General features: G+C 70.2%; 102 protein-coding genes, 1 pseudogene and 1 riboswitch (2 of these 104 running past the window's edge). Of the genes and pseudogenes, 40 read left to right on the top strand and 63 right to left on the bottom strand.

The window, feature by feature from the left end:
- From ACFC1W_RS07415 to ACFC1W_RS07385, 7 genes are all read right to left on the bottom strand, one after another.
- A protein-coding gene (locus tag ACFC1W_RS07415) for a LacI family DNA-binding transcriptional regulator (RefSeq protein WP_375990468.1) crosses the window boundary here: on the bottom strand, positions 1-406 show its start. Its footprint begins 641 nt before the window's first position; the window shows 406 of its 1,047 coding nt (coding positions 1-406); its start codon is at positions 404-406; its stop codon lies beyond the left edge, outside the window.
- 106 nt (positions 407-512) lie between these two features.
- Positions 513-1,739 carry a glycoside hydrolase family 32 protein gene (locus ACFC1W_RS07410; RefSeq protein ID WP_375990465.1) on the bottom strand — a complete coding sequence of 409 codons (1,227 nt, stop codon included), beginning with the start codon at positions 1,737-1,739 and terminating at the stop codon, positions 513-515.
- A 29-nt stretch (positions 1,740-1,768) separates the two neighbouring features.
- Positions 1,769-2,797 carry a LacI family DNA-binding transcriptional regulator gene (locus ACFC1W_RS07405; protein WP_375991450.1) on the bottom strand — a complete coding sequence of 343 codons (1,029 nt, stop codon included), beginning with the start codon at positions 2,795-2,797 and terminating at the stop codon, positions 1,769-1,771.
- Between the two features lie 37 nt (positions 2,798-2,834).
- Positions 2,835-4,190 carry a right-handed parallel beta-helix repeat-containing protein gene (locus ACFC1W_RS07400; RefSeq protein ID WP_375990462.1) on the bottom strand — a complete coding sequence of 452 codons (1,356 nt, stop codon included), beginning with the start codon at positions 4,188-4,190 and terminating at the stop codon, positions 2,835-2,837.
- Positions 4,191-4,214: 24 nt separating this feature from the next.
- A complete protein-coding gene (locus ACFC1W_RS07395) occupies positions 4,215-5,051 on the bottom strand; it encodes a carbohydrate ABC transporter permease (RefSeq protein ID WP_375990459.1) in 837 nt (278 codons plus the stop codon).
- Complete coding sequence (locus ACFC1W_RS07390; protein ID WP_375991448.1) at positions 5,048-5,902, bottom strand: carbohydrate ABC transporter permease; 855 nt, start codon at positions 5,900-5,902, stop codon at positions 5,048-5,050. Before ACFC1W_RS07390 ends, ACFC1W_RS07395 begins: the two co-directional genes overlap by 4 nt.
- Positions 5,903-6,049: 147 nt before the next feature.
- Positions 6,050-7,369, bottom strand: a complete 1,320-nt coding sequence (locus tag ACFC1W_RS07385) for an ABC transporter substrate-binding protein (RefSeq protein ID WP_375990456.1) — start codon at positions 7,367-7,369, stop codon at positions 6,050-6,052.
- Positions 7,370-7,747: 378 nt separating this feature from the next.
- Here ACFC1W_RS07385 and ACFC1W_RS07380 point away from each other — a divergent pair, with 378 nt between their 5' ends.
- Positions 7,748-8,059: a transposase gene (locus ACFC1W_RS07380; protein ID WP_375990453.1), complete on the top strand. Its 312-nt coding sequence runs from the start codon at positions 7,748-7,750 to the stop codon at positions 8,057-8,059.
- Positions 8,060-8,106: 47 nt separating this feature from the next.
- Positions 8,107-8,931, top strand: a complete 825-nt coding sequence (locus ACFC1W_RS07375) for an IS3 family transposase (protein WP_375990450.1) — start codon at positions 8,107-8,109, stop codon at positions 8,929-8,931.
- Here the strand turns inward: ACFC1W_RS07375 and ACFC1W_RS07370 are convergent, their stop codons facing one another.
- From ACFC1W_RS07370 to ACFC1W_RS07350, 5 genes are all read right to left on the bottom strand, one after another.
- Positions 8,932-9,192, bottom strand: a complete 261-nt coding sequence (locus tag ACFC1W_RS07370; protein WP_375990447.1) for a hypothetical protein — start codon at positions 9,190-9,192, stop codon at positions 8,932-8,934.
- 175 nt (positions 9,193-9,367) lie between these two features.
- Positions 9,368-10,153 (bottom strand): CHAT domain-containing protein, encoded by a 786-nt coding sequence (locus ACFC1W_RS07365; protein WP_375990444.1) that lies wholly within the window; start codon positions 10,151-10,153, stop codon positions 9,368-9,370.
- The gene (locus ACFC1W_RS07360) at positions 10,095-10,415 is read right to left on the bottom strand and encodes a hypothetical protein (RefSeq protein WP_375990441.1); all 321 of its coding nucleotides are present in this window, start codon (positions 10,413-10,415) and stop codon (positions 10,095-10,097) included. The genes ACFC1W_RS07365 and ACFC1W_RS07360 overlap by 59 nt, the downstream gene beginning before the upstream one ends.
- An 8-nt stretch (positions 10,416-10,423) precedes the next feature.
- Positions 10,424-10,678 carry a helix-turn-helix domain-containing protein gene (locus ACFC1W_RS07355; RefSeq protein WP_375990438.1) on the bottom strand — a complete coding sequence of 85 codons (255 nt, stop codon included), beginning with the start codon at positions 10,676-10,678 and terminating at the stop codon, positions 10,424-10,426.
- 253 nt (positions 10,679-10,931) lie between these two features.
- Positions 10,932-11,783, bottom strand: a complete 852-nt coding sequence (locus tag ACFC1W_RS07350; protein ID WP_375990435.1) for an alpha/beta hydrolase — start codon at positions 11,781-11,783, stop codon at positions 10,932-10,934.
- 94 nt (positions 11,784-11,877) lie between these two features.
- Between ACFC1W_RS07350 and ACFC1W_RS07345 the strand changes: the two genes are divergently transcribed.
- Both ACFC1W_RS07345 and ACFC1W_RS07340 read left to right on the top strand, forming a co-directional pair.
- Positions 11,878-12,342 (top strand): MarR family winged helix-turn-helix transcriptional regulator, encoded by a 465-nt coding sequence (locus ACFC1W_RS07345; protein ID WP_375990432.1) that lies wholly within the window; start codon positions 11,878-11,880, stop codon positions 12,340-12,342.
- A 5-nt stretch (positions 12,343-12,347) separates the two neighbouring features.
- The gene (locus ACFC1W_RS07340) at positions 12,348-13,697 is read left to right on the top strand and encodes an MFS transporter (RefSeq protein WP_375991445.1); all 1,350 of its coding nucleotides are present in this window, start codon (positions 12,348-12,350) and stop codon (positions 13,695-13,697) included.
- 29 nt (positions 13,698-13,726) lie between these two features.
- On the opposite strand, the gene ACFC1W_RS07335 is transcribed toward ACFC1W_RS07340, so the two are convergent.
- Positions 13,727-14,971, bottom strand: coding sequence for a D-arabinono-1,4-lactone oxidase (locus tag ACFC1W_RS07335; RefSeq protein WP_375990429.1), 1,245 nt, complete (start codon positions 14,969-14,971; stop codon positions 13,727-13,729).
- A 197-nt stretch (positions 14,972-15,168) separates the two neighbouring features.
- On the opposite strand from ACFC1W_RS07335, the gene ACFC1W_RS07330 reads away from it, so the two are divergent.
- Positions 15,169-15,315, top strand: coding sequence for a hypothetical protein (locus ACFC1W_RS07330; RefSeq protein ID WP_375990427.1), 147 nt, complete (start codon positions 15,169-15,171; stop codon positions 15,313-15,315).
- A gap of 91 nt (positions 15,316-15,406) precedes the next feature.
- Here the strand turns inward: ACFC1W_RS07330 and ACFC1W_RS07325 are convergent, their stop codons facing one another.
- The 3 genes from ACFC1W_RS07325 to ACFC1W_RS07315 are packed head-to-tail and all read right to left on the bottom strand — an operon-like array spanning position 15,407 to position 18,851.
- On the bottom strand, positions 15,407-16,252 hold the full coding sequence (locus tag ACFC1W_RS07325) for a transglutaminase family protein (RefSeq protein WP_191764343.1): 846 nt from the start codon (positions 16,250-16,252) through the stop codon (positions 15,407-15,409).
- On the bottom strand, positions 16,249-17,181 hold the full coding sequence (locus ACFC1W_RS07320) for an alpha-E domain-containing protein (RefSeq protein WP_241112563.1): 933 nt from the start codon (positions 17,179-17,181) through the stop codon (positions 16,249-16,251). Before ACFC1W_RS07320 ends, ACFC1W_RS07325 begins: the two co-directional genes overlap by 4 nt.
- Positions 17,175-18,851 (bottom strand): circularly permuted type 2 ATP-grasp protein, encoded by a 1,677-nt coding sequence (locus tag ACFC1W_RS07315; RefSeq protein ID WP_375990424.1) that lies wholly within the window; start codon positions 18,849-18,851, stop codon positions 17,175-17,177. The genes ACFC1W_RS07320 and ACFC1W_RS07315 overlap by 7 nt, the downstream gene beginning before the upstream one ends.
- 84 nt (positions 18,852-18,935) lie before the next feature.
- Here ACFC1W_RS07315 and ACFC1W_RS07310 point away from each other — a divergent pair, with 84 nt between their 5' ends.
- Positions 18,936-20,507, top strand: a complete 1,572-nt coding sequence (locus tag ACFC1W_RS07310) for a molybdopterin-dependent oxidoreductase (RefSeq protein WP_375990421.1) — start codon at positions 18,936-18,938, stop codon at positions 20,505-20,507.
- 66 nt (positions 20,508-20,573) lie between these two features.
- Positions 20,574-21,281 (top strand): FadR/GntR family transcriptional regulator, encoded by a 708-nt coding sequence (locus ACFC1W_RS07305; RefSeq protein WP_375990418.1) that lies wholly within the window; start codon positions 20,574-20,576, stop codon positions 21,279-21,281.
- Between the two features lie 2 nt (positions 21,282-21,283).
- Here the strand turns inward: ACFC1W_RS07305 and rocD are convergent, their stop codons facing one another.
- The 5 genes from rocD to ACFC1W_RS07280 all read right to left on the bottom strand — a co-directional run bounded on the left by rocD (position 21,284) and on the right by ACFC1W_RS07280 (position 25,219).
- Positions 21,284-22,510 carry an ornithine--oxo-acid transaminase gene (rocD, locus tag ACFC1W_RS07300; RefSeq protein ID WP_375990416.1) on the bottom strand — a complete coding sequence of 409 codons (1,227 nt, stop codon included), beginning with the start codon at positions 22,508-22,510 and terminating at the stop codon, positions 21,284-21,286.
- 11 nt (positions 22,511-22,521) lie between these two features.
- On the bottom strand, positions 22,522-23,406 hold the full coding sequence (ddaH, locus tag ACFC1W_RS07295) for a dimethylargininase (protein ID WP_375990414.1): 885 nt from the start codon (positions 23,404-23,406) through the stop codon (positions 22,522-22,524).
- 130 nt (positions 23,407-23,536) lie between these two features.
- Entirely contained in the window at positions 23,537-24,568 is a 1,032-nt protein-coding gene (locus tag ACFC1W_RS07290; RefSeq protein WP_375990412.1) for an NAD(P)-dependent alcohol dehydrogenase, read from the bottom strand.
- 1 nt (position 24,569) lies between these two features.
- Complete coding sequence (locus ACFC1W_RS07285) at positions 24,570-24,785, bottom strand: helix-turn-helix transcriptional regulator (protein WP_375990410.1); 216 nt, start codon at positions 24,783-24,785, stop codon at positions 24,570-24,572.
- Positions 24,785-25,219 carry a hypothetical protein gene (locus ACFC1W_RS07280; RefSeq protein WP_375990408.1) on the bottom strand — a complete coding sequence of 145 codons (435 nt, stop codon included), beginning with the start codon at positions 25,217-25,219 and terminating at the stop codon, positions 24,785-24,787. The genes ACFC1W_RS07285 and ACFC1W_RS07280 overlap by 1 nt, the downstream gene beginning before the upstream one ends.
- 96 nt (positions 25,220-25,315) lie before the next feature.
- On the opposite strand from ACFC1W_RS07280, the gene ACFC1W_RS07275 reads away from it, so the two are divergent.
- Positions 25,316-25,972 (top strand): DUF4386 domain-containing protein, encoded by a 657-nt coding sequence (locus ACFC1W_RS07275; protein WP_375990405.1) that lies wholly within the window; start codon positions 25,316-25,318, stop codon positions 25,970-25,972.
- An 80-nt stretch (positions 25,973-26,052) separates the two neighbouring features.
- Complete coding sequence (locus ACFC1W_RS07270) at positions 26,053-26,934, top strand: PIG-L deacetylase family protein (protein ID WP_375990403.1); 882 nt, start codon at positions 26,053-26,055, stop codon at positions 26,932-26,934.
- Between the two features lie 30 nt (positions 26,935-26,964).
- Here the strand turns inward: ACFC1W_RS07270 and ACFC1W_RS07265 are convergent, their stop codons facing one another.
- Both ACFC1W_RS07265 and ACFC1W_RS07260 read right to left on the bottom strand, forming a co-directional pair.
- Complete coding sequence (locus ACFC1W_RS07265) at positions 26,965-30,714, bottom strand: proline dehydrogenase family protein (RefSeq protein ID WP_375990401.1); 3,750 nt, start codon at positions 30,712-30,714, stop codon at positions 26,965-26,967.
- An 81-nt stretch (positions 30,715-30,795) separates the two neighbouring features.
- Positions 30,796-31,479 carry a hypothetical protein gene (locus ACFC1W_RS07260; protein ID WP_375990398.1) on the bottom strand — a complete coding sequence of 228 codons (684 nt, stop codon included), beginning with the start codon at positions 31,477-31,479 and terminating at the stop codon, positions 30,796-30,798.
- A gap of 266 nt (positions 31,480-31,745) precedes the next feature.
- On the opposite strand from ACFC1W_RS07260, the gene ACFC1W_RS07255 reads away from it, so the two are divergent.
- Positions 31,746-33,698 (top strand): diguanylate cyclase domain-containing protein, encoded by a 1,953-nt coding sequence (locus ACFC1W_RS07255; protein ID WP_375990395.1) that lies wholly within the window; start codon positions 31,746-31,748, stop codon positions 33,696-33,698.
- 21 nt (positions 33,699-33,719) lie between these two features.
- Here the strand turns inward: ACFC1W_RS07255 and ACFC1W_RS07250 are convergent, their stop codons facing one another.
- The gene (locus ACFC1W_RS07250; RefSeq protein WP_375990393.1) at positions 33,720-34,025 is read right to left on the bottom strand and encodes a hypothetical protein; all 306 of its coding nucleotides are present in this window, start codon (positions 34,023-34,025) and stop codon (positions 33,720-33,722) included.
- 49 nt (positions 34,026-34,074) lie between these two features.
- Here ACFC1W_RS07250 and ACFC1W_RS07245 point away from each other — a divergent pair, with 49 nt between their 5' ends.
- Complete coding sequence (locus ACFC1W_RS07245) at positions 34,075-34,335, top strand: hypothetical protein (RefSeq protein ID WP_375990391.1); 261 nt, start codon at positions 34,075-34,077, stop codon at positions 34,333-34,335.
- Between the two features lie 10 nt (positions 34,336-34,345).
- Here ACFC1W_RS07245 and ACFC1W_RS07240 read toward each other — a convergent pair whose 3' ends face one another.
- Entirely contained in the window at positions 34,346-35,116 is a 771-nt protein-coding gene (locus ACFC1W_RS07240; protein WP_375990388.1) for an EAL domain-containing protein, read from the bottom strand.
- A 128-nt stretch (positions 35,117-35,244) separates the two neighbouring features.
- Here ACFC1W_RS07240 and ACFC1W_RS07235 point away from each other — a divergent pair, with 128 nt between their 5' ends.
- Both ACFC1W_RS07235 and ACFC1W_RS07230 read left to right on the top strand, forming a co-directional pair.
- Entirely contained in the window at positions 35,245-35,559 is a 315-nt protein-coding gene (locus ACFC1W_RS07235) for an ATP-dependent DNA ligase (RefSeq protein ID WP_191764408.1), read from the top strand.
- An 81-nt stretch (positions 35,560-35,640) separates the two neighbouring features.
- Positions 35,641-35,955 carry a hypothetical protein gene (locus tag ACFC1W_RS07230; protein WP_375990384.1) on the top strand — a complete coding sequence of 105 codons (315 nt, stop codon included), beginning with the start codon at positions 35,641-35,643 and terminating at the stop codon, positions 35,953-35,955.
- Positions 35,956-35,993: 38 nt separating this feature from the next.
- On the opposite strand, the gene ACFC1W_RS07225 is transcribed toward ACFC1W_RS07230, so the two are convergent.
- On the bottom strand, positions 35,994-36,554 hold the full coding sequence (locus ACFC1W_RS07225) for an acyl-CoA thioesterase (RefSeq protein ID WP_375990381.1): 561 nt from the start codon (positions 36,552-36,554) through the stop codon (positions 35,994-35,996).
- 153 nt (positions 36,555-36,707) lie between these two features.
- Between ACFC1W_RS07225 and ACFC1W_RS07220 the strand changes: the two genes are divergently transcribed.
- Positions 36,708-37,214: a GNAT family N-acetyltransferase gene (locus tag ACFC1W_RS07220; protein ID WP_375990379.1), complete on the top strand. Its 507-nt coding sequence runs from the start codon at positions 36,708-36,710 to the stop codon at positions 37,212-37,214.
- Positions 37,215-37,222: 8 nt separating this feature from the next.
- Positions 37,223-37,996: a coenzyme F420-0:L-glutamate ligase gene (gene cofE / locus ACFC1W_RS07215; RefSeq protein ID WP_375990376.1), complete on the top strand. Its 774-nt coding sequence runs from the start codon at positions 37,223-37,225 to the stop codon at positions 37,994-37,996.
- A 79-nt stretch (positions 37,997-38,075) separates the two neighbouring features.
- On the opposite strand, the gene ACFC1W_RS07210 is transcribed toward cofE, so the two are convergent.
- The 4 genes from ACFC1W_RS07210 to ACFC1W_RS07195 are packed head-to-tail and all read right to left on the bottom strand — an operon-like array spanning position 38,076 to position 42,404.
- Complete coding sequence (locus ACFC1W_RS07210; RefSeq protein ID WP_375990373.1) at positions 38,076-38,885, bottom strand: MBL fold metallo-hydrolase; 810 nt, start codon at positions 38,883-38,885, stop codon at positions 38,076-38,078.
- A 1-nt stretch (position 38,886) separates the two neighbouring features.
- Positions 38,887-40,641, bottom strand: a complete 1,755-nt coding sequence (locus ACFC1W_RS07205) for a cytochrome b/b6 domain-containing protein (RefSeq protein WP_375990370.1) — start codon at positions 40,639-40,641, stop codon at positions 38,887-38,889.
- A gap of 7 nt (positions 40,642-40,648) precedes the next feature.
- Entirely contained in the window at positions 40,649-41,614 is a 966-nt protein-coding gene (locus ACFC1W_RS07200) for an electron transfer flavoprotein subunit alpha/FixB family protein (protein ID WP_375990368.1), read from the bottom strand.
- A gap of 13 nt (positions 41,615-41,627) precedes the next feature.
- Positions 41,628-42,404 carry an electron transfer flavoprotein subunit beta/FixA family protein gene (locus ACFC1W_RS07195; RefSeq protein ID WP_375990366.1) on the bottom strand — a complete coding sequence of 259 codons (777 nt, stop codon included), beginning with the start codon at positions 42,402-42,404 and terminating at the stop codon, positions 41,628-41,630.
- Between the two features lie 241 nt (positions 42,405-42,645).
- On the opposite strand from ACFC1W_RS07195, the gene ACFC1W_RS07190 reads away from it, so the two are divergent.
- On the top strand, positions 42,646-43,182 hold the full coding sequence (locus ACFC1W_RS07190) for a MarR family winged helix-turn-helix transcriptional regulator (protein ID WP_375990364.1): 537 nt from the start codon (positions 42,646-42,648) through the stop codon (positions 43,180-43,182).
- A gap of 97 nt (positions 43,183-43,279) precedes the next feature.
- On the opposite strand, the gene ACFC1W_RS07185 is transcribed toward ACFC1W_RS07190, so the two are convergent.
- From ACFC1W_RS07185 to pulA, 6 genes are all read right to left on the bottom strand, one after another.
- On the bottom strand, positions 43,280-44,056 hold the full coding sequence (locus tag ACFC1W_RS07185) for an enoyl-CoA hydratase (protein WP_375990362.1): 777 nt from the start codon (positions 44,054-44,056) through the stop codon (positions 43,280-43,282).
- Between the two features lie 296 nt (positions 44,057-44,352).
- Complete coding sequence (mmsB, locus tag ACFC1W_RS07180) at positions 44,353-45,258, bottom strand: 3-hydroxyisobutyrate dehydrogenase (RefSeq protein ID WP_375990360.1); 906 nt, start codon at positions 45,256-45,258, stop codon at positions 44,353-44,355.
- Position 45,259: 1 nt separating this feature from the next.
- Complete coding sequence (locus tag ACFC1W_RS07175) at positions 45,260-46,423, bottom strand: acyl-CoA dehydrogenase family protein (protein ID WP_375990358.1); 1,164 nt, start codon at positions 46,421-46,423, stop codon at positions 45,260-45,262.
- A 142-nt stretch (positions 46,424-46,565) separates the two neighbouring features.
- On the bottom strand, positions 46,566-46,898 hold the full coding sequence (locus tag ACFC1W_RS07170; protein ID WP_375990356.1) for a YciI family protein: 333 nt from the start codon (positions 46,896-46,898) through the stop codon (positions 46,566-46,568).
- Positions 46,899-47,004: 106 nt separating this feature from the next.
- Positions 47,005-47,178: a hypothetical protein gene (locus ACFC1W_RS07165; protein ID WP_375990353.1), complete on the bottom strand. Its 174-nt coding sequence runs from the start codon at positions 47,176-47,178 to the stop codon at positions 47,005-47,007.
- Positions 47,179-47,284: 106 nt separating this feature from the next.
- Complete coding sequence (gene pulA, locus ACFC1W_RS07160; protein WP_375990351.1) at positions 47,285-53,347, bottom strand: pullulanase-type alpha-1,6-glucosidase; 6,063 nt, start codon at positions 53,345-53,347, stop codon at positions 47,285-47,287.
- 254 nt (positions 53,348-53,601) lie between these two features.
- Here pulA and ACFC1W_RS07155 point away from each other — a divergent pair, with 254 nt between their 5' ends.
- The 4 genes and pseudogenes from ACFC1W_RS07155 to ACFC1W_RS07140 all read left to right on the top strand — a co-directional run bounded on the left by ACFC1W_RS07155 (position 53,602) and on the right by ACFC1W_RS07140 (position 57,193).
- Positions 53,602-55,086 (top strand): N-6 DNA methylase, encoded by a 1,485-nt coding sequence (locus ACFC1W_RS07155; protein ID WP_375990347.1) that lies wholly within the window; start codon positions 53,602-53,604, stop codon positions 55,084-55,086.
- 155 nt (positions 55,087-55,241) lie between these two features.
- Positions 55,242-55,529: pseudogene (locus ACFC1W_RS07150) on the top strand (hypothetical protein); the annotation flags it as partial.
- A gap of 153 nt (positions 55,530-55,682) precedes the next feature.
- Positions 55,683-56,255, top strand: coding sequence for a hypothetical protein (locus ACFC1W_RS07145; RefSeq protein ID WP_375991486.1), 573 nt, complete (start codon positions 55,683-55,685; stop codon positions 56,253-56,255).
- Positions 56,252-57,193 carry a restriction endonuclease gene (locus ACFC1W_RS07140; protein ID WP_375990344.1) on the top strand — a complete coding sequence of 314 codons (942 nt, stop codon included), beginning with the start codon at positions 56,252-56,254 and terminating at the stop codon, positions 57,191-57,193. The genes ACFC1W_RS07145 and ACFC1W_RS07140 overlap by 4 nt, the downstream gene beginning before the upstream one ends.
- A 215-nt stretch (positions 57,194-57,408) precedes the next feature.
- On the opposite strand, the gene ACFC1W_RS07135 is transcribed toward ACFC1W_RS07140, so the two are convergent.
- Together ACFC1W_RS07135 and ACFC1W_RS07130 are read right to left on the bottom strand one after the other, a co-directional pair.
- Positions 57,409-58,314, bottom strand: coding sequence for an Ltp family lipoprotein (locus tag ACFC1W_RS07135; protein ID WP_375990341.1), 906 nt, complete (start codon positions 58,312-58,314; stop codon positions 57,409-57,411).
- Between the two features lie 101 nt (positions 58,315-58,415).
- Entirely contained in the window at positions 58,416-59,852 is a 1,437-nt protein-coding gene (locus ACFC1W_RS07130) for a DUF222 domain-containing protein (protein WP_375990338.1), read from the bottom strand.
- Between the two features lie 230 nt (positions 59,853-60,082).
- Here ACFC1W_RS07130 and ACFC1W_RS07125 point away from each other — a divergent pair, with 230 nt between their 5' ends.
- Positions 60,083-63,472 (top strand): DEAD/DEAH box helicase family protein, encoded by a 3,390-nt coding sequence (locus ACFC1W_RS07125; protein ID WP_375990336.1) that lies wholly within the window; start codon positions 60,083-60,085, stop codon positions 63,470-63,472.
- Positions 63,473-64,557: 1,085 nt separating this feature from the next.
- On the top strand, positions 64,558-66,678 hold the full coding sequence (locus ACFC1W_RS07120; protein WP_375990334.1) for an RNA 2'-phosphotransferase: 2,121 nt from the start codon (positions 64,558-64,560) through the stop codon (positions 66,676-66,678).
- A 133-nt stretch (positions 66,679-66,811) separates the two neighbouring features.
- Here ACFC1W_RS07120 and ACFC1W_RS07115 read toward each other — a convergent pair whose 3' ends face one another.
- The 5 genes from ACFC1W_RS07115 to ACFC1W_RS07095 are packed head-to-tail and all read right to left on the bottom strand — an operon-like array spanning position 66,812 to position 71,546.
- Entirely contained in the window at positions 66,812-67,267 is a 456-nt protein-coding gene (locus tag ACFC1W_RS07115; protein ID WP_375990331.1) for a hotdog fold thioesterase, read from the bottom strand.
- A 4-nt stretch (positions 67,268-67,271) separates the two neighbouring features.
- The gene (locus tag ACFC1W_RS07110; RefSeq protein ID WP_375990328.1) at positions 67,272-68,462 is read right to left on the bottom strand and encodes a bifunctional 2-methylcitrate synthase/citrate synthase; all 1,191 of its coding nucleotides are present in this window, start codon (positions 68,460-68,462) and stop codon (positions 67,272-67,274) included.
- A 23-nt stretch (positions 68,463-68,485) separates the two neighbouring features.
- Positions 68,486-69,385: a methylisocitrate lyase gene (gene prpB / locus ACFC1W_RS07105; RefSeq protein ID WP_375990326.1), complete on the bottom strand. Its 900-nt coding sequence runs from the start codon at positions 69,383-69,385 to the stop codon at positions 68,486-68,488.
- Positions 69,385-70,911 (bottom strand): MmgE/PrpD family protein, encoded by a 1,527-nt coding sequence (locus ACFC1W_RS07100; RefSeq protein ID WP_375990323.1) that lies wholly within the window; start codon positions 70,909-70,911, stop codon positions 69,385-69,387. Before ACFC1W_RS07100 ends, prpB begins: the two co-directional genes overlap by 1 nt.
- Positions 70,908-71,546 carry a GntR family transcriptional regulator gene (locus tag ACFC1W_RS07095; protein WP_241112662.1) on the bottom strand — a complete coding sequence of 213 codons (639 nt, stop codon included), beginning with the start codon at positions 71,544-71,546 and terminating at the stop codon, positions 70,908-70,910. Before ACFC1W_RS07095 ends, ACFC1W_RS07100 begins: the two co-directional genes overlap by 4 nt.
- 164 nt (positions 71,547-71,710) lie before the next feature.
- On the opposite strand from ACFC1W_RS07095, the gene ACFC1W_RS07090 reads away from it, so the two are divergent.
- The 4 genes from ACFC1W_RS07090 to ACFC1W_RS07075 are packed head-to-tail and all read left to right on the top strand — an operon-like array spanning position 71,711 to position 75,322.
- Positions 71,711-72,670: an ATP-binding cassette domain-containing protein gene (locus ACFC1W_RS07090; protein ID WP_375990319.1), complete on the top strand. Its 960-nt coding sequence runs from the start codon at positions 71,711-71,713 to the stop codon at positions 72,668-72,670.
- Complete coding sequence (locus ACFC1W_RS07085; RefSeq protein ID WP_375990316.1) at positions 72,667-74,286, top strand: ABC transporter permease; 1,620 nt, start codon at positions 72,667-72,669, stop codon at positions 74,284-74,286. Before ACFC1W_RS07090 ends, ACFC1W_RS07085 begins: the two co-directional genes overlap by 4 nt.
- 21 nt (positions 74,287-74,307) lie before the next feature.
- Complete coding sequence (locus ACFC1W_RS07080; protein ID WP_375990313.1) at positions 74,308-74,781, top strand: GbsR/MarR family transcriptional regulator; 474 nt, start codon at positions 74,308-74,310, stop codon at positions 74,779-74,781.
- Positions 74,782-74,791: 10 nt separating this feature from the next.
- Positions 74,792-75,322: a ribonuclease H gene (locus ACFC1W_RS07075; RefSeq protein WP_375990311.1), complete on the top strand. Its 531-nt coding sequence runs from the start codon at positions 74,792-74,794 to the stop codon at positions 75,320-75,322.
- A 42-nt stretch (positions 75,323-75,364) separates the two neighbouring features.
- On the opposite strand, the gene ACFC1W_RS07070 is transcribed toward ACFC1W_RS07075, so the two are convergent.
- Together ACFC1W_RS07070 and ACFC1W_RS07065 are read right to left on the bottom strand one after the other, a co-directional pair.
- Complete coding sequence (locus ACFC1W_RS07070) at positions 75,365-75,838, bottom strand: NUDIX domain-containing protein (protein ID WP_375990308.1); 474 nt, start codon at positions 75,836-75,838, stop codon at positions 75,365-75,367.
- Between the two features lie 9 nt (positions 75,839-75,847).
- Positions 75,848-76,861, bottom strand: coding sequence for an aldo/keto reductase family protein (locus tag ACFC1W_RS07065; protein WP_375990305.1), 1,014 nt, complete (start codon positions 76,859-76,861; stop codon positions 75,848-75,850).
- A 172-nt stretch (positions 76,862-77,033) separates the two neighbouring features.
- On the opposite strand from ACFC1W_RS07065, the gene ACFC1W_RS07060 reads away from it, so the two are divergent.
- Complete coding sequence (locus ACFC1W_RS07060) at positions 77,034-83,777, top strand: hypothetical protein (protein WP_375990302.1); 6,744 nt, start codon at positions 77,034-77,036, stop codon at positions 83,775-83,777.
- Here ACFC1W_RS07060 and rlmN read toward each other — a convergent pair.
- On the bottom strand, positions 83,758-85,002 hold the full coding sequence (rlmN, locus tag ACFC1W_RS07055; RefSeq protein ID WP_375990299.1) for a 23S rRNA (adenine(2503)-C(2))-methyltransferase RlmN: 1,245 nt from the start codon (positions 85,000-85,002) through the stop codon (positions 83,758-83,760). The genes ACFC1W_RS07060 and rlmN overlap by 20 nt on opposite strands.
- Before the next feature lie 58 nt (positions 85,003-85,060).
- On the opposite strand from rlmN, the gene ACFC1W_RS07050 reads away from it, so the two are divergent.
- Both ACFC1W_RS07050 and ACFC1W_RS07045 read left to right on the top strand, forming a co-directional pair.
- Positions 85,061-86,020 carry a hypothetical protein gene (locus ACFC1W_RS07050; protein WP_375990296.1) on the top strand — a complete coding sequence of 320 codons (960 nt, stop codon included), beginning with the start codon at positions 85,061-85,063 and terminating at the stop codon, positions 86,018-86,020.
- 18 nt (positions 86,021-86,038) lie between these two features.
- Positions 86,039-86,677: a LysE family translocator gene (locus tag ACFC1W_RS07045; protein WP_375990293.1), complete on the top strand. Its 639-nt coding sequence runs from the start codon at positions 86,039-86,041 to the stop codon at positions 86,675-86,677.
- Between the two features lie 54 nt (positions 86,678-86,731).
- Here ACFC1W_RS07045 and ACFC1W_RS07040 read toward each other — a convergent pair whose 3' ends face one another.
- From ACFC1W_RS07040 to ACFC1W_RS07030, 3 genes are read right to left on the bottom strand one after another with little or no spacing between them, the layout of a single operon-like run.
- Positions 86,732-87,586 (bottom strand): SDR family oxidoreductase, encoded by an 855-nt coding sequence (locus tag ACFC1W_RS07040; protein ID WP_375990290.1) that lies wholly within the window; start codon positions 87,584-87,586, stop codon positions 86,732-86,734.
- Positions 87,583-88,368: an enoyl-CoA hydratase/isomerase family protein gene (locus tag ACFC1W_RS07035; RefSeq protein ID WP_375990287.1), complete on the bottom strand. Its 786-nt coding sequence runs from the start codon at positions 88,366-88,368 to the stop codon at positions 87,583-87,585. The genes ACFC1W_RS07040 and ACFC1W_RS07035 overlap by 4 nt, the downstream gene beginning before the upstream one ends.
- 13 nt (positions 88,369-88,381) lie before the next feature.
- Entirely contained in the window at positions 88,382-89,143 is a 762-nt protein-coding gene (locus ACFC1W_RS07030) for an SDR family NAD(P)-dependent oxidoreductase (RefSeq protein WP_375990285.1), read from the bottom strand.
- A 109-nt stretch (positions 89,144-89,252) separates the two neighbouring features.
- On the opposite strand from ACFC1W_RS07030, the gene ACFC1W_RS07025 reads away from it, so the two are divergent.
- The 3 genes from ACFC1W_RS07025 (at position 89,253) to ACFC1W_RS07015 (ending at position 90,919) form a co-directional block, all read left to right on the top strand.
- Complete coding sequence (locus tag ACFC1W_RS07025; protein WP_375990282.1) at positions 89,253-89,597, top strand: DUF488 domain-containing protein; 345 nt, start codon at positions 89,253-89,255, stop codon at positions 89,595-89,597.
- Positions 89,598-89,601: 4 nt separating this feature from the next.
- Positions 89,602-90,327, top strand: a complete 726-nt coding sequence (locus ACFC1W_RS07020; protein WP_375990279.1) for a phosphotransferase — start codon at positions 89,602-89,604, stop codon at positions 90,325-90,327.
- Between the two features lie 61 nt (positions 90,328-90,388).
- Positions 90,389-90,919 carry an SRPBCC domain-containing protein gene (locus ACFC1W_RS07015; RefSeq protein WP_375990276.1) on the top strand — a complete coding sequence of 177 codons (531 nt, stop codon included), beginning with the start codon at positions 90,389-90,391 and terminating at the stop codon, positions 90,917-90,919.
- A 9-nt stretch (positions 90,920-90,928) separates the two neighbouring features.
- Here ACFC1W_RS07015 and ACFC1W_RS07010 read toward each other — a convergent pair whose 3' ends face one another.
- The 3 genes from ACFC1W_RS07010 to ACFC1W_RS07000 form a co-directional block, all read right to left on the bottom strand.
- Positions 90,929-91,735, bottom strand: a complete 807-nt coding sequence (locus ACFC1W_RS07010) for an energy-coupling factor transporter transmembrane component T family protein (RefSeq protein WP_375990273.1) — start codon at positions 91,733-91,735, stop codon at positions 90,929-90,931.
- Complete coding sequence (locus tag ACFC1W_RS07005; RefSeq protein ID WP_375990270.1) at positions 91,732-93,198, bottom strand: ABC transporter ATP-binding protein; 1,467 nt, start codon at positions 93,196-93,198, stop codon at positions 91,732-91,734. The genes ACFC1W_RS07010 and ACFC1W_RS07005 overlap by 4 nt, the downstream gene beginning before the upstream one ends.
- Before the next feature lie 2 nt (positions 93,199-93,200).
- Positions 93,201-93,845, bottom strand: a complete 645-nt coding sequence (locus ACFC1W_RS07000) for an ECF transporter S component (RefSeq protein ID WP_375990268.1) — start codon at positions 93,843-93,845, stop codon at positions 93,201-93,203.
- Positions 93,838-93,947, bottom strand: a riboswitch (TPP riboswitch). It overlaps the preceding gene by 8 nt.
- 37 nt (positions 93,948-93,984) lie before the next feature.
- Between ACFC1W_RS07000 and ACFC1W_RS06995 the strand changes: the two genes are divergently transcribed.
- Positions 93,985-95,598: a D-alanyl-D-alanine carboxypeptidase gene (locus ACFC1W_RS06995; protein ID WP_375990265.1), complete on the top strand. Its 1,614-nt coding sequence runs from the start codon at positions 93,985-93,987 to the stop codon at positions 95,596-95,598.
- Between the two features lie 31 nt (positions 95,599-95,629).
- Here the strand turns inward: ACFC1W_RS06995 and ACFC1W_RS06990 are convergent, their stop codons facing one another.
- The 4 genes from ACFC1W_RS06990 to ACFC1W_RS06975 form a co-directional block, all read right to left on the bottom strand.
- On the bottom strand, positions 95,630-96,556 hold the full coding sequence (locus ACFC1W_RS06990; RefSeq protein ID WP_375990262.1) for a DnaJ domain-containing protein: 927 nt from the start codon (positions 96,554-96,556) through the stop codon (positions 95,630-95,632).
- 77 nt (positions 96,557-96,633) lie between these two features.
- On the bottom strand, positions 96,634-97,173 hold the full coding sequence (locus tag ACFC1W_RS06985) for a hypothetical protein (RefSeq protein WP_375990259.1): 540 nt from the start codon (positions 97,171-97,173) through the stop codon (positions 96,634-96,636).
- The gene (locus ACFC1W_RS06980) at positions 97,170-97,988 is read right to left on the bottom strand and encodes an LssY C-terminal domain-containing protein (RefSeq protein ID WP_375990256.1); all 819 of its coding nucleotides are present in this window, start codon (positions 97,986-97,988) and stop codon (positions 97,170-97,172) included. Before ACFC1W_RS06980 ends, ACFC1W_RS06985 begins: the two co-directional genes overlap by 4 nt.
- A 1-nt stretch (position 97,989) precedes the next feature.
- Entirely contained in the window at positions 97,990-99,066 is a 1,077-nt protein-coding gene (locus tag ACFC1W_RS06975) for an enoyl-CoA hydratase/isomerase family protein (RefSeq protein WP_375990254.1), read from the bottom strand.
- 160 nt (positions 99,067-99,226) lie between these two features.
- Between ACFC1W_RS06975 and ACFC1W_RS06970 the strand changes: the two genes are divergently transcribed.
- A complete protein-coding gene (locus tag ACFC1W_RS06970) occupies positions 99,227-101,017 on the top strand; it encodes an ABC transporter ATP-binding protein (RefSeq protein ID WP_375990252.1) in 1,791 nt (596 codons plus the stop codon).
- Complete coding sequence (locus ACFC1W_RS06965; protein WP_375990248.1) at positions 101,014-101,832, top strand: ABC transporter permease; 819 nt, start codon at positions 101,014-101,016, stop codon at positions 101,830-101,832. Before ACFC1W_RS06970 ends, ACFC1W_RS06965 begins: the two co-directional genes overlap by 4 nt.
- Before the next feature lie 28 nt (positions 101,833-101,860).
- Here ACFC1W_RS06965 and ACFC1W_RS06960 read toward each other — a convergent pair whose 3' ends face one another.
- Positions 101,861-102,322 carry a hypothetical protein gene (locus ACFC1W_RS06960; protein ID WP_375990245.1) on the bottom strand — a complete coding sequence of 154 codons (462 nt, stop codon included), beginning with the start codon at positions 102,320-102,322 and terminating at the stop codon, positions 101,861-101,863.
- 103 nt (positions 102,323-102,425) lie between these two features.
- Here ACFC1W_RS06960 and cofG point away from each other — a divergent pair, with 103 nt between their 5' ends.
- From cofG to cofC, 4 genes are all read left to right on the top strand, one after another.
- Positions 102,426-104,810 (top strand): 7,8-didemethyl-8-hydroxy-5-deazariboflavin synthase CofG, encoded by a 2,385-nt coding sequence (gene cofG / locus ACFC1W_RS06955; protein ID WP_375990243.1) that lies wholly within the window; start codon positions 102,426-102,428, stop codon positions 104,808-104,810.
- Positions 104,807-106,336 carry a flavin-containing monooxygenase gene (locus tag ACFC1W_RS06950; protein ID WP_375990241.1) on the top strand — a complete coding sequence of 510 codons (1,530 nt, stop codon included), beginning with the start codon at positions 104,807-104,809 and terminating at the stop codon, positions 106,334-106,336. The genes cofG and ACFC1W_RS06950 overlap by 4 nt, the downstream gene beginning before the upstream one ends.
- Positions 106,333-107,346 (top strand): glucose-6-phosphate dehydrogenase (coenzyme-F420), encoded by a 1,014-nt coding sequence (gene fgd, locus ACFC1W_RS06945; RefSeq protein WP_375990238.1) that lies wholly within the window; start codon positions 106,333-106,335, stop codon positions 107,344-107,346. Before ACFC1W_RS06950 ends, fgd begins: the two co-directional genes overlap by 4 nt.
- Positions 107,347-107,525: 179 nt before the next feature.
- Positions 107,526-108,143, top strand: coding sequence for a 2-phospho-L-lactate guanylyltransferase (gene cofC / locus ACFC1W_RS06940; protein ID WP_375990236.1), 618 nt, complete (start codon positions 107,526-107,528; stop codon positions 108,141-108,143).
- 159 nt (positions 108,144-108,302) lie between these two features.
- On the opposite strand, the gene ACFC1W_RS06935 is transcribed toward cofC, so the two are convergent.
- On the bottom strand, positions 108,303-108,683 hold the full coding sequence (locus ACFC1W_RS06935; RefSeq protein ID WP_375990234.1) for a RidA family protein: 381 nt from the start codon (positions 108,681-108,683) through the stop codon (positions 108,303-108,305).
- Between the two features lie 54 nt (positions 108,684-108,737).
- Positions 108,738-110,267, bottom strand: a complete 1,530-nt coding sequence (locus tag ACFC1W_RS06930; protein WP_375990232.1) for a DUF222 domain-containing protein — start codon at positions 110,265-110,267, stop codon at positions 108,738-108,740.
- Positions 110,268-110,402: 135 nt separating this feature from the next.
- Between ACFC1W_RS06930 and ACFC1W_RS06925 the strand changes: the two genes are divergently transcribed.
- A complete protein-coding gene (locus ACFC1W_RS06925) occupies positions 110,403-110,675 on the top strand; it encodes a hypothetical protein (protein ID WP_375990229.1) in 273 nt (90 codons plus the stop codon).
- 51 nt (positions 110,676-110,726) lie between these two features.
- Here ACFC1W_RS06925 and ACFC1W_RS06920 read toward each other — a convergent pair whose 3' ends face one another.
- The 4 genes from ACFC1W_RS06920 to ACFC1W_RS06905 all read right to left on the bottom strand — a co-directional run.
- A complete protein-coding gene (locus ACFC1W_RS06920; RefSeq protein WP_375990227.1) occupies positions 110,727-111,470 on the bottom strand; it encodes a sulfite exporter TauE/SafE family protein in 744 nt (247 codons plus the stop codon).
- 2 nt (positions 111,471-111,472) lie between these two features.
- Positions 111,473-112,456 carry a 2-phospho-L-lactate transferase gene (cofD, locus tag ACFC1W_RS06915; RefSeq protein WP_375990225.1) on the bottom strand — a complete coding sequence of 328 codons (984 nt, stop codon included), beginning with the start codon at positions 112,454-112,456 and terminating at the stop codon, positions 111,473-111,475.
- Positions 112,457-112,463: 7 nt separating this feature from the next.
- Entirely contained in the window at positions 112,464-113,303 is an 840-nt protein-coding gene (locus ACFC1W_RS06910) for a uroporphyrinogen-III synthase (protein ID WP_241112698.1), read from the bottom strand.
- A gap of 173 nt (positions 113,304-113,476) precedes the next feature.
- Positions 113,477-113,621, bottom strand: partial view of a hypothetical protein gene (locus ACFC1W_RS06905; protein ID WP_375990222.1) — the 3' portion only. The gene runs 134 nt beyond the window's last position; the window shows 145 of its 279 coding nt (coding positions 135-279); the start codon falls outside the window, past its right edge — the gene reads right to left on this strand; its stop codon occupies positions 113,477-113,479.

The raw sequence follows: 113,621 nt of genomic DNA, 5'->3' as shown, positions 1-113,621 counted from the left end.
GTGCGAGCAAGATGCCATCTACGCGCTGCGCGGTCAGCCGTTCAATAAGGGACTGCTCTCGCTCGGGCTCGCCGTCGGATTCGGCCACCAGCAGAAGGATGTCTCGCTGATGCCCTGCCGCCCGGGCCCCGGAGATCAGGCGGCCCGCGAATGGCGTCGTGGAGACGTGGTCGCCGATGAAGCCGACTAGGCTCGTGCGCCGCCTTCGGAGCCCACTGGCGATTCGATCAGGGACGTAGCCGAGACGAGCCGCAGCCTCGAGAATTCGGTCGCGGGTCTGCGGGTTTACGGTGCGGGCGCCGCTCATAGCGTGGGAGACCGTGGTGATGGAAACGCCTGCAGCGGCGGCGACATCGGCGATCCGTGCACGAGGCGCTCGATTGGCGCGTTCGATGTCGGTCCCCATCGGAACAGGATAACGGCGTGATGCGGTGACGAAGGGGAGGCGCCGGACGTCCGCCGATGGTCGGAGCGGCGCGTCAGCCCCTTTGTCGAAACCAGGAGCCGTGCACCTACGCCAGTGGATACACCTCGAGTTCGCCGGCGGACACCGAGATCTCTAGGTCCTGACCGGCCGGTTGTGCCGCCGCCGCAAGAACGCCGGCGAGTGAGGACACTTCGAGCACTGGGCCGTCCAAGATCACACGGAGCGTCCCCTGAACGGGGAAGACTACGGTGCCTGAAGCCGTGGTGACCGATGCTTCGCCGCCCGAGAGGGCGACGGTGACAGCCACCTGCCCCCCGGATCGAACGGTGAGTGTTCCCAGGGTGGAAGCCCAGTCGATGTCCGCGGCAAGGCTGGGCACCCTTCCATCGACGGACCGTTCACGGCGATGCGCCGCAACGTCCGGGTGCGGGCGAGCGACCAGTCGCCCCTCGCTGATCTCTAGGCGGTACGGGACGCTGTGCGCGCCGGCCCACCCGTCGCCTTGAATACCTCGCAGCCAGAAGCTGAGGGTGAGCTGGCCGTCCGCGTCAGTAAACAGGGAGGGCGCATACAGGCTGTCACCCCAGGTGAGCCGTCCCCACTGATTCGGACTGAACTGGCCATCGCTGAAGGAGCCCAGCGCGTACGCGGCGTAGTGAAGCACATCGGCGTCCCAGACCGAGGACACCATCACCGATCCTCCGCCGAGGTCGAACACTTGCGGGCACTCCCACAACGCCCCGGCCCAGACCGGCTCTTGTTCGGAGGTGTGCCGCTGCAGTGCGACTCCCTCGTACTCCCAAACAGCCAGATCCGGTGACGTGTAGGTCAGCGCCATGGCGGTGCCGTCGCGCCCTGCGGCACCAACGAACATCCGCCAGATGTCGCCATCACGACGAATGAAGGGGTCACGGAAAGCTATAAGGTCCAGGCCTGCGGGGGCCTGGACGACAACGTCACCCTTCACCCAGGAGTTCCATTCTTCATCCGCGGGGTGTGCGACACGTACCCGACCGATCCCGAAGTCCGGAATCGACGTCGCCGTGTAGAACGCAGTCGTGTCGCTGCCGTCCTCGACGATGCATCCCGTCCAGATTCCGTCGTCGCCGTCACCTGGGGCGATGGCAACGGGCTGTTCGGTAAGTGTGAGCAGGTCAGATCCTGTGGCGTGACCCCAGTTGCAGTTGGGGGCCCAGACGGTCCGGTTCGGAACGTACTGATAGAACACGTCGTACTTCCCGTCCCGGGCGGTAATGCCGTGAGGGTCGTTGATCCAGCCCGATGCGGGAGTGAAATGGAGCGCAGGGCGCATCGTGGTTTTGACCTTTCAGGTGCTCAGAGTCAGGTGGTGCGGGGAGGCGCGACGGACTCCCGATGAACAATTGGTCCGCGCAGGAGCGCTGTGGGCACGTTGCCGTTGCCACCGTCAATTCGGTTGAACAGCCGCTCTGCTGCCCACACACCCATGTCGTAGTGGGGCAGCTCAATCGTCGTCAGCCCGGGGTAGATGCCGTCCGCGACGTACTCCTGATTGTCGAAGCCGACAATCGACAGATCCTCCGGGACTCGAAGCCCGAGTTCTGCTGCAGCGCGGTACGCGCCCATCGCAAGCCGGTCGTTGAAGCAGAAGATCCCGGTGGGTCGCGGCTGACGAGTGAGGAGCTCCATCGCGGCGGCGTACCCGCCCGGGGATTCGGATTCCACGGCGACGACAGCGAGCTCCTCGGGAGCGATTCCTTCCTCCCCCAGCCGCTTCCGGAACCCTTCCAGCCGGCCCGACGACGCCGGGATGTCGTCGACGTTGTTGATGAAACCCAAGCGCCGGTGGCCGGCCTCCAGGAGGATGCTCGCGGCGTCGCGGCCGCCCGAGACCTCGTCGGGCGCAACCCACGGCACACCGGGCGTGGCGCACTCCGCGTTCAGGAAGACAGTCGGGACGGAGGCAAGTCGCGCTGGCAGTTGCACATCGCGGTGAAACATGGACGCGTAGATGACGCCGTCCACTTGCCGCCGGAGGAACTCGTCGATGGCGCGCACTTCCACATCGCGCTGGTAGCCGGTTGAGACCACGAACATGACAGCGTCTCGCGCCATCGCCACTTCCTGCGCGCCAAGGATGAGTTTGCCCGCGAACGGAGTGGTGACGATCTCGTCGCCGATCAGGCCGATGGTGTTCGACCTCTGGGTGCGGAGGGACTGGGCCAGTCCGTTCGGAACGTAGCCGAGGCGCTGGGCGACCTCATGGATCCGATCCCGGGTCACCGGGTTGACGCGAAGCCCGGCGACATCGTTGAGGACATGCGACACCGTGGTGATCGACACGCCGGCTTCGGCTGCGACCTGCTTGATCGTGACTCTGGGTTGCTTCAACTCTGTGTTCTCTCGGGATGGGATGGCGCGATTGTCATCAGCGACGCGTGCCAACCGGGGGCACCGACGGGGTCGGACGGAATGCGTTCACAGCCCTGTCTACGACAACTTGGTCCTCGCGGCCAGAATCGAGAACCGTGTTGCCGGTTGCGGCGCTCTCGACGAGGACGGTCGTGACGGCAAGATCCTGGGCTGCGCCGGTTGAGAGCAGCGCGTCGACTTGTGCGGCGTAGCAGGAGTCGCTGGTCGTGGCGTGGACGTCCCGTGCGACGATGTGGTTCGTGGCGATGTAATTGCCCGCGCCGGATTCCACACGGATGATTGCCGGCGTCGCGCCATCCGGGCGAATTGTTCCCTGGTCGATGATCGCGGAGAAGTGGTTGCCGACGACCGAGTTGTTGCTGCCGCTGATGCGCAGCAGGCCGTACAGGTCGTCGAGCCCGTTGTCCACACCGAGGAAGGGCGTCCACGGTTCGTGGTCCCGGAGGAAGTGATTGGAGGACACCAGGTTCTCCGAGCTGTCCGCTTCGAGAACGACCATTCCGGGGTAGAACGAATGGAGCCGGTTGTTGGTCAGACTGGAGCGGGTCACGCCGCGCAAGCGGATGCTGCTCTCACCGCGCGGGAACACGTTGTTGGCGGTGATGAGTAGCCCACCGTGGTTCTCGGCATAAATGGAGTGACCCGCAGGGCCGGCCCCGATCATGTTGTCGGTGATCTTGGACGCCTGGCCCCAATCGCGCAGTTCGATGCAGGTCCCGCACTCCGCGATGAAGTTGTCATGGATGGACAGGGCGTCGGCCTTGCAGATGGTCAGAGCATGCTCGAGGTAGATGAAACCCATCCCCCGCACCTTGAACGAGTCGTTCGGGTCGACGACGTGGATGCCGGTCTTGCCGTTGACGTAGGAGTTCTCCGGGTTTGCGCCGGGTCCATTGCCGGTGTAGTGAAGTCCGTCGATGCAGAAGTCGATGAACTCGACAGAGCTGATCCGCGGGTCTCCGCTGCGCGCAACGCGGAACGCGGCGCCGTCGTCCTGGGCCTGACTTGGGTGAATGGGCAGGTCGACGAGGATGCGGCTACCGCCCGGCCACAGCTCGTGAAGTCCGGGCCACTCGGCCTCCGGCACGTTGAATCGGATGCTTGACGACGTGAACCCGTGGCCCGACCCCTGAATGCGGATGAAGCTGACGTCGATGAGCACCTGGGTGCGCAGGCGGTAATCTCCGGGTGGGATGTAGATCACGGCGCCGGGCTTGCCCAACCCGTCCGAATCTGAGTTCTGCTGTCGTTCCTTCACATGGTTGATGATGCTGTTGATCACCTCACCGATGTCGTCGACGGGGTTCCCCCGCGGCCATGCGGTGACGTCGTAGAAGTTGCTGTTCGACATGTGGTTCTCCGTGGTGTCGGTGTCTCAACCCTTGACGGCGCCCAGCGTCAGGCCCGCGACGATCTGACGCTGCAGGAACAGTGTGAGGAGGATGACGGGGACAGAGTAGACCGCAGCCAGGGCAGTCATCCCGCCCCAGTCCAGCCCGAACTGGCTCTGGAAGTTCGCGATGACGACAGGGGTGGTCTGGGCGCGGACGGAGGTAAGCAGCAGCGCGAAGAGGAACTCGTTCCACGAGGCGAGGAACGCAAAGATCGCGGTCACAGCCAGCCCCCCGGAGACGACCGGCAGGACAACACGCATCATCGCCTGGAACCTGTTGCAGCCGTCGACTTCGGCTGCCTCGCTCAGTTCGTCTGGCACGGCCTCGAAGAAGCTCGCCATCAGCCAGATGGACAACGGCAACGAGATGGTCGTGTGCGCCAACGCCAGGCCAAAGGAGGTATCGGTGAGACCAAGGGTGCGCATCACTTCGATGAGCGGCGCGCCGACCGCGATGGTGGGAACCATGCGGGTGACGAGTGCGGCGACGATGAACACGCGGCCGCTCGGTGTGCGGAACCGTGTGATCGCATAGGCGGCGGGCACCGCAAGCACCAACGAGAGCACCGTGGAGATCACCGCAGTGACGACGCTATTGATGAGCGCTTCCGGAACCCCCTCGCGCGTCAGAGCGGACACGTAGTTGTCGAGCGTCCAGGTCTCTGGCCAGACGGACGGCGGCACGGCGATGGCGTCCAGCGGCGGCTTGAACGAGGTCAGCAGCAGGTAGAGGAACGGGAAGCCGTAGAGGATGATGGCGGTCGCGAGCAGCACCCACAGCAGGATGCGGCTCTTGCCGCGCGTCTCGAGAGGGTTCATCGTGCGCTGCCTCCTGGCCGCCAGATCAGCATGATGGCGGCGATAGCGACGGCCAGCATGACGATGAGGTAGACAGTGCCCATGGCGCTGGCCAGTCCGGGGTCGCCGAAGCGCGTCATGGTTCGGTAGATGAGTAGGCTCAGTGTGGTGGTGCTGCCCTGGGGGCCCCCGTCGGTCTGGATCAGGATGATGTCGAACGCTCGAGCAGCGTCAATGCCGCGGACAATGAGGGCGACCGCGATGACCGGACGCAGCAGCGGGATGATGATGCTGAACAAGATGCGCGGGTATCGGGCGCCGTCGATACGGGCCGCCTCGATCACGTCGCCGGGGACGTTCTGCAGGCCGGCGAAGAGAACCAGCGTGATGAATGATGTGGTCAGCCAGATGTCGGGGATGGCGACCGAGAACAGCGCGATGTTCGGGTCGCTGAGCCATTGGATCTGGTCGGGGCTGGAGAGGATCCCCGCTTCGTAGAGCAGTTGGTTGACGATGCCGAAGTTGTCGATTAGCAGGAACCGCCACAGCAAGCCTGCCACGACGGGGGCGATCATCAGCGGGTACATGAACACGGTGCGGAACACCGCGGAGCGCTTGCCGAGGGCGGTGAACAGCAGCGCCACCGCGAGTCCGAGCACGAACTCGGCTGCGACCACGAACACGGTGTAAATGACTGTGCGCACTGATGCCGACTGGAACGCTTCCGAGGCGAACGCCGTGGCGTAGTTGGCGGACCCCACGAAGGTCCGGGGCGCGCCTGCGAACGGGGAAATTTCGAAGAAGCTGTCGTAGACGAAGCGGATCAGCGGCCACACCACGAATCCAGCGAGGAATAGGGCAGCGGGCGCCATCAGCAGCAACGCGAACCGGCGGTCACCGGCGTCCTTGCTGAGATGCCGACGGGGCCGTCGGGTACCCCGGGTTGGGGTGGCCGCGGCCACCCCAACCCGAGTGGAAGGAGCGAGAGTTTGCACGAAGAGCTTTCTGAACGTGACCGTCTATTCGACGATGGACTCGATCTGGGACTTCGCGTCGGACAGGAGCTGCGCGGTGTCCGCGCCGGGTTCGACGGCCTTCTGAATCATCGGAATCAGCACCGAGTCCACGATCTCCTGCCACTGCGGCGTAGCCGGGCGGGGCAGTGACTGCGGCGACTCAAGCGTCTCAACCAACGCCGGGTAGTTCTCGTAGCCGGCTTCGCCGTCCTTGCTCTCGAACGCACTCTTGCGAGCGACCAGGCCGAGGGAGGTATCGGCGGCGAGGTCGTTGTGCTCGTACGCGAAGGCGATGAAGTCCTGGGCAGCGTCCTGGTTGTCACCGGAGCTGGGCACCGACAGGTACCAGGCGCCCGGGACACCCGCGACACCGCCGGGTCCGCCAATCATCGGCGCGACACCGATCTGGTCCTTCACCGGCGAGTCCTCCGGGGTCTGGCGGTATGCGTGACCCCAGAACCGCATCATGGCGAGGTTCCCCTGGTAGAACAGGTTCTGCGCCCCCGCCCAGTCCAGCTGCGCGGCGCCGGACGGCGCGTACGGCAGCAGGCTGATGTAGTAGTCGAGGGCTTCCTTGTGCGCAGCGTTGTCGATGGTAACCTCACCGCTGTCAGTGTCGACGACCATGCTTTCTTCGCCGGCCTGCGAGACGGTCGCCAGCCACTCGGTCTCGACCGCCCCCTTGACGTCCGTGCCATACAGGTCGATCTCCCCGTCACCGTCGGTGTCTCGGGTGAAGAACTCGGCGATGTCGCGGTACTGCTCCCACGTGGTGGGCGGGGCGAGGGGATACCCGTATTCGGCCTCGAAGTCGGCCATATTCGTCGCGTCTTCGAAGAGGTCGGTGCGATAGAAGAGGATCTCGGAGTTCGTCCATACCGGCATCCCGACGAAAGTACCGTCAACCTGCGATTCGCTGACGAGGCCGCCGAAGAGATCAGACTGCACGTCATCGGTGAACAGGTCATCCAGCGGCGCGAGACCCGGAGCGAACGCCGGCAGCCAGATCGCATCGAGCGCGGCGATGTCGAACGACGGGTCGCCGGCCTGCAGCTCGGAGGAGATGCGGTCGTACAGACCCGCGTACGGGAGTTCGACGAGTGTGACTGCGGTGCCAGTCTCCTCCTGGTAGAGGTCGGCAATCGGCTGCAGCTCAGCCTTACCACCACCCTCGACGACAATCGTCAGGTCGCCACCGGCGGTTTCCCCTCCCCCGCCGCCGCCGGCCCCGCAACCGGAGAGTGCCAGGGCCGCGATACTGACCGCTGCGGCTGCGACGACGACGCGACGACCGCGCCCAGTCACTTGCGTGCGAAGCTTCATCACTTCGACTCCATTCATCCTTGATGTGAGATTGCAGAACAGGTGCCAAGACGTTTTGCCAAAACGTCTTGGCACGAGAGTAGCGACGTGGCTGCCTGCCGTCAACAAGCTTCCGGCTCAGACTGTTTGGGCCCCCAGCCGTTCAAGGTGGCCGGAGGAGACTCATGCGTCCCCTTTGCTTCGGCGCTTCCACTGGATGTGCGGTCCGCGCCCTGACGACTCGGTTCCGACCGGGTTCGCCTGCCGAACGTTGTGAAATGTCGGGACCTAGTTGTATCAATGGGCCAGACGGCGGCTCCTTCGGGAAGCCGATCCACTCCTGATCCACCTGAAGGGACCGGAGCCTGACCCGCTTTTCCGGACACCTGAGTTGAGGCGATGATCGTCTCGGAAGGAGTCCGTGAGATGCCTGCTGCACATTCGCCGGAGTTTCGGCGTCGAGCCCTGGATCTGGTCGCCCAAGGAAACCCCGTCGCGCAGACGGCCCGAGATCTGGGGATCAGCGAGTCCTGTCTTCGCAACTGGATGAACCGCGACGCTGTCGACAGCGGCCGCAAGCCCGGTCTGACGACCGATGAGCACAAGGAGCTCGTCGAGCTGCGGCGCCGGCTGCGGGTGCTGGAGATGGAGAACGAGATCCTCAAGCGTGCTTCGGCGTACTTCGCCAGGGAGAACGTGCTCCCAAAATAGGGTTCCGGCTGGTCCAGGAGCTCGCCGCAGACGGGATCCCCGTCGCGGTGGCCTGCCGGTTCCTGAAGGTCTCGACCTCCGGCTACTACGACTGGGCGAGCCGGCCGCCATCGGCGCGCACGATCGCGGACGCGGACCTGATGGCAACGATCCGACGCATTCACGCCGCCTCTCGGGAGACCTATGGCGCGCCGCGCGTGCTCGCCGAGCTGCGGCTCGGGCTCGGCGTCCACGTCGCCCGCAAACGCGTCGCGAGGCTGATGCGGCTGGACGGCCTCGTCGGAGTCTCGCACCGTCGCAAACGGCGGGGATGGAAGCCGGACACCGCGACGCACGAGGACCTCGTGAAGCGGCAGTTCCGCGCCGATGCGCCGAACCGGCTGTGGTTCTGCGACATCACCCAGCACCGCGCGAAGGATGGGTGGGTCTACTGCGCCGCGGTCATCGACGCCTACTCGCGCAGGATCGTCGGGTGGTCGATCTCGGATCGGATCACCGGGGAGATCGTTGTCGACGCACTCGAGATGGCCCGCTGGCGACGCCGACCTGAACCGGGCACCGTGGTCCACGCCGACCGCGGAGCGCAATACACCTCCTGGCTCTTCGGACACCGCCTGCGCCAGGCCGGGCTGCTCGGCTCGATGGGCAGGGTCGCCTCGTCCGTGGACAACGCGCTCATCGAGAACTTCTGGTCGACGATGCAACGCGAGCTCCTCGACCGCACGAGCTGGGACTCTCGGACGCAGCTCGCGTCGGCCATGTTCGAGTGGATCGAGGGGTTCTACAACCCGCGCCGCCGGCACACCAGCCTCGGTAACCTCAGCCCCGCCGACTATGAAGCCCTTCACACCGCCGCAGAAATCGCGGCATGATCAACACACAAGAACCGTCCGGGAAACCGGGTCAGGCTCCACCGCCGCGATGAACGCAAGCACGAGGCTCACGACCGTCGTCCAACCGAGCGCTGTATCGACCTGCAACGCACCGACGACGCTCGCAGCTCCTATGAGGATCGTCTCTCGCTGTTGCATCGCCGAGTCGCGAGACACGAACGAGGCGATCTCTGCATCAAGTTCTGCGGAGACTACGTCGAGTTTCGTCTCCAGCTCGCGGGCGTCGTCCGGTTCCGTCATCGGCCGCGCTTCTTTTTCTCCGTCGGAGGCGGCGGAACTCGGCGGTCACCGCCGGAGCGGCGTTCGGATTCGCTGAATCGTCCGTCCTGGGCGCCTCGCTTCTGAACTGGGCGCTTCCAGTCATCGTTGTTTCCGCTGTTCGAGTTCTCGGCCATATCCGTCCCGTCTGGAGTTCTTAATCGGTAGGCACAACAAGGAGAGTTGTGGCCGGATCGACATCTTCCGCCCACGCCAGCGTGGGAAGGTTGGCGCCGTCGAGCCCCGCCAGTTCGAGCGCCGCTCTCGCGGCCAGGTGTGCGGATTCGATGGACTGTCCGTTGGCGATGTTCGCGTAGAACCGTGCGGCGTACGCGATGGCATCCGAGTCGTCGATCTCATCGGCCATGCCGATGGCGAACGGTGTGACGTGCTCCACGAGGTGGTCGATGTGACCGGCGGAACGGCAGGAATTTAGTAGCACGAGGAGGGGCGGTTGATCAGTGGCACGGACCGCTCGGGCAAAAGCCGCCGCGGACACGATCACTTCGTCGTGAGGCTCATCCAACTCCTCCTCGAACTTGATGAGATCCGAATCACTGTGACCCGAGAAATGGATGACATGTGGCCGGAACTTCGAGATACCGTCAAGCAGATCCTCGGTGGTAGCGGCAGGTCTCACATCCAACTCGATCTGGTCCCGGTGTAGAGAGGACTCAACAGCGGCACGGATGCGCTTCTGCTCCCGCCCAACTCGTAGGCTGCCGTCCGCGGAGGCGCCGAGGAGCAGAACTCTAAGCTTCTCGGGCTTCGGCGCTGGCAGCAGCCGACTCACCTCTGCAACAGCCCGCTCTGCGTCGTCGAGCCGCGCCTCGAGCGCGCGCTGACTGGCGGCGACGCCATGAGCGACCCGGGCTTGCTCCTGCTTAGCCGCTCGCGCTATGGCGTCCTGCTCCGCGCGCTCGGCGCGCGAGCTTGCTCGCAATACTCGCTTCCTCGCGCGCATAACCGCTCGCACGCGACTGCCAGCGGGCAGCTTCGGCGCCTGCAGTAGCGGCGTCCTTCTCACGACGATCCGCCTCGCGGCGCTTGGAGTTCATCGTCGCCACGCTCTTCGTCTTACTAGCCGCCTGCGCGGCCTTTGCAGCATCGGTCCGATGCTTGGATTCCTTCGCGCGATACTCCCCGGCTTTGCGCTCGGCATCGACGCGCTGCTTGCGCTTACGTTCGAGCTGGCCGCGATACAAGCTCGCGCTCATAATTCCGCGGCCGCCATAAGCTGCGCGACTGTCATCCCCAGAACCTCCGCGAGTCCCGAGAGCGTGGCCATGCGAGGGTTTGAAGGCCCCGGATCGTCCCGTCGGCCCGTTGACCGGCCAGCCTCGATGAGCTGCAGCTGGTTCTTCGTGATGCCAGCTTGATACGCGAGCGACTCTTGCGAAAGGCCGCGCGCATTGCGAAGTCGTCGAAGGGTGGCGCCCAATCGGCCAGCTTTCTCCTCGCTCCACATCGCTACTCAGGATGTGCAACGGACCCAAAGAACCACACCCTATACATAGGGCCTTTTATACATGGAATAATGCAAGATTGGACATGTCCAACCCGCGTCCGCCAACGTCGGCTGGAGTCCGCACGTCACTCACGCAGACGGCCATTCACACAACCGGTCGGATGCGCAAGGTCAACATCGTGACGAAATTGCTCAGGTTCAGTGACGAAGGTCAGCTTCGATGACGAGGGGTCAACTTCTATGACGAACGACATCAGACGCGCACCGGGAACCGCTGGTCGAGCCACGCGAGCAGGTCGGCCCGGACGTCCTCCTGCGTCACATCGTTGAAGACCTCGTGGCGCGTGTCGGGGTAGACGAGCGTCGTCACGTCGGTGAGTCCCGACCGCGTGCGGTACGCGTCGGCGAGCTTGTGCACGCTGCGCGGTCCGCCCACCGTGTCGTCACGGCCGACCATGAGGAGGAGCGGGATGTCGCGACCGAGGTCGCGCCGCGGCAGCCCGTACATCCGCAGCGAGTCGAGCACGCCGATGAGCTTGATCGGCTCTTCGGTGGTGGTGAGCGGATCGTCGAGGAACGCCCGCCCGACCGACAGGTCGCTCGCCAGCCACTCCGTGCCCATCGCGCCGGGGCCGTCCCAGGGCTTGTTGAGGCCGCTCGCGTGGATCGACCCCGGCATGCGCAGTGCCGAACCCGTCAGCACCACGCCGTCGTACGCGTCGGCGTGTGCGTTGACCAGCATCTGCGCGAGCACCGAGCCGCCGGAGTGCCCCAGTAGCACGAGCGGAAGGTCCGGGTTCTCGGCGCGGATCAGCCCGGTGAACTGCCACATCGTGGCGAGTGCGGCCCGCAAGCCGCCAGGGCCGAGGTGGCCGAGGCGCGCGACATCCCCGCCGTGCTGGGTCATGCCGGTGCGGCCGTGGCCGCGGTGGTCGGCGGCCCACACGGCGTACCCCTCGGCTGTGAGCGCCTCGATCAGGGCGCCGTAGCGGCCGGCGTGCTCCCCGACACCGTGTAGCAGCTGCACGACCGCCCGGGGCTCGGTCTTCGCGGGATGGACGTCGTAGAAGATCGCGATGCCGTGCGCATCGGTGAACTCGGGCATGCGCAGAAGTCTAGGAGACGCGCGGATGCGGGGCCTCGGGCCGAGGCATCCGGAATTTGTTTAGCAAGACTAATGAGCTATGCTAAGTAAACGCATGAGCATTGACACGACGACTTCGACGACAACGACAGACCAACTCGACGACCATTCCGCGGCGGCCTCCGCGCTCCGCATCGCGACCTTCCGTCTCGCCCGCCGCATGCGCACCCAGCGCGCGGTCGACTCGATGAGCGACGGCCAGTTCGCCGTGCTCGCGGCCCTCTGGGTGCACGGCCCGCACACGCTCGGCGAGCTGGCCGAGCGCGAGCGGGTGTCCGCCCCGTCGATGAACCGCACCGTCAACTGCCTGCAGGAATCGGACTACGTCGTGCGCTCCGCAGACGAGAACGACGGCCGCAAGGTCGTGATCTCGCTGACCGACACCGGCCGCGCCGTCGTGGACGAAACAGCCCGTCGGCGCGACGCGTGGGTCGAGGCGGCGCTCGACCAGCTCTCCCCCGGCGAACGCGACACGCTCGCGAAGGCGGCAGAGATCATGCAGCGGATGGTCGCTCTGTGAGCGCCATGTTCCGATCCTTCTCGATCTTCAACTACCGCGTCTGGTTCATCGGCGCCCTCGTCTCGAACGTGGGCGCGTGGATGCAGGCGACCGCCCTCAGCTGGGTGGTGCTGACCGAGCTCACCGCCAACGACGCCGCCGCGATGGGCGTCACGATGGCGCTGCAGTTCGCTCCCCCGCTGCTCCTCGTCGGGGTGACCGGCTTCGTCGCCGACAGGTTCGACCGCCGCAAGCTGCTCGTCATGACGCAGAGCCTCCTGCTGCTCGTCGGCGTCGTGATCGGCATCCTGCTGCTCCTCGGACTGATGACGCTGCCGCTCATGTACGCGTTCGCGCTCGGGCTCGGCGTGATCGCCGCGTTCGACAACCCCGCGCGTCAGGCGTTCGTCTCCGACCTGGTGTCGCGCGAGATCGCCTCCAACGCCGTCGCGCTGAACGCCGCCTCGTTCAACGGCGCGCGGATGATCGGGCCCGCCGTCGCCGGTGTCGTGATCGTCGCGGTCGGCACCGGCTGGGTGTTCCTCGTCAACGGCATCACCTTCCTCGGCATGATCGTCGCGCTTCTGCTCATCCGCACCGACGAGCTCGTGCCGCGCGTGAAGGCCACCGGCGCATCGCGGCTGGCCGACGGGTTCCGCTACGTGGCCCGTCGCCCCGACCTCCTCGTGACATTCGCCATGGTGTTCCTCGTGGGCGCGTTCGGCATGAACTTCCCGATCTTCGCCTCGACCATGGCACTCGAATTCGGCCAGGAGGCCGATGGCTACGGACTGCTCAGCTCGATCCTCGCGGTCGGCTCGCTGGCGGGCGCACTCATGGCCGCCCGGCGCGATCGGGCCCGCATCCGCGTCGTCATCGGCGGCACACTGCTCTTCGCGGGCGCCGCGGCCGTCTCGGCCTTCATGCCTTCGTACTGGGCATATGCCGTCACGCTCATGTTCACCGGGTTCGCTGTCGTGACGATGCTGACGACGGCCAACGGCTACGTCCAGACGACGACGGACCCAGCGCTGCGCGGGCGTGTGCTCGCGCTGTACATGGCCATCCTCATGGGCGGCACTCCGATCGGGGCGCCGATCGTCGGCTGGGTCGCCGCCGAGTTCGGCCCCCGCCAGGCGATCCTGCTCGGAGCCGGCGCGGCCATCGTGGCGTTCGCCATCGGCGCGACCTGGCTGGTCGTGTCGGGGCGCCTGCACCGGCACGAGGAGCGCCGCTTCCGGCTCACGATCGATGAGACGCGTCCTCTCTCGGTGGTGCAGCCCGCCCCCGAGGAGTTCAGCGACGAGGTCGCCTCGACCACGCCCGTGCGCGTACCCACCGACGCCGACCTGCTGCGCGACCGCCGGGCGAGCTGAGTCCGGGGCTCGCGGCGGCGCGGATCGCCTCAGCGCTCCTCGCGCAAGCCCACGCGCTCGAGGTGGCCGTTCGAGAAGCGCCCTCGGGGATCGAGCCGCTCGTACACAGCGCGGGCGTCGGCCAGCTTCGGGTGCACGCGCTCGATCGCAGCGCGGTCGAACCCGTGGCGCTTGCCCCAGTGCGGGCGCGCGCCGAACGGCCGCAGAGCCTCCTCGATCCGCGGCAGGACGGCGGCGACCCCGGTCGGGTCGTTGCGCCAGGTGAAGTGGATCGCCACGACGTCCTGCCCTGATGCAGGGCTCAGCCAGAGCTCGTCGGCCGCCGCCGTGCGCAGCTCGCTCACGAACAGCAGGGGACGGATGGCGTCGCCGAGCTCCCGCATCGCTCGCAGGGCGCCGGGCGCGTGCGCGCGGGCGACGAAGTACTCGCTCTGGATCTCGTCTCCGAACGAGGGCGTGCCGTCGAGGCGGAAGTGCGGCAGCCGCAGCATCCACGGTCCGGGGACTCCCCGCAGTTCGGTCACATCCGCCAGCTCGCCGAGCGGCTCGGCGTCGACGTCGAGCACGCCGTCGAGCAGGGCGGCCGGAACGGGCTGGTCGTCGGCGTCGATGCGGGACTTGACCCACACCCACCCGATCGACGCCTCCTCCCACCGGGTGAACACCGACACGCTGTAGCCGGCGCCGGTGACCTCGTCCAGGGCGGCGAGCGCGGCATCCCACGACACTCCTCGATAGACGTCCTGCCGCACGCGGTACGACGGCTGCGTCTCGATGTCGAGGGACAGCACCACGCCGTAGGCGCCGAGGCCCACCGCGAGCGCGTCGAAGTCGGCGTCACCGCGTCGGACCTCGCGCACCTCTCCGTCGGCATCGGCGAATCGGATGCCGCGCACCGCGGTGGTCAGCACCCCGTTGCGGTCGCCCGACCCGTGGGTGCCGGTGGCCGTGGCTCCGGCGACCGAGATGTGCGGCAGCGAGCCGAGGTTGTGCAGGGCGAGGCCGCGCTCATCGAGCCACGCGGCGAGCACGCCGTAGCGGGTTCCCGCAGCCACCCGGACGGTGCCGTCGCCCAGCGCGAAGCCGCCTTCGAGCCCCGCGAGGTCGAGCAGTGCGCCCGTCGTATCGGGCAGGTCGGTGAACGAGTGCCGGGTGCCGAGGGCGTGCACACGACCTTCGGTGCCCGCGAGCTCGCGCAGCACATCGGCTTCGCTCCACACCGGAACGATCCGCGGTGCGGTGTAGTCGTAGGTGCCCGCCCAGTTGCGCGTCACGATGCTCGCCGCAGGTGGGGCATGGACTCGATGCGGTGGACCGGCATGGATCGGGTTCCTCCTCGGGGCGGCCGGGCGATGCGTGACACGATACAGGCGCGTCCGCCGAGGGAATCTCCCGCGCTGGACGCCTCCCCCTGGCGTCGGCGTTCGTCAACCCCCGTCCCGCTCGCGCGCGTTCGGCCTAGCGTGGGGGCATGGACGAGCGCCGAGCCGAAGACGAACCCGTCGACCAGGACGACCCGATCGGCGGTGACGAGACGACCGAGGAGCAGCTGGATGCCGACAACCCGGTCGAAGAGGACACCCTGAAGACGCTGGACCCCGACGCCCCGCCCGCCTGATCCCGGGGCCAGCGGGTCACGCTTCGCGGGTGATCCCTTCGATACGGCGCTGCGCACCTACTCAGGAACCGATCCGCCCCTCCCCCGCTCGCTACGCTTCGCGTGTGATCGTGACCTTCACGTGCAGGTGGCTCTTGAACGGGCCGGCGTACACACCGCGCAGGGGCGGCACGTCGCCGTAATCGCGACCGCGGCCCACCAGCACGTGGCGGTCGCCGATCTCGATGTTGTTGGTCGGGTCGAAGCCCTGCCATTCCCCGGCGAACCACTCGATCCATGCGTGGGACTCGCCGGTCACCGCGACGCCGACGTCGGCCGACGGCCGCGGGTGCAGGTAGCCCGACACATACCGCGCGGGGATGCCGACCTCGCGGAGCGCACCGAGGGTGATGTGCGCGATGTCCTGGCAGACGCCCTTGCGCGCCTCCCACGCCTCGTGCGCCGTGGAGTGCACGCCGGTGATGCCGTGCATGTACTCGACGGCGTCGCCGATCCCGGTGGCGATCGCGTGCGCCGCCCGCCCCGGGTGGTCGTGCCCGGAGGCGATCGAGCGGGCCAGCTCGGCGACCTCGGGATGCGGGCGCGTACGCCCGGTCTGCGTCATCTGCTCGACCGTCTCGATCGACCGCGCCGACTCGCGGGCGAGCCCGTGCCACGTCACGTCGACGTGCTCGAGCGGCCGTGGGCGCACCTCGACGAGGGACTTGGCGGTGATCGTCAGCGCGGAATGCGGCGACAGCACGTCGAACGCGGCGACGCGCGTGCCGAAGTAGTCGACGTACTGGTTGACCGACGTCGACGGCTCGATGTCGAGCGACGAGTTGAGGACGAACTGGCTGTCGGTCGAGCCCGGGAGCATGCGGGCCTCGTTGTACGAGGCCGACACGTCACCCTGGTAGCTGAAGCCGGTCTGGTGCTCGATCCTGAGCCTTTTCACGAGATCTCTCCGATCCAGCTCGGCTCGGCCTGCGTCGGGAAGAACCGGCCCCGGATGGCCTCGGACGCCTCGCGCGTCACCTTCTGCACGCGGTCCATGTGCTGCGGCAGTTCACCGAGGATCTCGCCGATGGGCCGGTACTCGAGGTCGTTGCGGATCTGCCCGAGCGCTCGCAGCACCGTGTTCGAGTGGCCGACGCGGTCGGCGCGGGGGTCGATGGCGCTCATGCACTCCTCGGCGCGCTGGATCGAGTAGATGATCGACCGCGGGAAGAGCCGGTCGAGCAGCAGGAATTCGGCGGCATTGCGGGCACTGGGCATGCCGCGGTAGGTGCGCAGGTACGCCTCGTAGGCGCCGCACGATCGCAGGATGGTGGTCCAGGAGGGACCGGATGCCTCGGTCAGCGACCTCGTCGCGAGGAGACGCGCCGTCATGTCGGTGCGCTCGATGCTGCGGCCCAGCGTGAAGAACTGCCAGGCCTCGTCGCGGCTCGTCGACGAGTCGACGATGCCTACGGCGAGCGCCGCCCGCTCACGCACCCACTGGAAGAACTCGTGCACCTTGTCGGTCTGCAACCGGCGCGGCATGCGCGCGTTGGTGGTGTTGAGCGTCTCCCACAGCTCGGTCGACACGATCTCGCGCGCACGGCGGGCGTTCTCACGCGACGCCGTCAGCGCGTAGGCGATGCTCGACGGGTTCATGCGGTCGACGGCGAGCCGGGCGAGCACGTCTTCCCGCCGCACGTGCTCGACTCCCTCCGGCGGGAACGAGCCCATGACGCTGAGCAGTGACCGGCAGGCGGTGTCCTCATCGATCCAGGGATCCTCGAGCAGCAGCTGGAGGTGCACGTCGAGGATGCGCGCGGTGCCGTCGCTGCGCTCGATGTAGCGCCCGATCCAGAACAAGGACTCGGCGATGCGGCTCAGCATGACTGCTCCATGCTCGCCTGCTGCTGCTGCTCCTGCTGCTCCGAGCGGGTGCGCGGCCGGTCCTGCGGCGAGTGCGTCGGCTCGGGCTGGCCGTCGTAGATGATCGGGATCGCCGCGGTGATCGTCGCCGCCTGGTCTGCCACGAGCCCGGAGACGCCGTTGCCCTGCCCGTACTCGACGTGCGAGGGGGCCGAGCCGCCGATGACCCAGGTGTCCTTCGATCCGCCGCCCTGGCTCGAGTTCACGACGAGCTGGCCCTCGGGGAGGGCGACGCGCGTGAGCCCGCCCGGCAGCACCCAGACGTCCTCGCCGTCGTTCACGGCGAAGGGTCGCAGGTCGGCGTGTCGCGGGCGCATGCCGTCCTCGACCAGCGTCGGGATCGTCGAGAGCATGACCACGGGCTGGGCGATCCATCCGCGCGGGTCGGCGAGCAGCCGCTGCCGGAGCTTCTCGAGCTCGGCGGGCGAGGCATCCGGGCCCACCACCAGTCCCTTGCCCCCCGACCCGTCGACCGGCTTGACCACGAGCTCGTCGAGACGGTCGAGCACCTCTTCCAGCGCGTTCGGGTCCTCGAGGCGCCAGGTGTCGACGTTCTTGAGGATCGGCTCCTCGGCGAGGTAGTAGCGGATGAGGTCGGGCACGTAGGTGTAGAGCAGCTTGTCGTCGGCGACGCCGTTGCCGACCGCGTTGGCGATCGTGACGTTGCCCAGCCGCGCGGCCAGCATGAGTCCGGGAGCGCCGAGCATGGAGTCGGCGCGGAACTGCAGCGGATCGAGGAACTCGTCGTCGACGCGGCGGTAGATCACGTCGACGCGCTTCGGGCCGCGGGTCGTGCGCATGAAGACCTTGCCGCCGACGCACAGCAGGTCGCGGCCCTCGACGAGCTCGACGCCCATGAGCCGCGCGAGCAGCGTGTGCTCGAAGTAGGCCGAGTTGTAGACACCCGGAGTGAGCACGACGACGTTCGGGTCTTCGATGCCCGCCGGGGCCGAGGCGCGCAGCGCGGCGAGCAGCTTGTTCGGGTAGTCGCCGACCGGCCGGACACGCATCGACACGAACAGCTCGGGCAGGGTCTGGGCCATGACTCGACGGTTCGAGATGACGTAGCTTACGCCCGACGGCACGCGCACGTTGTCTTCGAGCACCCGCATCTCGCCGTGCTCGTCGCGGATGAGGTCGATCCCCGAGACCTGGATGCGCACGCCGTTCGCCGAGTGGATGCCCGCGGCCTGACGGTAGAAGTACTGCGACGACGCGATGAGCCCGGCGGGCAGCACCTCGTCGCGCACGCAGTGCTGGCGGCCGTACGCGTCGTCGAGGAACGCCTCGAGCGCCTTGACGCGCTGCTTCACGCCGGCCTCGACCCGCGACCACTCGTCGTACGTGATGACGCGGGGCACGGCGTCGAGCGGGAACGGCCGCTCCTCGCCCGCGAAGTCGAACGTGACGCCCTGCGCGAGGTACGAGCTGGCCAGCGAATCGGTGCGCCCGCGCAGCTCTTCCTGCGTCATCTGCGCCAGCGCCTGGTAGAGCTCGCGGTAGGCCTCGCGTGACTCCGCGAGCGCGCCCGGGTGGGCCGGACTCCCGAACATCTCGTCGTACGCGGGGACTCCGGAGGCCGTCTTGCGCGGCGCCAGAGTGGAGCCGTAGCCGTCGAAGAGATCACCCATGCGGAAAGCCTAGTCGGGGCGGTGTTGCCGACGTGTTTCGCTCCCACCGGCCCCGGTCAGCGCCGAGGGTCGTACGCTGGCATCGTGGCGAAGTCGCGCGGGGAACGCGGCATCCCGTCTCCCCTCGCGTGGGTGGCGGGCGTGGGCGCCGTCGTGCTCGGCGCCGGGCTCGGAGAGCTGCTGGCCGCACTTCTCGCGCCCAGCTCCGGCCCTTTCGTCGCCGTGGGCGGGACGCTCATCGACCTGGCTCCGCCGTGGGCGAAGGACACGGCGATCGCCCTGTTCGGCACCGCCGACAAGATCGCCCTGATCGTCGGCATCGCACTCGTCGTGCTCGTGCTCACCGCGTTCGCCGGCTGGCTGGAGGCCCGCCGTCCGCCGTGGGGTCGCGTGGTGGTGCTCGCGTTCGGCATGCTGGGCGCCGTCATCGCGATGACGCGTCCGGACGCGGGGGGTCTGTCGTGGCTGCCGTCCGCGTGCGCCGGCGTGGCCGGCGCGGTCGCCCTGTGGTGGCTGATCCGCCGACTGCGGCCCGACGACGCACCGCTCACCGATCCCGCACCACCCGGCAGCCGCACCGAGGGTGCGCCGAGCCGTCGCAGCTTCCTGGCATGGTCGGCGGGCGCTGCGGCCGCGGGCATCCTCGCGGCCGTCGCCGCGAGCGCCATGCGCGCGACGGACGCGGCGCTCACCGCCATCAAGGCCGTCGTCCTGCCGACTCCCGCGGCGAAGGCGCCGACCGTTCCGGCGTCGGCGGAGCTCGGCATCCCCGGCCTCGCAACGGTGGTCACCCCGAACGACGAGTTCTACCGGATTGACACCGCGCTCGTCGTACCCCGCGTCGACCCGGCGGAGTGGTCGCTGCGCATCCACGGGATGGTCGCCGAGGAGGTCGTGCTCACGTGGGATGAGCTGCTGCGGCTTCCGCTCGAGGAGAGCTACACGACTCTCGCGTGCGTGTCGAACGAGGTGGGCGGGTCACTGATCGGCAACGCCCGGTGGCTGGGCTACCCCGTGCGCGAGCTGCTCGCCCGCGCGCGACCGACGCCGGGTGCGGACATGGTGCTGTCGCGGTCGATCGACGGGTTCACGGCATCCACTCCCCTCGAAGCGCTCACCGATGACCGCAACGCGATCCTCGCCGTCGGGATGAACGGCGAGCCGCTGCCGCCTGAGCACGGGTTCCCGGTGCGGATGGTCGTGCCGGGCCTCTACGGCTACGTGTCGGCGACCAAGTGGATCACCGAACTCACGGTGACCACGTTCGCTGCCGACGAGGCCTACTGGACGCCGCGAGGCTGGTCGGAGCGCGGACCCATCAAGCTGCAGTCCCGCATCGACGTGCCGCGCAGAGCACAGGGCCTCAAGGCCGGTGACACCGTGATCGCCGGCGTCGCCTGGCAGCAGGGAGTCGGCATCGAGACCGTCGAGGTGCAGATCGACGACGGCGACTGGAGGCCCGCTGAACTGGCGACGGCCATCTCGGACGACACCTGGGTGCAGTGGAGTCTTCCGTGGAGGGCCGAGGCCGGCGACCACCTCCTCCGGTGCCGCGCCACGAACAGCGAGGGAGAGGTGCAGACGTCGGAGCGGGCGCACCCGGCGCCGAACGGGGCGAGCGGGTGGCACGAGCGGTTCATCACCGTGTTCGAATGAGCCCGGCATCGACCGGAGGGCGGTGACCGGTAGCATTCGGGAGAACCCCAGTCATCCGGAGGTCTGGTGCAGGAACCCCTCGATCGCTTCGTGCTCCGTCTGCTCGCACTCGCGACGGTCGACGACGGGACCGGCGCGCGCCGGCTGCCGCCCGAGCGCGAGCTGGGTGACGCCCTGGGCATGAGCCGCGGCGCGCTGCGCGAGCAGCTCTCGGTGCTGGAGCGCCTCGGATTCCTCCGCCGCACGCAGGGACGCGGCACCTACATCGACACACCGTCGTACGGGTTCGTCCGCATGTACTTCACCATCGCGCAGTCACTGGGCTACATCACCGACCCGCACGTCGCCGAAGCCCGAGTGCTCGTCGAGCAGGCCGTCGCCGAAGCGGCCGCGCGCAAGGCGACCCCCGCGCAGATCGACGACCTGCGCGGCGCGCTCGAGCGCATGAACGCCGCCGAGGCGTCGGGCGACATCGAGCGGGCGCACGAGGCCGACGCCGACTTCCACCGGCGTCTGCTCGACGTGGTCGACAACCCCGTGCTCGATCTGCTGCGCGAGGGCCTTCAGCGCGCGCTCAACGACGACATGCGGGCCCGTCGCGAGGCGGTCACCCGCGACGGCTCGGGCACCGAGTTCGACCTGTCGCACGACGACATCGTCGCGGCGATCGCAGCCGGTGATCCCGAGGGCGCCCGCATCGCGATGCGCCGGCACTTCGGCATCACGACCACCGGCGCAGCTGAGACCGACGTGGCCGACGTCGTGGCGCGCTAGCTTCAGCCCGCGAGGACGAACCGCAGCTGCTCGACCGCCCAGTCGAGCTCCGTCGCACGGATCACCAGCGGCGGGGCGATGCGGATCGTCTGCCCGTGGGTGTCCTTGGCGAGCACGCCGCGCGCGATCAGCCGCTCCGCGATCTCGCGACCCGTGCCGACCGCCGGGTCGATGTCGACCCCGGCCCACAGCCCGGCGACGCGCACCGCGGTGACGCCCTCGCCCACGAGCGACTGCAGGCGCGCCTCGAGGTGCTCGCCGAGCGCCTTCGCGCGCGTCTGGAACTCACCGGTCTGCAGCATCTCGACGACCCGCAGCCCCACGGCGGCGGCCAGCGGGTTGCCGCCGAACGTCGAGCCGTGCTCGCCAGGACGGATCACGCCGAGGATCTCGCGGTCGGCGACGACGGCGGACAGGGGAAGGATGCCGCCGCCCAGCGCCTTGCCGAGCAGGTACACGTCAGGCACCACGCCCTCGCGATCGCACGCGAACGTCTCGCCCACGCGGCCGAGGCCGGACTGGATCTCGTCGGCGATGAACAGCACGTCGTGCTTCGTGCAGATGTCTCGGACCGCCCGCAGGTAGCCCTCGGGCGGCAGCACGACGCCCGCCTCGCCCTGGATCGGCTCGATGAGCACCGCGGCCGTCGACGGGGTGATGGCCGCCTCGATGGCGGCGGCATCGCCGTACGGCACGCCCACGAAGCCCGGCGTGAACGGACCGAAGCCCTCGCGCGCCTGCGGGTCATCGCTGAAGCCGACGATCGTGGTGGTGCGGCCGTGGAAGTTCCCGTGCGCCACGACGACGGTCGCGGCATCCGGCTCGATCCCCTTCACGCGATAGCCCCACGCGCGCGCGACCTTGATGCCGGTCTCGACCGCCTCGGCGCCGGTGTTCATCGGCAGGACGAGGTCCTTGCCGCACAGCTCGGCCAGCGCAGCCGCGAACGGACCGAGGCGGTCGTTGTGGTACGCGCGGCTGGTGAGCGTCAGGCGGTTGAGCTGCTCCTGCGCGGCGGCGAGGATCGCGGGGTGCCCGTGACCGAAGTTGAGTGCCGAGTAGGCCGAGAGCAGGTCGAGGTAGCGCTTGCCCTCGACGTCGGTCACCCACGCGCCCTCACCGCGCGAGATCACGACGGGCAGCGGGTGGTAGTTGTGCGCGACGTGGTCGCTCTCATCGGCGATGATGCGGGCCATCGCGGTCTCGACGTCCGGCGAGGTGGAAGTCATGTCGTCTCCTGTCAGCGCCGCAGCTCGAGCGTGCAGCACTTGATTCCGCCGCCGCCGAGCAGCAGCTCGGAGAGGTCGACGAGCACCGGGTTGTAGCCCCGCTCGCGCAGCTGGGCCTCGAAGCCCTTCGCGCGCGGCGAGATGATCACGTTGAGGCCGTCGCTGGCCGAGTTCAGGCCGAACACGGCGCCGTCCTCGTCGGCGACGAGGATCGCATCGGGGTAGCGCTCCTCGAGGATGCGGCGGCTCGGCTCGTCGAACGCGCCGGGCAGGTAGGCGATGTTCGCCTTCTCGACGCCGCCCTCCCCCTGCACGGGGTCGAGCACAGAGATCGCGGTGTCGAGGTGGTAGAAGCGGGGATCGACGAGGTTGAGGCTCACGACCTCCTTGCCGAAGACCTCACCGAGCTCGCGGTGGCTGTCGCCCGTCGAGCGGAAGCCGGTGCCGGCGAGGATGGTGTCGCCGACGAGGAGGAAGTCACCCTCGCCCTCGTTCACCTCTTCGGGCTCGGCGACCTCGAAGCCGTTGGCCGCGAACCACTCCATGAACGCCGGGCCCTCCGGCACGCGCTCCTGGAAGCGGAACTTCGCACCGTACGCGACTCCTCCGATGATGAACCCGCCGTTGGCCGTGTAGACCATGTCGGGCAGCCCTTCGATCGGGTCGATCAGCTGCACGTCGTGGCCGAGCGCGATGTACGTGTCGTACAGCGCCTGCCACTGCTCGACGGCCTTGGCCGTGTCGGTCGGGTTCGCCGGCTCCATCCAGGGATTGATCGTGTAGCTGACCGTGAAGTGCTCGGGACGGCACATCAGGTAGCTGCGGTGCTGCTGAAGGCGGGTGACGGATGCCTCGGTCATGGTGGCGGGGGCGGGCGCGGTGTTCTGCGTGGACATCTTGCTCCTGACGAAGGGGCGGCGGACGCTGTCCAGAGGCCCGGCGGAGCTGCGGAAGCCGGCAACCGGGCACGCCGGATCCATTGTCTCACGTCACCTGGGAACGGCCTGGGATCACGCCCAGACGGTGTCAGGCGATGGTGACCACCGTCTTCCCGACCGCGTGGAGGCCATCGACATGCGCGAGCGCATCACCCGCTTCCGCCAGCGGCCAGGTGTGCTCGATCACCGGCACGAGGCGCTCGTCGGCGGCGAGCGCGAGGAGCTCGGCGAGCACGTCGGGCTTCGCCACGGCCGCGAGGGGGCGCAGCGGACGCCTCGAGCCGATCGATCGGAGCGTCGCCGCGAGGATGCGGCCCATCGGCCCGATGAGGCGACCGCCCTCGCCCGACACGAGAACGACCGCACCGCCGTCGCGCACGAGGGACTGGAGCGAGCGCAGCGACGAGGTCCCGGCGATGTCGATGACGACGTCGAACGCCGCGTCACCGAGCTCGGGCGACCCGGGCTGCACGGTGCGGTAGTCGAAGGTGCGCGATGCGCCGAGCCGTTCCACCAGCTCGCGACTGCGCTCTCCGCACAGCGCCCAGACGTCGGCGCCGCGCAGCGTGGCGAGCTGCACGGTGAACGTGCCGACCCCGCCGGAGGCCCCGATCACGAGGACCCGCATGCCTTCCGCCACCCCTCCCCGCTCGAGCGCCTGCCACGCCGTGCCGCCGGCGATCGGGAGCGCAGCGGCGACCAGGGGATCGAGCGCGGCGGGGCGGCGGACCAGCCGCTTCACCGGCGCGACCGCGTAGCCCGCGAGCCCGCCGCCGCCGGGCAGCTCGCACACGACCTCGTCGCCCGGCGCGAACCCGGTGACGCCGTCGCCGAGCGCGATCACAGTGCCTGCGGCATCCATCCCCCTCACCGGCTGCGTCGGCCTGCGCAGTCCGAACGCGAGACGCAGGAGGAGCGGCTCACCGCGCATCACTCGCGTGTCGCCGTTGTTGACGCCGGTCGCGCGCAGGCGGAGCAGCACCTCGCCGCGACTCGGGGCGGGCACGTCGATCTGCTCGCGGCGGACCGTGTCGGGGCCGCCGTACGTGCGCTGGACCCATGCGGTCATGCTGTCGGTCGAGAGCGACGCGTCGCGCGCGCCGGGGGATGTCGCGGTCATGTCATGCCTCCGGGTACTGGAAGAGATCGTCGAGCCCCACGCCGAACGCGCGGGAGATCTGGAAGGCGAGCTCGAGGGTCGGGGAGTAGCGGCCCTGCTCGATGGCGATGAGGGTCTGGCGCGTGACGCCGACCTGACGCGCGAGCTCGGCCTGCGTCACGCCCCTCGATTCCCGCACGCTGCGGATCGAGTTGGTGACCCTGGTGGGCTTGACCATCAGACGAGCCCCCGCCGGTAGGCGACGACGCTCGCGATGCCCCCCACGAGGGCCGAGAGGGCGAAGCCGTAGTACATCGTGTTGGCGATCCAGAACCAGTCGAGTCGGAAGGCGCACTCGATGATCACGCCGAGGCCGGCGATCACGAGGAACGCCTGGCCGACGCGGGTGCTCATGTGGCTGATGTCGCGGTCTCGCTGGTCGGACTTGCCGACCCCGTCGGGGTCGCGGATGCCCGCGAGGATGCCCCACAGGATGCTGATCACGATCGTCGCGACGATGCTGAGCCCGATGGTCCACAGCATGATCGGCACCCAATCGATCTCGGCGACCGGCCGCGACGCCGCCTGCTGCAGCACGATCACGGTGTAGACGGCCATGCCGATGACGCTGACGATCAGGCCGGCCCACACGTTGCGCTCTTCGTAAGCCATGACTCCCCCGGTCGTTTGTAAAAGATTCTTGACATACACGGTAAGCCGCGCCTACGGTCACTGTCAAGAATATTTTACACGATCGAAGGACCGGACATGAACGCTCTTCGCCGCATCGCCCGCTGGACCGGCGGCGCCTACCTCGCACTCGCCGTGCTCGGCGCGCTCGGCTTCCTGCTCGTGCGGCCACTCGCCGCCGAGAGCGCCGGCTACGCGCGGCTCGGCGTCGCGCTCGAGCTCGGCGTGGTGGTCGCACAGTCGCTCGCCGCCGTCGGCTTCTTCGCCCTGTACCGCCGCGATCGCCCCACCGAGGCGTACGCGGTCGCGACCTTCGGCATCGCCAACGCGATCGCGATCCTGGCCAGCGCCGCCCTGCTCACCGCGGCACTCGCGGTTCCGGCGGAGACCGGCGGTGACGCCGGCGTCACTGCCCTGCTGCGCGGCGTCGCGGATGCCTTCTGGACCACGGGCGCCGTCTTCTTCGGCCTGTGGCTCGTCCCGATGGGCACGTTCATCCTCGCCACGCGACTCATGCCGCGGCTTCTCGGCGTGCTTCTCATCGTCGGCGGCGTCGGCTACGTCACGAGCGCGGTGCTCTCCGCGGCGCTGCCCGAAGCCGGCGGCATCGCCGACCTCCTCGGCATCCCGGCGACCGTCGGCGAGCTGTGGATGGTCGGCTACCTGCTCACCGTCGGGATCCGGTCCACCCCCTCCCACCGTACGCAGCCGGGAACCGCGGTCGTCGTCGGGTGACGCGATTCGGCACCGAGCGCCATTCGGTTTAGGATGCTTCGACCCGTCATCGCCGACGGACACAGCATCTCCGACCTGTCGTGGCCGACGGATCGGTGCACCACCCGGAGTTCCTCATGCGCAAGCGCTGGATCGCGCTCATCGTCGTCGCGTCCGTCCTCGTCGTCCTCATGGCCGGCCTGTACTGGGCGGGACGCAGCCTCTTCCACATGCCCACCGCGAAGGGCGTCGACTCGGTCGTCGGCGAACTCGGCGGGGAGCGCGTGCTTGGCGTCTTCGCCCACCCCGACGACGAGCAGACCGTGAACGGCCTGTTCTGGCGCGCGAAACAGCACGACGGCGCGTACACCGCGATGATCACGGCGACGGCCGGGGAGGCCGGCCACCAGGTCCCGGTCGTCGCACGCCAGGAGGATCTCGGCGTCGTCCGCACCGCCGAGGCGCTCAAGAACAGCTTCAACCTGGGCGTCGACGAGCACGAGGTGTGGGACTACCCCGACGGCGGCGTTCCCGAGGCCGACGAGGACGAGCTCGTCGAGCGACTCGTCGAAGCCATGAAGCGCATCGAGCCCGACGTCGTCGTGGGCTTCTGGCCGGCCAGCGGTGCGACCGGCCACAAGGACCACATGGAGATGGGCCGCGTGACCGAGCTGGCGATCGCGGAGCTGAAGGAGGAGGGCGGCGCCTATGACGGCCCGGACCACCTCGTCTACACGATCAGCCCGACCACGGCCCTGTCGATGTTCGGCGGCGAGCAGGGCGCACTGGTGGTCGAGAACCAGCCCGACCCCGAGTACGCGATGTCTGCCGAGACCGGAAAGAAGCACGAGGGCTGGGCCATCCACGCGTCACAGGCGAACTACCTGCAGTCGGCGTACTACCTGCCCGCCTGGCTGGTGTACCTGCTCTGGGACGAGGAGTTCTACCACGTGCGCGACCTCGCGACCGATCCGATCGAGTAGAACGGATGCCGCGCCCGGCACCCTCCCGGATCAGATCACGTCCTCCGACCACGGGTCGGGGTTGCCGAATCGGTGCGCGGTGATCGTGATCGACTGCTCGTGCAGGAAAGGCAGCAGCTCGAGTCGCCCGGCCGTGGTCACCTCGTTGTCGTAGACCGCGAGGTCGGGGTCGCCTCCGACCGCGGCGGCGAGCGCGCGGTGCAGCGCGCCGACCGAGTCGCGGGGTCCGACGAGCCGCACCCGCGGCGGGCGGGCAGCGGATGCCTCGCCCGCGACCGCCGCCGTCAGGTCCGGAGCCGCGGCGGCCATGCGCTGCAGCCACTGCTCGTCCGTCTCGACGAAGACGGCGACGTCGAGGTCGCTGAGCGCGCGGCGCACGGCGCCGGGCAGGCCGACGGGGGCACTGAGCGTGAGCGCCGACCCCGCCCGGATGCCCGCGATGGCGACGCGCAGCACCGACTGCCACGATGCGTCCGCCGTGGCGCGCACCGCGACCTCGGAGATCGGGCGGTAGCGGAAGAGGTTGCGCTCGATGCCGAGGGCCGAGACATCCTTCACCCGGCCGAACTCGCGATCCCACACGATCGCGTCCGACAGCGCTGCGCGTCGCAGCCACTCGAACGCGTCGTAGTCGAGTGACGGCTGGGCCGCCTCGATCACCGACGTGATGCGCGAGTCGAGGCCGCGCAGGTGCAGCGTCGTCGACGCGGCACCGCCCGACGTGGCTCGCCACGAGCCGAGCCCGATGAGGTAGTTCGGACCGCCGGCTTTCGTGCCGGCCCCGACCGACGAGCGCTTCCATCCGCCGAACGGCTGGCGCTGCACGATCGCGCCCGTGATGCCCCGGTTGACATACAGGTTGCCGGCCTCGACGCGGTCGAGCCACAGTGCGAGGTCGTCGGGGTTCTGCGTGTACAGCCCTGCGGTGAGGCCATAGGCGACGGCGTTCTGCAGGTCGATCGCGTGGGCGAGCGAGCTGGCGTGCATCACGCCGAGGACCGGTCCGAAGAACTCCTCGTGATGGAAGCGCGAGCCCGGCATCACGCCGGTGCGGATGCCCGGCGTCCACATGCGGCCCGCGAATTCGGGTCCGGCATCGACCGGCTTCGGCTCGACCAGCCACTGCTCGCCCTCGTCGAGGGTCGTGAGCGCCCACTCGAGCTTGCCGCGGGGCGGCTCGACGACGGGCCCGACCTCCGACAGCGGGTCGGTGGGCGAGCCGATGCGCAGCGACTGCGCCGCGTCGACGAGCTGGCGGGCGAACCGCTTGGAGTGCCCGACCGGGCCGACGAGGATCGCGAGCGACGCCGCCGAGCACTTCTGACCGGCGTGGCCGAAGGCGCTCTTGACGAGATCGGATGCCGCGAGGTCGAGGTCGGCCGACGGCATCACGATCATCGCGTTCTTGCCGCTGGTCTCGGCGAGCAGCGGCAGGTCGGGACGCCACGAGCGGAACAGTGCGGCCGTCTCGAACGAGCCGGTGAGGATCACCCGGTCCACCGCGGGGTGCGAGACGAGCGCCTGCCCGAGCCCGCCCTCGTCGATGTCGACGAGGGCCAGCACGTCGCGCGGCACACCGGCCTCCCACAGCGCCTCGGCCACGACGGCCGCGCACCGGCGCGCCTGCGGCGCGGGCTTGAACACGACGCCCGATCCCGCGGCGAGAGCCGCGAGCACGCCGCCCGCGGGGATCGCGACCGGGAAGTTCCACGGCGGGGTGACGACGGTGAGCTTCGCGGGCTCGAACACCGCGCCGCTGACCCGGTCGAGCTCGCGGGCGGTGGCGGCGTAGTAGTTCGCGAAATCGACGGCCTCGCTGACCTCGACGTCGGCCTCGGCGAAGATCTTGCCGGTCTCGGACGCGGCGACTTCGATGAGCTCGCCACGTCGGTCCTCGAGCGCGCGACCTGCGGCGGCGAGCACCGCGGAGCGCTCGGCCGCGGGCGTCGCGCTCCATCGGGCCGCGGCATCCGTCACCGTCTTCACGACGGCTTCCAGAGCGTCGGCGTCGTCGATGCGGGCGGCGGCGATCGTCTCGTCACCGGCGCGCGACGTGTGGATGCGGCGGAGGATGCCACGGGCCCACGATCGGTTGGCCGGCAGCGCCGGGTCGGTGTCGGGGGCGTTGCGGAAGCCGGGTGCACCCTGCGCGCGGTCACTGCCCTCACGGGGCGCGAAGACGGCGGTCTCGACGAACGCCTCGCCGGCGAACAGCTGCTCCTCGACGGACGGCGCGACGGGCGCGGTGTCGGCGGGATCCCCCGCCGCGGAGCGCGCGATGCCGATCACGGCCTCGGTGAGACCGTCGCCCTCGCCGATCGCCCCGGTGTCGCGCAGTCGCGCGCGGGACATGTGGGCCTCGACGGGCTCGGTCGCGCGGTCCTGCGTGCGATTCGGGCCGACGCGCAGGGCCGGGTCGGCGGCGCGCTCGAGAGACGCGAGGAAGCGGTCGCGCTCCCGCTCGAACATCGCGGGCACGTCGGCGAGCTCGAAGGCGGCGGAGAGGAAGTTGTCGCTCGACGCATTCTCCTCGAGCCGGCGCACGAGGTAGCTGATGGCGACGTCGAACTCGTCAGGACGCACGACCGGCACGTAGAGCAGCACGTGGCCCACTTCGCGGGCAACGGCGGCGACCTGTCCCTGGGCCATCCCGAGGAGCATCTCGAACTCGATCTGGTCGCGCACGCCGGTCTCGCCCGCGAGCAGCCAGGCGTAGGCGATGTCGAAGAGGTTGTGTCCGGCGACCCCCACCCGCACTGCGGCGGCGTTCTCGGGTCGCAGCGCGAAGTCGAGGCAGCGCACGTAGTTGGCGTCGGAGTCGACCTTGGCGTCGTAGGTGGCGAGCGACCAGCCGTGCATCACGGCATCCACCCGCTCCATCGCGAGGTTGGCGCCCTTGACGAGCCGCACCTTGATGCGCGCGCCCCCGGCCGCCACGCGCTGCTGCGCCCACGCGGTGAGCTGCTGCAGTGCCGGCAGGGCGTCGGGCAGGTAGGCCTGCAGCACGATGCCGGCCTCGAGACCCCGCAGCCGCGGGTCTTCGAGGATCTTCGTGAAGACCGCGATCGTCAGGTCGAGGTCGCGGTACTCCTCCATGTCGAGGTTGATGAAGGTGCCGTCTGACGCCACCGTCAGGTAGAGCGGCATCAGGCGATCGACCACCTTGGCGACGACCTCGTCGAACGCCCACATCGAGATGTGGCTGGCGATCGCCGACACCTTCACCGACACGTAGTCGACGTCGTCGCGGCGGACGAGCTCGTGGATGCCCTCCAGGCGGCGCAGCGCCTCCTGCTCGCCGAGCACCGCCTCGCCGAGCAGGTTGAGGTTCAGACGGGCGCCGGACTCGCGGATGCCGGCGATGGCGGGGCCGAGCTTCTCGGGCCGCGCGTCCACCACGAGATGTCCGACCATCTCGCGCAGCACGCGCCGCGCGATCGGCACCACGGGCGAGGGCAGCACCGGTGCGACAGCGCCGCCCACACGCACCGCGCTCCGGAGGTACCAGGGCAGGAAGCCGGGCACGAGCGGCGCGACACGACTGAGATTGGATGCCGCCGCCGTGAGGCTCTCGGGGCGCATGACGCCGTCGACGAAGCCGATCGTGAACGGCAGGCCGTTGGGGTCTTTCAGGACGCCGGCGAGTCGCTCGGCGGCGGGGTCCACATCGACCTCGGCGCTCTCGGTGATCCACCGCTGCGCCAGCACCACGGCACGCTCGGCGAGGTCGTCGTCGGGAGCCGTCAGGTCGGTGTCCCCCTGATAAGGGTCGGTCACCATGCCGTCCAGCCTAGAGCCGCCCGCCCGGCGTGCTCACCGTGCCTGTGCACGGATGTCTCGCCGGGCAGACGGCCCCGGTCCTCAGGCGCGATCCCGGCGGGTGCTCGGCGGCACGGTGCCGTCGTCGGCGGTGGCCGCGTGCTCATCGACGACGACCGAGCGCTCATCGGTCGTCGTCGCCGGCGGGCGCGTGATGGCCGCGCCTCTCTCGGCCGCCGGGTCGTGCGCCGAGGCACTCCGACCGGTCACGCCGTCAGGAGCTGGCGGCACGCCGTCGTCGGCCGTCGCCCGGCTGTCCCGGTCGCGGTCGAGGTGGGCGCCGCGGCTCTGGTCGACGCGGCCGTCGCGACTGCGGTCGCCGGCGTCGGCGTCGGCGTCGGTGGAGACGAAGGGATCGACGTCGTCGGCCTTGCGCAGGGTCTCCTCCTGCTCGGCGCGACGCTGGGCGGCCTCGGCGTCGTGCTCGCTCACGCTGTCGGCGAGACGATTGGCGTCGACCTCGGCCTGTGCGGCCTGCGCCTTGGCCTGCTGTGCCGCAGCCGCTGCGGACGCGGCATCCGCCCGGGTCTGCGCGGCACGCGCCTCGCTCTCGCGAGCGGCGAGCTCGGTCTCGCGGGCCTGCTCGCGAAGTTTCTCGGCCTTCTCGTGCTCGGCCCGGCGCTTCTTCTCGGCGCGGCCTCGTGCGGTGAGCGCGAGGGTGACCACGACGATGATCGCGACGACGATGACCGCGACGATGATCCAGATGAGAGTTGCGGTGTCCATGGCTCGTTTCCTCCTCCCTGCGCGGGCGGGGAGTGCCCGCGCCTGACTGCACGCAACCGGAACCCCCGGCCGCCCGCAACGCCCTTGCGTCGCACCCCGCCGTCCGGTACGCCGCCGAGTCATCCCGATTGCGCATGCATGGACCGCTCAGCGCACGGGCGCACCCCTTCACGGATCCCGCGGCCCGCGATCGCCGGTGACGACGTACGCTTGACGTTCCTCGGCCAGCCGTCGCGACAGTTCGGGGCCGATGCCGAGGGGGCACGTTGACCGACACCACAGTTCTGCATTACGACGATGCTCGCGAGAGGGACGAGGCGGAATCCCGCCGCCTGCAAGAGTGCGCGGCCGAGCCGATCCGCATCATCGGCCGCATCCAGTCCCACGGAGTCCTGCTGGCCGTCGATGAGCTGACCGCCACGATCGTCGCCGCCAGCGACAACGCCGCGCCCTGGCTCGGCCGCCGCGTTCACGAGCTCGGGAGCGAGACGCTGAGCTGGGCCGCTTCGCACGGCGCCGCCATCGACCCCGTGCGCACCGTGATCGACGGCGTCACCTACGACGTCATCGTGCACCGTGGAGGATCGCCGCTGCTCATCGATCTGGAACCCGTGCACGCAGATCTCGAGTACGTGCGCACCGGAGTGGTCGGCGCGATCCAGGGCCTTGCGGGCGTCACCGATCCCGACGAGCTGCGCAGGCGTGCCGCAGCAGAGATCAAGCGGATCACCGGGTTCGACCGGGTGATGTGCTACGAGTTCCACGCCGACGGCCACGGCAAGGTCGTCGCCGACGAGCGCGAGCCCGACATGGAGCCGTACCTCGGACTGCACTTCCCCGCCTCCGACATTCCCTCGCAGGCCCGAGCGCTCTACCTCGAGAAGCGCTCCCGGGTGATCGCCGACACCGAAGACACCGGCGTGGCCATCTCGTCGCTGCTCCCCGAGCAGGAGCCGCTCGACCTCGGGGCGACCGAGCTGCGGTCGGTGTCGCCCCACCACCTGCAGTTCATGCGCAACATGGGCCAGGCCTCGACGCTGTCGCTCGCGCTCGTCGCGGACGACCGGCTCGTCGGGATGTTCACGTGCGCCCACCGCTCTCCGCGCAAGGTTCCCGTGCTGCTGCGCCGCGCGCTCGAGGTGCTCGCGAGCCAGGTGACGATGCAGCTCACCGCCGCCCATCAGATCCGCGACCTGCGCCGACGCCTGGAGGCACGCGAGCGCCGGGTCGCGATCGTCGCACCGCTCTACGGGCGGAGCGACGCCGCGGCTGTGCTGCTCGGCGGCGAGCGCACGGTGCTCGACGTCGTACCGGCCGACGGGGTGATCCTGCGGCTCGGCGATTCGGTGCTCGGTCTCGGCACCGTGCCCCCGCTCGACACCGTCCTCGGGATCGTCGACGAACTGGCCGCCGAACGGCCGATGTGGGAGGCGCTCCCCCTCGAGCGCCCCGAGCTCGCGGTCGAGATGCCCGGCGTCGCGGGGCTGCTCGACGTGCCGATCGGAACCGAGGGCGACCGCCTGGTCTTCCTCCGCAGCGAGGTGGCCCGCACGGTGGATTGGCTGGGCGACCAGCGCGCCGACAACCGCGATGACGCGCTCTCCCCTCGCCGGTCGTTCTCGGCCTGGCGCGAGAGCGTGACCGGTCGCAGCCTGCCCTGGGGCGAGCACGCCGAGGACGCACGCGAGCTCGGCACCGAGATCCACGCGGCGCTCGCGGCCCGCGCCCAGGCCGAGCTCGCGGAGCTCGCGCTGCGCGATGCGCTGACCGGGCTGCACAACCGCCGGTTCCTCGACGATCGGCTCGAGGCCCTGATCGCCGGAGCCGCGTCTCGCCTCGCAGTGATCTTCCTCGATCTCGACGGCTTCAAGGTCGTCAACGACACCCGCGGCCACGAGGTGGGCGACGCCGTGCTCGCCGCGATCGGCAGTCGCCTCGCAGGGGTGGCGCGGGCCTCCGACATGGTGGTGCGTCTCGGCGGCGACGAATTCGTGATCGTGTGCGTCGGCGCGGAGGAGAAGGACGCGCGCCATGTGGCGCAGCGCGCGATCCGCGCGATCGGACGGCCGGTCGCGGTCGGCGACGCGGTGTTCAGCCTCTCGGTCAGCGCCGGCGTCGTGGCCGCAGCGCCCGGGATGACGGCGTCGGAGCTGCTGGACGCGGCCGACGCGGCGATGTACCGCTCGAAGCGCGAGGGCGGTGGACGCGTGTCAGCGTGACGCGTCTCAGCGTGACGGGTCTCAGCGTGGCGCGGCCGGGTCCGGCTCGGGGACGATGCGCAGGCCGCCCGACGAGTTCGCGGTATCGACGAGATCCTGCAGCCAGAGGCGGTTGATCTCGGGCATGGGCGCGTCGTACTCGAAGCGCAGTGCCGTGACCGGCGAGATCCACACCGCCTGACGCAGCTGCGTCTTCTCGTCGGTGATGGCGAACGCGAAGCTCTCCTGACGACGCAGCTTGGCCATCATCACGAGTTCGATGTGGGCGAGCGTGCGGTCGTCGAGGGCGAAACCGGTGGCCGGCGAACCGTAGTGAAGTGTTCCCACGAGTTCAATCCTAATCTCGACATCCCGCGCGACGGGTACGCTGGGCCCCATGGCCATCGTGAACCGGCTCACTGTCGACGGACGTGACTACTTCCTGCCCGACCCGGTGACGGGGCTCAAGACCCAGATCCTCGAGGCGATCAAAGCGGGTGGCGGCTACGTCAACATCCCGCCGCTGCGCGGTGGCCCCGGCATCGACATCCTGTTCTCGCCGGGAATGCCTGTGACGTGGTCGCAGATCGACGTCGGCGAGTCGCCGTCGGCAGCAGACGACACCCCGGTCGACGCCCCCGACGAGTTCACGCTCTAGGCGAGCCCGCTCAGCGCAGCCAGAGCGCCTCGATCTCGGCGACGCCCATCGGCTTGCCCAGCAGGTAGCCCTGGCCGCGGTGGCAGCCCCGGGCGATGGAACGGGCGAGGTCCTCGGGGGTCTCGATGCCCTCGGCGACGACCCGCCAGCCCTGGCTGCTCGACCGGGCGACCACATCGGTCACGATGGCGTCGGCTGCGGCATCCGCTCGCTGTGTCAGCGACCGGTCGATCTTGACCTCGTCGATCGGCAGGGACTCGACCATGTCGATCGTGGTGTCTCCCGCGCCGAAGTCGTCGATCGCGATGGTCAGGCCGGCGGCGCGGAGCCGAGCGAGCGCCGCGCGCATGTCGGGAAGCAGCTGCGGAGACGGCGTCTCGGTGATCTCTATCGTGACGAAGGCGGGGTCGATGCCGGCCACGGCCAGGCGTGCGATGACCGCCTCGGCGTAGTCGAGCGTGATGTGCGACGGCGAGGCGTTCGCCGCCAGTTCGACGGCGCGGCCGGCGCGCTGCCACTCGAGGATCTGCTCCAGCCCCTGCTCGAGCACCTGGAGGTCGATCTCCTCGACCAGCAGCGCGTCTTCGGCGAGCGGGATGAACGTCGACGGCGGGACCTCGCCGTCGACCTCATGGGTCCAGCGGCAGAGCACTTCCACTGCGACGGGTGCGCCGCCGGGCGCCCCCGTGTCGAGGGCGAATTGGGGCTGGTAGACGACCGTCAGTCCCCCCGACGACACCGCCTCTCGCAGATCCTGGACGAGCGTCTCCGAAGTGGTCACCGTGACAGCCTGGGGGTTGGAGCACATCCCGTGCAACACCAGACACGGGCGCGAGAAAGGCGTATACTCTGCGTCGCCCTCCGGCGTAGGGTTCCGTGGACCCCCTGAACGCGCGCTAATCTGGCGGAATGGGCACCCTCACATACGACTCGAAGATCGCCGTCTCGATCGATGACCGCGTCCTCGCCCACCTGCAGGCGGTCGTGTGGGCGAAGCTCCGTCGCGGCGAGCAGTTCCCCTTCACGTGGACCGACCCGATGCGCAGCGGAATGGGGCGCACCTCGGTGTGGCTCAGCCCTCACGTGCCGCTCTCGTTCGAGTACTTCGGCAGCCGCCAGCCCCGACTCAACCCCGCGTGGGTGGAGGCGCTGACCAAGGCCGCGAACTCCCCGGCCGGCCTGTCACTGGTTCCCGAACCCGACGACCCCGCCGCCGCCCGCTAGGCACGCACCGCGGGTTTACCCTGACTTCTCGCGGAAGTCAAGGGCCGATGCGCCGCGGCACGCCCGCTTAGCGTTGCGAGCATGACATTCCCCACTCTGACAGCCCCGGCGTCCTGGCGTGTGCAGTGGCGCAGCCTGGATCGCGGCGACTGGGAGGCCGGCCGCGGAGGCCGCAAGGTGGGCGCCGTCCGTCGCGAGCGCGGCGTCTATGTCGCCAGCACGCCCCGTGGTCGCACCGTCGGCGAATTCGAGACCCTGCCCGAAGCCCTCGACGCGGTCGGGCGCACGCCCCTGTCGTCGGTCGACTCCGCCCAGGTGTGGACAGCGCTCCTGGTGACCGTGAACGTGGCGATGGTGGCCTCACTGGCCGCCGTCGCGTCGGCGCTGCTGAGCTGAGCGCCCGCCGGTGAGCTGAGCCCGCGGCCGCTGAGTCGTCAGCTCCAGACGCTGGGTGCTTCGGCTCGCGACGGGGGCAGAGCGGAGGCCGCGGCCCAGTCGTGCACCCACGGGTCGATCTCGGGGATGCCGTCGGGATACCCGACCGCCGCGAACAGCTCGTCGTGCGGAAGCGTGCCCCCGCTGCGCTTCATCATTCTGGCGCGGACGATCACGCGGGCGTAGACCTCGCCGTCGACGACGGCGCGATGCTCGAGGTACACGGCCTTGTCGTCGTGACCGATCATGCGCGACTCGACGTCGAACCGCTTCCACAGCTCGAGCGACTTGCGGAATGTGACCGTCTCGCTCGACACGACCGCGTACCAGCCGCGCTGCTTCATGACGTCGAACAGGCCCGTCCGCACCAGCAGATCCCAGCGCCCCAGATCGAACAGCGAGAGATAGCGGCCGTTGTTCATGTGCATGAGGATGTCGAGGTCGGTGGGCAGCGTCGTCAGCCGCACCCGGCCGATGCCGGTCGGCGGAAGGCGGCCTTCTCGCCGGACGCGCCGCCGCGCGCCGAGCATCACGAGCAGGGTCCGCCAGATCACGTTCACGGGGAGTGATGGTAGCGATCCATGAGCGCAGTCGACATTCGGTTGTGGATTTCCGACATACAGGGTGGCGGCATCCGACGCCTCGGAGCCACGCGTCCACAGGCGGCGTCCGGTCGATTTCGTCTCGCGCGAGGCCGGGCGTAGAGTCTGGCCATGGAAGCCGAACTCCAGACCGACATCGTCGTCCGTCCGGTGCGCGACGTGGACGCAGAGGCCCTCGGGCGTGTGCACGCCACCTGCTGGCACGAGACCTACGACCACCTCATCAGCAAGGCCGCCCTCGAAGCGGTCTCTCCCAAGCGTCTCGCCGAGCTCTGGACCCACTGGGCCGTCCAGGGTCCCGACTTCAAGATGTTCGCCGCGCTCGTCGGCGGGGAGATCGTCGGCTTCGCAGGCTCCGGCCCTGCCCGGGACAAGGACGCGCCGCGCTTCCGCGAGCTCTACTTCATCTATCTGCTCGACGAGTACCACGGCACGGGCATCGGCCAGAAGCTGTTCGACGCCGTCGTCGGCGCCGACGAGCAGCTGTACCTCTGGGTCGCCGACGACAACCCGCGCGCGCACCGCTTCTACACGCGCAACGGCTTCACGCTCGACGGCGCCTCGCACACCGAGCCGTTCCTGGGTGAGACGCTCACCGAGGTCCGCTTCGTCCGCTGATCGCCGACGTGCTGCAGGTCTGGGCTCTCGACGGGATCCCCGAGATAACGCCGGGCGATGACCTGGTGACAGTGATCGCGGATGCCGCAGCCGGCCGACTCGCCGACGGCGACATCGTCGTGGTGACCTCGAAGATCGTGTCGAAAGCCGAGGGACGCATCCTGGCGGCCGACGACCGCGAGGACGCGATCACCGCCGAGACGGTCCGCGTGGTGGCCTCGCGACCGACGCCGAACGGCGGAACGACCCGCATCGTGCAGAACCGGCTCGGGATGGTGTCGGCCGCCGCCGGGGTCGACGCGTCGAACACGCCCGAGGGCACCGTCCTGCTCCTCCCCGAAGACCCTGACGCCTCGGCGCGGCTCATCGCCGCCGGGCTGCGCGAGCGCCTCGGTGTGGAGGTCGGGGTGCTCGTGTCCGACACCCTCGGCCGCGCGTGGCGTGACGGCCAGACCGACCACGCGATCGGGGCGGGCGGCGTGCACGTCTTCGAGGACCTGCGGGGAGGGACCGACGCCGAGGGCCGTCCCCTCGTCGTGACGATGCCCTGCGTCGCCGACGAGCTCGCTGCCGCGACCGACCTGGTCAAGGGCAAGGCCACGCGGCGGCCGGTGGCCGTGGTGCGCGGGCGCGCCGACCTGGTCGGCTCGCTCGACCTGCCGGGCGCGCGTTCGATCGTTCGCCCGCTCGAGCGCGACATGTTCCGGCTCGGGGCCGACGAGGCCTATGCCGAGGGGTTCGCCGCGGGCGCGGCATCCGTCACCCCCTCATCCGCCCCGTAGGGTCGTCAGCGCACGGGAGCCATCGGGGGAAGGCGCCCTTCCGCCTGGGCGACGAACTCCGCCCGGCTGACCGGGGTGATCACGCCGAGGCCGCGAGGTGGTCCAGCTGCGCGCGCGTGGATGCCACCGCGGCGAAGCGCACACGGGGATCGATCTCGCCGTAGACGCGGTCGACGACGGCCTCGACGAGGGCGGGATCGTCGGATGCTTCGACTCCGAGCGCCGCGAGGACGCCGCGCACCTGGTCGAGGCGCTGCTCCCGGTGCGACCGGTACGCGCGGCAGACGGCGCGGAGGTCGGGGAGCATCGGCCCGTGGGCGGGCAGCACCGGAATGGCTCCGAACGCCTCCAGGGCGTCGAGCGACGCGAGGTACGCCCCGACCGCGCCGTCGGGGTGCGCGATGACCGTGGTCCCGCTGCCGAGGATCGTGTCGCCCGTGAGCATCGTCCCCCCTGCTGCGGAGCTGTCGATCGCGGCATCGTCGGGGAGGTGGAAGCTCACCGAGTCCGTCGTATGACCGGGCGTGGCTACGACGCGGATGCGCGTGCCGGCGGCCTCGATCTCCTCGTTCGCTGCGAGAGGGTCCGCATTCCGGCACAAATCGGCCCGCCACGCGCGCACCGGCGCGCCGGTGAGGGCGACGAGCGAATCGACGCCCTCGACGTGGTCGGCGTGGTGGTGCGTGATGAGGATCAGCTCGACCGCGCCGAACCCCGCCAGGCGCTCCAGGTGGGCGGCATCCTCCGGACCCGGGTCGACGACCACGACACCGTCGTGCCCGGGCGCCGCGATGACGAACGAGTTGGTGCCGTCCAGCGTCATCGGGCCCGGATTGGGCGCGAGCAGCCGCCCGACGAGACGCGTCCAGCGATCGGCAGACGGCGTCATCTCAGCGACTCGAGACGGTGCCGAACAAACGGGCGATCGGCGCGAGCACGAGCGGCCGGGCGGCCACCCACGCCGCGGCGATCACGACGAGCGAGACGGAGAAGATCCAGAATCCGGCCCAGTTGTCCGCATAGGCGTTCGGATCGACCGAGCCCTGCGCCGCGTACATGTGGTTCAGGTTGCGCAGCGCTCCCGTCGCGAACACCAGCACGACGTGCACGAAGATGAACAGCACGAAGTAGAGCATCACCGGGAAGTGCACGGCGCGGGCCCACTGGACCGGGTAGGCCTCGTTCAGCCCCGCCGCGTTCTTCGGCCAGAGGCCCGACATGCGGACACCGGTGATCGCGGCGAGCGGCGCGGCGATGAACACGGTCGTGAAGTAGGCGAGCTGCTGCAGCGCGTTGTAGTTGACCCACCCGTTCTCGGTCGGCCAGTCCAGCGACACGTACTGCAGGGCGGCGCTGACCGCGTTCGGGAACACCTCCCACGACGTGGGGACGATCCGCATCCACTGTCCGCTGATGAACAGCAGCACCACGAAGATCAGGCCGTTGACGAACCACAGGATGTCGAGCGACTGGTGGAACCAGATGGTCAGGCTGACCTTGCGCTTGCTGTTCCACTTCGGCGTCCAGAACGCCGTCGGGCGCTTCTCGCCCCGGATCCTGATGCCCGAGCGGATGACCAGCACCATCAGGAACACGTTGAAGAAGTGCTGCCACCCGAGCCACGCCGGGAACCCGACCGGAGCCCCTTCGGGCAGGTGGTACTCGCCCGGGAATGCCGCCAGGAAGTCGGCTCCCCACTGCGTGCTGAGCAGCCAGCGTACGGCGAGGACGGCCATGCCTGCGGCGAACAGCAGTCCGCCGCAGCCGACGATCACCGCACCGGCCCACTGCGCCTTGGTGAAGGGTCCGATCCGCTGCGGCTCGGGCCGCGGGGCCGGACGTGTGGAGGCGGCCGCACCGGGCCACACCGTGCGCGTGAACGGCAGGGGCCGGTCGAGCGGAACGCCCGACGGGGTGCGGGCGGGCTCGGGAGCGACCGCGACAGGTGCCGCCACGGCCGGCGCGGGGGAGTCGGTGACGGATGCCGCCACCTCCGCCGTCTCGGACGCCGACGCAGCCGGGGCCGGCGCGACGGCGGCGGCTGCGGTGGCGGCGGGAGCGAACCCGGCCGGCGGCCACGGCTCGCCGCCCGGGACGCGCGGCAGGCCACGGCGCAGCGCACGGCCATCGCCCGCGGCAGAGGAGGCCGAAGGCGCAGCGGGCGCGGGCGCCGCAACCGACGCCGCGGCGGGGGCAGCCGGCGCGGCCGGAGCCTCGGCGGCCGGGGCGGGAGCGGGCGCTACCGGCGCGGCAGCGGGAGCTACCGGTCCAGCAGCCGCAGCGGGTGCACTGCCGGCACGGGGCCACGGCTCCCCGCCCGGAGTGCGGGGCAGACCACGACGCAACGTTCGGGCCCCGGCGGCGGGAGCGCCGACAGCAGCGGCAGCCGGAGCCACCGGAGCGGCGGTCTCTGGGGCGGCAGCGGTCCCGACAGGCGGCGCCTCGGTCTGGACAGCCGCCTCGGGGGCTGCGGTCGTCGCGGCGGCCGCAACGGTCGATTCCGCAACGGCAGGCGCAGCCTGGGGCGCGGGCTCCGCCGCCGCAGGTGCGCCGACGCCGTCGGGCGCCTCGCCGTTCGGGGGCCAGGGCTCGCCGCCGGCCACGCGCGGCAGGCCGCGGCGCAGGGTCGTGCCGTAGGTCGCCATGACGCCGCTACGCCTTCTTCGCCTCGAGCGCCGAGATGAGCTGCGGCACGACCTGGAACAGGTCTCCGACCACGCCGAAGTCGGCGACCTCGAAGATGGGGGCGTCGGCGTCCTTATTGATCGCGACGATCGTCTTGGCGGTCTGCATGCCGGCCTTGTGCTGGATCGCGCCCGAGATGCCGAGCGCGACGTACAGCTGCGGGGCCACCGACACACCGGTCTGCCCGACCTGCGCCGCCTGCGGCACGTAGCCCGCATCCACGGCGGCGCGCGAGGCGCCGACGGCGGCGCCGAGCGCGTCGGCGAGCTGCTCCACGAGCGCGAACTGCTCCTTCGAGCCGAGCCCGCGGCCACCCGACACGACCTTGGCCGCACCGCGCAGCTCCGGACGCGACGACGACACGACCGCGGCATCCACCGACTCGACCGTCGCCGACTTCCGCCCCGACGGCGTCACCTGAAGCGTCTCGACCGTGGGCGAGGCGACCGACTCGGCACGGGCGTCGACCGAGCCCTGACGGATCGTGATGACCGGGGCACCCCACGTGACCGCGGCCTGCACGTTGTACGCGCCGCCGTAGACCGAGTGGTGCGCGACCACGCCCTCGTCGTCTCGCGCGACGCCCACGGCGTCCACCGCGATCGCCGACCGCGTGCGCGCCGCGTACCGGCCGGCGGCCTCACGTCCGGTGACCGAGTGCGACGCGAGGATCGCGTCGGGGCGCACGAGCGTCGCGGCGGCGTCCAGCGCGTCCGCGATCGGCACGACCAGGCCGTCGCCGGCGGGTGCGACCAGCACCGTGCCGGCGCCCAGGGCCGCAGCATCCGTCGCCAGCTTCTCGTCACCGACCACCAGCGCAACGGGCGTGCCGACCTGTGCGGCCGCACCGAGCACCTCGGCGGCCGACTTGGCCAGCTCGCCCCCCGGCGTCACGTCGAGCAGGACCAGAATCGAATCTTCAGCAAACGTCATCACACACGCACCCTTACGCGAGCCGGTTCTGGATCAGGAACTCCGCGAGCTTCTCGCCGGCATCGCCCTCGTCGACGATCTTCGTGCCGGCTTCGCGCGGTGGCTTCTCGGACAGCCCGATCACGATCGACCGCGACGCGTTCGGATCGTGCGGGTCGATGCCGAGGTCATCGAGCGACAGTGTCTCGAACGGCTTCTTCTTCGCCGCCATGATCCCCTTGAAGTTGGGGAAGCGGGCGTCGGGCAGGGCCTCGGTGATCGAGATGAGAGCCGGCAGGGCCGTCGAGACGTTCATCGTCGCGCCCTCGACGGCGCGGGTGCCCGACACCGCGCTCTCGCCGATCTCGACCGACGCCAGGTAGGTCGCGGCCGGCACGTCGAGGATCTCGGCCACCATGGCGGGGATCACGCCGCCCGAGCCGTCCGTGGACTGGTTGCCGGCGATGACCAGATCGAAGCCGGTGCGCTTCACCGCGGCGGCGAGCACCTCTGCCGTCAGGCCCAGGTCGGCGCCGAGAAGCGCCTCGTCCACGACGTGCACCGCCGACGCGGCTCCCATCGCCAGGCCCTTGCGCACCGTGGCCGACGCCGACGCCGGCGTCATCGACAGCACCACGACCTCCGTGCCGGGGTTCTTGTCGGCGTACGACAGCGCGACCTCGATCGCGCGCTCGCCGATCTCGTCGAGCACCGCTTCCGATGCCCCGCGATCCGCCAAGCCGGTCTCCAGCGACAGCTTGCGGTCCCCGTAGGTATCCGGGACTTCCTTGACCAGGACGACGATCCTCATATCGATCTCCTCACGCTGGGCACGAGTCTAGGACGCGGCGAAGAATGTACCCAATCGAGCGTTGCAGGCAGGTAATGAGTCGCGCAGATCCCCGTCAATGTATACACAATGAGCGGATTCCGCGGACCGAAGAGTGCGAATCCGCCTTGGCGACGCGGTTGCTCACGACGCAAGCCGTCGTCGCACTGAGTGAGCGGAGCGCGCGACTTGTCGCACGCTACGGTGGAGCGAGGAGGTCGTCATGGCAGCACCCAAGCGTCTTCCGGTCGATCCGATCGCCGAGGCCAAGAGGCAGTGGATCGCGCACGGCTGGGAGCCCGCCGCATCCGGCATGACCGCGGTCACCTCGATCATCCGCGCGCAGCAGCTGCTGTTCGCCCGCATCGACGCGGCCCTCAAGCCCTTCGGCCTCTCGTTCGCCCGCTACGAGATGCTGCGCCTCCTCGCCTTCACGAGATCGGGACGGATGCCGATGGCCAGCGCCATCGCGCGGCTGCAGGTGCACCCGACCAGCGTCACGAACACCGTCGACCGGCTCGCCCGCGACGGGCTGGTGACGCGAGAACCCCACCCGATCGACGGACGCGCCGCGATGCTGGTCATCACGTCCGCCGGGCTGGACCTCGTGGAGGACGCGACCGTCGCGCTCAATGAGAACGTGTTCGAGGACGTCGGCCTCACCGACGACGACACCGCCGAGCTCGTGCGGATCATCGCGCGCTTCCGCAAGGACTCCGGCGACTTCACCGACCCCCGCCCGCAGCCCGACCCGCTCTGAACGGGTCCGCGCGTCCGACTCAGTCGCTCGGCTCCCTTCCGCGAAATGAGGCGCTCAGCGCCCCTGGAAGTCCGGCGAGCGCGCCTCGCGAACGGGCTCAGCGCCCCTGGAAGTCCGGCGAGCGCTTCTCGCGGAACGCCGCCATCCCCTCTTTCTGGTCCGCAGTGTCGAACAGGCTCGCGAAGACGTGGCGCTCGAGCCGCAACCCTTCGGCGAGCGGCACCTCCATGGCCGCGTCGAGCGTGGCCTTCGCGGCATACAGCGACGGCAGCGACTTCGACGCGATCGTCTCGGCCGTCTTCGCGGCTTCGTCGAGCAGGTCCGCGGCCGGGACGACGCGCGAGACGAGCCCGGAGCGCTCGGCCTCCGCAGCATCCATCATCCGACCGGTCAAGATCAGCTCGGCCGCCTTGTAGTAGCCGACCGCACGGATGAGCCGCTGCGATCCGCCCATACCGGGGATGACGCCGAGGTTGATCTCGGGCTGGCCGAACCTCGCGGTGTCGGCGGCGAGGATGATGTCGCACATCATCGCGAGCTCGCAGCCGCCGCCGAGGGCATAGCCCGACACGGCCGCGACGACCGGTGTGCGCACGGCGGCGAACTGCGCCCAGCCGCCGAAGTGGTCGCCCATCAGCATCTCGAGCCCGTTCTTGGACTCCATCTCCTTGATGTCGGCGCCCGCGGCGAACGCGCGCTCGGATCCGGTGAGCACGATCGCGCCGATGTGCGGGTCGACGTCGAAAGCGGATGCCGCGGCCACGACATCGCGCATCGTCTGGGTGTTCAGGGCGTTGAGCGCCTCAGGGCGGTTGAGGGTGATCCAGCCCACGCGCCCGCGCGTCTCGACCAGGATCGTCTCGTACTCGGCCATGTCTCTCCTCGGTTGCTCGTCACTCGGCTGCTCGTCACTCGGCTGCGCGTCACTCGGCTGCGCGTCACTCGGCCCTGGCTGGCCCCTGGGTACCCGCTGCTGGCCGCCCGCGCCCCGCTGCTCACCTGTCACATTGTGTCGCCCGCAGCCGCACTTCGTGACAGGCGAGCCCAGGGTGGTGCTGCTCACCTGTCACAAAGGGCCGCCTGCGGCGGCACTCTGCGACAGGGGAACCTGGGGCGACAAGGAAATCCAGGGGCCAGGGGAACCCGGGGTCCGAGGGGTGAGCGACCGGGTCAGTCGGACTCGGCGCGGATGGTGTTGATGATGCCCGAGAAGTCCTGGCCGGCGCCGGGGCCGTCGGCGAACCCCTGGTAGATGCGGCGCGCGAGCATGCCCATCTGCGCCTCGACACCCGTCGACACGATGGCGTGCTCGGCGAGACCGAGGTCTTTCGACATGAGGGCGCCCGCGAAGCCGGGCTGGTAGTCGCGGTTCGCGGGGCTCGTGGGCACCGGCCCGGGCACCGGGCAGTTCGTCGTGAGCGCCCAGCACTGACCCGACGCGTTGGAGGCGACGTCGAACAGCGCCTGGTGCGAGAGGCCGAGCCGCTCCCCCAGCACGAACGCCTCGGCGACCGCGATCTGCGACACCGCGAGGATCATGTTGTTGCAGACCTTGGCGGCTTGGCCGAGGCCGGCGCCGCCGCAGTGCACGATGCGCCGGCCCATCGCCTCGAGCACCGGGCGCGCGACCTCGAAGTCGTCGTCGCTTCCGCCCACCATGAAGGCGAGCGTCGCGTTCTCGGCGCCGACCACGCCTCCCGAGACGGGGGCGTCGAGCGACCGGTGCCCTGCGGCCTCGGCGAGCGCGTGAGCGGCGCGCGCCTCGTCGACCGCGATGGTCGACGAGTCGATGAACAGCGTGCCCGGCTCGGCGACGGCAAGCAGCCCCTGCGCGCCGTCGATCCCGCGGTAGGCATCGAGCACCTGCGTGCCCGACTGGAACATCGTGATCACGATCTCCGCGCGGGCGGTCGTGACCGTGGCGGGCCCAGACTCGGCGACGGCGAGGCCCCCCTGGGCCGCGGCATCCATCGCACCCTGGAACACGTCGAAGCCGACGACCTCGTGACCTGCAGCGGCGAGGTTGCGGGCCATGGGGAGGCCCATGTGGCCGAGTCCGAGGAAGGCGATGCGCATGTCAGGCTCCCAGAAGTTCGCGGCCGATGATGACCCGCATGATCTCGTTCGTGCCCTCGAGGATCTGATGCACGCGCAGGTCGCGCACGACCTTCTCGATGCCGTAGTCGTGCAGGTAGCCGTAGCCGCCGTGCAGCTGCAGCGCCTCGTTCGCGATACGGAATCCGGCGTCGGTCGCGTAGCGCTTGGCCATCGCGCACTGCATCGAGGCGTCGGGGGCCTTCGCGTCCAGCGCTGCCGCGGCGTCGCGCACCAGCGCCCGCGCGGCGCGCAGCTCGGTCGCGAGGTCGGCGAGCGTGAAGACGACGGACTGCTTCTCCGCCAGGGGCTCGCCGAATGTGAAGCGCTCGTGCACGTAGGCGATCGCGCGGTCGAGTGCCCACTGCGCACCACCCAGCGAGCACGCGGCGATGTTGATGCGACCGCCGTCGAGGGCCGACATCGCGATCTTGAAGCCCTGCCCCTCGCTGCCGAGCAGGTTCGCGGCCGGCACGCGCACCTCGTCGAGGATGACCTGGCGCGTCGGCTGGGCGTTCCAGCCCATCTTCTTCTCGTTCGCGCCGAAGGACAGCCCTGTCGTGTCGGCGGGCACCAGGAAGGCCGAGATGCCTCGCGCCCCCGGGTCGCCCGTGCGCGCCATGACGATGTAGACGGATGCCTCGCCCGCGCCGGAGATGAACTGCTTGACGCCCGTCAGCACGAACTCGTCGCCGTCGCGGATCGCGCTCGTGGCGATGGCGGCGGCATCGGAGCCGGCGCCGGGCTCGGTGAGGCAGTAGCTGCCGAAGCCGTCCATCGCGGTGAGCAGCGGCAGCCACTCCTGCCGCTGGGCGTCGGTGCCGTAGGTGTCGATCATCCAGGCGACCATGTTGTGGATGGAGATGTAGGCGGCGATCGCGGGGTCGCCGACGGCGAGCTCCTCGAAGATCGCGGCGGCGTCGGAGCGCGAGAGGCCCGTACCGCCGACGTCTTCACGCACGTAGATGCCGCCGAGCCCCAGCTCGCCTGCGCGGTGCAGCGTCTCGCGCGGGAAGTGCTTCTGCTCGTCCCACTCGAGAGCGTGCGGCGTCAGCTCGGCAGCCGCGAAGTCGCGGACGGCGTCGATGACCGCGGCCCGCTCGTCAGGCGAGAGGGCGGTGGACGGGGTGGTGATCGTCATGGACATCGTTGCTCCTTCGGCCTCACCCGGACGCCTTCGTGGGGCATCCTGATGAAAGTCACCGTGCCTTCGTTGGCACGTTGCCGATTTTACATGGACTTCCATGTATCTGCGAGGGAGACCGTCTTTTCGGCCCCCTCGCCGCCGTCTACTCGTCCCAGGGAGCGAACGCGCGCAGCTCGATCTGACCGTTGCGGGCCATCGGATGCCGCGACGCGATCTCGATCGCCTCGTCGAGGTTCTCGACGTCGAGGATGTCGAAGCCCAGGATGACCTCACTCGTCTCGGCGAACGGCCCCCGCGTCGTGAGCACCTTGCCGCCGCGCACGCGGACGACGGTGGAGTCGCTCGGCGGTGCCAGCACCTCGCCGATCACCCGCTTGCCGCTCGCGTCGAGCGGGTCCACCCAGAGGTCGATGTCGGACTGGTCCTGCTCGGAATCGGGCTGGGGGTCGCTGACGACGAACATCATGAACTTCATGGTCTGATCCTTCCGTGACGGGGAGGCCTCACACCACCCTCACCTGATCCGTCGCACGAGCGGGCGGCACATCGACGTTTCGCATCAGATCCTCTGCGAGTCCGGCTCAGAGTCCCTCGAGGACGGGCAGCCCGAACACGACGGCACCGGCTGCAGCGACGGCCGCGAGCGCGATCCCCACGATCACGACGACGAGGATGTTCCCCGCCACCGTCAGCAGCAGTGCGCCGGCGGTGGAGAGCCGGCTGCGCGTGGTCTGGATCGGAGAGGTCGCTGTCACCCCATCGACGCTACGGACGAGCGCAGCTGGGCGCGTCGTCCGGAAGTCTCATCGCCGTCAGCCGTCAGGATGACCTCGGGCCCCCACCGGATTCATGCGACGCTCCTCAGTGGACGAGCAGCGGCACCGGCACCACAGCTCGAGAGTCCTTGTACCCGGTCGCTCCGTCGAACGATGTGCGCAGCAGGTGCACGCCCCGGCTCAGCGTCGGGAGCGTGATGCGCACCGTGCCCTTGTCCGCCGCCGTGAGCGTCGCGGTCGCGATGACCTTGACGCCGTCGGTGACCGTGACGGCGCCCACCGGCGCCGTGCCATCCGCCGCCACGACCTTGCCGACCACCTTCACCGTGGCACCGTGCTTGGCGACGAGCCTGTCGGGAGCAGCGAGCACTGCGGTGCGCACGTCCTCCTTGTCGACGAGCACGGCGACCGACCGGGCCGGCACGGTGAGCGCACCGGTCGCGGCATCCCACGTCGTCGTCTTCACCACGGCGTCGGAGCCGTTCGCCTGCGCGGCGGTGAGGGCGAAGCCGCGTCCGGCGAGGTCAGGCAGCGTCTGGGTCGTCGCCTCGGGCGAGGCGTTGAACACCACCAGCGCGCCCTCGAGCATGCGGTCCACGTCGTCACCCACGAGGTCGTCGATGAGCATCACGACCACGCCGGGCGCGGCATCCGGTCCGCTGTTCGGGAACGACACCTTCTCCTTGATCAGCTCCGCGTCGCCGAGGCGGAGCAGGCCCACCTCTTCGCGCACGCGCAGGAGGTCGAGTGCGGATGCCTCGGCCGCCGCGATGTCGGATGCTCCGGGCTTGAGCGCCGGGTTCTCGAGCAGCGGCTTCATGAACGACCACTTCGCCTCGTTGTCGGCCTTGCGCGGCAGGCCCGAGCCGAAGGTCGACTCCTGACCGGTCCAGTCGATGCGGTTGAACCAGTCGCCCGAGTTGTAGCTGTTGCGGTCGAGCGACTTCGAGCGCAGCAGCTCGGTGCCGGCGTGCCAGAACGACGGCGTCTGCGAGAACGTGGTCGTCGCGAGCGACAGCGTGTTCATGCGCACGCGGTCGGCCATCGACGTGTCGACCGGCAGCTTGAAGACCTGGTGGTCGTACAGCGTCTCGTTGTCGTGCGCGTCGACGTAGGTGATGACCTCGTCCGGCTGGTCGGCATATCCCGCCGGCGAGCCGTTGTAGTCGAACTGATCGCCCGCCTTCACGGTGCCGTCCGAGGCCGTCATCTCGAAGTCGCGGAGGTTGCCCGCGAGCCCGAGCTTCACCAGGTCGGTCTTGCGCGCGAGATCGCCCGCGGGGTCGCCCGGCACGTCCGGTCGACCGTTCGGATCGGTGAACAGGCCGGTGCCGAAGCCCTGGTAGAAGATGGACGCGCCGTCGACCGGGCTGCCGCCGTGCACGGCGTCGCGCAGCCTGTCACTGAACGTGCCGATGCCGGTCCCGCCGAGCTGCCCCTGCGTGGCTTGCTCGAACAGGGCGTTGTTGGCGACCTCGCCGAAGTTCCAGCCCTCGCCGTAGAGGTAGATCGCCTTGCCGTCCACACCGTCCTTCTTGAGCGTGAGCTCATCGAGCGCGGCGCGGATGGCCAGCATGTTCTCCTTCGAGTGGTGCCCCATCAGATCGAAGCGGAACCCGTCGACCTTGTAGTCGCGCGCCCACGTCACGACCGAGTCGACCATGAGCTTCTGCGCGACCTGGTGCTCGGTGGCCACGTTCTGGCAGCACGTCGAGGTCTCGACGTTGCCGGCGAGGTTGAGGCGGTGGTAGTACCCCGGCACGACCTTGTCGAGCACCGACTTGGCGTCCTGGCCGGACTGGGCGGTGTGGTTGTACACCTCGTCGAGCACGACCTGCAGGTCCATGCCGTGCAGCGCGCCGACCATCTCGCGGAACTCGTGCACGCGCGCCCCGCCCTCGGGGTCGACGGCGTACGAGCCCTCAGGCGCGGAGTAGTGATACGGGTCGTAGCCCCAGTTGAAGCCGTCGGCGTCGATCACCTCAGCGATGCACGCCTGCTGGTCCTCGCTTCCCGGGCCCATCGAGGCCAGGTCGCAGTCGGGCACAGCCTGGGCGGCGCGGTCCTCTTCGATCGATGCGATGTCGAACGACGGCAGGAGGTGCACCGTGTTGATGCCGGCGTCGGCGAGCTGACGCAGCTGCTTCGTGCCCGCGCTGTCTCGCGTGAAGGCGCGGTACGTGCCGCGCTCCGCGGCCGGCACCGTCTCGTCGGTGATCGAGAAGTCGCGGATGTGCAGCTCGTAGATCGCCCGGTCGACCGGACGGTCGATGACCGGCGCCTTCGTCTTCTCCCACTGCTTGGGCTTCCACGACTTGTCGTTCAGGTCGATCGCGACCGAGCGCTCGGAGTTGAGCGTCAGCCCGACCGAGTACGGGTCGGTCACGACATTCGTCTCGATCTCGCCGGTCGAGGGGGCGAAGACCTTCAGTTCCCACAGGAACTCGTCGCCCTTGAGCGACTTCGCACCGGAGACGGTCCAGACACCGGATGCCGCGTCCCACGCCGCCTCGTGACGGACAGGGTCGCCGTCGGTGCCGGCATCCCATGTCAGCAGCGTCGCCTGCTGAGCGGTCGGAGCCCACAGGCGGAACGTCGGCTTGCCGGCCTTGAACGAGACGCCGAGCGCCGTGTCGGCGACCGCGTCGGCGTAGAGGTCGTCGAGCACGCCCGGGATCTGCACGCCCGTGTAGGCCTTCAGCGCACCCGCGGCGTCGCGCTGCGACACCATGAGCTGGCCCTTCAGCAGGGCCGCCGTGTCTCCCTCCACGCGCAGCGCGACGAAGCCTGCGAGTGCGGGGAACCTCTCCTTCTGCTCGGCCGTGAGGCCGCCGTCGATGCGGGTGAGGTCGATCGCATCGCCGCCGCTGATCTCGCCGTCCGTGAGGACGAGGGATGCCTCATCCGACGCGTGCAGCTGCCATGTCGCGTCAGCGGCGGTCGAGCCCAGGTCGGCCGGCCACGCGATGGTCTCGGCGTCGATCCAGTGCGCACGGAGCTCGCCGGTGCCGACGAGCGGCGGGTCGGTGGCCTTGACCGTCAGCACGTGGGACTCGAGGTTGTACCGGAACGTCACGACCTTGCCCGCGGTCGCGCTGAACGTGATGTTCGCGCCGCCGGGTGCGCCGCCGGCCCCGTAGTTCTCGTCCCAGCTCAGGTTGTGCGCGACCTTGACCTCGTACGAGCCGGTGGGCAGGTCGTCGGTCGTGTACTGGAAGACGCCGTCCTTGTTCCGGTCGAACATCATGGTCGCGAGGCACTCCGGCTGCCAGTCGCCGGGGCAGCCGAGCTCGCTCTGCAGCGAGCCGGGCAGCGTGATGACGGGACCGTCGGCCGTGGACCAGATGTTCTTCGTGCGCGAGTCGAAGTAGAAGGTGATCGCGCCACCGGCGTGCTTCAGCACGATGTCGGAGCCGCCGGATGCACCGCCTGCGCCGTAGTTCTCGTTCCACGACTTCTCGACCGCGACCTTGTAGGCGTAGTCGCCGGCGGCGAGGTTCGCGACGCTGAGGCGCCAGATGCCGCCCGCCTGCTCCTCCATCTGCACGGCGTCGCAGTCGGGCTGCCAGTCGCCGGGGCATCCCGCCTCGCTGTTGAAGCTGCCGGGCACGCTGACGAAGCCGTAGTCGGTCGGCTCCTGCGGCTCGGGCTCTTCCGGAGCCTCCGGCTCTTCGGGCTGCTCGGGAGCGGCGAGGGCGACGCGGTTGCCCACGGAGGCGTAGGTCGATGCGGCTGAGCGGTTGCCCGCGGCATCCGTCGACACCGACCGGTACTCGACGAGCGTGCCCGCCGCGAGACCGGCCACGTCGTGGAAGACGCGCGGTGTGGTGTCTTCGGCCGTGCCGAGCGCGTGCCACTCGTCGTCGCCGACGACGCGCCACGCGAAGCTCGTCTCGGCCCAGACGCCGTCGGCGATGTCGGCTGCGACCGGAGCGACGCCGCTGAGACCCGCGCCGGCCTCGGGGGCGGTGACGGCGATGTCTCCGGCCTGCTCCGGCGCGGTGACCTCCTTGCCGGCGGTGTAGACCACCGCGGACAGCGCCGGGACGGTGATCGACGCGACGCCTGCGGAGTCGGTGGTGAAGCCGCTGCCGCCGCCGTAGAGCGGCGTGAACGAGGCATCCGTCGTCAGAGTCGGGATCGAGACGGTCTTGTCGGCGGTCGCGTTGTTGGTCGCGACGAGGTACTCGATCTTCTCGTCGCGGTCGACGCGGCTGAAGGCGTAGACGCCGGTCGCCGCGTCGTCCACGAAGCGCTCGATCTGCGCGCCCGATGCGAGGGCCGGGTGGCTCGCACGGAGGTCCGCGAGCGCAGCGATGTGCGTGTAGAGCGGGGCGTCGGTGTCGTAGCGGTCGGTGCTGCCGAGCTGCTCGCCGGTGACGAGCGGCTGGTCGGCGTAATCGGCCGTCTGCGTGGCGAAGAGCGACTGGCGCGCATCCTTGTCGCCGCCGGTGCCGGCGAAGCCCTGCTCGTCGCCGTAGTAGACGACCGGCTGGCCGCGGGTGAGGTACATCAGCTCGTGGGCGAGCTCGTCGCGCTGCAGCGCGTCGGCTCCGGCGAGGAAGTAGCCGATCCGGCCCATGTCGTGGTTGCCGAGGAAGGTCGGCAGCGCCGTCGCCGACGAGTCCGGCGTCGTGTACATGTCGTCGCCCGCGAACAGGGTGCGCAGGCCTGCGGGCTTCGCGCCGGCGCCGGTGCCCTTGGCATAGGCGGTCGCGGCACTCTGGAACGTGAAGTCGAGCACCGAGTTCATGTCGGTCTTGCGCACGTAGGGCGAGAGCTTGGCGGGATCGGCGTCGTACACCTCGCCGAACATGAAGAAGTCCGGCTTGCCGTTCGCGTGGGCGTAGTCGAGCACCTCGGTCGCCCACTCCTCCCAGAACTCGAAGTTGACGTGCTTGGCGGTGTCGATGCGGAACCCGTCGATGCCGAGGTCGACCCAGTCCTGGTAGACGTCGACGAACCCGTCGACGACGGTCGGGTGCTCGGTCATGAGGTCGTCGAGCCCGACGAAGTCGCCGAACGTGACCGACTCTCCGGCCCAGGTCGAGTCTCCGCGGTTGTGGTACAGCGTCGGGTCGTTCAGCCACGCGGGCACTTTGACGTCCTTGTCGGCGTCGGCGATCACCGGCGTGTACGGGAAGCTCGTGGCCGGGTCGAGCTCGGGGAACTCGTCGGTGCCGGCATAGGTGCCCGGGTCGAACGCCGTGCCGTCGGCGTCGCGGTAGGGGTCGGCCTCCTGGGTGATGTAGCTCTGCGACCCCTCCTCGTACGAGATGACGTCGGCGGTGTGGTTCGTGATGATGTCGAAGTACACCTTGATGCCGCGGTCGTGCGCGTCGTCGATCAGCGCCTCGAGCTCGGCGTTGGTGCCGAGATGCGGGTCGATCTGGGTGAAGTCGGTGATCCAGTAGCCGTGGTAGCCCGCGCTCGCGTCGGCTCCGGCGCCCTGTACGGGACGGTTCTTGAAGCTCGGGGTCAGCCAGATCGCGGTCGTGCCGAGGCCCTCGATGTAGTCGAGCTTCGAGTGCAGGCCGGCGATGTCGCCGCCCTGGTAGAAGCCCTTGTCTGCCGGGTCGAAGCCGTGCGCGAGCCGGTCTCCGTCGATGCCGCCGGTGTCGTTGGACGTGTCGCCGTTGGCGAAGCGGTCGGTCATGACGAAATAGAACTGCTCGGCGCTGCCCGGCTGGCGCACCGGAGCCGCGACGAGCGCGTCATCCGCCTCGGTGTACCCGGCAGCGAGCGAGCGCACCTCGATGCCGATGCGGTGGGTCGTGTCGTCGTAGCTGAAGCGCAGCGTCGAGGGGCCCGCGACCGTGAGCGGGATGTCGTCGCTCCCGCCGTTGAGGCCGTACGACTCGTCCCAGCCGTCGTTCACGGCGACCTTGTACTGATACGAGCCGGCGGGCACCTCGAACTCGGCCGCGTAGACGCCCGCGGTGTCGGTGAGCGCGAGCTCGGTGGCGGCGCACTCGGGCTGCCAGTCGCCCGGGCAGCCCAGTTCGCTCTGCAGACTGCCGACGAGCGCGAAGGAGCGCTCTGCTGCGGCGGCGGGGGCTGCGGCGACCAGGCCCCCGGTGAGGATCAGGGCCGCGGCGGTGAGGATCGCGGCAGTACGGCGGACACGTGCGGATGTCGGCTTCGACACGGAGGAACTCCTGGGGAGGCAGGGCACGACGACGTGCCGAGTGATGCAGTGTGCGGCGAGGCTAACACCGGCGATGGCCGGACTGCAAGCGCTTACATGATGAGAACGCACTCATGGAAAGGGTGGCGGGCTCGAGTCCGCAGGAACGTGCGTCGATTCACGCAATCGCTTGCACTCGGCGCGCCGGCACCAGCCGCCCCCGGTTCCGCGGCGGCTCCACTAGCGTGGGAACGTTGCGCGCGAGGGGAGACGCTGTGGTCACGGGTCCGTTGAAGGGTCAGGTTGACAAGGTCTGGGACGCCTTCTGGTCGGGAGGCATCGCGAACCCAGTCGAGGTCATCGAGCAGATCACGTACCTGCTGTTCATCAAGCGGCTGGACGAGCTCCACACCAAGGAGGAGCAGAAGGCGGTGCGGTTCGGCGGCCCGATCGAGAATCCGGTCTTCCCCGAGGGGTACGACAGCGAGCTGCCCGGGCGGCGGCCTTATCGCGACCTGCGGTGGAGCGTCTTCACCAACTACTCCCCCACCGAGATGTTCGAGGTCGTGTCGGAGCACGTGTTCCCGTGGCTCCGACGGCTGGGCGCCGCGGGATCGAGCTACGCCCGCAACATGCGCGACGCCCGCTTCACGATCCCGACCCCAGCACTGCTGACCAAGGTCGTCGACTTGCTGGGCGAGATCCCCATGGAGGATCGCGACACCAAGGGCGACATCTACGAGTACATGCTCATGAAGCTGTCGACGAGCGGTACGAACGGCCAGTTCCGCACCGCCCGACACATCATCAAGCTCATGGTCGAGCTGCAGCAGCCCAAGCCCGACGACCTCATCATCGATCCCGCGGTGGGTACCGCCGGCTTCCTGGTCGCCGCGGAGGAGCACCTGCGCGAACACCACCCCGAGATCTGGACGGATGCCGCGACCCGCGCGCACTTCAACGGCCCGATGTTCACGGGGTACGACTCGGATGCCGCCATGGCCCGGATCGCGAGCATGAACATGCTGCTGCACGGCGTCGAGAACCCGACGATCGAGCGGGCGGACTCGCTGTCGGAGGGGCACCCGGGTCTCGACCAGTACACGCTCGTGCTCGCCAATCCCCCCTTCGCCGGCTCGCTCGACGACGAGACGGTGTCGAAGGACCTGCAGAAGGTCGTCAAGACCCGCAAGACCGAGCTGCTCTTCCTCGTTCTCATGATCCGGATGCTGCGCAACGGCGGACGCGCGGCCGTCATCGTGCCCGAGGGCGTGCTCTTCGGGTCGTCGAACGCCCACAAGGCCGTGCGCAAGATGCTCGTCGACGAGCACAAGCTGGATGCCGTCATCAAGCTGCCGTCGGGAACCTTCAAGCCCTACACCGGAGTCTCGACCGCGATCCTGCTGTTCACGAAGACCTCGTCGGGCGGCACGGACCAGGTCTGGTTCTACGACGTGCGGGCCGACGGCATGACGCTCGATGACAAGCGCACCCCGATCGAGGCGAACGACCTTCCTGACGTGCTCGCCCGCTGGCGGGATCGGGACGCCGAGGCGTCACGCGCGCGGACCGATCAGAGCTTCCTCGTACCCAAGCAGGAGATCGTCGACAACGGGTACGACCTGTCGCTCAATCGCTTTAAGGAGATCGAGGTCGAGGAGGTCGAGCACCGCTCGCCCCTGGAGATCCTCGACGAGCTCGATGCGCTCGAGGTCGAGATCCAGGACGGCCTCAAGCGCCTGCGGGAGATGCTGGCGTGACCTGGGAGTCCGTTCCGCTTCGCTACGTGGTGTCCGAACTCGAGTCGGGTTCAAGGCCACGGGGCGGAGCGCTGGCAGATGGAGTCGCGAGCATTGGGGGCGAGCACGTACTCGCTAACGGTCGCATTGCGAGTCCGACGAAGTTTGTTAGTCATATGCACTTCGACTCGATGCGTGCCGGCAAGCTACGCCTGCATGACGTGCTAGTCGTGAAGGACGGCGCAACGACCGGGAAAGTTGCGATCGTCCGCGATCACGGTGCCTTGCCAGCTGCCGTCAATGAGCACGTCTTCCGAATCGCAGTGAACCCCGCGCGAGCCGAGCCTCGTTACTTGTTCCATTTTCTGTTCGCCCCCGAAGGTCAGCGAGAAGTACTCCGCGATTTCCGCGGGGCTACTGTCGGCGGGATTGGGCGCGGGTTCATCGACGTTGTGCGCGTCCCCCTCCCACCCCTCCCCGCGCAGCGCCGCATCGCTGCGATCCTCGATGAGGCCGACGCCCTCCGCCACCAGAAAGACGTTGAGCGAGCCGCGATGAATCAGTTCGTAGACGCCGCGGTTGCAGAGTTGATCGACACCGCCGAGCATTGGCGCCCAATGGGCTCGATGCTTGCTGAGCCCTTCCGGAACGGAATCTCCCCGTCACGAGCGGGCACCGTCGAGGCCGAGGTACTGACTCTTTCGGCAATCACACGCGGCGGGTTCGAGCCACTTCACCGGAAGACCGACTCGTTTGCGACCGCGCATGGCCCTGACAAGGTCGTGACTAAGGGCCTACATCTCATTTGCCGCGGGAACGGCAACAAGGACCTCGTTGGCGTCATGGCTGTAGCCGACGTTTCTCTTGCCGACGTAGCGTTCCCGGACACGATGATCGGCATGCGCCCTTCGGAAGAGATCACGTCGACGACGCTGCTAGCCGCTTGGCGGAGCGACGCAGTCCGCGAACAGATCCGGCGCGGAGCGAGGACTACCAACGGAACTTACAAGGTAAACCAGCAGCTTTTGGGTTCAGTGGTTGTGCCGGTTCCGAGCGCTGAAGTGCAGACGAAAATCGATGCCCTCGAGCAGCAGCGCGCGGTGGTTAACTCGGCCATGCACCAATCCGCCAAGGGTTTCGACGCGCTCTTCGCCTCCCTCCAGCACCGCGCCTTTCGAGGAGAACTGTGACCGACGCAGCATCCGCCTACACGCCCGTCTCGACGATCCCCCGCTGGTCGGGCTTCATCCGCCCGCTGCTTGAAGTGCTCTCCGATGGGCAGATGTGGCGCAAGCGCGACATGGAGCGGGCGATCGCCGACCGCGCCGGGCTCACCGAAGAGCAGCTCGAAGAGGTGCTTGACTCGGGTCAGTTGCGCGCCTGGAACCGCATCGGCTGGGCGACCTCGGCCCTGCGTCGCGCCAAGCTCATCGAGGCACCGGCGCGTGCGCAGTTCCGCATCACTCAGGCTGGCCGCGACCTGCTGGCGCAGCATCCGGGCGAGATCTCGGAACACGTCATCAAGTCGCTCCCGGCATACAACGACTATGTGCCCGTCAAGGGCAAGACGACCTCGAGCGATGACGCTCCGCCGATCGTCGACCTCGACGAAACCGACCCCGATGAACTGATCAGTTCGGGCATCCGCCTGATCGACGACGACACCAAGTCGAGTCTGCTCGCACGCCTCAAGGAGAGCGACCCGTACGACTTCGAGCGCGTAGTCCGCGAACTGCTCGTGAAGATGGGATACGGCCGCGACGGCAAGATGACGCCCCTCAAAGGTTCGGGTGATGGGGGCCTGGATGGCGTGATCGACCGTGATGAACTCGGGCTCAGCAAGATCTATGTGCAGGCCAAGCGCTACGCCGAGGCGACGATCGGTCGACCGAAGGTACAGGAGTTCGTCGGGGCCCTCGCCACGCGCGGCGCGAACGTCGGGGTCTTCTTCACCACGAGCCGGTTCAGTGCCGAAGCCGTCGACGCCGCGCAGCGGGTGCCGCAAGAGATCGCCCTCGTCGACGGCCTCCGCCTGACCGAACTGATGATCCGTCACCGCGTCGGAGTGCAGATCGCCCGCCAGATCGAGATCGTCAAGGTAGACGAGGACTTCTTCGCCGGCGAGTGAGATCAATACTCCCGCAACGCGGCAGTGGCCTCCCAGCCGTGAAGTCGCTCGGAGGCTCCACCTTCCAGCCGCGGGACGTGAGTTCATCCGCGATCTCCGGAGGGTAGTCCCGCGCGATCGTCCACACCCCGCGTCGGACGACGGGCGGCCGCCAAGCGAAGTGACGCCGACGGATCGGGCGGCCGCCACGCGGGTAACGGCCGCCCGCGTTTCGCCTAGTACCCGACGGCCTTGAGCCCGAACTGGATCTCGGCGTCGGTGAACCCCTCGTATGCGAGCTGGTCGTACAGGCCCTGGCGCGAGAACGACGAGAACTCGAGGTAGTCCGCCGCCTTCTCTGCCGCTTCGGCGTTCCAGTCGGCTCCGGCGTTGTCGGCACCGAAGGTCGCCTCCTCGGTGGAGTAGCCCTCGTACTCAAGCTGATCGATCAGACCGGACCGTGAGAAACCGGAGTACTCCAGGTAGTCCTGCGCCTTTCCGATCGCGTTCTGCTGGGCGAGCGTATAAACCGGCTTTGACGCTTCACTCGTGACGCTCAGCTCGAGACCCTCCAGCGGGTGCTCTCCTGCGGTGGGCTCCTGTGCGGTGACGACCCAGTCGTCAGCGACATCGCCGGGCACGAGCGCGAGCCCAACCGCGTCGAGCGCCGCGCGCGCCTCGGCGATCGTGGAACCCACGAGGTCGGGCACCTCGACCGTCTCAATCGGGGCGGCCGACGGCGCTTCGACCTCTTCGGCCGGCTTGACGCTGTCGGCGACCGGACGCGCCGGCTCGTCGTCGGACGACGCGCGATCGCCGTTCACGCCGTTGGCGATGATGCTGATCAGCACGAGCACGCCGCAGACGATGAGTGCCCACTGCCACCAGCGGAGCTTCGGCAGCCCCCGCTTGGCCGCGACGGAGCCACCGCCATCGACCTCGGAGGGGACGGCATCGAGCGCCGTCACGCCGGAAGCCGAAGCGGCCGCGACCGCAGCGGCACCGGCGGAAGCCGCGTCGGCGGGCGCGGCGTGCACAGTCCACTGCCCGCCGTCCCAGTAGCGCTGGCCGTTGGAGTCGTGCGGGTCGGGATACCACCCGGCGGGCGGGAGCTCGGGTGAGAGGTGGGTGTTGTCAGACATGGTGGGATCTTTCGGTCGTTCGAGGCACAGACCCCCAGGCGTGTGCCACCAGCCGATGGCCAGTCGAACAGGACACACCAGACCTCCGACATTGGCCAGAGTCAGCGCGCGGAGGCGGTCCGCGAACGCAGGCGCTCGCGCATCCGAACGGGTGACGAGGTGACCGCACGCCACTGCATCGACGAGTCCCACCAGCACGGCCCGCGCACCTCGGGCACGCCGTTGCGCATTCGCACCTTCCACCCGCCGGTGTCGAGGGTGCGGTGGTGGTGCCAGCAGAGCAAGACACCGTTGTCGGTGTGGGTCGGTCCGCCTCGCGAGTGCTCCTCGACGTGGTGGATCTCGCACCAGGCGGCGGGCACATGGCAGCCGGGAATGACGCAGCCGCCGTCGCGCAGCGCGATGGCCTTGCGCTGATGCGGGCCGAACACCCGGTCGACGGTGTGGATGGCGCGGATGCGGCCCGCGTCGTCGAGCAGCACCCGCTGCACCGCGCCGGTGCACGCGACCTGCCGCGCCACGGAGAGGGACACCGGCTCGTCGCAGCCGTCGATTTGCGCGTAGCCGCCTTCTGACCGGAGGTCGCTGGCAGCGACCGACACCACCAGCGTGGGCGCGGCCCCGCCGATCGTCGGCACCTCGCCCGAACGGGCGGCCACCGAGAGGATCGTGGCCAGCGCGTCGTGCTGACGTTGCACGCGACTGCGCGGGTCGGCCTGCGAAACAACCGGACCGAGGGGGTTTTCGGCGTCGGCCTCATCGAAGCACGGACCCGCGGCCGCACCGTCGCCCTTCGGGTTCAAAATGCTGTGGAACAGCGTGTCGAGCTGACCGGCGACCTCGGGAAGAAGGTTCCCGCGGACGGGCACGAGCCCGTCGCGGCAGACGCCGAGGCTGAGTCCGCGCTTGCGCATGGCCCGGGCCCCGCGCGGCTCGGCGCCGTCTTGGTCGAGGTACGTCGCCCACACCTGCGCTAGCAGTCGTAGGTCGTCGGCGCACGGCGCCGGGCCCCCGTCACTGCCGGCTCCGCGAGCGGATGCCCCGAGCTCGTGATCGGCGGCGAGCCGGGCCTCGACCGAGCAGCCGGCAGCGTCGAGCGCTCCCGCGACGGCGACGAGTCCGCCGAGCCCGACCGCGCCCTCAGCGAGGGCCTCGCGCATCGCGGGGTAGGCCGGGGGAAGCACCTCACCGCTTGTCAGGGCCACGGGCTGTGAGATCGCATGTGCCGCACGCAGCAGCTCGCCGGTGGCGCGGGACGAATCGCGGGTGACGCGCTGCACGAGTTCTTTCATCGACCGGCACCCGTGCACGGTGGTGATCCGCTCGGCGTGGGGCGCGGCATCCGCTCGCTCTTGCACCACCCCGACCACCTCGATGAGCAGCGCCTCGCTCAGGCGGACGAGTCCCGCTGCGCTCGACATCAGCCCGAGCGCCTCGTCGTCGGTCGCCGCTCGAAGATCGCCGTCGCGAAAGGCGGAGGCGACCACGTCGGCAAGCGCTCGCTGCAACCCGTCGAGGGTGTCGGCGAGGTGGCTCATACAGGGACCCTGCCACCAACCTCCGACATTCCAACCCCGCACAAATGCCAGGTCAAATGGTAATTCACCTGTGGATAACCCTGCCGGAAGCGGCCATGTGGAGGAGGCTCCGACCCACGCCGAGCACTCTGCACCGGGCATCCGCCGCCTGCCGCGCTCAGCCGCGTCCGCACCGTTCGCTAGCATGTGGCGAGAGCAGGGGCCGAGCCTGCCAACGGGGGGGGCCGTTCGTGGGGAATTTCGACTTCGTGCGGGATCGCTGGCCGAAGGTGTGGGAGGCAGCATCCCGCGCCGAGGCATACCTGCGCAGCGATCCGCGCGCCTCCGCGACGTACTCGCGCCGCGCCGGCGAGATGTTCACCGAGTGGATCTACGCGGCCGAGTCGCTCCCCCGGCCGTACGACGACTCGTTCGCGAACCTCACGGCCCAGGCCGGGTTCCGCCAGGCGGTCGGTCAGAACGTCCAAGGCGGCCTGCGCATCGTCCGCCTCGTGGGCAACGACGCCGTGCACAAGGATGACGAGCTTCCCCTCGGCCGGGCGCGCGGCTCGCTCGAGCAGCTCCACACGATCTGCCGCTGGCTCGACCACTGCTATGGCGACCCTGACGGCGCTCCGCCGGCCGCATTCGACTTCGCGCGGGTGCCTCCCGCGCCGGCCACCGTCGTCCGCCAGGCGCGCGTCGAGCTGGAGCGAACGCAGGCCGAGTTCGACGAAGCCCGCAGCGCCCTGGCGCGCGAGCGCGAGCGCAACGCCGACCTGCAGCAGCAGCTCGAGGCGCTGCAGGCCGAGGCGGCCGCGGCGAAGGCGGCGAACTCCACCGCGAACGCACAGCTCGGTCTGCCGGACCCGACGCTCGCGACCGAGGCCGAGACGCGACGCGACCTCATCGATCTGCACCTGCGCGAAGCGGGCTGGGCGCTCAGTGACGTGCGCGACCGGGAGTGGCCCGTCACAGGCATCCCGAGTCCATCCGGCACCGGCAAAGTCGACTACGTGCTCTGGGGCGACGACGGCAAGCCGCTCGCCGTCGTCGAGGCGAAGCGCACGACCAAGAGCGCGAAAGAAGGCCGCCTTCAGGCGGAGATCTACGCCGATGCCCTCGAGCGCGACTTCGGGCAGCGGCCGGTCATCTACTACACGAACGGCTACGAGACCTGGCTGTGGGACGACCGCCGCTACCCGCCCCGCGCGGTCGCCGGCTACATGACGAAGGATCAGCTCGCGCTGACTATCCAGCGACGACACTCGCTGAAGCCGCTCGCCCACGCGACGATCGACCGCGCGATCGTGGAGCGGCCCTACCAGCAGCGCGCCATCCGCGCGGTGACGGAGGCGCTCGAGCAGAAGCGTCGCCGGGCGCTGCTCGTCATGGCGACCGGCACCGGCAAGACCAGGACCGTCATCGCCCTCGTAGACGTGCTGCAGCGGGCTAACTGGGTCAAGCGCGTGCTCTTCCTCGCCGATCGCACCGCGCTCGTGAACCAGGCCGTCGGCGCCTTCAAAACACATCTCCCCGACAGCGCACCGGTCAACCTCGTCACCGACCGCGGCAGCGACGGGCGGGTCTTCGTGTCGACGTATCAGACCGTCATGGGACTCATCGACGCCGGCGACGACGCGCTGCGCCGATTCGGCCCCGGCTACTTCGACCTCATCGTCGTCGATGAGGCGCACCGCTCGATCTACAACCGGTACGGCGAGATCTTCGATTACTTCGACGCCCTGGTGGTCGGGCTCACGGCGACGCCGCGCGCCGACGTCGACCACAACACGTACCGGCTGTTCGAGCTCGACGACGGCGTGCCCACCGACGCCTTCGAGCTCGACGACGCGATCGCCGGCGGCTACCTCGTTCCCCCGGTCGCCCGCCCCATCGACCTCGGCTTCATGAAGCGCGGCATCCGCTACGCGGACCTGTCTGACGAAGAGCGCGAGCGCTGGGATGCGCTGGAGTGGCAGGACGGTGAGGTCCCTGACGAGATCGATGCCGCGGCGATGAACCGGTGGCTCTTCAACGAGGACACCGTCGACAAGGTGCTCGAGGTGCTGGTCGAGGAGGGTCGCCGCGTCGGCGGCGGCGACGTGCTCGGCAAGACCATCGTGTTCGCGAAGAATCAGCGCCACGCGGAGTTCATCGAGGAGCGGTTCGACGCGAACTTCCCCGAGAAGCGCGGCGAGTTCGCGCGCATCATCACGTACGCGTCGGGGCCTTACGCGCAGTCCCACATCGACGCCTTCTCGACCCCCGGCAAAATGCCCCAGCTCGCCATTTCGGTCGACATGCTCGACACCGGCATCGACATCCCCGACGTCGTCAACCTCGTGTTCTTCAAACCCGTCAACTCGCACACCAAGTTCTGGCAGATGGTGGGCCGGGGCACGCGGCTGCGACCCGACCTCTACGGGATCGGCGACCACAAGCGCGACTTCGTCATCTTCGACGTGTGCGGCAATATCGACTTCTTCAACGAAGGCCTGGCCGAAGCACCCGCCCAACGCTCGCGCTCCCTCTCGGAGCGCAGCTTCCTGCTGCGGACACGGCTCCTCGCTGCCCTCAATACGACGAGAGAAGCGGATGCCGCGCCCCTGCGCGCCTCGCTGGCGCAGCGCCTGCACGCCGCAGTCACGGGCATGAACCACGACAACTTCCTGGTGCGCAAGCACCTGCGCCCCGTCGAGAGGTTCGGGGTCGCCGAGGCGTGGGAGGCGCTCGGCCCGGGCGACCTCGACGCCGCGGCCGCGCTGGCCGGCCTGCCCTCGGCGGGGGAACAGGACCCTGACGAGGCGGCGAAGAGGTTCGACGCCCTCGTGCTCACGGCGCAGGTCGCGCTGGCCGAGGGCGGCCCGGTGCCGAGCGGTGTGGCAGGCCGAGTCATCGACATCGCCCGCGCCCTGAGCGATCAGCGCAGCATCCCCGCGGTCGCCGCCGAGGCCTCGCTGATCGACGCGGTGACCGACCCCGCATGGTGGGAAACGGTCGACGTCTCGCTGCTCGAGACGGTGCGTGTGCGGCTGCGCGGGCTGGTGCGCCTCATCGACCCGACAGGCCAGGCCACCATCTACACCGATTTCGAGGACACCCTGGACGCCGCTCGCTACGTCACCCTCACCCGCCTCGTACCTGGGTTGAATCGCAAGGCGTTCCGCGAGAAGCTGTTCGGCTTCCTCCAGGGCAGCTCCGACGTGGCGCTGCACAAACTGCGAACCGGACGCCCCCTCACCGCGACCGACCTCCAGCAGCTCGAGCACGTGCTGACCTCTGCCGGCGGACTCGACGCCGCGCAGCTCCGCGACGAGGCGACGGGCGTCGGCGGTCTCGGCCGGCTGGTGCGCTCGATCGTGGGCATGGATCGCTCCGCGGTCGAGGAAGCGCTCTCAGACTTCGTCTCGGCACCCGGGTTCACCCATCGCCAGCACGCGTTCGTCGATCTCGTCGTGCAGCAGCTCACGATCGCCGGCTACCTCGATCCACGTCGGCTCTACGAGGACCCCTTCGACGGGGTCGCCCCGGAAGGTCCCGACGAGATCTTCACCGACGCCCAGGTGGTCGACCTCATCGACCGGATCCGCCGGGTGGACGCGAGCGCCGAACCGGCGCCGGGAGTGGCGACCGGGTAAGCACGGGAGAGTACGGCGCACATCCCGAACCTGCGGTTCTCTCCACTGATCGAGAAACTTAGTTCCAACCCAGGACCAGGCCTGCCACCCATGCCACTAGATTGCTTAGTCATCGCCCACGCCGGGCGGACTGGCCCCGGAAGGAGGAATCAATGTCAGCACAACCAGGTCCCACGCCAGCGACTGTTGCGAATCGGCTGAAGAAGCAAGACTTGCCGCTCGATGCGACCACCTTCAAGAAGGTCCTCGGCCAGTCGTTCCCTCGCAGCCTCTGGATGGCGATGCAGGCTGGCGCCAACATCGATGATGCCCTGCGCGAGTGGACCGGATCCGCTGGAGCTGCGGCGGTCGAGCGGTGGGGGGACGCTACCGCGCCACCTTCCGAAGTGGCTCGGCTCCTCCAGACGGGATCGCCGCCGTCACGGAATCTGCTTGCCGCCCTCGTACAGGAAGAGCACCTGTGCTCCCGGGCTCGGGAGATTGGGCCATATCTACGCGGCTACGGACTTCGTCTCGAGGATTTGATACTCCGCGCGCGGGACTGTGTCGCCCAAGCGGCTCTAGAGACTGCGTTCGAGGCGACGTGGGTTCGACGCACTGTGTTCGCCCGATCACTGCGCCTTGCACAGTACTACCTCGCCTACGTGATCGATGCCGCTCGCGTGCAGGGCGGTGAGGCGCCAAGTTCAGCCGTTACTCGCATGGGGATCGCGACGGTTCTATCAGCGCGCTTCGCGAGCGTACCTCGTGATGAGCTCACACAGGCTTGCTCGGCTCTCCTCACTGCCTATAGGCAAGGCTCGATGCACGCGCTCGATTACTACCTCGAGGGGGCAACCTGGCTATATGACTTGCACGGGGATGAGGAAGCTCTGCGGGAAGCGGTCGGTCACACGATGAACGCCCCCACTCCAAATCTCCGCCCTGAAGTCCGATACATGAACACTGCTGATGTATGGATAAAACTTGCTGGGGAAGCCACAAATGGCCGAGCTCGAGAGCAATTTCGGCTACGTGCGGTCCAACAGCTGGAGAGTGCGCGCATTGCCGGGTGCAGTCGGAGCGAGGACCATCTTCGACTCGAGATGAGCATCGGATTGGTGGAGGCGTTTCGTGAAACGCCCCGGAGCGCCCGCGGGGTTCGATTCCCGTTCGGCCTGCGGTCGCCGCATCTCGAGCCGCCGGAACTGCTGGTGGACGCAGCATCCACTATTCTCAAGCGCATTCGGGTCTCCAAGCGGAGCGGTGAGTTCGTCTTCCGCGACATCGCTGCCGAACTCGAGTCATTCCTCGCACGCCGAGTCGCCGATCCGAAGTATGCGGAAGCGCTGCTGGAGGATGCCATCCGCACGCGAATCGGGGGCCCGCGAAATCAGCCGCTGAAGGGCTGGCGACAAGAACTTGCGCTAGCCGAAGATCGCCTGCTGCTCGCGCGCCTGGCTCAACGGCCAAGTGTCCGCCTGGAGGCTGTTCGATTTCTTGTTTCTGACGCGGGCAGGGATGATCAAGCGCTCGCGACACGCTTCGCGGTCTTGGCCGCCGACGTTGAATCGGGTGGCCCCGTGGTAGGCGGACTGTCCGGCGTGGACGCAGACATGCTCGTCGCGCTTCGCAGTGGCGACTCCGACTATCTATTCGGAATGGCAGCCCGCCACGCGCTGGACAGTCACGATGTCACGCGTGTGACGCTCGGCGGACGAAATGGCGTACTCGCGCTGAGTGACCTCGACAACGCGAATGGGCACACATTCGTGTTCAAGCGCCAGACAGCGCAAGGGCAGACCCGCGACTCGCGTCGAAGCGCGTCATTGAAGTCGGCCGTTACGCTTGCGAGTCGCCGCGACCAGTTCGGACTCGTCGACCACCTCGCCACGATCCCGGCGGCAGCTTCAACAGATGAAGTGCTCTCCATTCGCCGGTTCAGCCGAGGCACTACGCTGCATGACCACATCATCCGCGTCGGCGCCCTGGCGAGGCCGGAGGTCATGTCAGCCGCGCAGTACCTCGCCGTGATTCATGCGCATGAAATGCCAGAGGCGCAACCTGATGGCATGCGCCGCACAATCAAGGAATCCGAGCTCGGTCGGTGGCTGCGAGCACTGTTCAACCAAGAGCAGGCGAACAACATCTTCAACGCATGGTGGGAATTGGTGGCCGATGCGCCACCTATCCCCCGCCGGGACGCTCACGGGCTCAATTGGTTGGTCGAACCCTCAGGGACGATTGTCGCGCTGGACTTCGACGCTCAGGGATGCCGGCCGTTCGGATACGAACTTGCCCAACTACTCGAAGACTGTCCGGTGTTTCCCGGCGACGATCTACAGAGCCGCCTGGCGGCGCTCGACCTCTACCGAGCCGAATTGAAGTCGACCGCACCGGGGGCATCCTGGCCTGACACGTCGGCAGCCGAGCGGTTCTTCGGTGCGGGACTGATCGCGCGAGTAGTTCAGGTGTTGACGAATCCGACCGCCCCTCGCGATCAGAAGCTCGCGTCGGGAGAGCTTCTCGTTGCACTTGGCGCGGTCGAATCCCTGATTCCGCGCGTGAGTCCACTGGCCAAGACTCTCTCGGCGCGATGGGCGCAGGTGACTGGCATGTCGAGCACCGGCCTCCGCCCTGTCATGAGCGACGCGGATCGCCGTCGGCTAAGCAGAACCATGGCTTATCACCTCCGCCACAACCCCGCGGCGCCCACGTCCCGCGAGGGATGGGTAGATGTGAGAGAACTGGCGGATCTAATGTTCGCCGCCGGCCATAAAGTCGGGCCTGATCAGATCCGTTACATCGCTGGCGCGCTTGGTGAGACTCGATTCGAACTCGACGGCGATGACGTTCGCGCTTTGTACGGGCATTCCAACCGGGCAACTATCCCCTACGTGCGTCGGGACACCCCTCCCGCGCTCTTCCACGCCACGCCGCTCCGAAATTTGAATAGCGTGCTTGAGGCGCTCGATGGACTGCGACCGGTCGGCAGACAGTGGGTGCACCTCACCGAGAATGTGAGCGTAGCCATGCAGAGTTCGAAACGCCATCACGGCCCCATCGCCGTCCTGGAGGTGGACTCGTCAGCGATCGAGGTATTCCACGCTTCTGGGCCGGTGTGGCTTACCGCGCGCGTCCCAGCGAGCAGTCTCAAGATCGTCACCCTTGAGCGCCTACGTGAACTGGTCGATGACGGTCACAGGACCGGTTCGGACTACTTGTAGTCGGCGCCTGGTTTCACGTCGTCCGAGTCTTGATCGTTCACCGGGGCGGCGCGACGGCCGCACATCAGTCCGGCTCGCTCCACGACGGGCATCCGCACGCTGGATCACCGACGGAACGGCGGCGAGGCGAGCCTCAGCCTCGCTCGCCGGGCTTGGCGTAGGTCGACCGCTGCTCGATCACGGCGAGCGTGCAGCGCGAGATGCAGGCCAGCCGGCCGGCGTCGTCGACGATGCGCACCTCCCACACCTGCGACCGGCGGCCGATCGCGGCGGGCGTGGCCGTCGCGGTCACCCACCCGGCGAACACCGGGCGGATGTGGTTGGCGTTGATCTCCTGACCGACGACGTGGAAGCGCTCGCGGTCGACGGCCAGGTAGCCCGCCCACGACGCGAGTGTCTCGGCGAGCGCGACCGACGCGCCGCCGTGCAGGACACCGGCCGGCTGGACGGAGCGCCGGTCCACCGGCATCCGTCCCACCAGCGCGTCGTCTCGGACCTCGACGATCTCGATGCCGAGGTTCTCGATGAGCGTGCCCGTGGCCATCGCCGCAAGGTCGATCCCCGAGACGTCGCCGAACCACAGGCTCACGGCGTCACCCCGCGGCTTCCTCTTGGCGCTCGGCGGCGGCGAGCTCGGCCTCATCGGGCACGTAGCCCTCGATGTGGCGCTCGTCGGGCCCGTTGTACGCCGACAGCGGGCGGATGAGCGCGTTGGATGCGGCCTGCTCCATGATGTGCGCGGTCCAGCCGGTGACCCGCGCCGCCACGAAGAGCGGCGTGAACGTCAGCGTGTCGAAGCCCATGAGGTTGTACGCGGGGCCCGACGGGTAGTCGAGGTTCGGATAGATGCCCTTGCGGCTGACGAACTCCGACTCGAGGGTGTCGTAGAGCGCGGCGACATCCGGCCGGTCGTAGTGCTCGACGAGCGTGTCGAGCGCCTTCTTCATCGTCGGCACGCGCGAGTCGCCCTTCTTGTAGACCCGGTGCCCGAACCCCATGATCTTGCGCTTCTCGGCGAGCGCCTCGTCGAGCCACGGCACCACGTTCCCCGCCTCGCCGATCTCGTCGAAGATGTGCAGGACGGCCTCGTTGGCGCCGCCGTGCAGCGGGCCCTTGAGCGCGCCGATCGCACCGACGACAGCCGAGTACAGGTCGCTCAGGGTCGAGGTGACCACACGGGCGGTGAACGTCGAGGCGTTGAAGGAGTGCTCCGCGTACAGGATCATCGACCGGTTGAACGCATCGACGACGACCTCGTCGGCCTCTTCGCCGAACGTCATCCAGAGGAAGTTCGCCGCGTAGTCGAGGTCGTTGCGCGGGGCGATCGGCTGCTGACCGCGGCGGCGGCGCTGGCCGTACGCGACGATCGCCGGGAGGACGGCGAACAGACGGATGCTGCGCGCGAGGTTGTCGTCGGCGCTCCCGCTGGCGTCGAGCACCGAGCCGATGCCCGCCATGTCGCGCGCGCCGATCAGGCTCACGGCGGTGCGCACTTCGTCCATCGGGTGGGCGTCGACGGGCACCAGGTCGATGGCGGCGCGCACGTCCGGCGGCAGCGCGCGGTAGGACCGCTCGGTGGCGCGCAGGTGCGCGAGCTCGACCTCGGTCGGCAGCTCGCCGTGCCAGAGCAGATACGCGACCGCCTCGAACGGCTGGGTCGAGGCGAGCTCCTGCACGGGGTATCCCCGGTACAGCAGCGAGTTCGTCTCAGGGTTGACCTTCGAGACAGCCGTGTAGTCGACGACGACGCCGGCAAGGCCCTTCTTGATGTCGGGTTCGGTCATGACTGCTCCTTCGGGTCAGTGACTCAGCGCTGGATCTGGAAGTTGAAGACGTCCTGGTCGAAGTGGTTGTACTGCTCGTAGTCGATCAGGTCGTACAGATCGGCGCGGTGCTGCATATCGCCGAGCTTCGAGGTCAGGTGCCCCTCGTCGACGAGCGTATCGAGCGCGCGGGATGCCGCGCCCATCGCGATCCGCAGCAGCGAGACGGGCCAGATCACGATGTTGACTCCGGCACTGCGCAGCTGGTCGGTCGAGAAGAGGTCGCTCTTGCCGAACTCGGTCATGTTCGCGAGGATCGGCACGTCCAGCGCGGCGCGCATCGCCTCGAACTCGCCCAGGTCGCGCATCGCCTCCGGGAAGATCGCGTCGGCTCCGGCATCCACCAGCGCCTTCGCACGGTCGATCGCGGCATCCATCCCCTCGACCGCGCGGATGTCGGTGCGCGCCATGATCAGGAAGTTCGGGTCGCGACGCGCGTCGACGGCGGCCCGGATGCGCTTCACGGCGGTGTCCTCGTCGACGACGGACTTGCCGTCGAGGTGACCACAGCGCTTCGGGTTGATCTGATCCTCGATGTGCGTGCCGGCGAGGCCCGCGTCCTCCAGCGTCTGGATGGTCCGGGCCACGTTCATGGGTTCGCCGAAGCCGGTGTCGGCGTCGATGATCGCCGGCAGATCGGTCATCCGGGCGATCTGCTGCCCGCGGCCGGCCACCTCGGTGAGGGTCGTGAGGCCGATGTCGGGCAGGCCGAGGTCGGCGGACAGCACGGCACCCGAGATGTAGACGCCTTCGAAGCCCTTGCGCTCGATCAGCCGCGCGCTGAGCGGGTTGAATGCGCCGGGGAACCGGAGGAGCTCGCCCGAGGCGAGCCGCTCGCGGAGCAGGCGCCGCTTCTCGGCGGCCGTCACGCCGGAGTACAGCATCAGAACAGGCCCTTGGGCGCGGGCGCCGCGGCGAGCACGCCGAACTCGGCGACGATCGAGAGCTGCTGCACCTCTTCCGGGGTGAGCTCGGGCAGGCGCTCGGCGAGATCGAGGAACCGGTCGATCTCCTCGGCGGAGAGCACCGGCTCCGCGAGGATGCGGAACTTGCGGATGTAGTCCGCGCGGGCGAACGGGCGCGCGCCGAGCGGGTGCGCGTCCGCGACGGCGATCTCGTCCTCGATCGTCTCGCCGCTCGTCAGGCGGATCTCGACGCGACCGCCGAAGGCCTTCTCGTTCGGGTCCTCCGAGTGGTAGCGGCGCGTCCACTCCGCGTCCTCGGCGGTCGTGATCTTGTGCCACAGCGCGACGGTGTCCTCGCGGCCCGCGCGCTCGGGGGCGTACGAGTCGACGTGGTGCCAGCCGCCGTCCTGCAGCGCGACCGCGAAGATGTAGGGGATCGAGTGGTCGAGCGTCTCGCGCGACGCCTTCGGATCGTACTTCTGCGGGTCGTTCGCGCCGGAGCCGATGACGTAGTGGGTGTGGTGCGAGGTGTGCAGCACGATCGACTCGACGTTCGCCGGGTCGGTCAGCTCGGGGTGCTCGCCGTGCAGCTTGCGCGCCAGGTCGATCCACGCCTGCGCCTGGTACTCGGCCGAGTGCTCCTTCGTGTAGGAGTCAAGGATGCCGCGCTTCGGCTCGCCGGGGGCGGGCAGCGGCACGTCGTACGAGGCGTCGGGTCCGTCGAGCATCCACGCGACGACGCCGTCCTCGCCTTCGTAGATCGGGCTCGGCGAGGTCTCGCCGCGCATTGCGCGGTCGACGGCCTCGACCGCCATCTTCCCCGCGAAGGCGGGGGCGTGCGCCTTCCAGGTCGAGATCTCGCCCTTGCGCGACTGGCGCGTGGCGGTGGTGGTGTGCAGCGCCTGGCCGACCGCCTGGTAGATCGTCTCGACGTCGAGACCGAGGAGCGTACCGATGCCGGCCGCGGCCGAGGGGCCGAGGTGCGCGACGTGGTCGATCTTGTGCTTGTGGAGGCAGATCGCGCGCACGAGGTCGATCTGGATCTCGTAGCCGGTCGCAAGGCCGCGCACCAGCGCCGCGCCGTCGGCGCCGACGTGCTGGGCGACCGCGAGGATCGGCGGGATGTTGTCGCCGGGGTGCGAGTAGTCGGCCGCCAGGAAGGTGTCGTGGTAGTCGAGCTCGCGCACGGCGACGCCGTTGGCCCACGCCGCCCACTCCGGGCTGGTGCGGCGGTCGAGCGCGCAGCCGAACACGGTCGCACCGTTGCCGCCGACCGACACCGCGTGGTCGAGGGCCTGCTGGCGAGCCGCGCTGACGGGAGCGCGGGTGAGGGATGCCGCGGCCACAGCGGCGTTGTCGATGACGCGGTTGATGATCATGTCGACGACGTCGGGCTCGACCTCGACGGGATCGGCGGCGACCTCGGCGATGTGCCAGGCGAGCTGCCCCTCGCGCGCGAGGTTCTCATCGCTGCGGTGGACGCGGAGGTGGTGGGTGACGGTCATGATCGTCCTAACTTCAGTGACTCGAGGATGTTCGTGAGCGCGTTGTGCAGGTGCACGTGCGTGGCGTGCGCGGCCAGGTCGGCGTCGCGCGCGGCGATCGCCGAGGCGATCAGGCGGTGCTCGGCGGCCGAGACCGCGAGCCGGTCGGGGTTGTCGCGCGCGAGGCGCCGCACCCGCACGAGATGGGTGCGCACGGTCTTCAGCGCGGCGGTGAGGTACTCGTTGGCGACCGACTCGTCGAGGCGGCGGTCGAACCGGGCGATGAGGGCGTAGTACGCGTCAGGACCGGCGGCGCCGGCGACGTCCGTGCGCGCGAACTCGTCGGCGAGGTCGGCGAAGGCAGCGGCATCCCCGCGCTCGGCGGCGAGACGGGCGGCGGACTCCTCCAGCGCGCGGCGCACCTCGAAGATCTCGCGGATGTCGCCGGCGTCGATCGGCGTGACGACGGTGACGCGCGGCGACTGCTGGGCGACGAGCCCGTCGGCCGCGAGCCGCCCGAGCGCCTCACGCAGCGGCGTGCGGCTGACGCCGAGACGCGCGGCCTGCTCGACCTCGCCGAGCACCGCACCGGGGGGAAGGGCACCGTTCTGGATCTCGTCGAGGAGCGTCGCGTACGCCCGGTCACTCGCCCGCATCGTCCGCACCTCCTCGATCACAACGCGACCCAGTGTATACATAAACCGATTGGAGAGCGAGCGTATGCCGCCTCCTGGCCCCATTCGTATACATAGAGATACTTTGCGCGTGCATGAGCGTGAACACAATTCACAAATTCGTGAAACAGGTGTAGCTTCCCGGCATGACCACAGTCATTCGCACGAGCGGACTCACCAAGCACTACGGCCGCGTCCACGCCCTCGACGGTCTCGACCTGCAGGTCGACGAGGGGCAGGTCCACGGCTTCCTCGGACCCAACGGCGCCGGCAAGTCCACGACGATCCGCATCCTCCTCGGGCTCGCACGGCCCACCGGCGGGGAAGCCGGCGTGTTCGGCGCCGACCCCTGGCGCGACGCCGTCCGCCTCCACCGCCGCGTCGCGTACGTGCCCGGCGACGTCAGCGTCTGGCCCAACCTGTCGGGGGGTGAGGCGATCGACCTCCTGGCCCGCCTGAGGGGAGCGACACGGCATGATGCGACGTACCGCGCGGAGCGCGCACGCCTGATCGAGGCCTTCCAGTTCGACCCGCGCAAGAAGGGCCGCACCTATTCGAAGGGCAACCGGCAGAAGGTCGCACTCATCGCCGCCTTCGCGGTTGCGGCAGACCTCTACATCTTCGACGAGCCCACGAGCGGCCTGGATCCGCTCATGGACGTGATGTTCCGACGGGAGATCGCCCGCGTGCGCGCAGCGGGAGCGACGGTGCTGCTGTCGAGCCACATCCTCTCCGAGGTCGAGCAGCTGTGCGACCGCGTCTCGATCATCCGCGCGGGACGGATCGTCGAGTCCGGCACCCTCGCCGACCTCCGTCACCTCACCCGCACCGAGATCTCGTTCGACGGAGCGGATGCCTCGGCCGCGATCGGCATCCCGGGCGCGAACGACGTGGCGGCCGAGGACGGGAGGGTGGGCTTCACGATCGACAGCGCGGCCGTGGCGGCCGCGCTCCCCGAGCTGGCGCGCCGCAACGCCGTCGGGCTGCGTATCGCGCCGCCGTCGCTCGAGGAGCTCTTCCTCCGTCACTACGGCGACGAGCTCGGAAGCACGACTCCGTCGGCGGCCGAGCAGGGGCGGGGCAGCGAACTCGAGGATGCGCAATGACCGGACTCTGGGCGCTGCTGCGGCTGCGCACGCGGCGGGACGCCGTGCAGGTGTCGATCTGGACGCTGGCGGTCCTGCTCCTGGCGTACGGGTCGAGCGTCGGCGTGGCGGAGAACTTCGGAAGCCTCGAGGAGCGCACGTCTCTGCTCTCGCTCGCTGTGGCCAATCCGGTCATCCTGCTGTTCCGCGGGCTGCCCTCGGGCACCGCAGAGGGTGCGTTCATCGTGTTCCTCGTGCTGCCCTTCCTGGCGATGCTCGCCGCGCTCATGGCGACGTTCCTCGCGGTGCGCCACAGCCGTGCCGATGAGGAGTCGGGTCGCGCCGACATGGTCGCCGCGACGCCCGCCGGCCGCGGCGTGCCGTTCGCCGCCACCGTCGTCCACGGCATCGTCGCCTGTCTGCTCCTCGGAGCGGCCGGCGCCCTCGGATTGGTGCTGAGCGGGCTCGCCCCTGCGGGCAGCCTGGTGACCGGCGCGGCGATCACGGCCACGGGACTGGTGTTCCTCGGGGTGGGTCTCGTGGCCGCGCAGCTCTTCCACAGCGCCCGAGCTGCAAACTCGCTCACCGTCTCGCTGCTCGTGGCGTGCTTCGTCGTCGGGGGCGTGGGCAACGCACTGGGCACGCCGGACGCCACGCTGACGCGCATGACGAGCAGTGGCCTCGCGTGGGTGTCTCCGTTCGTCTGGGCCGAGAACAGCCGGCCCTTCGCCGACGACGACCTCCGCCCCCTGCTGCTCGCCGCAGCCGTGACCGCTGCCCTCGCCGGACTCGCGCTGGCCATGCAGGCCTCCCGCGACGTGGGCTCCGGGTTGCTGCCCGCGCGCCGCGCGAAGCCGCATGCCGGACCGCTGCTGTCCGGCTCCGTCGGGCTGGCCTGGCGCCTGAGCGCCGGATCGCTGATCGCGTGGACGCTCGGCAGCGCGGTGGTGGGGGTGCTCTCCACGTCGCTGGCCGCGGTGGTCGAAGAGGTGGGCACCGGGAACGCGTCGGTGCAGGCGATCCTCGAGCGGCTCGCAGCTCAAGGGTCGATGGATCAGGGGCTGCTCGTGACGTTCTTCGTCATGGTGGGTGTGCTCGCCGCGTGCTACGGCGTGCAGACCGTGCAGCGTGCCCGGCAGGAGGAGACGCACGGCACGGCCGAGGCGGCGCTCGCGACGCCGCTCGCCCGCGGGCGCTGGCTGGGCGCCTTCCTGCTCGTCGCACTTCTCGGCATCCTCGTCATCACGGGCGCCGCGGTCGCCGGGGCGGGGATCGCGCTGGCGGCGACCGACGGAGATGCGTCGCTGCTCGCCGACGCCCTGGTGGTCGCCGCCGGTCAGGCGCTCGCGGCCGCGGTGTTCGCCGCGCTCACTGCCCTCATCTTCGCCCTGGCCCCGAGGCTGACCATTCCGCTGAGCTGGGGGCTCGTCCTCGTGGCGGCCTGCGTCGCACTGTTCGGGACGATCTTCGGGGTCGACGAGGACATCGTGGCGCTTTCGCCGTTCGCGGCCGTACCGCTGCCGTCGGGCAACGGCGTCGACCAGAACGGCGTGCTGTGGCTGGTGGCCGCGGCCGCGGTCGGGGCCGCGGCATCCGTCCTGCTCATGCGCCGCAGGGACCTCGCCCCGGGAGGATAGGTTCGAGACGGGAGGATCCGAATGGGGGACGCACACGCGAACGCTGCGCATCCGGGCGTCGAGGCGGCCGAGCAGGCGGCCGCGATGCTCGCCGCCGCCGGGATGCCGCGCATGCCGGCCCGGGTGATGATGGCGCTGGTCGGCTCGCCCGACGAGGGGTACACCGCGGCTGAGCTGGCCGAGCGCCTCGGGGTGTCGGCCGCTGCCGTGTCGGGGGCCGTGCGCTACCTGATCTCGATGCGGCTGATCCAGCGCCTCTCGCGCCCGGGAGACCGCCGTGACCGCTACGACCTGGTCGACGACGCGTGGGGAGGCATGATCACATCGAACTCCCCGCTCTATGCGGCGCTCGCGACACAGATGGACCGCATCGCCGACGAGAACGCCGACGCTCCCATATCCGTCGCGCGGGCTCGGGAGATCGCCGACTTCCTGCGCTATCTCACCCAGCGCATGCCCCAGCTCGTGGACGAGTGGCGGGCGGGGTCCGGGTAGCCTTTCCCGAGTGACCGACTCCCCCCGCTACATCGTTGCCACCGACGGCGCCTGCAAGGGCAACCCCGGACCGGCGGGGTGGGCGTGGGTCGGCGAGGACGGCCAGTGGGCGGCGGGGTCGATCCCGGTCGGCACCAACAACATCGGCGAGCTGTTGGGACTGCTCAAGGCCATCGAGGACCACCCCGACGTCGAGAACCTCGTGGTGCAGGCCGACTCGAAATACGCCATCGACACCTACACCAAGTGGATGGACGGGCACCGCCGCCGCGGCTGGAAGACCTCGACCGGCGCGCCGACGAAGAACGTCGACCTGCTCGAGCAGCTCATCGCCGCGCGCGACGCCCGGCGCGCCGCCGGCCTTCCCGACGTCGTGCTCGAGCACGTGCGCGGGCACTCGGGCCACGTGCTCAACGCCTGGGCCGACGAGCGCGCCGTGCGCGCGTCCGAGCACGCGGCCAAGGGAGTCGCGAGCGCCTGGTCGTCGCTCGGCGCGCAGGATCCGATCGACGTCTCGGTCGCGCCGAAGAACGGGCGCTGAACCTACCCGTTCCGTTCCACTCCGCTCGCTCGACGACCCTATTCAGGCCCCGGCCTCCGCGAGGTGCGACTCGAGTGCGTCCAGCGCGGGCCGCTGGCCCTTCACGAGCTTCTCGCGTGCGGCGGGAAGCGGCATCCACTCCACTCTGTCCACTTCGGGGAAGGATGCCGTCCGGCCCGATCTCGGTGGCCACTCGAGCTCGAACTCGCCGAACTCCAGCCCGTCGAGCGAGAGGGCTGCACCGTCGGCGACGAACACCGTGACGCGCTTCCCCGACGAGTAGGCGAAGGTGCCGAGCTCGGCGTACGGTCCGCCCGGAGGGTCGATGCCGAGTTCCTCGCGGAATTCGCGCTGCGCCGCATCGAGCGCGGGCTCGTCCCCCTCGCTGAACTCGCCCTTCGGGATCGACCATGCGCCGGCGTCCTTCGACGCCCAGTACGGGCCGCCCATGTGCGCGATGAGCACCTGGGGTTCGGGGCCGAGCCGGTAGAGGAGGACACCGGCGCTGGTCGTCATGCGGCGAGGCTAGACGATGCGCGTCTTGGGCGAAACGCCGTAGGTGTCTTCGGGGTCGTCGTAGACGGCGCCGGCGAGCGCGGTGTCGATCGCGGCCATCGTGTCGGCGTCGAGCTCGACGCCCGAGGCCTTCACGGTGTCGGCGAGCTGCTCCGGGCGCGAGGCGCCGACCAGCGCCGACGCGACGTTCTTGTTCTGCAGCACCCACGCGATCGCGAGCTGCGGCATCGTGAGCCCCGCCTGCTCGGCGATGGGCGCGAGCCGCTGCACGGCCTCGAGCACCTCATCGCGCAGGAAGTCCTTGATGAACTGCGCGCCGCTCTTCTCGTCGGTCGCCCGCGAGCCCGCGGGCACCGGCTGACCGGGCCGGTACTTGCCCGACAGCACGCCCTGCGCCATCGGCGACCAGACGATCTGCGAGATGCCGAGCTCCTGCGAGGCCGGCACGACCTTGCCCTCGATCACGCGCCACAGCATCGAGTACTGGGGCTGGTTGGAGATGAGCTGGATGCCGAGTCCCTTCGCCAGGGCGTGCCCCTCCCGCAGCTGCTCGGCCGTCCACTCCGAGACGCCGATGTACAGCGCCTTCCCCTGGCGGACGATGTCGGCGAATGCCTGGAACGTCTCCTCGAGCGGCGTCTCGTAGTCGAAGCGGTGCGCCTGATAGAGGTCGACGTAGTCGGTGCCGAGGCGCGCGAGCGATCCGTTGATCGACTCCATGATGTGCTTCCGGCTCAGTCCGGTGTCGTTGGCGCCGCGAGGTCCGGTCGGGAAGTACACCTTCGTGAAGATCTCGAGCGACTCGCGCCGGTGGCCGGCGAGCGCCTTGCCGAGCACGGTCTCGGCGGCGGTGTTGGCGTACACGTCGGCGGTGTCGAACGTCGTGATGCCGGCATCCAGCGCCGCGTGCACCGTCTCGATCGCCGCCGTGTCGTCGACCTGCGATCCGTGCGTCACCCAGTTGCCGTAGGTGATCTCCGAGACCTTGAGACCGCTGTTGCCGAGATACCGATAGTTGACCATCAGACAACGCTATCGGCGGGAGGATGCTGCGGGGCCGCCTGTCCCACCCCCGTGCGGTTCACAGCGGGAAAGCGGATACTGTCCTGGGCGGACTCGGTGTCACCGACGTCACCGGTCACGTCGTCTCCCGCGACGCGACGACCCCTCGGTCCGCACACGAATCAGAGCCGTCATGACCGTCGTCCCGTCGCCGCGACGCAGCATCCGCAGGGCCGTGGGCCTCGCCGCTGCGGCGACCGTGGTCGCGGCCGGACTCGTGAGCCTGCCGGCTCCGGCGTCGGCAGTCCCTTCCCTTCCCGCGGAGGCCGACGTCTATCTGGTGTCGCGCACGGATGAGGGATCGTCGGGGGCGCCGTACATCACGCCCGACGGCCAGCGGGTCGCCTACGCGTCCGACGCCGGCGGTCTGGTCGAGGGCACCCAGGTCGCGACGCGGAACATCTTCCTCGCGACGGCCAAACGCGGCTCCGGCGACCCCTTCTCGGGCCGGCCGCGCCTGGTGAGCCGACCCGACGCCTCGCTCCCCGACGAGCCGGCGAACGACGTGAGCGACGACCCCGTGGCGAGCGCCGACGGCCGGTACGTCGCTTTCGTCAGTCAGGCGACGAACCTCGTGCCGGAAGGCGGCACCCCGGGCCTCGCGGCCGTCTACGTGCGCGACCTGCGCGCGGGCACCACGTTCCGCGTCGACGCGGGCCCCGAGCCGAACGGGGCCGCGTACGAACCCGACCTCAGCGACGACGGCCGCCACCTGGTCTTCACGTCCTCCGCCACGAATCTGACACCGGGCGACACCAACGGCGCTCCCGACGTCTTCGTCGCCGACCTCGACAGCAACGGTGACGGAACGCTCGGCGACGTCACCGTGACCCGGCTGCTGGGCTCGCACAGCGTGCCGGGGGGCATGTCCCAGCCGGCGATCAGCGGCGACGGCGCGTGGATCGCGTTCACCGCCTTCGTCTCCGACCCGACCGGAGCATCCGGAACGCCCGGCGACGTCGCCTCGGTGTTCCGCACCCGCCGTGGCACCGAAGCCGAGACGCGCCTGCTCGTCGCTGGCTCCCACCACGGCGCCGTCGACGCGACCGGCAGCGCCTACGCGGTGGTCGTCGACGACTGCCAGGGCGCTCCCGTGGTCGCCGGCGTGACGCTCGACGCCGCCGGAACCCCCTTCGCGGTCGGCATCGGCGGGAACGAGGTGGAGCGCGGTGCCGGCAGCGTCTTGGCTCCGGCGATCTCGGCCGACGGGTCGACCGTGGCATGGGCGACCACGCAGCCGGAGGCCGGCCGGTCCGAGCCGCTGGGCGACCCGGTGGTGCGCGTGGCCGAGCCGGCCTGGCAGGAGGCCCGCGCGGGCGAGGTGCCGTGCGACGACGACGACGACGTCACCGAGCTCGGCGTCGGCGACGCACCGACGCTGTCGGCGTCGGGCCGCACGGTCGCGTTCGGCGGGCCGAGCGACATGACCTCGGCGCAGACCTCGGTCACCGCCGTGGACCGCCAGACCCACGACGGCCTCTGGGTGTCGAACACGATGGGCGGGCTGACCGTCCCCGGCTACGTCACGAGTGTGGCGATCTCCGAGATCCCGGTGTCGGCGGTCGCCGCGTACGCTGGGGCGCTCGCGGACGTGCCGATCCAGCGGCTGCCCGTCTCCCGTCTCCCGCTCACGGCGCTTCCGTTCCACCGGCTGCCGGTCCACCGCCTGCTGGACGGCGGCTGGCCGATCTCGCGCCAGCAGGCCGACGATGCCACGCTCCGCCGGCTGCCGATCGACCGCCTGGCGCTCCACCGGGTGCCCCTCCAGCGCCCCGACATCCCCGGCGGCTGGCAGCAGGTGCTCGCCGCCACCCCGTTCGCCGGCCGGCTCACGCAGAACGTGACGCTCGCCGAGGTTCTCGACTGGGCGGACGAAGCGCTCCCCGGTCGGTCGTCGGGTGCCGCCGCGGAAGCCGCGACGCCAGCCGCGGCGGAAGCCGCGACCCTGATCCGGAGCCTGTCGCTCGGCGACGTCGACCTCGACGGCTCAGGCATCGACGCGCTCTCGGTCGCGTCACTGCTCCTCGGCGCAGCGCCGCTCGCCGAGCTCGAGGTGGCCGGCTCCGGCTCGCCCCTCGAGCGCTGGCAGGCGCTCGCCGACGCACAGGGACTCGGCGTCACCGCCGACGAAGCGACCGTCCTGGCAGAGCTCGACGCCGCCGGGCTCGATCTCAGCCGGACGGGCATCGATGCGGTCCCCCTGAACCAGCTGCCCCTCGACGCCACGATGCTCGACGACATCACGCTGGGTGCCTCCGGCCGCCAGCCGGGGCTGTTCCTGGCCGGCACACCGCTCGGGGCCGTCGAAGCCGACTCGCTGAGCACAGCCGCGCAGACCGCGCTCTTCGGCGGAACGCGGTCGGGGACCCTCGCCGACAATGCCGGCACCCTGCGCCCCTCGGCCACGCTCGCCGACCTGGCGGCGGGTGCGCCCGACTCCGTCACCGTCGGCACGGCGCTGTTCTCGCTCATCGACCGTGCCGCCTATCCGTGGGAGCAGATCGACCCGACGGTCATCCCCGCCGGCGCGGCGGTGCAGCAGACCGCCGATCAGGATTGCGACGAAGGCGGCCGGTGCGGACGCGTCGCACAGTTCCAGTTCACGTTCGATCCCGGTCCGGGTGAGGGGACCCTCTTCCCCGCGCCCACCGCATCGGTCACGCTTCCGGCGTCGTCGCGCCTCTCGCTCGTGCGGTCGACCGGCTCGGGACCCCGCTTCACGCCGGCCGGCGATCAGGTATACGACGGTCCGGTGCAGGCCGAGGGATCGCTGGTGCGGTTCCCGCTGCCCGACACGGCGGGCGGCACCGTGCGGTCGCTGGCGCTCGAGTACACGGCGAGCCGGCAGCCCGGCGCGTGGAGCTCCCGCGCCGAACTGGCCAGCGGCGACCTGCGCGCCGATGACGAGATCCTCCTGAGTGCGGCGCAGGAGTACTACGACGTCGCCGACCACAACCGCACGCCGGACGGCCGCTGGCAGGCCGCCCCGCAGACGCTGGCCGAGGGGGTCCTCCGCTACGAGTGGATCTCGCCCGCGTCGATCGAGTTCGACGGCGAGGGCCGACAGCTTCCCTCCCCTGCCGACGACGAGGACTGGTTCGCCGTCGAGCCGCCGAAGCCGGGGCAGCGCCTCGTGGTGTCGTCCCACGCCGCGGACGGCGGGATCTCGCTCACGCTCCTCGCGCCCGCGCAGACGCTGTCGCCGCTCGGCCTGCCGAGCCTGGGCGTCGCGCCCGGCACCGCCGTCACCGAGCAGGAGCAGAGGGATGCCGCGGCCCCCGCCGAGTCGGGAGCGGACGCCGGTACGGCCGTACCCGGCCACGTGATCCTCGACCAGGCGACGGTCGGCGGGGACGGCGCGGTGACGGTTCAGGCATCCTCTGCTCTGGCCGAGGGCGAGGCGAACTGGCTCGTGCGGGTGACGAGCGGGAACGGCCTCGCCGGCTCGCAGCTCTACTCCCTTCGCGCGACCTACCTCCCGGAGCCGCCGGAGCAGCGCTGCGCGCCCTGGCTGCGGCCTCTCGACGTCGAGCCTCAGAACCCCGACGACCCGTGGCCGTTCGTCGTCAGCGACCCCGTCGGCGCGGACACGAACACGCTCTACCTCATCGACACGACGCGCTTCCGGCTGACCCACGGCCTGCAGGCGACCGACGAGGTCGTCGCGGCGATCCGGGCCCTCGACGGCACGGGCCCGGTGGGCGACGGCACGATCTCCGGTGCCATCCTCTCGATCGACACCGATCCCGCCGTCGTGGCGGCCCGCGCGGCACTCGACCAGGAGCCGTGCTCGATGAGCGCCCGGCGCTCCCTGAGCGCCGCGATCACCGCGTTCATCACCGCGGCGGTCGGCTCCGCCGCCGAGCAGATCGAGTCGATCGTCATCGTGGGCGGCGACGACATCGTGCCCTTCGCCCCCGTCCCCCAGCAGGCCGCGCAGTTCACCGAGGCGAGCCACGCCGCCGAGCTCAGGCTCCCCGCACAGCCCGACGGCACCCCCTGCCCCGCCGGGGTTCCGCCGGGCGAGGTCGACCCGTGCGCCACGCCGCTGTCCGCCGCCGCCGCGGCGGGCGTGATCCTCACCGACGACCCGTACGGCCTCGCCGATGCCTACCCGTCCTTCGGCGGCCATCTCTACGTGCCGACCGTCGCCGTCGGCCGTCTGGTCGACACCGCCGACCAGATCCGCGGCCAGCTCGACCGATTCCGCTATGCCGATGGGGTCCTCGCGGGCGACTCGGCTCTCACCGGCGCCTACGGCGCGTGGGCGGAGCTTCCGCAGCTGGTCAGCGAGAGGCTCGCCTGGCGGCTCGGCGCCGACGAGTCGCTGGAGCAGCCGTGGTCCAGGCAGGACGCCGAGTCCCGTCTCTTCCCCCGCGGCGCGGACGCGCCGCGGATCGTGTCGCTCAACGCGCATTCCGACGAGCGGCGCCTGGTGGCCGGCGTCGAGGACGCCGCGACCGGGGCGGTCGACGACTCCGCGGTCATCGATGCCGGCGATCACGCGCCTCCGGCCGTCCCGCGCGCGGAGGAGGTCTTCGACCCGCGCGCGCCGACGAGCCCGCTCGACGGCGCGGTCGTCTTCATGATCGGCGGACACGCGGGCAACAACCTCCCGGCCGCCTACTACGGCGACGTCACCGACTGGGCGGACGTGTTCTCGCCGGCGGGCGGCTTCGTCGGCAACACCGGATTCGGCCTCGCGAACGGCGCCACGACGGCGTACAGCGAGCGTCTGCTCGGCCTCTACGCCGACTGGATCGGCGTGCAGAGCACCCGAGGGCCGGTCTCGTCCGGCGGTGCGCTCGCCTACGCCAAGCAGGCATACGCCGGTGCGCTGGGCCTGTACTCCGGGTACGACGAGAAGGTCCTGATGCAGGCCGTGTACTACGGCATGCCGATGTACACGTTCGAGGATTCGACGAAGGATGCCCCCCTCCCCGCGGCGCCCGAACTCCGGATCGCCGACGGGCGCTCCGGGCCCTCGTCGGCCCCGCTGACGCTGACGCCGTCCTTCGCCACCGTGACCAGAGAGGACCTCACCGGCGCACAGATCACCTACGTCACCGTCGGCGACGAGCAGCCGATCGCCGTTCCCGGCCAGCCGCTGCTGCCGAGACTCGTCACGCAGATCCCGTCGTCCGACGAGGCGGGCAAGGTCCCGCGCGGCGCACTGATCACGAGCCTCACCTCCGCGTGGACCGGCACGGTGCGCCCCGCGATCGGCGACCCCGGCATCGGGGTCGAGCGGGCGCCGGTCGTGAAGGACGGTCTCGCCTTCCCCTCCTCCTTCACCTCGATCTCGCGGCAGGAGACGCCGATCGGCCCCGTCAGCCTGCTGGTCACGGCACCCGCCAACGTCCAGTCGGCCGCCGGCGGTCTCGGCCGGATCGAGACCTTCCCGTCGATGGGCCTCGAGATCCTCTACGGTCCCGACGACGGCGACGTCGTGCCGCCATTGATCCGCTGGACGCAGCACCGCGACGGCGAGGTCGCCATCGCCGCCGAGGACACGGGCGGCGAGGTGGCCCGCGTGGTCCTCCTCGCGCAGGAGGCCGACGCTCCGGCGGACGACTCCGCGCGCGACTGGGAGGCCGTCGAGCTCGAGCCCGACACCGACGGCATCTGGCGCGGCGACATCCCCGCCTCGATCTCGGGCCCCTACCGCTGGATCGCGCAGGCCGTGGATGCCTCCGGCAACGTCGCGACCGACAGTGCGCGCGGGCGCATCCAGGTCGCCGGCGCCGCCGGGCCCGTGCTCGGCGCCCCCGGCGGTCCGCTGACGGTGGACGCCGGAGACCGCGTGGTGCGCAGCATCCCGATCACGGATGCCGCACCCGGCGCCGTCGTCACCGGTTCGTACGTGCTCCTCGATGCCGACGGACGGGAGCGCGCGGCGGGTCCGGTGACCGTCGCGACGGCTGCCGACGGCGCGATGCACGCCGTCGTCGACCTCATCGCCGACACCCCGGGCACGTTCCAGGTCTCGGTGACGGCGTGCAGCGGCGGCCAGGACTGCGGCGAGCCCGTCGGGTTCGCCCTGACCGTGCAGTCGCGCAACTCGGCTCCGACGGCATCGGTCTCCCTCGATCGCGAGGGCATCACACCGGGCAGCCTGCTGACGGCGGAGGCGACCGGCACCGACCCCGACGGCGGCGACGTCGTCACCCTGTCGTACCGCTGGCTGCGCAACGGCGTGTTGCTCGACGGGGCCGAGGTCGCAATGCTCTCGCTCGACGGAATCACGCGCCCGGGCGACGTGATCCGCGTCGACGTCGTCCCGAACGACGGCGAGACGGACGGACACGCCGCATCCGCCGAGATCGTCGTCGGAGACGAGCTCGCGCTTCCGACGATCGCCGCCTGGGCGACATCGGCGGGCCGCACCTACGACGACGGATCGTGGGCATCGGACGACGTCGTCGTGTCGTTCACGTGCACGGGCAGGGGCGTGTCGTGTCCGGTGCCGTTCACCGTCTCCGCCGACACCGACGGCACGCGGGTCGAGCGCACCATCAGCGATGTCCAGGGGCGCCAGGCGACCGCGGGCATCACGGTGCGACGCGACGCGACGGCCCCGTCGCTCTCGCCCTCCGTCTCTCCGGATCCGGTCGCCGTCGGCGGCACCGCGACGGCCGTGCCGGCGGCGATCGACACCGGTTCGGGCATCGCCGTGCAGTCGTGCGATCAGCCGGTCACGGCCACCGAGGGCGTGAAGAGACTGACCTGCCGTGCCACCGATGTCGCCGGCAACAGCGCGGCGACCACGGTCGCGTACACCGTGATCGGGCCGGCCGGATCGATCGGGGCCGCGGCGCCGGGCGGCGGCAGCCGACCGCCCGCCGTGGGCGTCGGTCCTAGTCCTCGAGCGGAGTGACGGCGGCGACCGCCTGGTCGTCCTCGGTCGCGACCAGCTGGCCGCACGCGCCGTCGATCTCCTTGCCGCGGGTGTCGCGGAGCGTGGTGGGGATGCCGGCGTCGTTGAGGCGGCGCACGAACTCGTTCTGCACCGGGATCTCGGAGGCCGTCCAGATGGAGCCGGGCGTCGGGTTCAGCGGGATCGGATTCACGTGCACCCAGCCCCGGCCGCGGGCGTTGAGCTTCTCGGCGAGGAGGTCGGCGCGCCACGCGTGGTCGTTCATGTCCTTGATGAGCGCGTACTCGATCGAGACGCGGCGCCCCGTCTTGTCGAAGTACGCCCGTGCGGCGTCGAGCGCCTCATCGACCTTCCACCGCGAGTTCACCGGAATGAGCTCATCGCGCAGCTTGTCGTCGGGCGCGTGGAGCGACAGCGCGAACGTCACGGGGATGTCCTCGTTCGCGAGCTTCGTGATCGCCGGCACCAGGCCGACGGTCGAGACCGTCACGCCACGGGCGCTCATCCCCAGTCCGTGGGACTTGTCGGTCATCACGCGCACCGCCTGCATCACGCGGGCGTAGTTGGCCAGGGGCTCCCCCATGCCCATGAAGACGATGTTCGACACCCGCTCGGCGGAGTGGTCGTCGCGCTTCTTCCCGCCCAGCTGCCCGTCGGCGATCACGCGGTTCGCGCGAACGATCTGCTCCACGATCTCGGCCGCCGACATGTTGCGCGTGAGACCCGCCTGCCCGGTGGCGCAGAAGGGGCAGTTCATGCCACAGCCTGCCTGCGAGGAGACGCACAGTGTGATGCGGCCGGGATAGCGCATGAGCACCGACTCGACGAGGGCGCCGTCGTGCAGCTTCCACAGGAACTTGATCGTGTCGCCGCGGTCGGTCTCGAGCCGGCGCACCTCGGTGAGCAGCGGCGGCAGCATGCCGTGCACGAACTCTTCGCGACCCTCCGCCGGGAGGTCGGTCATGTCGGCGGGGTCGTGGGTGAAGTGCGTGAAGTAGTGCTTCTCGAGCTGCTTCGCGCGGAAGCCCGGCATCCCGAGCTCCTTCACCTTCTCGACGCGCTGCTCGGGGGTCAGGTCGGCGAGGTGGACGGGGGGCTTGCCGCGCTTCGGGCTCGCGAACTGCAGGAGCGGCCGCCCTTCGGCGTCCTTCTTCTGCGACCAGCCCTCCGTGGCAGGACGCACCTGACGGGGCTTCGTGGTGCGCACGGGAGGCTCAGTGGTCATGATCCGAGGGTAGGGGACGCACCTGAACGCACGCCCGAATCAGGGCTACCGTTGAAGAGTGGACGCCGCGACCCGCGTCGAGCTCGCCGGTCTGCGTCGCCGCGCCTACGGCCCCGAGGCCGACATCGACGGCGACGCGGAGGCCCTGCTGCGCCTCGTCGAACTCGAGGACCTGGTGCGGCGCGAACACCTCGCGCCGATCGCTCCGGCCGCAGCGGCTCCGGCCGCAGCGGCGCCGGACCCGGCCAAGCCCGCCCGCACCGCTCCTTCCTCGCGCCGACCGTCGCCCGCGACGCCCACGGGCGCGCATCCCGCGACGACGGCCTCCACTGCGGGCGCTCCCCCGCCGGGCGCTCCCCCGCCGGGCGCTCCCCCGCCGGGCGCTCCCCCGCCGCGCGCTCCACGGAAGAAGGCATCGCGCCCTCCCGAGCCCCGCCGGCCCCGACGGCTCGGACTCACCGTCGCCCTCGTCGGCGGAGCGCTCGCGGTGGCGGTCGCCGCGGTGATCGGCATCCGGCTGCTGACCGCGCCGGACGAGATGCCCGACGCCCGCTCGACGCTCTCGCCCGCGTTCCAGGCCTCGCGCGCGGCCTACTCGTTCGCGCGCGACACACATGCGGTGACGCTGCTGAACATCCCGCTGGACGGCTCGTTCGGCGGGTTCATCGACCTTCCCTCCGATGGGCACGTGCCCGAGTTCCCGACCACCGGCGAGGTCGAGTGGGCGGTGCACCTGGGCGAGTACTTCGGGTGGGAGGCCTGGATCGCTGGCGCGATGGTGGACACCGCGGGCTTCCGGCGCGACCACTGCGTGCTGGTCGAACGCGGCGACGTCACCCGCGGACGCTGCGTGCCGGCGTCGATCCGCTCGCAGAGCGCGCTGCTCGTGGACGTGCCGTACACGTTCATGCCCGCCGAGGATCGCCCGATCGGGATGCAGGAGGACCAGCGGCTGGGCTTCTGGTGGCGTCGCGACCAGGCGGTCACGGTGCTGCTCGGCGACGATCCCCTGCGATGACAGGGCTATCGTTTCCTCGTGGTCCCTCCCGAGAACCTCCTCGCCTTCACCCTCGCCTCGATCGTCCTCATCGTCATCCCGGGCCCGAGTGTGCTCTTCACCATCGGTCGCGCGCTCGCGCTCGGCCGCATGGGCGGACTGCTGAGCGTGCTCGGCAACGCGCTCGGGCTGCTCCCGGTGGTCGGGCTGGTCGCCCTGGGCGTGGGCGGCGTCGTGGCGCAGTCGGTCGTGCTCTTCACGATCGTCAAGGTCGTCGGCGCCGGCTACCTGATCTACCTCGGGATCCAGGCGATCCGGCACCGCTACCGCGCGGCCGACCAGGCAGGCGGCGCTGTCGCGCCCCGTTCGGCCTGGCGCCAGCTCGGCGAGGGGTTCCTCGTCGGCATCACCAACCCGAAGACCATCGCGTTCTTCGTCGCGGTGCTCCCGCAGTTCGTCGATCTGAGCGCCGGCGCCGTGCCCCTGCAGATGATCCAGCTCGGCCTGGTGTTCTTCGCCATCGCGCTCGTCTCGGACGGCATCTGGGCGCTCGTCGCCGCATCCGCGCGCTCGTGGTTCGGCAGGTCGCCGAAGCGCATCGCCCGGCTGTCGGCGACCGGCGGGGGGCTGATGATCGGCCTGGGCGGGCTCCTGCTCTTCACCGGCGGAGATCACTGACCCGCAGCATCCCCTGAGACGCTTCGGCAGTCGCTGCCGAAGCGGTAGCCCAGGTCAGTCCAGGAAGATGTCCGGGAAGAGCTGGTCGTCGGGGGTGCCCGGCACAGCGGCATAGCCCGAGAAGTCGGTGACGCCCGCCTCGCGCAGCACGTCCTCGACGATGAGAGTCTGCCCCGTGTAGTCGGCCGCCGGCTTGAGGAACACCTCGTAGGCGGCGTCGGCGTACACCTCGGGGGTGCGGCTCACCTTCATCATCGCGTCGCCCCCGAGGGCGAACTGCACCGCGGCCGTCGCGATGGTCGTCGCCGGCCACAGGGTGTTCGCGGCGATGCCCGCCTTCGCGAACTCCGCCGCGAAGCCGAGGGTCGTCATCGTCATGCCGTACTTGGCGAGCGTGTAGCCGGTGTGCGCGCCGAGCCACTTCGGAGACAGGTTGAGAGGCGGCGACAGAGACAGGATGTGCGGGTTCTCAGCATCCTTCAGGATCGGTACGGCCGCGCGACTGAGCATGAAGGTGCCGCGCACGTTGACGTCCTGCATGAGGTCGTACTTCTTCGCGGCGAGGTCGAGCGAACGGGAGAGGTCGATGACGCTGGCGTTGTTCACGACGATGTCGATCCCGCCGAACTCTCCCTGCGTCTTGAGCACGGCCTCGGTCACGTCGTCGTCGTCGCGCACGTCGCCGACGATCGGCAGCGCCTGGCCGCCGGCCTCGCGGATCTGCTCGGCCGCGGAGTGCACCGTGCCCTCGAGCTTCGGGTGAGGGGTGTCGGTCTTCGCGAGCAGCGCGATGTTCGCGCCGTCGCGGGCGGCGCGCAGCGCGATCGCGAGGCCGATGCCGCGGCTGCCGCCCGACATCAGGATGGTCTTGCCGGCGAGGGTCGGGGCCGGACCGGTCGAAGGGCTCACGCGTTCTCCTTGGTTGAGGCCTTGCGCGATGCGGCGGCGAAGGCGGCCACACGCATCTGCGACTCGGGCGTGTCGAAGCGGGCGCCGATCGTGGCCGCTTCGTCGTCGAGGTTCTCGGCGAACGGCCGGTCGGCGCCCGTGCGCACGAGTCGCTTGGCGTGACCGAACGCCGCCGTCGCGTTCGCGAGCCAGAAGCCCGCGATCTCCTCCACGCGACCCGCGACCGCTGCGGCGGGGACGACTTCCGCCACCAGACCCCACTCCAGCGCCTCTTCGGCGCTCAGGGTGCGGTCCTGCAGCAGGAGCTGCAGCGCGCGTCGCTGACCGACCGCCGCCGGGAGCAGCGTCGAGACGCCGAGGTCGGGAGTCAGCCCGATGTTGGCGTACTTGCTGACGAACTTCGCCGAGTCGGCCGCGACGATGTAATCGGCGGTCAGCATCAGGCCGATCCCGCCGCCCGCGACGGCGCCCTGCACCGCGGCGACGATCGGCTTGTCCGACAGAGCGAGCGTGCGGATGCCCTCGTGGATGACGTGGGCCATCCGGGTCACGTCCGCACCGCCGGCGCCCCGCGCCATCGCCACCACGTCACCGCCGGCGCAGAAGGCCGGGCCGGCGGCATCCAGGATCACCGCGCCGACCGAGGGGTCGGAGGTCACCGCGTGGGCGACGTCGCGCCAGCGGCCGCCCATCTCGAAGTCCATCGCATTCAGCGATGCCGGCCGGTTGAACGTCACGCGGGCGAGCCCGCCCTCGACGTGGAGGAGGATCGAATCGCTCATCAGAGTCCTGGTTCTACTTGGGAGCCATGCGGATGGCGCCGTCGAGGCGGATGGTCTCGCCGTTCAGGTAGCCGTTGTCGACGATCGACTCGACGAGTCGCGCGTACTCGTCGGGCCTGCCGAGGCGCTGGGGGAACGGCACCTGCTGGCCGAGGGAGTCCTGGGCCGCCTGCGGCAGACCCATCAGCATCGGCGTCTCCATGATCCCGGGAGCGATCGTCACGACGCGGATGCCGTATCGCGCGAGCTCGCGGGCGATGGGCAGCGTCATCGCATGCACGCCGCCTTTGCTCGCGGCGTACGCGGGCTGACCGATCTGGCCGTCGAACGCCGCGACACTCGCGGTGTTGACGATGACGCCGCGGCCGCCGTCGGCGTCGGGCTCGGTGCGTGCCATCGCCGCGGATGCCTGGGCCACGACGTTGTACGTGCCGATGAGGTTCACGCGGATGATGCGCTCGAAGCCGTCCAGAGGTGTCGGCGCACCCTCGCGATCGAGGATCTTCGCGGGAGGGGCGATTCCGGCGCAGTTCACGACCACGCGCAGCGGTCCGGCCGCGGACGCGGTCTCTACGGCGGCGGCGACCTGACCGGGGTCGGTCACATCGGCCGGGGCGAAGGACCCGCCCAGCTCTGCGGCGATGTCGGCGCCGGCTGAGCGTGGCAGGTCGACGATCGTGACCGCGGCGCCGGCGGCGGCGAGCCGGCGTGCAGTGGCGAGCCCGAGTCCACTCGCGCCGCCGGTGACGAGGGCGGAGGCACCGATGAGATCCATGCGTTCTCCTTCGAACAGCCAAGACATTGCATCCCACCTTACGCGGGACTGAGTCTCAGATCCGACGGGATGCCACGTCCAGGCTACTGGGCGGAGCATGATGGGTGGCGTGGCGGTGAAGCTGAAGCGGGTGTATGACGCCCCCTCCCCCGACGACGGGCATCGCGTCCTCGTCGACCGGCTGTGGCCGCGTGGTCTCACCAAGGAGCGCGCCGCCGTGGACAGCTGGGCGAAGGACGCGGCGCCCTCCGCCGAGCTGCGTCGGGCGTTCCACCGGGGCGACCTCGCCTGGGAGGAGTTCGACGCGGCCTATCGCCTCGAACTGTCGGGCAACCCGGCAGTCGGCGCGCTGCGGACGGAGCTCTCCGCGCATCCCACGTCGACGCTCCTGTTCAGCGTGAACGACCTGGTGCGCAATCACGCCGTGATCCTGCTCGACGTGCTGGGGCTCTGACCCGGTGTCCATCCCCGTCGGCGATGTGCCCGTACCGGAGCGCGTCCGCGCGCTCGCCCACGGCGCCGTGCTGACGCCGGTCTGGCGGAACGACTACGGCGGCATCACCTTCCGCACCGATGACGAGCGCTACATCAAGCACGGCCCGCGCAACGGGGAGTCGTCGCTCGCCGGGGAAGCGGCGCGCCTGGAGTGGGCGGGGCGTTGGGTCCGCGTTCCGCACGTGCTGGAGGCGGGCGCCGACGACACCGAGGAGTGGCTCGTGACCCGGGCGATCCCCGGCGAGAGCGCCGTCGCCGCGAGGTGGGTCGCCGAGCCGGCGACGGCCGTCCGCGCGGTGGGCGAGGGCCTTCGCGCGCTCCACGACGCCCTGCCGGCCGACGAGTGCCCCTACGACTGGACGGTGCCGTCGCGCATCGCGAATGCGGCGAGCCGCGGCATCCGGGTCCCCGATTCCCTTCGTGAGGCGCCGCCCATCGACCGGCTGGTGGTCTGTCACGCGGATGCCTGCTGCCCGAACACCCTCCTCGGCGACGACGGGCGGTGGCTTGCGCATGTCGACCTGGGACTGCTGGGCACCGGCGACCGCTGGGGCGACATCGCCGTGGCGTCGATGAGCACGGAGTGGAACTACGGCCCCGGCTGGGCGGACGCCCTGATCGAGGCGTACGGCGTCGAGCCCGACCGGGAGCGTCTGACCTACTACCGCAACCTCTGGAACGCGACGTGAGGAGGACACCCGACCGGGGTTCTGGCGCCCCCGGCCGGCGAGTGCCAGCATGGAAAGCGATATGACCGACAGCACTGGGAAGAACGACCGCGCCGCGATCACGGGCACCGTCACCGACATCGACGGTCACCCCAACCTCGTGCTCACGCGGGCCTTCCCGATGCCCGCGGCCGAGCTGTGGCGGGAGCTCACCGACTCCGCCCGCCTCGAGCGGTGGATCGGCCGATGGGAGGGCGACCCGAAGACCGGTCGCGTCGCGTTCTTCATGACCGCCGAGGGCGAGGACGTCCCGCCCGAGGAGTACACGATCCTCGAGTGCGATCCCCCGCGCCGGTTCGCCGGCGACACCTCCGCCGCGACCGGCTCGTGGCACCTGTGGTTCGAGCTCGTCGCGAAGGGCGAGGCGACGCTCCTGGTGTTCGGCCAGCGGCTCAACCCCGGCGAGGACGTCGGCTCGATCGGCCCCGGCTGGGAGTACTACCTCGACCGGCTGGTCGCGGTGACGAAGGGGCGGGATGCCTCGACCATCGCGTGGGACGCCTACTTCCCCGCCATGCAGCCGGCGTATCAGACGCTCGTCGCCGCCGGCTGACCGCGGGCGTCAGGACCACACGAAGCGGAAGCTGCCGGCCGCGACGGCGGCCGTGATGGCGAGCGCCATGATGACGATGCCGCCGAGCAGCGCGACCGCGTCACGCGCGTGCAGCCGTGACGGTCTCGACCACGTGCGGGGGATGCCCGACCCGAATCCGCGCGCCTCCATGGCGGTCGCGAGCTTCTCGCCTCGGCGCACGGCGAACACGAGCAGCACGAACGCCATCGAGAAGAACCGGCGCACCGCGCCGGTGTCACCGACCCCGCGGGAGCGGCGGGCGAGCTGCATGCTGCGCCAGTCGTCGAGGAACAGCCCGAGCGTGCGCGTGCCGGCGAGCACGCCGAGGACGAAGCGTGACGGCAGCTTCGCGACCTGGGCGAGGGCGTCGGCGAGTTCGGTGGGGTCGGTGCGGCCGAACAGCAGGATGGTCGGAAGTCCGAGGGCGACGACTCGCACACTCACCGCGATCGCCAGGGCGATGGAGTCGTCGCTGATCGTGGCGTACCAGAACGTTCCGTACACCTGCCCGCCGGGCTCCGCGTAGAGGAGCATGCTCACTCCCGCGACGGGGGCGAACAGCGCGATCGGCAGCAGCCGCTTGGCGACCGTCGCGATCGGCAGGCCGGTGAGCGGCACGCAGGCGAACTGCAGCGCGATGGCGGCGAGCGCGCTCACGACGTCGATCGACGCGAACAGCGGTACCGAGAGCAGCAGCGCCAGCACCACCTTGGTCACGGGATTGACGCCGTCGAGCCAGGCCGCCTTCCCCTCGCGGGCGATCGCGCCCGTCGCGCCGGTGTCGAGGGCCGTCATCGCAGCACCCCTGCCGGCGCGGCGAGCTCGATGCGGTGGCCACCGAGATGATGCGCGACCTCAGCGTCGTGGGTGACCGCGACCACCGTGGTGCCCGCAGAGATCTCGGACTGCAGCAGCCGGACGAGTTCGATCCAGCCGCGGCGGTCCTGACCGAAGGTCGGCTCGTCGAGCACGATCACGGGCGGCGCATCGGCGAGCACAGTGGCGACGGAGAGACGCCTCTTCTGTCCGCCCGACAGCGTGAACGGGTTCGCCTCGGCGAGCGCCGCGAGGTGCAGTCTCTCGAGGAGCTCCTCGACGATGAGATCGACGGCGGCGCGTTCGACCCCCCGGGCACGCGGTCCGATCGCGAGCTCGTCACGGACGGTCGAGGCGAGGAACTGATGCTCCGGCTCCTGGAACACCGTCCCGATCCGGGTGAGAAGTTCGCGCGATTTCCACGTCGACGGACGACGGCCCGATCTCGCCGCGAGCTCGGGCGCCGCCTGCACGGTGCCGTCGAACTCGGGCAGAAGACCGGCCAGTGTGAGCGCGAGCGTCGATTTCCCGACCCCGTTCGGCCCGGTGACGATGGTCGCTCGGCGCTGAGGAACCCGCAGGTCCAGCCCCGCGCGCACGAGTGTGCGCCCGTCGCGGGAGATCGCGAGCCCGTCGGCTTCGAGCGCCGCCGGGCCATCCGCACGGCGCTCGAGGACAGGAAGGTCGATCGGGTGACCCGGCACCCACACACCCGCGGCGGCGAGCTCGTCGCCGAGCCTCGAGAACACGACGTCGGGCGCGCCGTCGGCGAGCAGGCCGCCGTCGGCTCCCACGACGATCACGCGCGTCATCAGATCCGCCCAGACCGCGGTGCGGTGCTCGATGACGACGAGCGTCGCACCGGTCTGCGCCACCGCGCGCTCGACACTGTCGCGCACCTCGCGCACCCCATCGGGATCGAGGTTCGCGGTCGGCTCATCCAGCAGCAGCACCCCGGGGCGCATGGCGAGCGCCCCGGCCAGGGCGAGCCGCTGCTTCTGCCCTCCCGAGAGCGCCTTGGTCGGACGGTCGAGCGGCACGTCGAGTCCGACGTCCGCCAGTGCCGCGGCGACGCGGCCGGGGATCTCCGCGGCGGAGATGCCCAGGTTCTCGCAGCCGAACGCCACGTCGTCGCCGACCTTCGACAGCACGACGCCCGCGTCCGGATCCTGCTGCACCAGGCCGACGCGACCGCGGTGCGCCTCGGGCTGCGCGCCGTCGATCAGCAGCCGTCCCGACACGTGACCCTCATCGGCGCCGCCGAGCAGACCGGCGATGCCTGCGAGCAGGGTCGACTTCCCGGCGCCCGACGCTCCGAGCAGCAGCACGCGCTCGCCGGGCTCGATCGTGAACGACACGTCGCGCACCGCCGGCGCGCGCCTGCCCGCATAGCGCCAGCCCCAGCCGGCCGCGGTGATGCGACCAGGACGGACCGGGGGCACGATCAGACCTCGCGCCGACGTTCCCTGCCCGCCGCGAAACGGTTCAGGGCGCCGGTGGCGGCCAGCGCGCGCACTGCCAGCCAGCCGAGCAGACCGGCGAGCACGGCACCGGAGACGACGAGCGCGATCAGATAGATGGTGTTGAACTCCGCCGTCTTGAGGATGTTCGGCGAGCTGCCGTAGAACAGCTCGAACACCCACGCGCCCACGGCGGCGCCCACGCCGGAGAGCATCGCCACGGGGAGGGTGAACCGGGCGTAGAGGAACAGTGCGAAGACGAGCTCGGCGCCGAGCCCCTGCACCACGCCCGACAGAAGCGTCGACACGCCCCACACATTGCCGATCAGCATCGACACGACGGCCGCGATCACTTCGACGAGCAGCGCCGCGCCGGGCTTGCGGATCACGAGACCGCCGATCACGCCGCCGATCAGCCAGATGCCGACGGCCAGTCCGCCGAGGCCCGGGGTGAACGCATCCATGCTGACGAACCAGGCGTACCCGACGGTGTTCCACCCCCAGAAGACAAGGCCGAGGGCGACACCGAGGACGGCGGCTACGACGATGTCGACCACTCGCCAGCGGAATCGGTGGGGGGCGGCAGAGGTGCCCTGCGACGAAGTGGTCTCGAACGTGGACGCGTGCATTTGTTCTCCTCCCTGCGCCGGCATGATCCGGATCAGGTTCGACGGTCGAAGCGTGGATCGCTTCCTCTCAGCCCGGCTCACCGGACTCCCGTGGTTGTGGCACGAGTATACGCCCGCCGGGGCGACGTATTCTGAGCGGGTGACACCCGACGACCTCCCCGTTGCGCCGCGCCGTCCGCGCGCGCGGACAGGCGCGTTCGCGGTCACCCCCCGGGGGACGGATGCCGCGGAGGGCACGCTCACCCTCGACGAGACGTCCGTGGACCGGGTGTCGACGCCGGCAAGCTCGATCGCCGCGCCGGCCGGTGCCGCCACGGAACCGGCCACCGCGACGTCCCTCGGCGAGCTCGGATCGACGGCAGCCGCCGGCACGGCGACGACGGACCCCGCCCACGCGACGGCGGCGCCGTCCTCGGGCCGGGTGGCGCTCACCTGGGTCGACGAGCGGGACGTCGCTTCCCCTCCCCCGCCGACCGACCTCTCCGCGGCGTCGACCTCGTACATCCCGGTCGAGAACGACCTGCTCGCGCACCTCCCGCGCCGCTCGCCGCTGCGAGCCGGAGTGATGGTTCCCGCCGCGATCATCGCGAGCCTCGCCGGCGCGTACGCCGCCACCACGCTGCTGTGGCCGCTGCACGCGGTCGAGCCGACCGTCGCGGCGGTGCAGCTGCAGTCGGTTCCGGCCCCCGCGACCGAGCTGCCCTGGCCGGCCGAGGGCAGCGCGGCCGTGTCGATCGGCGGCATCGCGGGGAACGCGGCATCCGGTTCCGATCGTGAATCGATCGCCAGCATCACGAAGGTCGTCACCGCCCTCGTCGTCCTCGACCAGATGCCCCTCGCCGTCGGCGAAGACGGTCCGGACTACCGTTTCGGCTATGGCGACATGCTCGCGTACTGGGACTACCGAGCCCGTGGCGAGTCGGCTCTCGACGTCCCGGTGGACGGCACACTCACCGAGTACCAGCTGCTCCAGGGCATGCTCATCGGATCCGCGAACAACTACGCCGACCGTCTCGCCTCCCGCCTCTTCCCCTCCGACGCGGTGTTCGCCGACGCCGCGATGACGTGGCTCGAGACGCACGGGGTGCCGGGTGTGCGGATCGTCGAGCCGACCGGGATCAACGCGCGCAACACGGCCACGCCCGAGGCGCTGCTCGTGCTGGCACAGAAGGCGCTGGCGAACCCGGTGATCGCCGAGATCGTCGCGCAGAAGTCGGTGGACCTGCCCGGCGCCGGCTCCGTGGAGAACACGAACGCGCTCCTCGCCGATCCCGGGGTGGTCGGGATCAAGACCGGAACGCTCGACACCTGGAACCTGCTCTCGGCGAAAGACGTGACGATCGGCGACACTCCGGTGCGGATGTTCGCGTCGGTGCTCGGCCAGCCCGACGACGACACCCGCACGGCCGCGACGCGCGCACTCTTCGACCGGCTGGAGGACGAGCTGGCGCTCGACCCCTCGGTTCCCGCGGGCACGCTCGCCGGCACGGTCGACACGGCGTGGGGGGACACCGCCCGCATCGTGGTGGCGGACGACGCGTCGGTCGTGCTCTGGAACGGCGGCTCGGGCGTCGTGACTCCCACCTATTCACTCGGCGATGCCCATGAGGACGGCGACACCGTCGGATCGATCACCGTGGACGGACCTCTGGATGCCGTGACCGTCGACCTGCGGCTCGACGGCGACATCGAGGACCCGAGCCCCTGGTGGCGGCTCACCCACCCGCTCGAGCTCTTCGGTCTGACCGACTGACACAGAGGCTCACGGGGCGACAGCCCGACACTCAGGCGAACCGCACCGCCTGCTGGAGCCGAGTGCGCACGTCGAAGACCTCATTGCCGCCGATCGCCCGCACGCCGGTGATCCCCCTGCGGAGCACCGTCGACAGCGCGCCGCGCGCGACGATCGCGACGGGCGTGCCCTTCACCTTGCCGATCTCGTCGATGACCTGCAGCACGTCGTCATCGGGCAGCACGACGATCGCTCCGCTGAACCGCACGCCCGCGGCTCGCGCGAGTCCGCGCATGCGCGCCACGAGGGTGGCGATCGGAGCGCCGTCGACGCCGTCGCCGATGAGCTCGCCGCGGCGCAGGCGAACGGGGCCGCCGAAGTCCTCCGACAGGAGGCCGTAGAGCCCGCTGGGGCCGAGCACGATGTGGTCGATCTTGGCGTCGGGGTCGGCGCCCCGCACCGACGGCGCGACGTCATGCCAGACCGTGTAGCCCATGCCCAGCTCGGCGACGATGCGCGCGGTCGCCTCCTCGGCGAGCGCGTCGGCCAGCAGCCTGCGCACGTGCTGCGGCGCGGAGCGCACGAGCGCCGGGTCGTAGGGATCCTCGAGCGTGACGCCGCGGCCGGCCCACTCGCGGATCAGCGTCAGGTACCGCTCGCGACGCCAGCCGCCGGGGTGTCCGTACGAGCGGGCGCGCGGGCGGGTGTCGGTCCGGGCGGCGGGCGCGCGCCAGCCCGACCACTCCCGCGCCGGTGCGTCGCCGAACCCGTGGCCGCGGTCGTACGCGGCGCGCGCATCCGCCGTGCCGACGAGCTCCCAGGCGCGCTGCACCTGGATGAACACGGCGGCGTCGCCCCCGGTGTCGGGGTGCGTCTGGCGCAGGCGCAGGCGGTACGCCTTGCGCAGCGACTCCTCGTCGGCCGTGGGGTCCACCCCCAGCACGTCGTAGGCCGACGCGGACAGCGGACTGTCGAACACGCATCCTCCTGATCCCGGCCGCCGCAGCGGCGGATCTCAGGCTAGACCACACGTCGCAGGGCCGGCTCTGATGCGACTCAGGAGCGCTCCCTGCGTCGCGCGTACGCGGCGGCGCTCCGGCTCGACAGCGCGAGGAGCAGCAGGATGTCGATCGCGAGCGACACGAAGCTGCCTTTGAGCGTGATCTCCTGCCCCTGCACCCACCACGCACCGAACACCGTGCTGATGGACAGCACGGAGATGCACATCACGATGACCCTCGCCCAGTTCCGGCCGAGGAACACGAGCACCGCGAGCTGCAGGTCGACCAGCAGCACAGCGGCGCCGACGGCGAGCACCACCCGCAGGGCCGCTTTCCAGCCCTCGGGTGTCGGGGCGAAGCCCTCCAGCGCCGCCCCCGCCTGGGTGCGGAGGTCGTCCCACCCCGCCGCGAGACTCACCAGCACGACGACGCCGGCGATGACCCGCAGCAGGACGAGCGCGGCCCCGGCTGTCACCGAGGCCGGCCGGCGCATGTGCGGGTCCCGCGCGGCCGGTCGCAGCAGCCGCGCGGGCGGCTCGAACGCCGGACGCTTCTCGGGGCGGATCGGCGCCGGCGAGGGCTCGGGAGTCGTCACGGCATCACCTCCGCGAGGGCGCGCACATCGACGATCGGCAGGTCTCCGTCGGTGCGGATCGTGTCGCCGCCGCCGTTGCGCGCGTGGTACCCGGAGGCGAAGTCAGCGATCACGTCCACGGCGACGCGGGAATCGGCATCCGTCACCGTCGTGACGATGTGGTCGCGCTCGACATCGGTGTCGGCGTCGATGCGGTGCGTGACCTGCAGCGTGAACAGCGACAGCCCGACGCTCGTGTCGAAGGTGCCGGCGGCGAGCCAGTCGACGCGTCGCCCGCCCGGCAGCAGCCAGTCGTCGGGACACCGCCAGAACCGCACGTGGTGGCGCTGGGCGGGGTTTCCGTCGACTTCCTGCTGGTAGGCGAAGTCCTGCTGGCGACCGAACAGGAAGAGCGGGCTCACCGGTGCCTCGTGGTAGCTGCGGCGCCCCAGGGTGGACGTGATGATGCGCCACGACGACGCCAGCGTGACCGGGTCGGCCTTCGTCCACCCCGCCGCCCGCATGGCCATCTCGATCTGCGCCCCGGTCCCCAGGAACGCGAGGTTGACGGGGTCGCCGAGCAGGCCGTCGCTCGTGCGCGTGCGCCCGATGAAGTAGTCGGGCACGTAGATCGTCGTGAGGATGCGGTGCAGCCGCGGCAGCACGAGATATGCCAGGAGCACCCAGAACGCGGCGAAGAACAGGATGCCCCACCAGCCGACTTTGAACGACTCGGTGAAGCTGAGGTATGCCAGCCAGATCGCGGCGAGCCCGGCGAAGACGAAGAAGAACCAGTCGATCGCGATCCCGATCGAGTAGCTCCGCTTCCCGGCCATGTCAGTCCCCGGCGGGGCGTTCCCAGAGCGGTACGTCGGGGCGGTGCGCGAGCGCCGCCGGCGCGAGGTCGGGCGGCAGGTCGGCGATGGTCGCCGGCTGCCACTTCGGGGACCTGTCCTTGTCGATGACCTGCGCGCGGATGCCCTCCGGCAGGTCGGGCTGCGTCGAGGCGAACCACATCACGAGGCCGTACTCCTGCTCCAGAGCGGCACGCAGCCCGGGCAGGTCACGCGACCGGCGGATGGAGGCGAGCGTCACGGCGAGGCCGGTCGGCGAGAGTTCGCCGAGGAGGTCGGCGGTGGCGGATGCCTCGGGCTCGGGGCGCGCCCGCAGGCGCTCGACGATGTCGGCGACGGTGTCCCCCGCGAACGCGTCGTCGATCCACGCACGCGCGCGCTCGAGTCTCGACGGCGGCGGCGTCTCGTCGAAGAGCAGCACCAGCTCGGTCGGGCTGGACGGGTCGGCGCGCGTCTCGAGTGCGTCGCGCAGCCCGTCGAGGTGGGCGGATGGAACGAAGTGGTCGGCGAAGCCGGCGTACAGCGCGTCCGAGGCATCCATCACCGCACCGGTCAGACCGAGGTACTCGCCGAGGCGGCCGGGCGCGTGGGCGAGCAGCCACGTGCCGCCCACGTCGGGCGTGAAGCCGATGCGGGTCTCGGGCATCGCGAGCTGCGAGCGCTCGGTCACGATCCGGATGGCGGCGTGTCCCGCCACTCCGATGCCGCCGCCCATCGTGATGCCGTCGGCGAGCGCGACGAAGGGCTTCGGATACTCCGCGATCCGTGCGTTGAGCGCGTACTCGTCGCGGAAGAACAGGGCAGAGTCCTCGGAGCGACCGCTCATGACCCGCTCGGCGAGGCCCCTCACGTCTCCGCCGGCGCACAGTCCGCGCTCGCCTGCGCCGTCGAGCAGCACGACGTCGACCTCGGTGTCGTGCTCCCACGCGTCCAGCGCGGCGTGCAGCTGATGGATCATGTCGAGATCGAGGGCGTTGATCGCGCGCGGGCGGTTGAGGGTGAGCCGTCCCAGTCCTCCGCGGGCGCGGACGAGGACGGTGGGCTCGGCGGCATCGGTCACGGTCGCAACGTTACCGGGGCGACCCCCGCGGGCCGAGACGTGCAGCGGCGCGGACGCGCCGGACGCCGCGCCACGATACGACCGCTCGCACATTTCCCCACGGCGACGGGCAGTTTCCGACAGGATGGGGGGAGTGCTCCCGAGGACGAGAGGGTTCCGCATGCCGGAAGGACAGGTGCTGGAGTTCTCCGGCGTGACCAAGCGCTTCGGCGCAGTCACCGCAGTCTCGGACTTCACCGCACGTGTCGAACCGGGGCTGGTCACCGGGTTCCTCGGCCCCAACGGCGCAGGCAAGACGACGTCGCTCCGCATGCTGCTCGGGCTCGTGCGGCCCACGGCAGGGCACGCCACGATCGGCGGGGCGAAGTACGCCAAGCTCGCCCACCCGCTGCAGACCGTCGGCGCCGTGCTCGAGGCATCCAGCTTCCATCCCGGCCGCACCGGCGCCGCACACCTCACGGTGTACGCGCACGCGGCGACGATCCCGAAGGCGCGGGTCGACGAGGTGCTCGGCCTGGTCGGACTCGCGGATGCCGCGGGCCGCAAGGTCGGGGGCTATTCACTGGGCATGCGGCAGCGCCTCGGACTCGCCTACGCGCTCCTCGGCGACCCGGGTGTGCTCGTGCTCGACGAGCCGACGAACGGCCTCGACCCCGAGGGCATCAAGTGGATCCGCGGATTCCTCCGCCAGCTCGCCCGTGAAGGCCGCACCGTGCTCGTGTCGTCGCACCTCCTCACCGAGGTGCAGCAGACCGTCGACGCGCTGCTGATCATCTCGCAGGGCCGCCTCGTGTTCGAGGGCGGCATGGACGAGCTCGTCGACCCCTCCGAGCGGGCCACGGTCGTCGACTCGGACGACCGCGCGGCGCTGGCCGAGGCCCTGCGCACGGCGGGGGTGCCGTTCGAGGTGCTGCGGTCGGGACTGACCGTGCGGGGCATCGAGCCGGCCGCCGTCGGCCTGGCCGCGGCCGCCGCAGGCGTGCCGCTCTCGACGCTGCACAAGCGCGGCCCCGCGCTGGAAGAGGTCTTCCTCGACCTGGTGAACGGCACGCGCGTGCACGCGAGCGCCTCCGGTCGACGAGACGACGTCATTCCCGCCCTCGAGTCGGGCCCGACCGGTGCCGTGCCCGTGCAGGAGTCGGTTCCGGATGCCGCGGCCGACGTCCCGCCGACGGCCGCCGACACCGACGCCGTGGCCGCCGACACTGACGCCGTGGCCGCCGACGCCGTTCCCGTCGATGCTCAAGCCGTTCCCGTCGATGCTGACGCCGTTCCCGTCGATGCTGACGCCGTTCCCGTCGATGCTGACGCCGTTCCCGTTGATGCTGACGCCGCCGACGCCGACGAAGCGCCCGTTGCACCCGAGCCCGGCGACACCGCGGGCGTCTCTGCGGAGCCGAACGCGGAATCGGGCGACGCTCCGGAGACGGAACCGGAGTCGAAGTCCGAACCCGAACCCGCACCGCACCCCGAACCCGAACCAGACCCCGCACCGCACCACGAACCCGAGCCCGCCTCCGAGCCGGAGCCCCACACCGCGTCGTTCGCCGTCGCGAGCACCGGGGTGATCGACATCCTGCCGGAAGGTGCGCCCGCCGCAGACGGCGACATCGCCGCCGCCGACTCCGATGAGCCCGTTGCTGAGCCCGTCGAGTCGACCGACGCGGCCCCCGATCAGCCCTTCGAGTCCGCTGCACCTGACGACGAGCCCGCCGACGAGCCGCCGTTCGTCGCCGAGGACGACGACCGCTCGTGGGAGGACTACGTCCGGACCGACGCCGACGTCGAAGCCGACCGCTTCTTCGCCGCGTTCGACGCCGAGCACGACGCAGAAGCCTCCACCCCCGACGACGCCGAACCCGACGGCGAGTCAGCCACCACCGACCGCGAACCACCCAACGACGACCATGACCATGACCACGCCGAGGATGACGGAGGTGAGCAGCGATGAGCCTCGCCGCAGCGACCCGCTCCGAGACCACGAAGCAGTTCTCCACCGCGATGTGGTGGGTGCTCGCCATCGTGCTCGCCGGCTATGTGGGCTTCACGGCCGCCGCGCTGGGCTTCGTCTTCTCCGCTGCGGCGTCCGGTTCACTGCCGGGTGACGCACCGCAGCTGCCCGAGGACGGGCTCGCCGGCCTGCTCTACAGCACGGCGACGGCTGTGGGCTATGTGTTCCCGCTGCTCATCGGCACGCTCATGGTCACCGCCGAGTTCCGCCACAAGACCCTCACGCCGACGTTCCTCGCGACGCCCGGCCGCGGCCGTGTGCTGTGGGCGAAGCTCTTCGTCGGGGCGCTGCTGGGCGTGCTGTACGGCGTGATCGGCATCGTCGCCGCGGTCGGCCCGTCGGTCGGGTTCCTCGCCGGTTACGGCATCGACACCGCATTCACCTCCGTCGACACGTGGGCTCAGTTCGGACGGATGCTGCTCGCCTACGTGCTGTGGGTTCTCGTCGGCATCGGGGTCGGCGCCCTTGTGCGCAACCAGGTCGGCGCGATCGTCGGCGTGCTCGTCTTCACCCAGTTCATCGAGCCGATCGCCCGTCTCGCCGCCACGTTCATCGAGCAGGTCGGGGACTACACGCAGTACCTGCCGGGAGCCGCGAGCGATGCGCTCGTCGGCTCCAGCATCTTCGCGATGAGCATGCAGGGCGGGGCGGTCGACGAGCTCGAGTGGTGGGTGGGCGGCATCGTGCTGGCCGGTTACGCCGTGGTGTTCGTCGTGCTGGGCTACCTCACCAGCTGGCGCCGCGACGTCAGCTGACGGGCCCGCGCCGCCGGAAGGACCGCTGTCAGACGGCCGGCGCCGCGGCGGTCTTGCGCGCCCGTGGCTTGCGCGGCGGAACGGTCGGGATGGTCCCGGTCTCGGCAGCGATGTCGACGACGTCGCTCGCCTCGTCGGCGAGGTCGAGTCGGAGTGCCTGCACGAGCTCGAGACCGTGGCGCGTGGTCAGGATGATCCGCTGGAACTCGGGGTGCCCCTCGAGGTCGATCACGACGCTCGGGCGGTGACGGCGGATGATGGCGAAGTCGTCGGCACCGGCGGATTTCCACGTGCCCATCGCGACCACACCGCGCAGGTGGGTGCCGGGGCTCGGAACCCCGCGCAGCCACGTCCAGGCATCGTCGGTGAGCTGCACTTTGGTGATGGTCGAGCGCTCGATCACGACATTCCCCTTGCGGAATGCCATGGCGCGCTCGGCCCCGGACAGCACTACTTCGAGCTGCGTCGAGTCGAGCAGCATGGTCACCATGCCTCTAGTCTGCCAGCGGCCACCCCCAGTGCCAGGGTCATTTGCTTACAGGAGGGCAACGATCGACCGCGCCGAGGTCCGCGTGCGGTGCGAGACTGGACCGGTGACCTTCGCGGCATCCTCCCTCGCCTCGCCCCCGGAGACGGCGCGCGCGCTCGATCTCGCGGCCGCCGGCGGGCGCCTCGAGGCCGATGACGCCGCTGCACTCCTCGCCGCGGTCGGGCCGGACCTCGACCATCTGCTCGAGCTCGCCGGCGCGATGCGCGACGCCGGGATCGAGGCATCCGGTCGCCCTCGCGTGATCACATACTCGCGCAAGGTCTTCGTCCCGCTCACCACGCTCTGCCGCGATCGGTGCCACTACTGCGTCTTCGTCGACACTCCGGGGCAGCTGCTCAAGAAGCACAAGCCCGCCTTCATGTCGCCCGGGCAGGTGCTCGCTGTCGTGCGGCAGGGGCAGGCGATGGGCTGCAAGGAGGTGCTGCTGACCCTCGGCGACCGACCCGAAGACCGCTGGCCGGAGGCCCGCGCGTGGCTCGACGAGCACGGCTTCGCCTCCACGCTCGACTACGTCGGGCACATCGCCCGCCTGGTGACGGCGGAGACGGGGCTGCTCGCGCACCTCAATCCGGGTGTCATGAGTGCAGAAGAGCTGCGGATGCTGCGCCCCACCGCCCCCTCGATGGGGATGATGCTCGAGACGACGTCGCGTCGCCTCTTCGAAGAGCCGGGGCAGGTGCACTTCGGGTCGCCTGACAAGGACCCCGCCCTGCGACTGTCGGTGATCGACGCCGCCGGGCAGGAGCGCATCCCGTTCACGACCGGCATCCTCGTGGGGATCGGCGAGACGATCCGCGATCGCGCCGAGTCGCTCGTCGAGCTCCGCGCCGCGAACGAGCGCCATCGGGTCGACGCCCAGGGCCACATCCAGGAGGTCATCGTCCAGAACTTCCGCGCCAAGCCGCGGACCGCGATGCAGGGCGCTCCCGACGCGGAGCTGCTCGAGTACGTCGCCGCCGTCGCGGTCGCGCGCCTCGTGATGGGGCCGCGCATGCGGATCCAAGTGCCGCCGAACCTCTCCGACCCCGCCGAGTTCGACCTGCTCGTGCGCGCCGGCGCCGACGACTGGGGCGGCGTCTCGCCGCTCACCGCAGACCACGTGAACCCCGAGCGTCCATGGCCGCACCTCGACGACCTCGCGCTGCGCACCGCCGAACTCGGGTTCGAGCTGCGCGAGCGACTGACCGCGCAGCCCGAGTTCGTCCTCGGCGCCGACACGTGGATCGACCCCGGCCTACGGCCCACCGTGGAGCGACTGGCCGATCCTGCGACGGGCCTGGCCAGGGTCGCGCCAGCCGCCCCGGACACACCGTCCACACCGGCCACACCGTCCACCCCGGCCACTCCGGCCGCGCGACCCACGAGCGTCCGCCGGCTCGCCGAGACCGCGGCATCCGATCCCCTCGCTCTCGACGATGCCGAGTGGGCCCGTCTGCTCGAGGCGACCGGCACCGATCTCGACGCCCTGACCGAGACGGCCGACGCCGTGCGCCGATACACGGTCGGTGAGGCCGTGAGCCTCGTCGTCAACCGCAACCTGACGTCGTCGGGGCTGCGCCCCGTGGCGACCGACGACCCGGCGACGTTCACCCTCGACGACGTCGGCGCGATCGCCGCCGACGCCTGGAACCTGGGCGCCACCGAGCTGTGCGCGCAGGGGCTCCTGCCGGACGACGTCGATCCCCAGGGCTATCTCGACATCGTGCGCGCGGCGAAGGCGGCGGCCCCGGGCATCCACCTCCACGCCTATCGCCCGCAGGACGTGCGCGACCTCGCCGAGCGCGGCGGCCTCGGGCTCGACGGCGCGCTCGCGGCGATGCGCGACGCCGGGGTCGACACGGTTCCCGGCACCGGGGTCAAGGTGCTGAACGAGCGCGTGCGGGCACTCATCGCCCCCGCCGACCTCGCAATCGAGCCGTGGGTCGAGGGCATCACCGCCGCCCATCGCGCCGGCTTCCGCTCGACGAGCGTGATCTTCTACGGCCACGTCGAGACGGCGGCCGAGCGCATCGCGCACCTGCGCGGGCTGCGGGCGATCCAGGACGAGACGCGCGGCTTCACCGAGTTCGTGCCCATCCCCCTCCCCGGACCCGCGGGCGGCGTTCCGCTCGTCGCCGGCCGCGCGCCGATCGACGAGCACCGGGCGATGGTGGCCGTGTCGCGTCTGCTGCTGTCGGGCAGCATCCCGCACGTGCAGATCCCGTGGACGCGCGTGGGGCGCGAGGCATCCGCTGTCCTCCTCCAGTCCGGCGGCGACGACCTGGGCGGCACCCTGCTCGACGGCCGGGTGAAGCCCGAGGCGGGCATCGAGTACGGCATCGAGCTGCCCGTGGCGGTGGCCTCGTCGATCGCGGCCCGGCTGTTCCGGCCGTTCCGCGTGCGCACCACCGACTACCGCGAGCCGCCCGCGCGGGAGGCCGGACGATGAGCCCGTCGGCCACGCGCGTCGAGGTCGCGATCGTCGGTGCCGGCTTCGCGGGCATCGGCATGGCCATCGCACTGCGCCGCGCCGGGCGCGAGGACTTCGTCGTGCTCGAGCGGGCGGCCTCGCTCGGCGGCACGTGGCGCGAGAACACGTATCCGGGCGTGGCCTGCGACGTGCCGTCGCACCTGTACGGCTTCGCCACCCACCCGAACCCGGACTGGTCGGGCACCTACGCGCGGGGGGCCGAGATCCGCGCGTACCTCGAAGACGTCGCGGCGTCCGAGGGGCTCGGCGACCGGCTGCGCCTGCGGTCGCCGATGCACCGGGCCGAGTGGGATGCCGACCGCGGCGTGTGGCGGCTCGCGCTCGGCGTCTCCGGCAGCGCGGACCGCGACGCATCCGAGGGCCCCGCCATCATCGAGGCCGACGTGCTCGTACTCGCGTGCGGCCGCCTCACCGAGCCGGCGATCCCGCGCACCCCCGGCCTCGAGCAGTTCCCCGGACCGGTGTTCCACTCCGCGCGCTGGGATCACTCGGCCCCGCTGGCGGGCGCTCGCGTCGGCGTCGTGGGAACGGGCGCCAGCGCCGTGCAGATCGTCCCCGCACTGGCGCGCGCGGCCTCGCACGTCACGCTGCTCCAGCGCTCGGCACCGTGGATCGTGCCGCGCGGCGGAGGCGCCTACTCCGATGCCGACCGGGCACGCTTCGTCGCCGATCCGACCGCGCTGGAGAGCCTCCGTGCCGACCTCTACGCAGAGGGCGAGGCACGGTTCGCGTCGCGTTCAGGCGACTCTGCGGCCGCTGCCGAGGCCGAGGCCGTTGCTCGCACGCACCTCGCGCGCCAGGTGACCGATCCGGCGCTGCGCGCGGCGCTCACGCCCGACTACGCGTTCGGGTGCAAGCGCGTGCTGCTCTCGGATGACTTCTATCCCGCCGTCTCCTCCGATGCGGTGACGCTCGTCCCCGCGGCGCTCGCCGCTGTCGAGGGCTCGACGCTCGTGGCCGCGGACGGCACGCGCCACGACGTCGACGCGCTGGTGCTCGCGACCGGCTTCGCGTCGTCCCGGCAGCCGTACGCCGAGCTGGTCCGCGGCGAGGGGGGCCAGACCCTCGCGGAGCACTGGTCGGCGGGCATGACGTCCTTCGGGTCGACGGTCGTCGCCGGGTTCCCGAACCTGTTCGTGCTCAACGGCCCGAACGCGTCGCTCGGGCACTCGTCGTCGGTGCTCATGATCGAGGAGCAGGCGGCCTACGTCTGCCGGGTCCTCGACGTCCGGGGACGCGGAGTGCTCCGCGTCGACCCCGCCGCCGAGAGCGCGTACACCGACGAGATCGGGCGGGCCGCGGCATCCACCCGCTGGATGACCGGAGGCTGCCGCAACTGGTACGTCGACGAGCGCTCGGGCCGGCTGACGCTCCTCTGGCCGGGTACCGTCGACGCCTTCCGTGCGCGGCTCGCCCGCGCCGACGGCTCCGAGTTCCTTCCCACGACCGACCGCGAACCCGCTCTCGAAGGGAGCTCCGCATGACCATCCCGCTGCGCTTCGGATACAAGGCCTCGGCCGAGCAGTTCGGTCCGACCGAGCTGCTGGACTACGCCGTGCTGGCGGAGGAGGTCGGGTTCGACTCGGTCTTCATCTCCGACCATCTGCAGCCGTGGCTGCACGAGGGCGGTCACGCTCCGGCATCCATCCCGTGGCTCGGCGCGCTCGGCGCCCGCACCTCGAAGGTGCTGATCGGCACATCGGTGCTCACGCCGACGTTCCGCTACAACCCGACGGTCGTGGCGCAGGACTTCGCGACGCTCGGCGTGATGTACCCGGGACGCGTGATCCTCGGCGTCGGCACCGGGGAGGCACTCAATGAGGCGAACCTCGGCATCGAGTGGCCCGATCCGCCCGAGCGGTTCCAGCGCCTGAAGGAGGCGATCGGCCTCATCCGCCGGCTGTGGTCGGAGGATCGTGTGACGTTCGACGGCACGTACTACCACGCGAAGAACATCACGATCTACGACAAGCTGCCGCAGCCGGTGCCGATCTACATCGGCGCCGCAGGACCCGCCGCGACACGTCTCGCCGGCCGCATCGCCGACGGCTTCATCACCACCTCGGGCAAGAAGCGCGAGCTCTACACCGAGACGCTGCTGCCCGCGCTCGAGGAGGGCCTGTCGAAGGCCGGACGTGAGGCCGGCGCGATCGACACGCTCATGGAGATCAAGGTCTCGCTCGACACGACGCTCGACGCGGCGCGCGAGAAGACGCGGTTCTGGGCCCCGCTCGCCCTCACCCCCGAGGAGAAGATGGGCATCGACGACCCGATCGAGATGCAGCGCCTCGGCGAGGAGCTGCCGATCGAGCGCGCCGCGTCGCGGTTCATCGTGTCGGACGACCCCGACGAGCATGTCGAGAAGATCGGCTGGTACATCGACCTCGGGTTCCGTCACCTCGTGTTCCACGACCCCGGGCATGACCAGGCGGCCTTCCTTCGGCGATACGGCGAGGAGATCCTGCCGCGCCTGCGCGCGAAGTACGGCGCGTGACGCCCTGGTTCCGACGGCGGTCCGGGGGCGGGACCGGGGGTGACAGCGGTGCCGGGCGTGCCGTGACTCCGCCTGGCCCGGGCGCCGCTGAGGCGGGACCCGGCGCGTCGGCGGGCGCTGCGGGGGTCGCGGCCGGAGGCTCGCCCGCCCCGGCGGAGTCGCGGCACGCTGACCGCTGGGTGGTCGTGGTTCCGGTCAAGCCGTCGGCGCGCGCGAAGTCCCGGCTCGAGGTCGACGGCGTCGATCGTGCCGGGCTCGCGCGGGCGATCGCGCTCGACACCCTGGCTGCGGTGTCGGCGTGCGAGTTGGTGGTGCAGGCGGTCGTCGTCACGGACGACGCCACGCTCGCCCGCGAGGCCGCCGTGATCCCTGCGCTGCGGTTCGTGCCTGAGGGTGAGTCCCGCGGGCTGGACGCAGCGATCGCCACCGGGATGGCGGCGGTCGACCCGAACGGACGCCTGCCGCGCGCCGCCCTCCTCGGCGACCTTCCGGCCCTGCGGCCCGCGGACCTGGGCGAGGCGCTGCGGGCCGCGGCATCCGTCGACCGCGCCGTCGTCGCCGACGCCGAGGGAACCGGCTCGACCCTCGTGACGTCGCTCCCCGGTGTGGCGTGGGCGTCGTCCTTCGGCGACGGCTCCTTCGCACGGCACTCGGCCGCCGGGTGCACTCCGTTGGAGATTCCGGATGCCTCGACCCTGCGTCGTGACGTCGACACCGCCGAGCAGCTGGCCGCGGCGGTACGCCTGGGCGTTGGCCTGAGGACGGCTGGGGTGCTCGCCTCCCTGCCCGGCCGTTGAGCACGGGGCGGGCTCACGGCCAAGGCCCGGGTTTCGCGCCGCGCCGAGAGGTATGCTGGCAGGGATAGGCGAACTCTCATTCGTCTCGCCCCGGCCGCGTGGTAACAGTCGGGGCTTCTTCTTTCCCCGCGCAGCCCGTGCCGCTCCGGAGGTCGCCTTTCAGTCCGGGATGTGGGCGGTGACCATGATCGACACCCGGATGCCCGGAAGTTCGGGGCCCAGCCTCGCGACCGCCCGAGCGGGCGGGTCCTCGGCGAACACCTCGGCGTACGCCGTGTTCATCCCCGCGAAGTCGTCGGGCTGCGCGAGCAGCACGGTGACCAGAGCGACATCGTCGAGTGTGCACCCCGCGGCCCGGAGGACGGCCTCGCAGTTGCGCAGCGCCTGACGTGTCTGATCTTCGATGGATTCGGCCAGCGCGCCGGTCTTCGAGTCGACGCCGACCATGCCGGAGACGTAGACGGCGGACCCTGCGCGGACTCCCTGGCTGAACATCGGCGATGCGGGCGCGTCCGGTGTCACAACGATGTGCCTCGACATGCACGGGAGCATAGCCCCCATCACTCGCGATGGCTCCCCTGCCACCGCTTCGGCTCACTCCCGTGCGACGAACCGCAGCCCCGGCGGCGGGTGGTCGGTGTGGCGCCGGCCGAGGGGGCTCGTCCATTCGAGCACGCCCCCTGCGTGCTGCTCGACCTGCCACGGAGTGTGATGCTTCAGCGTGTGATGTCGGCGGCACAGGTGCGCGAGATTCGTGTGTTCGGTCGGACCGCCGTGCTGGTGGTCGACGGTGTGATCGATGTCGGCGCGCCACACCGGCATGCGGCACGCGGGGAACCGGCAATGCTCGTCGCGCGCCCGGAGATGACGACGCTGAGCCTCGGTCGGGAACCTCCGGTCGACCGCGATCACGTCGCCCGACACCGGATCGGTGAGCACGCGATCCCACAGGGTGGCCGCGCCCAGCAGGCGCCGTGCCGACCCGGGGTCGACCGGCGCGCGCCCGGTGAGCATCGGCGCGGGACCATCATCGCCGATCAGGGTCTGGAACGGGACGGTGATCTGCACGATCGCGCGAATGGCGTCGATACCGGTCCCGCCGTCCTGGTCGATCGCGTGGACCGTCGGGTGGCCCGTGAGCGCGAGGTCGCACAGCGCGTCGGCCCGCAGCTGATCCATCGTGCGCGCGTCGTGCGTCGCTGAGCCATCGGACGCGGCTGCGCCCAGACCATCGGCCGTATCCGCCCCTCCCGCCCCGCCGGCCGCATCCGCCCCTCCGGCCCCGCCGGCCCCGCCGACCGCTCCGTCGTCCGCGTCGGCCAGCTCGCCATCGCCGGCGGCACCGCCGGCATCACCGCCACGGGCCGCCGCATCCTTCACAGACCGCGCCAGCTGCGTGATGCGGTCGTGGATGCCGTGCGCCAGCACCGACGGAAGCAGCGCCCACAATTCGGACATGCCATCCTCCCCGTCGCGCACGGTCACGCGCCGGGCTTCCCGCGCCTCGGCATGGCGCTCGGCGATCGATGCAGGAGCCACGTCCTCGGCGATCGACCTGGCGATCACCCGAAGGCGCCCGGTCGTGAGCCCGGCGGAGCGCTCGAGCACGAGCGCCTCGTACCGCCTCCGCGCCCCGTCGTCCGCGAGCCGAACGCCGGCATCGACCATCACCCGGGCGTGCGGCAGCGAGAGGCGCCCCGATTCGAGCGCAGCCATCGTCTGCGGAAAGCGATCGCGCATCACGAGCGCGTCGTCCATACGCTGCTCGATGGTGCGGTCGGCCACGCCGACGGCGCAGGCGAGCTCGGCGGCGAAGTCGCGCACCGACAGCGGCGCATCGTCGCGCATCGTGCCGTCTTCGAGAGCGAGGTCCATGGCCTCGGCCAGCAGTCGCACCTGCACGCCCTGCCACCGGGCGATCTGCTCGCTCGCTCTCTCCCACTCGTAGAGGAGCTCTTCGCGACGCGTCGCCGCGACATCCCACCGGTGCCGGGTCTCGATGCGCGGGCCGGTCTCGAGCGGACCGTCGTAGGGCTCTTCCCACGCCTCGGCGGCGCGCTCACGCTCGCGCCAGAGCATCGCTTCGATCTCGTCGTCGAGAGTCGGCGGCGCCGGGTGGTTCATGTCGCAAGTGTGCCACCGACCTCCGACATTCCGTTCGAATCCACAGGACTATCCACATGTGTAAAATCGAAGATAGAAGCAGAAACGATCACGTCTCAGCGCGACATTGCTCTTCACCGTTGCTGCTGTCTGCCCATGACCCCCTCGCTCAAGCGCCTGCAGTCGTTCGCCGACATCGCGATCGTCATAGGGCCCCTGCTTCTCGTGCTCGGTCTCACCTTCGCGTACAGCGTCGCCGGGCTCATGCTGCTCCTCGGCACCGCCGCTGCCGTGATCGGAGGCATCCTCCTGCTCGCGGGTCTTGTCAGCCGGGCGATCGAGCTGGGGGTGCGCGCGATGCACGAGAGCGCGAGCCTCCCGGCGACGGATGACCTCGCCGCGCACGCGGAGCACTCGAGCACCGACTGACCACGCGGCGACACAGCGGAGGCCCCGCTCCACCGAGCCGGCTGTCCACCCTCACGACACGAGCAAGTACGAAGCCCCCACCACCGTGAACCCGATCACCAGCCGCTCGAACATCTTCTGGTCGATCCGGTCCGCGATCCACCGGCCGGCCAGTGCTGCAGCGATCACGACCGGCACGAGCACCGCATCGAGCAGCAGGCCCGGCACCGTGATGATCCCGAGGCCGATCGAGAACGGCACCTTGAAGAGGTTCACGATCGCGAACAGCCACGCCGCCGTGCCGAGGAACTCCTTCACCGGGAACCGCGCCGCCAGGAAGTACATCGACATGACGGGTCCGGCCGCGTTGGCCACCATCGTCGTGAACCCGCCGAGCGTGCCGTAGGTCGCGGCCGCCACGCGGTGAGGGCGTTCCAGGTCGACGCCTGAAGCGAACCGCCGCCGCAGCAGCGTGATCGCGATCACGGTGAACAGGATCACCCCGATCGTGCGCTTGACCCACACGTCGTCGGCGAACCACAGGAACACGACGCCGGCCAGCACGCCGGCGACCACTGCCGGCGCCAGACGCAGCAGCTCACGCCAGTTCGCATGACGCCGGTACATCGTGACGGCGAACAGGTCGGCCACGATGAGCAGGAGCAGCAGCGTGCCCGTCGACTGCTTCGCCGGCAGCACGGCGGCGAAGATCGCGACGGCGACCGTGCCCGCGCCCGGCACCGCCGTCTTCGACAGGCCGACGATCGCGGCGGCCGCGGCGAGCAGCAGCCATGACCACCACGCGAGCTCGGGCACGCTCAGAGCCCGGCTGCGCCGAGCGCTGCTTCGGCGAGGACGGCCGAGCGCGCCGCATCCGTCATCCACAGCGGAGTGACGAGCGAGCGGATGCCTCGCCCGGCGACCTCGGCCGACAGGGCCGCGTCCTCCTCGGCGATCAGCCAGGCGTCGAGCAGGCCGTCGCGCGAGCGCGCGCCGTAGTGCGCGGCCACCGCCGCGGCGGAGGTCTCGACTCCGATCGCGGTGAGGCACACGTCGGCCATGCCGCGGACGACCTTGCCTCCGATGATCGGGGAGACGCCGACGATGGGCGCGCGCGCGTCTCGCAGCGCCGCGCGCATGCCGGGCACCGCGAGGATGGGGCCGATCGACACGACCGGGTTCGACGGCGCGAGCAGCACGACGTCGGCATCGGCGATCGCCTCGGTCACGCCCGGCGCCGGGCGCGCGTGCTCGATGCCCGGGTTCTCGAACCGCGCGGGGGCGAGCGTCGCACGATGGCGCGTCCACCACTCCTGGAAGTGCATGCGGGTGCCGTCGTCGAGCACCACGACCGTGTCGACCTCGGCGTCGGTCATGGGCAGCAGGCGGGCTCCGAGGGGCCAGCGGTGCGACATCCGCTCGAGCACCCGGGTGGGCGTGAGACCCTCGCGCAGCCAGCCGGTGCGCGCGAGATGGGTGCCGAGGCCGAGGTCGCCGAGGGTGAACCAGGGCCACCCGGCATCCCATTCCTGCAGTTCACGGTTCACCCGCTCGGTGTCGCCGACGCGACCCCACCCGCGCTCGCTGTCGTTGACCCCCGCGAGGGCGTAGGTGATCGAGTCGACGTCGGGCTGCAGACGCACGCCGGACAGCCACAGGTCGTCGCCGGTGTTGACCACGACCGTGAGGGCCGCCGCGGTGTCGTCGATGCCACGGGCGCGCAGGGCGCCGCGGACGCCGAGCACGAAGCGCGAGCCGCCCACGCCGCCCGCGAGCACGACGATGCGGGGCGTGCCGGTCACGTGCGGATCAGCCCCGGTCGGACCGCAGCTGCGGGATCACGCCGGTCTTCGGCGCGAACTCATCGGCGGCGTGCGGAAGCGAGAAGCGAGCCACCGCGTCGATCAGCGCGTCGACGGTCTGCGCGTCGGCGATGACGTCGACGTTGAGGCCGGCACGGCGCGCATCCTTCGCGGTGCGCGGGCCGATCGCGGCGATGAGCGTGGTCGACGGCAGGTCGGGGAACTGCTGGTGCACCTGCTCGGCGACCGAGCCGCTCGTGACGAGGACCGCGTTGATGCGGCCGGAGCGGACGTCTTCGGCGATGCGGTCGGTGACCGGGACCCCGACGGTGCGATACGCGACGACACTGCGCACGCGGTGGCCGGCCGCGGAGAGCATGCGCGTGAGGACCGGCTTGGCGATCTCGCTGCGGAGCGTGAGGATGTCGCGCGCCTGCGGCTCGAGCGCGATCAGCTGCTCGGCCATGCCGGCGGCGGAGTTGTCGTCGTCGGGAACCAGGTCGACGCGGTACCCGACCGCGAGCAGGGCGGCCGCCGTGGTCTCGCCCACCGCGGCGACCTTGGTCGTCGGCGGCACGACCGCGCGGTACGCGTACAGCACGTCGACGGTCGTGGCGCTCGTGACCGTCAGCCAGTCGAACGTGCCGGCGGCGAGATCGGCGAGCGACTGCTCGAGCGTCGCCTGGTCGTTCGTGGGGGCGAAGTTGATGAGGGGGGCGATCACCGGGGTGGCGCCCTGGCGGCGCAGTGTGGCGGCGACTCCATCGCCCCACGGGCCACCTCGTGGCACGAGCACACGCCAGCCCGCGAGGGGCTTGGCGGGTACGTGCTGCGGGGCTGTGTTCATGGGGTCGACTCTCGTGGCGCTCGGTCGGCCGCCCCAGACGTTCGAGCAGCCGATGCGCGAACGAATCGGGTTCGCGCGCTCGGCAGCATTCGCACCATTGCACTGCCTCACCCCGAGCATACCCCCACCCTCCGGGGGTGTGTCCGGTCGAGGTTCGGAGTCGGCGGAAGGCGTCAGCGCGAGTAGGAACGCACGAACGCCCAGACGGCGGCACCCACCGAGGCGGCGGCCAGGATCACGGCGCCCGCCGCGAGCGCGGGGCTGCGGCGCTGAAAGTCGCGCGCCTTGTCGATCGCGTCGTCGATCTTGACCGACAGG

Source organism: Microbacterium sp. NPDC056003, assembly GCF_042274785.1.
Classification (GTDB): Bacteria; Actinomycetota; Actinomycetes; order Actinomycetales; family Microbacteriaceae; genus Microbacterium.
This window is presented reverse-complemented; position numbering and strand designations above follow the sequence as displayed.

Coding starts and splice junctions, on each gene's coding strand:
- ACFC1W_RS07145 (WP_375991486.1), top strand. CDS start 55,683: ATGGGCTCGATGCTTGCTGAGCCCTTCCGGAACGGAATCTCCCCGTCA.
- ACFC1W_RS07220 (WP_375990379.1), top strand. CDS start 36,708: ATGGAAGCCGAACTCCAGACCGACATCGTCGTCCGTCCGGTGCGCGAC.
- ACFC1W_RS07010 (WP_375990273.1), bottom strand. CDS start 91,735: ATGACGGCCCTCGACACCGGCGCGACGGGCGCGATCGCCCGCGAGGGG.
- ACFC1W_RS07205 (WP_375990370.1), bottom strand. CDS start 40,641: ATGGCGACCTACGGCACGACCCTGCGCCGCGGCCTGCCGCGCGTGGCC.
- ACFC1W_RS07410 (WP_375990465.1), bottom strand. CDS start 1,739: ATGCGCCCTGCGCTCCATTTCACTCCCGCATCGGGCTGGATCAACGAC.
- ACFC1W_RS07370 (WP_375990447.1), bottom strand. CDS start 9,192: ATGACGGAACCGGACGACGCCCGCGAGCTGGAGACGAAACTCGACGTA.
- ACFC1W_RS07090 (WP_375990319.1), top strand. CDS start 71,711: ATGACCACAGTCATTCGCACGAGCGGACTCACCAAGCACTACGGCCGC.
- ACFC1W_RS06970 (WP_375990252.1), top strand. CDS start 99,227: ATGCCGGAAGGACAGGTGCTGGAGTTCTCCGGCGTGACCAAGCGCTTC.
- rlmN (WP_375990299.1), bottom strand. CDS start 85,002: ATGACCACTGAGCCTCCCGTGCGCACCACGAAGCCCCGTCAGGTGCGT.
- ACFC1W_RS07085 (WP_375990316.1), top strand. CDS start 72,667: ATGACCGGACTCTGGGCGCTGCTGCGGCTGCGCACGCGGCGGGACGCC.
- ACFC1W_RS07350 (WP_375990435.1), bottom strand. CDS start 11,783: ATGCCCGAGTTCACCGATGCGCACGGCATCGCGATCTTCTACGACGTC.
- ACFC1W_RS07380 (WP_375990453.1), top strand. CDS start 7,748: ATGATCGTCTCGGAAGGAGTCCGTGAGATGCCTGCTGCACATTCGCCG.
- ACFC1W_RS07120 (WP_375990334.1), top strand. CDS start 64,558: ATGAGCATCGGATTGGTGGAGGCGTTTCGTGAAACGCCCCGGAGCGCC.
- ACFC1W_RS07000 (WP_375990268.1), bottom strand. CDS start 93,845: ATGCACGCGTCCACGTTCGAGACCACTTCGTCGCAGGGCACCTCTGCC.
- ACFC1W_RS07315 (WP_375990424.1), bottom strand. CDS start 18,851: ATGGGTGATCTCTTCGACGGCTACGGCTCCACTCTGGCGCCGCGCAAG.
- ACFC1W_RS07015 (WP_375990276.1), top strand. CDS start 90,389: ATGACCGACAGCACTGGGAAGAACGACCGCGCCGCGATCACGGGCACC.
- ACFC1W_RS07285 (WP_375990410.1), bottom strand. CDS start 24,785: ATGGTCAAGCCCACCAGGGTCACCAACTCGATCCGCAGCGTGCGGGAA.
- ACFC1W_RS06910 (WP_241112698.1), bottom strand. CDS start 113,303: ATGAACACAGCCCCGCAGCACGTACCCGCCAAGCCCCTCGCGGGCTGG.
- ACFC1W_RS07190 (WP_375990364.1), top strand. CDS start 42,646: ATGGCAGCACCCAAGCGTCTTCCGGTCGATCCGATCGCCGAGGCCAAG.
- ACFC1W_RS07235 (WP_191764408.1), top strand. CDS start 35,245: ATGGGCACCCTCACATACGACTCGAAGATCGCCGTCTCGATCGATGAC.
- ACFC1W_RS07065 (WP_375990305.1), bottom strand. CDS start 76,861: ATGGTCAACTATCGGTATCTCGGCAACAGCGGTCTCAAGGTCTCGGAG.
- ACFC1W_RS07230 (WP_375990384.1), top strand. CDS start 35,641: ATGACATTCCCCACTCTGACAGCCCCGGCGTCCTGGCGTGTGCAGTGG.
- rocD (WP_375990416.1), bottom strand. CDS start 22,510: ATGACTTCCACCTCGCCGGACGTCGAGACCGCGATGGCCCGCATCATC.
- ACFC1W_RS07070 (WP_375990308.1), bottom strand. CDS start 75,838: ATGACGACCAGCGCCGGTGTCCTCCTCTACCGGCTCGGCCCCGAACCC.
- ACFC1W_RS07100 (WP_375990323.1), bottom strand. CDS start 70,911: ATGACCGTCACCCACCACCTCCGCGTCCACCGCAGCGATGAGAACCTC.
- ACFC1W_RS07280 (WP_375990408.1), bottom strand. CDS start 25,219: ATGGCTTACGAAGAGCGCAACGTGTGGGCCGGCCTGATCGTCAGCGTC.
- ACFC1W_RS06950 (WP_375990241.1), top strand. CDS start 104,807: ATGAGCCCGTCGGCCACGCGCGTCGAGGTCGCGATCGTCGGTGCCGGC.
- fgd (WP_375990238.1), top strand. CDS start 106,333: ATGACCATCCCGCTGCGCTTCGGATACAAGGCCTCGGCCGAGCAGTTC.
- ACFC1W_RS07130 (WP_375990338.1), bottom strand. CDS start 59,852: ATGAGCCACCTCGCCGACACCCTCGACGGGTTGCAGCGAGCGCTTGCC.
- ACFC1W_RS06935 (WP_375990234.1), bottom strand. CDS start 108,683: ATGTCGAGGCACATCGTTGTGACACCGGACGCGCCCGCATCGCCGATG.
- ACFC1W_RS07200 (WP_375990368.1), bottom strand. CDS start 41,614: ATGACGTTTGCTGAAGATTCGATTCTGGTCCTGCTCGACGTGACGCCG.
- ACFC1W_RS07175 (WP_375990358.1), bottom strand. CDS start 46,423: ATGTCCATGACGATCACCACCCCGTCCACCGCCCTCTCGCCTGACGAG.
- ACFC1W_RS06965 (WP_375990248.1), top strand. CDS start 101,014: ATGAGCCTCGCCGCAGCGACCCGCTCCGAGACCACGAAGCAGTTCTCC.
- ACFC1W_RS07135 (WP_375990341.1), bottom strand. CDS start 58,314: ATGTCTGACAACACCCACCTCTCACCCGAGCTCCCGCCCGCCGGGTGG.
- ACFC1W_RS07355 (WP_375990438.1), bottom strand. CDS start 10,678: ATGTGGAGCGAGGAGAAAGCTGGCCGATTGGGCGCCACCCTTCGACGA.
- ACFC1W_RS07185 (WP_375990362.1), bottom strand. CDS start 44,056: ATGGCCGAGTACGAGACGATCCTGGTCGAGACGCGCGGGCGCGTGGGC.
- ACFC1W_RS07210 (WP_375990373.1), bottom strand. CDS start 38,885: ATGACGCCGTCTGCCGATCGCTGGACGCGTCTCGTCGGGCGGCTGCTC.
- ACFC1W_RS07060 (WP_375990302.1), top strand. CDS start 77,034: ATGACCGTCGTCCCGTCGCCGCGACGCAGCATCCGCAGGGCCGTGGGC.
- ACFC1W_RS06980 (WP_375990256.1), bottom strand. CDS start 97,988: ATGGCCGGGAAGCGGAGCTACTCGATCGGGATCGCGATCGACTGGTTC.
- ddaH (WP_375990414.1), bottom strand. CDS start 23,406: ATGTCCACGCAGAACACCGCGCCCGCCCCCGCCACCATGACCGAGGCA.
- ACFC1W_RS07110 (WP_375990328.1), bottom strand. CDS start 68,462: ATGACCGAACCCGACATCAAGAAGGGCCTTGCCGGCGTCGTCGTCGAC.
- ACFC1W_RS07345 (WP_375990432.1), top strand. CDS start 11,878: ATGAGCATTGACACGACGACTTCGACGACAACGACAGACCAACTCGAC.
- mmsB (WP_375990360.1), bottom strand. CDS start 45,258: ATGCGCATCGCCTTCCTCGGACTCGGCCACATGGGCCTCCCCATGGCC.
- ACFC1W_RS07275 (WP_375990405.1), top strand. CDS start 25,316: ATGAACGCTCTTCGCCGCATCGCCCGCTGGACCGGCGGCGCCTACCTC.
- ACFC1W_RS07195 (WP_375990366.1), bottom strand. CDS start 42,404: ATGAGGATCGTCGTCCTGGTCAAGGAAGTCCCGGATACCTACGGGGAC.
- ACFC1W_RS07395 (WP_375990459.1), bottom strand. CDS start 5,051: ATGAACCCTCTCGAGACGCGCGGCAAGAGCCGCATCCTGCTGTGGGTG.
- ACFC1W_RS07035 (WP_375990287.1), bottom strand. CDS start 88,368: ATGAGCGATTCGATCCTCCTCCACGTCGAGGGCGGGCTCGCCCGCGTG.
- ACFC1W_RS07030 (WP_375990285.1), bottom strand. CDS start 89,143: ATGGATCTCATCGGTGCCTCCGCCCTCGTCACCGGCGGCGCGAGTGGA.
- ACFC1W_RS07390 (WP_375991448.1), bottom strand. CDS start 5,902: ATGGCGCCCGCTGCCCTATTCCTCGCTGGATTCGTGGTGTGGCCGCTG.
- ACFC1W_RS07245 (WP_375990391.1), top strand. CDS start 34,075: ATGGCCATCGTGAACCGGCTCACTGTCGACGGACGTGACTACTTCCTG.
- ACFC1W_RS07290 (WP_375990412.1), bottom strand. CDS start 24,568: ATGACCGCGACATCCCCCGGCGCGCGCGACGCGTCGCTCTCGACCGAC.
- prpB (WP_375990326.1), bottom strand. CDS start 69,385: ATGCTGTACTCCGGCGTGACGGCCGCCGAGAAGCGGCGCCTGCTCCGC.
- ACFC1W_RS06925 (WP_375990229.1), top strand. CDS start 110,403: ATGACCCCCTCGCTCAAGCGCCTGCAGTCGTTCGCCGACATCGCGATC.
- ACFC1W_RS07080 (WP_375990313.1), top strand. CDS start 74,308: ATGGGGGACGCACACGCGAACGCTGCGCATCCGGGCGTCGAGGCGGCC.
- ACFC1W_RS07320 (WP_241112563.1), bottom strand. CDS start 17,181: ATGCTGAGCCGCATCGCCGAGTCCTTGTTCTGGATCGGGCGCTACATC.
- ACFC1W_RS07385 (WP_375990456.1), bottom strand. CDS start 7,369: ATGAAGCTTCGCACGCAAGTGACTGGGCGCGGTCGTCGCGTCGTCGTC.
- ACFC1W_RS07260 (WP_375990398.1), bottom strand. CDS start 31,479: ATGGACACCGCAACTCTCATCTGGATCATCGTCGCGGTCATCGTCGTC.
- ACFC1W_RS07265 (WP_375990401.1), bottom strand. CDS start 30,714: ATGGTGACCGACCCTTATCAGGGGGACACCGACCTGACGGCTCCCGAC.
- ACFC1W_RS07340 (WP_375991445.1), top strand. CDS start 12,348: ATGTTCCGATCCTTCTCGATCTTCAACTACCGCGTCTGGTTCATCGGC.
- ACFC1W_RS07170 (WP_375990356.1), bottom strand. CDS start 46,898: ATGAAGTTCATGATGTTCGTCGTCAGCGACCCCCAGCCCGATTCCGAG.
- ACFC1W_RS06930 (WP_375990232.1), bottom strand. CDS start 110,267: ATGAACCACCCGGCGCCGCCGACTCTCGACGACGAGATCGAAGCGATG.
- ACFC1W_RS07330 (WP_375990427.1), top strand. CDS start 15,169: ATGGACGAGCGCCGAGCCGAAGACGAACCCGTCGACCAGGACGACCCG.
- ACFC1W_RS06960 (WP_375990245.1), bottom strand. CDS start 102,322: ATGGTGACCATGCTGCTCGACTCGACGCAGCTCGAAGTAGTGCTGTCC.
- ACFC1W_RS07400 (WP_375990462.1), bottom strand. CDS start 4,190: ATGTCGAACAGCAACTTCTACGACGTCACCGCATGGCCGCGGGGGAAC.
- ACFC1W_RS07095 (WP_241112662.1), bottom strand. CDS start 71,546: ATGCGGGCGAGTGACCGGGCGTACGCGACGCTCCTCGACGAGATCCAG.